The sequence below is a fragment of the Spiribacter onubensis genome, assembly GCF_040838425.1.
Lineage (GTDB): Bacteria > Pseudomonadota > Gammaproteobacteria > Nitrococcales > Nitrococcaceae > Spiribacter > Spiribacter onubensis.
On the sequence record NZ_JBAKFI010000002.1, the window covers coordinates 277,995 to 390,483 of the forward strand.

Consider the following 112,489-nt stretch of genomic DNA (forward strand, 5'->3'; position numbering starts at 1 on the left):
CCGCACTGATGCTGGTGACCGCAGCATCCGGGATTGGGCTACTGGCGCTCTCGGGCTGGTTCATTACCGCCACTGCCGTCACCGGCGCACTGCTCGCCGCTGGGGTTGCGGCGCGGCTTGATATCTATGTGCCGGGTGGTGGCATTCGCACGTTTGCCGTGACGCGTACTGTGGCGCGTTACTTTGAGCGGGTATTCAACCACGATGTGGTGCTGAGGCTGCTCCGCGACCTGCGTGGACAGACCTTCTCACGGCTGGCGAACCTATCGCCCGGGGTACTGGGCCAGCTGCGCAGCGGCGAACTGCTCAACCGGCTGACCACCGACATTGATCGCCTCGATGGGCTGTATCTACGGGGACTGGCGCCACCTCTGGTGGCCGGCCTCGCGATACTGATTACCGTCGCGCTTCTGGCAATCGGCTCGATCGCCGTGGCTTTAACCGCCGGCCTGATCGTGATGACGGCGGGCGCGCTGATCGGAGTTCGCGCCTGGTTTTCGGGACAGGCACTCACCAGACGCCTGGCGAGCGCCAATGCAAACCTGCGTGCTCAGTTGGTTGATCACCTCCGGGGTCTGACGGAATTGAAGGCCTTCGGCAGTGTCGGGTACCACCGCAAACGCGTGGATGGTCTAGATGAGGAGGAACGCGCGGGCGAGGAGCGCCTTGCTATCGAGATCGCGACGGGCGAGGCAATCCTTCACGGCACCCTGCAGCTGGTCGCAGTGGGCGTCCTGCTCACTGCCCTGAGTCTGTTCGCGGCCGATCGGATCAGTGGTGCCGTCGCAGTGATGATGCCTCTGGCAATTCTGGCCCTCCTCGAGCCACTGGGCGTGCTGCCAGGATCCGGACTGCACCTTGCCCGGGCCCGGGCGTCAGCAAAGCGCCTGGACACGCGCAGCACCGACGGTACGTATTCCAGTCAAGAGACGCACCCGGGCGATGGCGATGGCGATGGCGATGGCAGTCAATCGACCGAGGTGACGCCGGGACAGGCGGGGGATATCCGGTTCGAGTCGGTGACGGTCCGTCGCGGTGCGGGTGCGAAGGTCCTCGATGAGCTGAGTCTTACCGTGGGCGAAGGCGAACATGTCGGGATAATCGGTGCCTCGGGCTGCGGAAAGTCGAGTCTGGCCAATCTCCTCGCAGGATGGCTCGTGCCTGACAGCGGTCAGGTATTAGTGGAGGGAAAACCTGTCAAAAAGCAGGACTTCGCCAGTCATCTGGCCCGGCTGGGTTACCTCACGCAGCAGACCGATCTGTTCAGTGGAACAATCGCGGGCAATCTGCGAGTCGCCTGCGCGGAGGCAAGCGACGCACGCCTGTGGTCACTAATTGAGGCACTGGCGCTGGACGAATTCGTCGCGAGTTGCCCCGACGGAATCAACACGTGGATCGGGGAATCCGGACTGGAAGTCTCCGGCGGGCAGGCAAGGCGGCTTGCACTTGGCAGGGTGATGTTGCGCGACGCGCCCATCGTCGTACTCGACGAACCTCTCAGTGGGCTGGATGAGGCCACCGCCGCGCAAGTCAGCTCTGCCATCGAGCGATGGCTCACGGGCCGAACGGCCATCGTACTTGGACATGAGCCCTCCGCGATCCCATCCGTCGACCGGCTGCTGCAACTGCGCACGGGTCGACTGGCACGGATCTGAAAATCGCCTGTCCGGCCCGAGACCCTGTCGGCCGGGATCCGGCACCGCCCGCTGTGCCCGGACATGCTTATCCGCTAGCATTGCACCTCCATCATTGACCAGCGTGAAAGGTTCAGCATGACCCATCGAATCGCCCTCATACCCGGTGACGGTATCGGCCAGGAGGTTACACCCATCGGCGTGCGCTGCCTGGAGGCGCTCGGCAAACGTCCGGGCCTTGATTTTGCGTTCACCGAGTTCCCCTACTCCTGCGAGTACTATGCTGAACACGGCGCCATGATGCCGGAGGATGGTATCGAGCACCTGCGGCCGCACGACGCGATCCTCCTGGGGGCCGTCGGTTACCCCGGTGTCCCGGATCATGTCTCGCTCTGGGGCCTGCTACTGCCGATCAGGCGCGAGTTCCAGCAATACGTCAACCTGCGTCCGGTGCGTCTGCTCCGCGGCCTCACCTCAGCGCTTCGAAACCGGGGCCCCGAGGACATCAATTACCTGGTGGTTCGCGAGAACAATGAGGGCGAGTATTCCGAGATTGGGGGAAGACTCTACGATGGACTGCCCGAAGCCATGGCGGTGCAGGCCACTGTCATCACCCGCAAGGGTAGTGAGCGCATCCTTGATTATGCCTTCCGGCTGGCACAGTCGCGGTCACGCAAGCGGCTGGCCTACGCGACCAAGTCCAACGGTATCAAGCATACGATGCCGTTCTGGGACGAGCAGGTAGCGGCCATGGCCCCGAATTGGCCTGACGTGCAGGTGGATGGGTATCACGTCGACATTCTTGCCGCGAACTTCGTCACCCATCCGGACTGGTTCGATGTCGTGGTGGGAACGAACCTGTTCGGAGACATCCTGTCGGATCTCGGGCCGGCAACGGCCGGCGGGATCGGTGTCGCGCCGTCGGCGAATATCAACCCGTCCCCGGACATGCCTTCGATGTTCGAGCCGGTACACGGTTCAGCCCCAGACATCGCCGGCCAGGACATCGCCAACCCGATCGCCATGATCTGGACAGTGGTAATGATGCTGGAAGACCTCGGCGAGCAGGAGGCCGCGGATGACCTCATGGGTGCGCTCGAGACGGTGACCGGCGAAGGCCGCGTCCTCACCCGAGACCTGGGCGGCCAGGCGGGCACTCGCGAATTTGCAGACCGTGTGCTCGCCGAGCTGAGAGGGTGACCTGATCGGGGTGATCTGATCGGGACAGGCACGATTTGATGGAGGCCGAAATTTCGCGGAAATTTCGGGACAGGCACTTCAGCGACCCTCGGGAGGATCTCCGAAATGTCGAGGTTGATCACTGCCATCACGGTGTTCGGGCTACTGGCATCCAGCCAGGCTCTGCATGCAGAAATTGTCTCTAAACCAGTCAGTTACACGCATGGCGATGCCGCTTTCGAGGGTTATATCGCATACAACAGAGCGTTGGGCGATGACCAGCCCACCGTCGTGATCGTGCATGACTGGGATGGTCTCGGCGAATATGAGCGCATGCGGGCAAGGATGCTGGCCCACGAGGGCTATGCGGCCTTCGCCATTGATCTGTTCGGAGAGGGGGTCCGGCCGGAGAGCATTGAGCGTCGTCGCGAACTCACGGGCGCGCTCTATGCCGATCGCGATCGCATGCGTGCGCTCATTGATTCAGGGATGGATGCCGCGTTCGATCAGCGCGCCACGGATATCGCCAAGATGGTGGCGATCGGCTATTGCTTTGGTGGCGCAGTGGTTCTTGAGATGGCGCGCGCGGGTCTACCCCTCGAGGGCTTTGTGTCCTTTCATGGGGGGCTCGGCACGCCAGAGGGTCAGGACTATACCGACGTCCAGGGCGAATTATTGATTCTGCATGGAAGCAATGACGCTGTTGCGCCCATGGAGGACATATCGTCACTTGCCGACCGTCTTGATGCCGATGGAGTGGATTATCAGATCGAGATCTACGGCGGGGCACGACATGCCTTTACCGACTGGGAAGCGGAGGACCGGTATGACCCGCAGGCCGATCTGAAGTCCTGGCAGGCGCTGCGGACCTTTCTAGGCGATACGCTGAACTGAACCGGATGCTTAATACCACAATGGGCACCCGGGGCATGATGACCGCTCCCCATCACATGGCCGCCGAGGCCGGCCGTGATGTGCTCCGCGAGAACGGGACAGCCACTGAAGCGATGGTAGCGGCAGCAGCGGTCATCGCCGTCGTCTATCCGCATATGAATGCGATTGGCGGCGATGGTTTCTGGCTGATCAGTCGGCCGGGAGAAGCGCCGATCGGTATCGATGCCTGTGGGCCAGCAGCCGCACTGGCTACCCGGGACCTCTACTACGAGCATGGCCTGGCGACGATTCCGACCCGGGGACCAATGGCGGCACTCACGGTGCCAGGGACCATCGGAGGTTGGGAGGCAGCATTATCGCAGGGCGTCCTCGCAGAGGGGAGATTACCGCTCTCGCGCCTGCTAGAACCGGCGATAACACTGGCACGTGAGGGCGTTCCGGTTACCGCCGGTCAAGCGCTGGTGACCAGACAAAAACTCGACGAGCTGTGTGATTTGCCGGGATTCTCGACAACCTTCCTCGATGCCTCAAATCGCCCGCTCGAATGTGGAGTCCGGCTTCGTCAGCCGGCGCTTGCCGATACGCTTGAGCACTTAGGTCGCTCGGGGCTGGATGACTTCTACCGTGGCGATATTGCGCGCAGCATGGCAGCCGATCTCGGCGCACTGGACAGTCCGCTACGGCTGAACGATCTCCTCGAATACAGACCACTCAGAGTCGAACCACTCAGCCTCCGCCTCAGCGGAACCCGCCTCTACAACATGCCTCCGCCCACTCAGGGACTCGCCTCGCTGCTGATACTTGGGATTCATCAAAGAGTGCCTGTCCCAAACATGGGCCCATTTGGACATATCCACGCGCTCGTCGAGTCGACCAAAAAGGCCTTCCGGGTTCGGGACAGGCACGTTGCGGATCCACGCTGGATGACCGTAAACCCGCGGGATTTCCTTTGCGATGAGTGGCTGGAAACAGCTGCCAGTGAGATCGATATGACCCGGGCAGCGCCCTGGCCCTACCCAGGAGCTGCCGGCGATACGGTCTGGATGGGCGCCGTCGACTCGCAAGGCCAAGCGGTGAGCTTTATTCAGTCGATCTACTGGGAATACGGAGCGGGGGTCGTACTACCGGCGACCGGAGTACTAATGCAGAACCGCGGGATCAGCTTCGGTCTGGATGCACGGAATCTTCAGGCCCTTGAGCCCGGTCGGCGCCCCTTCCACACTCTGAATCCGGCGATGGCCCGCTTCGATGACGGGCGCGATATGGTTTACGGGACTATGGGCGGTGAGGGACAGCCACAGACACAAGCTGCAATCTTCACCCGTTACGCCAATGATATGATGCCTCTTCAAAAAGCGATCAGTGCCCCGCGATGGTTGCTCGGTCGCACCTGGGGAGATTCGAGTACAAACCTGAAGCTCGAGTCTCGATTCCCTTCAAGTCTTTCGGAGCAACTCCATGAGGCAGGGCATGCCGTTGAGATGGTTGGGGATTTCGACAGCATGATGGGACATGCCGGCGCGATCGTGCGTCACCCCGACGGATTGCTCGAAGGTGCCAGCGACCCGCGTAGTGATGGAGCCGTGGCCGCGAGCTGAGGCACAGTCATCGCTGGCAACGCGGACAATAGACGGTCGAGCGCTGGGCGAGGCGGATTTCTTTCAAGCGGCGCCCGCAGCAACCGCACGGCTGGCCTCCTCGTCCATAGGCGTGGAGGGTTTGCTGGAAGTATCCGGGGACACCATCGGCACCGCTGAAATCTCGCAAAGTCGTGCCGCCCGCCTCGATCGCCTCCTCCAGAACTGCACGAATGCAGCCGACCAGGTGGTCATAGCGCTGGCGGGCGATGCGCCCTGCGGGGCGCGTAGGATGGATACCGGCACGATAGAGCGCCTCAGTCGCATAGATATTCCCGACACCAACGACCACGTGGCTGTCCATTACCAGGTTTTTTATCGCAACACGGCGCCCCGCGGCTATGCGGTGGAGATACTCACCCCTGAATTCGCCACCAAGCGGTTCCGGGCCAAGCCGGGATAGCAGCGGATGCTGCTCCGGCGGATCTTCGGTGATATGGAGACTCCCAAAGCGGCGCGGATCGTTAAAGCGGAGTAGCTCGCCACTGTCGAGCTCGAAGTCGACATGGTCATGGGATTTTAGTGCCTGTCCCGGTCTGACCACACGCATATGTCCGGACATGCCCAGATGCATGAGGATCGTGGTACCTGCTTCGAGCCGAAACAACAGATACTTACCCCGCCGATCGAGGGAGTGGATGCGGGCACCGGCGACGCGAGGGGGGTCAGTCACCGGGACATGCCAACGCAGCCTGGGTTCTCGCACCCTCAAGCACAATAGTCGATGGCCCACGCAATGGGGCTCGAGGCCCCGGCGCGTCGTCTCCACCTCAGGTAGTTCAGGCATGCAATCGGATATCCGGCTATCACTTGCAAAAAAGCCCGCTGGAGAGCGGGCTTTCGTGTTGAACTCGTGAGGCAGACCTACTTGATCTTGGCTTCCTTGTAGATCACGTGCTTGCGCACCACTGGGTCATACTTGCGAAACTCGAGCTTGTGCGGGGTGTTACGCCGGTTCTTATCGGTCGTATAGAAGTGCCCGGTACCAGCCGAGGAGACGAGTTTAATCTTATCGCGCATCATTTACCTCAGACTTTCTCGCCGCGGTTGCGCAGGTCCGCAATCACCTGTTCGATACCGACCTTGTCAATAATCCGCATCCCCTTGCTGGAAACACGCAACCGCACCCAGCGGCTTTCGCTGTCCAGCCAGAAGCGATGGTAGCGCAGGTTCGGCAGAAAACGCCGGCGAGTCTTGTTGTTGGCGTGAGACACATTGTTTCCGGTCATCGGACGCTTGCCGGTGACCTGACATACCTTGGCCATTGGGGCCTCCCGAAATCCTTGTCCGAACGTGCGCGCCCAACCGCGCTCGGTTAGCCGAACTTTATACCAGCCCCGCTCAGAGGCTGCAATCCTCCCCTACAGCTGCTCATTGAATTCACTGCCGGTAGCCTCCATATCTTCTCTGTGGCGGATTGGGACAGGCACCGAGGGGATATGGAGTTCCAGGACTACTACAAGACGCTCGGAGTAAATCGCGAGGCGTCCAAAGACGAGATCAAAAAGGCGTATCGTCGCCTTGCGCGCAAATATCATCCGGACGTAAGCCAGGAGCCAGACGCCGAGACAAAGTTCAAGCAGGTCGCCGAAGCGTATGAGGTCCTCAAGGACCCGGATAAGCGCAAGATGTATGACGAGCTCGGTGAGAACTGGCAATCGGGCCAGGACTTCCGGCCACCGCCGGGTTGGGAACAACAGACCGGCACACGCGGTGGTGCAAGCTACAGCGCCGGCTTTGGTGATTTCAGCGACTTCTTCGAGAACCTGTTTGGCGGAGGCCTGGGAGGCGGGTTCGGCTCGAGTGGTTTTGGAAAAGGCCCTGACGGGGACAGGCACACAGCCGGTCATCCAAGGGACTTCCGCGCTCCGGATACCACCGCGAAGCTGCAGATCGACCTCGAAGACGCTTATGCCGGCGCCACCAGGTCAGTGGATATCAGTGCTGGCGGAGAGTCTCCCAAGCGCCTTCGCGTGAAGATCCCCGAGGGCGTCACGAACGGACAACAGATTCGACTCAAGGGTCAGGGTACGCGCTCACCCATGAGTGGCGAGCCGGGTGACCTCCTCCTCGAGATTCATATCCGCCCCCATGACCGCTTCCATCTTCGTGGCAAGGATATCCACGTCGATGTGCCGGTTGCGCCGTGGGAGGCCGCGCTGGGAGGAACGATCCCGGCCCCAACGCTGGGCGGGACGGTCGAGCTTAAAATCCCGCGAGGCAGCCAGACTGGCACACGGCTGCGTTTGAAAGGACGAGGGCTTCCCGGTCGAAACAGGGGAAATCAATATGTTTCTCTGAAGATCGTCAACCCGCCGCTCGACAGCCAGCAGTCGGAAGACTTCTTCAAGTCGATGGCAGAGGCCTTTGACTTCGATCCACGTGCTTCGAAGAACTGAAACGAAGGCGTTCGCCGGCGCGTCTGAAAAGCGCGGCGGCAAGCCGACGACCCCTAAAGTAGTGGCGGCCGAGAGAGACCGCCCATGATCGTAGACTATCGGGGTCACCCAGTACGGCCAGGCCATGCCCTCCGCCAGCGGCGACGAAATCTCCGAACATCTCAGAGCTAAGCCCCAATCGGCTCAGAACCGGCGGGATACCATCCGGCATCGCTGCGCCTTTGCCGGCGGCGACGGCCCGAGCGCTCCAATCGATGAGCTCAAGGTATTCGAGCAACGTCAATGGAGGCGATGCTCCAGAGCCGTCGCTCTCTTCCGCTCCACCTGCGGGGAGCGCCATTAATTTGGGGCCTGTTCCAGGAAACGGTCGACCGGCCGCATGGGCAAATCGCTGGGCTACAGAGGCGTACTCCGCATCTTCAGGACGTTCGACGATGCCGGCTCTTAGAGGGTTCAGATCCACGTAGGTCATGGCAGTCATCAAAGCCCCTTCGTCCAGCAACGCCTGACAGCGGTAGCGGCCCTGCCAGAAATGGCCATTCACCCCGTCCTCCCGGTTCGCCCGACGGGCGATCGGTTCGTTGATACAGCGCATGAACCAGGAGAGGCTCATGAGACGGGAACGGTACATCGCTACGACGAGCGACATCGACGGATGCGACGCCATCCGATGGCCGGACTGCACAACCTCATGCATCCAAGCCGGCCCTTTGAAAAGCATGAGCCAGCGCCTCAAGACTTCATGCGGCGTCCACGATCTCGCGGCCTGTTCATCGATCCGCACGACCAAGTGATAGTGATTGGACATCACCGCATAGGCACAGACGTCGACGGCAAAGATCTGAACGAGTCGTTCCAACCTCTGACATATCCACCGGCGCCTGTGCGAGTAATCCTTGCCCGTCAGCGGATCATGACCACATAAGAACTCGCGTCTTACGCATCGCGATACGAGGTGGTAGTAGGGCGTTGCCTTGAGCGAGATCTGATTGCGACGAGGTTGCCCCATCCCTGGATAACCTTCTGACTTCAGTCCAAACAGTGGAAACAATTTCGGCATTGAGGTGACAGCCGCCGGCATCCCGGCGTGGCATCCATTCCTTTGCCGGCTTGCCGGCGGCTGGCCACGAGCTCAGTCTCGGAAAAGTGCTCCCGGATTTCCAGTATCCACGGGCCGCAACCGATGGGCGGTGGGCGTCTCAGGACGAACGGCTGCTCACCAGGGGGTTCTGCTGGCTCGACCACCCCATTGACTCGATTCGAATATCGGGCCGATCAAAAGCCAAAGGGGACCCGTCGGGCGAAAGAGGCGACCAGCCGCCAGCCCAAGCGATTTTTCAGCGTCCCTGCTGCCGTATCCGACGGGCCAGCGACTGGTCTGGGACAAAGTATCTACAACCGTGGCGACGAAAACTATCCCCCATATGTGGGGTATGGATGATGCTTGTCGCTCTGCGGCAAACGCCTTAACCTCTCATCTCGGGCGAGATTAAGGGACAGGCACTCGTGCGGGGATGCGTTCGGTACACGAGAGTGCGTGCCGCCCGTAGGCCAAACCGGCCATTGAGATGGCCAACATAGAGCGGACCTCCATGACTGACGTGAATCTGGCTGACGCAAGGGAAAACATGATCGAGCAGCAGTTGAGGACCTGGGAGGTCTTGAACGACCGCGTCCTCGATGCACTGGAGAAGCTGCCACGGGAAGCCTTCACGCCGCCCCAGTACGCCAACCTTGCGTACGCAGACATGCAGGTTCCGCTGGGGCATGGGGAGGTAATGCTCGAACCAAAGGTTGAGGGTCGGCTACTGCAGGCGCTGGACCCGCAGCCCAACGAGCGTGTCCTCGAGGTCGGCACCGGCTCTGGCTATCTCACGTGTTGCCTTGCCCGCCTCGCATCCCATGTCACGAGTGTCGACATCTACCCCGACTTCACAGCGCGTGCCGAGGATTCCATTCGCCATGCGGGGATACGGAACACCCGCCTGGAAGTGGGCGATGCAGCACTGGGCTGGGATGACGGTCGACGCTATGACGTCATCGCCGTCACCGGCTCTCTGCCCCAGCTCCACCAGGGGTTCCATCGCAGCCTCGCCGAAGGCGGGCGACTGTTCCTCATTCTGGGACAGCCACCGATCATGGAGGCGGTGCTCATCACTCGAGTTGGCGAGGATCAGTGGTCGAGCGAGAGCCTGTTCGACACCACCGCGCCACCACTTTTAGGCTCGCCGGTCACTCGGGAATTCTCTCTCTAGGACAGCCAGGGCCGCATGCTGCACATGCAGAGCTTGACGCCACGGGAACTCCATCAAAAGATCAGATCGGGACAGGCACGAATCACAGTCCTCGATGTAAGGGAGCCATGGGAGACTCGAATTGCTCGGCTCGAAGGGAGCGTCTTTGCGCCCTTGAGCACCCTTGGCACCGAGATCGTTGATGATCTGCCCGACGACAGAGATATCGTTGTCCTCTGTCATCATGGCGTTCGAAGTGCCATGGTGACCCAATGGCTTGAACAAAACGGCCGGGAACGGGTCTTTAATCTCAGTGGCGGGATCGATGAATGGTCCCGCACCATCGACCCGAGCCTGCCCAGGTACTGACGACAGGATTTGAAAATGCCTCGCCCGCAAACAGTGATCATCGGCCTGGCGGTTTTTGCAATCGCGACATTAGTGTCTGTCCCCAACCAGAAGGCGGCAGCAGAGGACCTTCTGGACGTTTACGAGCGGGCGCTCACCAGTGATCCGCAGTTCCAGCAGGCCATTGCTGAACGCCAGGCCCTGGAAGAGTCGCTTCCGCAGGCAAGAGCCGGTCTGCGACCTGATGTCTCAGTAACTTCGTCATTCAATGTCAACGACGAAAATGGCGACCTGGCCGGTGGGCAAGCGGACGGTCAGTATCGGCAACTGACCTATGGAGTCTCGCTGTCGCAGCCCCTCTACCGGTATTCGCGGGCCAAGGCCGTTGACCGTGCAGACGCGCAGGTAAGCCAGGCCCAGGCCCAATTCGCGTTCGCTGAACAGGCGCTCATCCTGAGGGTCGCGGAGAGATACTTTGATGTCCTGGACGCGAGGGAGGCGGTTGATGCCGCCGAAGCGAGTCTTGAGGCCATCGAACGCCAGCTCGAACAGGCGGAGCAGCGTTTTGAGGTGGGGGTCATCGCAAGGACAGACGTCGAGGAAGCCAGAGCGCGCGCGGACCTGGCCCACGCTGAGCTGTTTCAGGCCAGGGATAACCTCCAGAATCGCCGGGAAGAACTTCGAGAGCTGACCAATCAACCCCCTGGCGTACTCGAAGCCCTGGGAGCCGGCGTCTCACTGACGGCACCAGAGCCGTCCGACCTGGCTTCCTGGAGAGAACAGGCACAGCAGGAGAATCGACAGCTTGCTGCTGCACGCTTCGCGGCTGAAGCGGCTATGGAGGGCGTCGACGTGGAGCGTGGCGTGCGCCGCCCTACGGTTGACCTTGTCGCCGGATATGACGGGCTCGAGCAGTATGGTCGTCAGGGCCGAGACACGAGCTCTGACCAGCTGAGCGCGGGCGTGCAGCTCAACCTACCGCTCTATCAAGGTGGCGGTATCTCATCGAATATCCGCGAGGCGCAGTTCCGGTACACCGAGGCGCGAGAGGTATTGGAGGAAACTCGGCGGACAGTCACGCGCGACGCAGCGAATGCCTATCGCGGGGTTTTGACAGCACTGGAGCGCGTCCAGGCACTGGATCAGGCAAGGGTATCCACCCGATCCGCGCTCGAGGCCACCGAAGCCGGGTTTGATGTCGGCACACGAACGATCGTCGACGTACTCAATGCTCAGCGTGAGGTTTTTAATGCAGAGCGTGATTACGAGCAGGCCCGAAACGCCTATCTTCTCAACACGCTCAGGCTTCAGCAGGCCGCCGGAACTCTCTCGAAGGAGGACATTGACCGCGTCAATGCACTGCTCGAAGAGGCGCCCTAGGACTTAACCTCATTCATAAAAAGTGTCCGATGCAGCGCACTTAGCGTAAGTTCCGTCGCGCCCCTGTGCTCCTCAACAAGCCGTCTCGCGTTATCTCCCACCTCCGCCAGATAGTGCCTGTCCCCGAATAACGAAGTCAGTGAGTCTGCCAGCTCGGCCGCGCTATGAACCCGGATGCGGCCACCCCGATCTCCCAGCAGGCTATCGATCTGACGGAAATTGGTGACATTCGGCCCCATCAGAATCGCTTTGGCCAAGGACGCTGGCTCCAGGGGATTATGGCCACCGACCGGTGTAAGCGTACCCCCCACAAACGCGATGTCAGCGGCGGAGAGAAACCGGATCATCTCCCCGTATGTGTCTCCCAGCACGACGCTTGTTTCGGGGGCTATCGGTTTATTCTCGTACAACCCCGAAGCCATCAGAACATGCCTGTCCCAAACCGAGTCAGGCCAGGTGAACTGCTCAGGGTGTCTCGGCACCGCAATGAGGAGCGCATTCGGGTAACGCGCACGAAGCAACCCATGCGCCTCTTTCACGATCGGCGCCTCGGCCTGCCTGAGACTCGCCGCCACCCATACAGGACGGTCGAGACCTATCTGCGAGCGCAAGAGGCGGCCCAGCTGGATCTGCTGATCATTGACCGATTGATCGAACTTGAGGTTGCCCGTGACTTCAATCCGGCGATCCGGGACACCCATCCTGCGGTACCGCTCCGCGTCGGCCTCGGTTTGTGCGCTGACGCAGACAACGCCCGCCAGGCACTGCTTCATCAAGCGGGCAAATCGGGCATAACGCCGGAAACTCGCCTCACTGAGACGAGCGTTGACGAGGGCGATGGGGATGTTTCTCCTTTCCAGCGCCACCAGCCGATTGGGCCATAGCTCCAGCTCGACGAATAAGGCGGCGGACGGCCGTAGATTGTCGAGGAAACGCTCAACAGCATCCGGGACATCCACCGGAGCGAACCTCACCACGATCCCGGCGCCATAACGGTCCTCTGCGGTCTGCCGGCCGGTTGGAGTGTTCGTGGTAATGAAAAGCGGACGGCCCTCCTCAAGCAGACGATCGATCAGAGGCTGGGCAGCGCGGATCTCGCCCACCGATGCCGCATGAATCCAGATGGATCCTGGAGATATCGAACGATAATCGCCTCGCCCCCACCGCTCCTCGATACCAAGTCGGTAGGCTGGATCTTTTCGCCCGAGCCTCCGAAGGTAGGCATATGCGAGCGGCCGCAAAAGCCGCGACAAGAACCGGTAGGAAGTGAACGTCATACGGCCAGACGGTCCTTGCTCGGCGTCGACATCAACTCATCCAGCTTCGCGATCACCGCCGCTGGCTTGATCAACGCCATGGCGCGAGGATCCCTGACCCGTTGTCCCCAGCGGACATCGCCCACCGATCGGCCCAGTGACTGCCGAACCGCCTGCGGATAGGCATTAACCACCCACCGCATGCCGAGAACGGGGCCCGTTCGCTCCGGATTGGAGGTCGCATAGAGACCAACCGCTGGAGTGCCCGCGGCAACCGCCATATGCAACGGGCCGGAGTCCGGTGCAAGCACCACCGATGCCCTTTGCATCAGGGCGAATAATGTCTTGAGATCCGTCCGCCCAATGAGGTTCAGAACAGGGACAGGCGCGTTCTGCCCCAATGGATTCTTCAGCGCAGCGGTTATCTGCTCTCCATAATCCCGCTCGACCTCGCTCTTGCCACCGGTCAGGATGATTCGCAATCCATGGACCGATGCGGCATAGCGGGCAACCTCCGCGTAATACTCAGGCGCCCAGTTCCTGAAGTTCCGGAACCGTTGACTGCTGCACGGGCTGATCAACAGGATTCCACGAGCCGCGGTCCTATCATCACCGGTAGCGGACGTTCCCCCAAAGAACTCCGTCAGCAGATGCTCCGCTTGCTCTCCCGCACTGTTGGGAACGGGGATATCCCAGCGCAGATGACGCGCCTGAACACCGAGCGCCTCGCAGAAGCCGAAAAAACCATCGATGACATGTCCGGGCGGAGCATTCGGGATGCGTTGATTAATGAAGATGCTGTGGCCATCCCTGGACCGGGACCGATCAAATCCGATGCGCACTGGTGCCTCGACCGCGCGTGACACCAGCCCCGCGCGAAGGGCCACCTGCATGAGCAACAGGACGTCGAACGCCCGACCGGAAAGCTTGCGGCGGAGCGTGCCAGTCCCGGCTTTTTTGTCGTGAGTGATAACCTCTACACCATCAAGGTCACCGAGCAGGCCGGCCTCCGTCTGGCCCATGATCCAAGTAAGCCGCGTCTCTGGCAGATGCGCCTGGAGAGTCCGAACGATGGGAACCATATTGCAGCAATCACCGATCGCCGAGAGACGGAACAGGCACAGTCGACGCGGTGCGTTGGCGCTAACGGGTGATTGCTGATGGTGCATTTGGATGTCCGCGCTCAAGGTGAAACTTACTTTATCAGCCCGCCGATCACCTCGTCGCACGAGGTCTCTTCCAACCTTTTTAATCCGCAATGGCTCGAAGCGCAGGGGTTGATCGAGGGAACGGCGCAGGGCCGTGCTGCCGCCTGGTTCATCCGTTTCCATGACGAAGAATGGGTGCTTCGTCATTATCGTCGCGGTGGCCTGCCAGCGAAGTTCAGCAACGATCGATTCCTCTGGATCGGGTTGAGAAGGAGTCGTCCATGGCGAGAACTATCCGTCCTATCGCAACTGCACGCCCTCGGCCTTCCGGTGCCTGTCCCAATCGCTGGCCGTATCCAGAGGAAAACCGCCAGCTATACCGCAGATATCATGACTCGGCGGATCCAGGGCGCGCGTTCGCTGGCGGATTTCATGTTCGACGCTTATTTCCGGGACAGCCAGGATCCGAGTGCTCGCGACGGGGTCTGGCGTGAAACCGGCCGCGTGATTCGAATGTTCCACGCAATCGGTGCCCACCATGCGGACCTGAATGTCCGCAATATCCTTGTCGATGATCAACGCAAAGTCTGGTTGATTGACTGGGATCGCGGCAGATTGAACGCAGGCGCCGCGATTCAGAATCGAAGCATGGCAAGACTCCGCCGCTCCCTGTCCCGGGAGGCGGAGCTGGAGACCATGGCCCGGCAGGGCTGGCCCCTGTTGATGAGCGCCTATTCGGGGGGGGCCTGAATCCGATCGATGATCGCGCTGGTCGACTCACCCGCCACGAAATCGAGGACGCGCACTTCTCCGCCGGCCGCGGTCACCGCGTCGTATCCAGCGATCTGCTCTGGCGAATAGTCGCCGCCCTTGACCAGCACATCCGGAAGAATCTCACCGATCAGCGCCGCCGGCGTATCTTCGGAAAACGAAATGACCCAATCAACGGCGTTCAAAGCCGCTAGCACCGACATCCGCTGGGCGAGCGGCATGACCGGGCGTCCCTCGCCCTTGAGCCTCCGCACCGAATCATCATCATTGACCGCCACAACCAGACGATCGCCAAGCCGTCGCGCCTGCTCCAGATAATGGACATGACCCGCATGGAGAAGATCGAAGCAGCCATTGGTCATCACGACCTTCTCTCCCCGCTTGCGAAGTGGCTCCAGGATAGCCTGGAGAGTCTTGGGATCGAGCACTTCGCGGTTGCCATGCATTACGCCGGCAGCCGCCTCCAGTTCCGGGACGGCCACCGACGCAGTGCCGACTTTTGCCACCACGAGAGAGGCCGCAAGATTCGCGAGCGAGGTGGCGTGCCGAAAATCGGCCCCGGCCGCAAGCGCAGCAGCCAGAAGGGCAATCACGGTGTCGCCGGCACCCGTGACGTCAAAAACCTCGCGCGCATGCGCCGGCAGATGAAATGGGGGCTGGTCACGATACAGCAGACTCATGCCCTCCTCGCCACGGGTGATGAGCATCCCGGCCAGCGATAGCTGTTCGATCACTTGGCCAGCCAGCTGCTCCAGGTCATGGCTGTCCGAGTCGCCATTGCCATGCTGCGCCTGATATTGCCGGAACTCGGTGAGATTTGGCGTCAGCAGGGTCGCCCCTGCATAGCGACGCCAATCCGTTCCCTTTGGATCCACCAGAATTGGGACACCCGCTCTCCGCGCGTCTTGGATAAGACCCTCGACACCGCACAGTGTCCCCTTGGCGTAGTCCGAGACCACTACCACGTCGGCCTCGCGCAGGGCCTCGGCAAACCGGTCGGCAAGGCCGGCCGTCTCGGCAGGGGTAAACGGGCGTTCAAAATCGAGCCGTATCAACTGTTGACGCTGACTGATGACGCGCAACTTGCAGATCGTCGGGTGAGTGGGGACGCGATGTAGCAGCGGCTCCACGCCACTGGCCCGTAGCCGCGACTCGAGCAGGCGGCCATGATCGTCGTCCCCGACCAGACCAATCATCTTGACCCGTGCACCGAGCGAGCCGAGATTCACGGCAACATTGGCCGCGCCACCGGGGCGCAGATCCTCTTCATCAACCCGCAGGACCGGCACCGGCGCCTCCGGCGAGATACGTCCGGTGGGGCCCTGCCAGTAGCGGTCGAGCATGACATCACCGACCACAAGCACTCGGGCGGCACTAAAATCGGGAACTTCAAGCTGCATCGAGGCCCTCGAGACGGTAGATTGTGAGAAATACCGCTCAGATTCTAGCAGTCAGCACCATCGACTACGCGCTCACTCCGACAGAGAGCTTCCGCTAACGTGTCTGATCCGACATCTCGCCCCGCCTATCACCCGCATAACGCCGGCCAATGGCTGATGCTCGCATTGCTCTGGCTGATCGGCAGGCTCCCCCCGAGGGCCGCCTTTACCACCGGTGAATGGGTCGGTCATCTGCTGCGTTTCTCCAGACGACGTCGCCGGATCGCTCTGCGGAATGTGGAACTTTGCTTCCCGGAATTGGAACCGGCACAACGTGAGCAGTTGATCCAGGAGAATCTGCGCTATATGGGCAGAGCCATCGCAGAGACAGCGCTCGCCTGGTTCGGCGGGAAATGGGTTGATCAGATTCCATGCGAGGTCAAAGGCGTTCATCACCTGCATGCCGCACAGTCAGACGGCAGCCCCGTTATTCTCCTCTCGGGACATTTCCTGTGCGTCGAGCTGGCCGCAAGGCTTATCGGACCGCAGCTGGAGATGGCCGTGATCTACAAGCCGTTGCGTAAAAAGCCACTGATGGACCGAGCAATGCTTCGGAGCCGATCCAGAACCCTGGCCGACGCGATACCGCGGAATGATCTGCGAGGCATCATCCGGACCCTCAAGAACGGAACGCCAGTCTGGTACGCGGGTGATCAGGATTACGGCGTAAAAAACAGCGTTTTCGTCCCCTTTATGGGCGTCCCCGCCGCCACGATCACGGGACTCACCCGCCTCAGCAAGCTCGGAAAGGCCCGAGTCGTACCGCTCTATTTCAATGTCAATGAATCCGGCGATGGATACGAGGTGACGCTTGGCAAAGCGCTGGATGGATTTCCGACCGGTTCCGATACCCTTGACGCGCAATGGATGAACGCGGTGATTGAGCGCGGCATCCGAGCACACCCGGAGCAGTACTTATGGGTCCATCGTCGGTTCAAGCATCCGCCGCCAGGCGAGCGGCCCGCTTACAGAAATTCTCTTCAAAAACCCTATAACCGGGTCAAGGGCGCACCATGGTAAGCCCGGCAGCCGACTCAAGCGATTCGGATGCCGTGCTGGTCGTCGGGCCCGGCTGGGTAGGCGACATGGTCATGGCACAGAGCCTGTTCAAGGCACTCAGGCAAGAGAAGCCGGCTCGCGCGATCGATGTGATCACTCCGCCCTGGGGACAGGCGCTGCTCGAACGCATGCCGGAAGTGCGAAATCCGATCCCTTTAGCCGTTCCGCACGGTGAACCTGGACTCGGCAGAAGATGGAAACTGGGACGGGCACTCCGCGTAAAGGACTATACCCAGGCGATCATTCTGCCTCGCTCCGCAAAGGCCGCGCTGATCCCATGGATCGCTGGCATCCCCCGGCGAACCGGGTACCTCGGGGAGTATCGCTACGGGCTCCTGAACGATATCCGACCACTCGATCGACAGAGCCATTACCGCACGGTAGACCGCTTCGTCGCACTCTCCGGTCCACCGGCATCCGGATCCGGCGAGGCCGCAGAGCGATCAGCGACAGGCACAGACCGGATCGATGGCTTGCAACCGGCCCTCCGGAGTTCACCCAGCCAGACATCGTCGACAATACAGGCGCTTGGGATACGCCAGGGGCGGGATCCCGCAGACAGGGCTTCCGGGACAGACGCTATTCTCACCATTTGCCCCGGTGCGGAGTACGGGCCGGCGAAACGCTGGCCAGTCGAGCATTTCGCGAGCCTCGCCAGGATGTATCTCGGAAGAGGCTGGTCGGTGTGGATGCTCGGATCCGGAAAGGATGCGCGAATCACGCAGGAAATTTCGGGACAGGCACCTGGCACCGTCGACCTTGCTGGCCGCACGACACTGAGCCAGGCTATCGATCTGCTGGCCGCCAGCACGGTCGTCGTGAGCAATGACTCGGGGCTGATGCACATCGCGGCCGCAACATCCACGTCACTCGTCGCACTGTACGGCTCGTCAGATCCTCAATATACTCCGCCACTTAGCGAAAAAGCGGAGATCATCTACAGGGGTCTCGACTGCAGCCCCTGCTTTCAGCGCGACTGTCCTCTGGGGCATCTCAACTGTCTCCGTGGCATCACGCCGCAAAGCGTGGCGGATGCAATCGATCGGGCATTCTCGGCGGATGCCGACACCTCCAAAGCGGGACCCTGACTTATGCCCACACGCAACCACTTCCGAAAGACCTATCTGGTAACGGGCGGGGCGGGCTTCATCGGCTCGCATCTCTGCGACCGGCTTATTGCGGCGGGCCACGGCGTGCTCTGTGTGGATAACTATCTCACCGGCAGCCGTGACAACATCGCGCATCTGCTCGATCACCCGCACTTTGAGGCCATGCGCCACGATGTCACGTTCCCCTTGTTTGTCGAGGTCGACGGGATCTACAACCTGGCCTGCCCCGCATCCCCGATCCACTACCAGCGCGATCCCGTGCAGACGACCAAGACAAGCGTCCATGGCGCGATCAACATGCTGGGCCTCGCCAAGCGCCTGAATGTACCGATACTCCAGGCATCCACCAGCGAGGTGTACGGCGACCCGGAAGTCCACCCACAAACGGAGGATTACTGGGGTCATGTCAACCCGATTGGGACCCGCGCCTGCTATGACGAGGGCAAGCGCTGCGCCGAGACCCTGTTTTTCGACTACCACCGCGAGCACAATCTCGAGATCAAGGTGGCACGCATCTTCAATACCTATGGCCCCCGGATGCATCCCAACGACGGCCGAGTCGTGTCGAATTTCATTGTCCAGGCGCTGAAGGGCGAGAACATCACGCTCTACGGTGACGGCGAGCAGACTCGCTCATTCTGTTATGTGGATGACCTCGTTGACGGGCTGCATCGACTGATGGAGACGCGTACGGAGGTCACAGGCCCCATCAACCTCGGTAACCCCGGGGAGTTCACCATGCGCGAGCTGGCTCAGCAGGTGATTGCGGAGACAGGGGCCGGGGTCGAGATGATACACCGGCCTCTGCCATCGGATGACCCGCGGCAGCGACAGCCGGATATCTCACAGGCGCTGGAAACACTCAACTGGACACCGAACATAACGCTCGCCGAAGGACTGAAACCAACGGTCGGCTACTTTCGCGACTTGATTGAGCAGGGGCTTGCCTGAATTGAGCACCGACAGGGGACAGGCACTATCCACGGATAGGGGACAGCCACTCTCTCTATCCGTCGCCATCATCACCAAGAATGAGAGCAGCAACCTCCCGAGGCTCTTCGATAGCCTGGAGCGCCTGAACCCGCGGGAGATCATCGTGGTTGACTCGGGTTCGACCGATGACACCGTGCAGATCGCCCGCAGCCATGGCGCACATGTCCAGGTGACGGACTGGCCAGGGCATGTCGAGCAGAAAAACCGCGCACTCGATGTCTGCACCCAGCCATGGATACTGTCACTGGATGCTGATGAGCCGATCAGCCCCGAACTCGCCGACAACCTCCGCGATCTCCTGGAAAACGGCGACCCGAACAAGGACGGCTACGAGATCAGCCGGATCACCTGGTATCTCGGCGACTGGCTCCGCTACATCTGGTATCCGGAGTGGCGACTCCGCCTGGTCCGTAATGGCACGGCCCGATGGGCAGGTTACAACCCGCATGACCGGCTCGAGACCGCTGGCACCGTCGGGCGCATTAAAGGAGACATCCACCATTACTCCTATGCCGATGTTGAAGACCACTTCCGCCGCAGCATCGACTACGCCCGCATCGGTGCGGAGACCCTCGCTGCCCGCGGCAAACGCTTCCGCTGGCACAAGATTGTGCTCGCCCCCCTTGTCCGGCTTATCCGACTGATGGTCTTCCGTCAGGGCTGGCGGGACGGCTGGCGGGGCTGGATTATCGCCTGGTCCTCGATGTTCTCGTGCTTCCTGAAGTACGCATTCCTCTATGAAATCCAGCGAAAAGAAAAGCTCACTGGCGTCAGCATGCATAATGACAAATAAGCTGCCCACACCAGGGATCAGACTCGTGCCTGGACTATCATGAAAATCAAGAATCGCCCAGTTGGCTCCGCCAACCCGCCCCTGATCATCGCCGAGATCGGAATCAACCATGGTGGCGACCTTAATGTCGCGAAAAACATGGTCAAGCATGCCGCCCTGGCCGGCTGTGAGTGCGTCAAGCATCAGACTCACATGGTTGAGGACGAGATGACAGAAGAGGCGCGGCGCATCATCCCCCCAAATGCCTCGGAAACCATCTGGGACATCATGGATCAGTGCAGCCTCACTGCCGAGGAAGAGGTAGAGCTCAAAACCTATGCCGAGCAGTTGGGTCTAATCTACCTGTCCACTCCATTTTCTCGAAAAGCCGCTGACTTCCTGAACGAAATCGGAGTAGCCGCCTTCAAGATCGGATCCGGAGAATGCGACAACATCCCCTTGATCAGGCATATCTGCCGATTCAAGCGCCCGATCATCATGTCCACAGGCATGCATTCAATCGACTCATTACGCACAAGCGTCGCGGAAATCGAAAGCCACGACATCCCCTACGCACTCCTCGAGTGCACCAACCTCTATCCCAGCCCGCCTGAAAACGTTTCCCTTTTGGGGATACAGGAGCTTCGCGGGGCGTTTCCCAACGCCCGAATCGGTTTCTCCGACCACTCCATCGGGCCCGAGATGGCGTTTGCCGCGCTGGGGCTGGGCGCGAGTATCGTCGAACGCCATTTCACGGACAGCCGATATCGCAAGGGACCTGACATCCCCTGCTCAATGGATCCGGCGGAGCTACGCCTGCTGGTGGACCGGTCCCGCGAAATTCATAAAGCGCTACGGTTTCCGAAGCGACGCACGCCGGAAGAGGAATCCGTCTATCGATTTGCGCGGTCCAGCATCGTGGCCGAACGGACGCTGGATGCCGGGCACGTCATTCGTGAAGAGGACATATGGGCTCGACGGCCGGGCACAGGAGAAATCCCCGGCAGTGCCTTCGATCAGGTCATTGGCCGGCGTCTCGCCCGAGCCGTTGCCCCCAACCAGCAACTTGAATGGGCCGACCTTAAATGAGCGCTACACCGGCACGGCGGAAAATACTCTTCGTCACAGGCACCCGTGCCGACTTCGGCAAGTTGCGGCCGCTCGCGCTCGGTGCCAGCGCCGCCGGCCACGACGTATCGTTTTTTGTCACGGGGATGCATGTCCTGCCTGAGTACGGGCTGACCAAACTCGAAGTCCATAGACTGCCTGATGTACGGGTCACCGAATTCATCAACCAGCGCACCACAGATCCACAGGACATCACTTTCGCAAAAACGGTGACAGGGTTCTCGGACTACCTCCGGATCGAAAAACCCGACCTGGTCATCATCCATGGGGACCGTGTGGAAGCGATGGCGGCCGCGCTGGTCTGCGCGACAAATTACGTCCGATCGGCCCATATCGAGGGGGGCGAGGTATCCGGAACCATTGATGAAGCCTTCCGCCACTGCAACACCAAGCTGGCCACCGCCCACCTTGTCAGTTCGAAGGATGCCGAAAAGCGGATTCTCCGCATGGGCGAGCCTCCGGCGAGTGTATTCGTCATCGGCTCGCCCGAGCTCGATCTGCACAAGGCCGACAGCGGCGTCGATATCAGGGACGTTAAAACCCGATATGAAATACCGTTCGATGATTATGGTGTCGCGATATTCCATTCCGTGACTTCCGAACGCGACAGCATAGAAACGCAAGCCCATATCCTATTCGACACTCTGAGCGCCTCAGGCCGTTGTTTCGTCGTTATCCAACCGAACAACGACCCCGGATCCAACCAAATACTCGACGTCATCACGATGCTACCAGGTGATAGGTTCCGCGTGTTGCCCTCAATGCGCTTCACGCATTTCTCGGAACTACTGAAAAATGCCGCCCTGATCATCGGCAATTCCAGCGTAGGAGTTCGGGAGGCACCTTTTCTGGGCATTCCAAGCATCGATATCGGCACACGACAAACCAACCGATCCAGCGCCCCTTCGATATCAAGCCTCGACGCCCACGATGCGCAGCGCCTCAACCAGATGATCGACAGCCTCTGGGGCGTGCGTTTCGCGCCGGACACCGCCTTTGGCCATGGCGAGAGCGTCGAAAAGTTCCTTGGCGTCATCGAAAGTGAGAGCTTTTGGACCTTGCCCCTGCAGAAAAATTTTTCACAATGAAACACTACACCGCTGTAATCCCGATGCGCGCAGGCTCGAAGGGATGCCCCGGTAAAAACGAGCGGATTTTCTCCGGCAAACCGCTCTATCAGCATACCCTTGATCAAGCCCGTTCATCGGGCTTTTCCGACATCGTCATCACCACCGATATCGAAAGTCTGACGAGCCAGAGACTCAACGACGATATCAAGATCCTGCAGCGTCCCCCACATCTTGCCCTTGACGAAACGACGATGGATGCGGTGCTGAGTCACTTCGTTGATAGCCCGCTGTGTGGAACCGATAAAATCATCCTGCTCCAGGTCACCTCCCCACTGCGACAGATCGAGGACATACGGAAAGCCGTCGCCCTTTTTGAAACGGGCCGTTTTGACTTGGTCCTGAGCGCTTCCAAAGCGGAACGAGGCGTTTTAAAGTATGGCCTTAGTCGCGGCAATGAATTCCTGCCGTTGATCTCTGCTGGCCATTGTTTTTCAAACCGCGCCGAACTGCCTCCAGTCTACCGACCCGACGGCGGAATTTTTATTTTTGGGAAAAACTGGTTCAGGGGCACTCGCAGCCTCGGGGCGGGCTGCATCGGCTTTATCGAAAGTTCATTTCAACCGCAGATGGATATTGATACAGAGGAAGATTTCCGTGCAGCGGAAGAACTATTCGAGGCCGGCAAGGCAGAATAGCGACTAATGAACGTTTTCTTCATAAACAACAACACAAGCCTGTTCTGCTCGATTCTTTCGATTGACCATCTTGGACTCGACTGGTCGCAATCCGTTGTTGCCCTGTCCCGAAAAACCGATGGCAGCTGGCTACCCTTTGCGAAAACCTATGACCTGGACACCTCGAAGGGGTTCGAAAGATTCCAAGGACTGCTCAAAGACCGATCACAGGCTTTTAATGTCTTTCTCCCACATGACGGCGCGAGCAGGGGCATTCGTCGCCAAGCGATCAATCATTCTGGCTGTCAGCAGGTCTATTATCTTGAAGAAGGCATGTTGTCCCATGAAGCCTACCCCTACCGGTTATCCACCGACGCCAGGAAGGTCTGCCGCCTCCCGATCATAGGAAAGGCACTTGTAAAAAAGCTACAGAAACCGCTCTTCAGTGCGGAAAACGCAAAGTTCCTTGCACTGAGCGAATACGCCTTTCCTTTCGCCAACCGGGACACCGTGATTCCGCTAAGCGACTACCAGGGAATGCTGCAATATTACTCTCCACGGATTAACAGGCAGGCCTTCATCATGCTCGCCACGCCGGCAGAAGCATTCGAACCGATACTTGGTGCCTACAAGGAACTTGCCAATCAATCGGAACCGAAGCCCGTCTATCTTAAGTTGCACCCGGATGCGTATAAACATCGCTATGAACGCCGGACGGCAGAAATCATCCGTTCAGCGAGTGATGTCGGAGCGGGCGTGCTTGATCCGGGCACGATCATCGAGGCGGAAGTCCTCCTCAACGGACACCATTTGATTGGCAATCAGACCACGTCGCTCGCCATGTATTCGCGAATGCTCGGGGGGGGCTACACGGCGGTTGATCCGTGGGCCAGCGCGGATGGGATCGCTTCGCAGCAGGCCCCAGGATCAACGGGTGATAGGCTAGGATGACGCATTTCATATCAGAAGAAGCACCTCGAACCGCGGCGTCGCCGCAACCCGGGCCATCGGTCGGCCCGAGGGTGTTGATCGCCGCCGGTGAGGGTCACATTACCGAGATCGAGATGATCATCGGCCTGCGGCGGGTCGGCATCGATATCCATGCGGCGCTCGAGTCCACCTCCCCACACATCAGACGGCTTCGTGACGCGGGGATCCCCGTACGGATACTCGACCTTCGCAGCAACGCTGATCTACCCAATGCCCGCCGGATTCGCGGATGGATCCGGAATGAGAAGCTCGACGTCGTGCATGGGCTCGCCAACCGTCAAGTCGCCAATTTCATTTGGGCAAGCTACGGGCTCCGCAATAAGGTGATCGCCTACCGCGGCGCCATTGGTCATGTATCACGCTGGGATCCAACCTGTTACCTGAAATGGCTCAATCCGCGGATAGATCGCATCATTTGTGTATCGAGGGCGGTGGAAAGGGACCTTGCGGACAGCGGGGTCAAACCCGGTAAGCTCGTGACCATCTACAAGGGACATGACCTGTCGTGGTATGAGGCACTTGAACCGGCCGCGGCCCGTCATGCGGTCAACCGGGAGTTCAACATCCCTGAGGATGCAATCCTGGTGGGAATGGCTGCGAATATGCGCCCTGTTAAAGGCGCGGATCTGCTGCTCCAGGCCATGTATCACCTGCCTGGTCATGTTCATGCCTTACTGATCGGCGAACAACGCGATCCGCAGCTCGCCTCCCTGGCCGCTGATCCCCGGCTGCGCCATCGGGTGCACTTCACGGGTTTCCGGACCGATGCGCCACGACTGATCGGCGCACTCGATATCAATACTGCGCCCTCCCGAGGCCGTGAAGGACTGACCAAGACAGTAATCGAAGGGATGGCACAGGGTATACCGGCAGTCGTTTCTACTGCAGGCGGATTGCCCGAGCTCGTAGAAGATGGCGAGACGGGCTACGTGGTGGATATCGACGATCTTGAAGTGTTGGTTAACCGCCTGAAGACACTCGTCGATGACCCCGAGCAACGCCGCGGGATGGGCAGGAAAGCCCGATACCGCATCGGCGAGCGCTTTGATGTGAAAGCGACCATTGAATCAACGGCGAAACTCTACCGGGACCTTTCAACCGAGCCGGGAGATCGGATCGCCTGAGAGCCATCTTTGGGGCCATCAACCGCCAGTGTAATAATCGATCAGAGATCGGACATGCTGATCGATCCCGAATCTGGGCCTGACCCATGCGGACGCCTGCATACCCAATCGCTGCCGAAGCCCGGCATCACCCACCAACTCCGCCAAGGCCAAAGCCCATGCATCCGGATCATGCGGATCCGCGGTCCGGCCCCGGTCGACATCGACAAGCTCCGGTATCGCGCCGGATGAGGATCCCACCACGGCACAACCAGCAGCCATCGACTCGATAACCGATAGACCGAACGCTTCCTTGGCCGATGGAATGCAGGCAATCTCAACGGCCTGCAGACAATGCGGCAGATCGCTCCGGAAACCGGCGAAACTCACCCGGTCGGTCAGGCCCGCTCGCCTGACACGCGTCTTGAGCTGTTCCAGAAAACCGCCCGGCTCGGCATCACTGCCGCTGGCCTGCCCGATGACGACACCACGCCACGGTGGCAATGCCTCCATCCCCTGGAGTCGGTCCAGCGCATCCACCCAGATTCGATGACCTTTGCTGGCGCTCACCCGACCGGGCAGGGCAATCGCGACGACGCTATCGTCAAGGCCAAGGCTCTGGCGAATCGCGCGCCGCCGTCCGGGAGCCAGACCGCCATCATAGGGCGCCAGATCAATGCCATAGTAAAGCTGGGTGAGCTGGTCGGGCCGGACGGGCAGCGCCTGGCGATTCCACTCATATGTCGCCCGGCTGATTGAGAAAACGCGGCATGCCTTCGCGTAGGCCCAGCGGTGATAGGGATCTTTTTTGGGCTTTTTAACGCCCATGTGATCGGTAAAGAATAGACGCAGATCAGGCGACAGACTCGATAGCAACGCGGCGATCCGCATGTCGCTGGATTTGTGGGCATGCAGAATGCGAATGTCATTCCGTTTGAGATAGCGCAGGATTCGAAAAACCGACGTAAGGGCCCTGCCTCTCGAGCGAAACACAAGGGTCTCCGCCCCCGCGGCTTGGAATGAATCGGCGACGTGCGTCCCTGCCAGAGCAAGTCCATGTACCTCCCAGTCATGACGCCGAAGGGCAGCCGCGACTCGGCCAGGCGCCATCTCGAGACCGCCCCAGCTGTCTGAAAGGCAGATCTGCATGACCCTGCGCGGCGGAACCTCAGCGCTGCCGGACACGCAGCAATACCTCGCTGATCATCGTGGCCGCTGCAGCCATATCCACCGCATCCATATCCGTTTCCTGCGCATTTTCCGGCGGACTGAACGCCAGGCGTTTCTCCGGCCGATTAGTGGTTTGCCAGCGCAGAGCGGTGGAGGATTGCCGCCGGGGATAAAACGCGGCCGTGGGCACGTCCAGGGCGCCCGCGATATGCAGCGGCCCGGTGGAACCACTGATGAACATATCGGCCAATGCAAGGACATGCGCGAATGCCATCAGGCCCTCACAAGACGCATGAACCGCCGCTGGATGGGCGCTAATTGCCTGGGCCACCCGTTCGGCCTGGGCTTTCTCGCCCGGACCGGCGGTTACCAAAACAAAAACGTCATCAGCACATGTCAGCCGATTCGCGAGTTCGGCATATCGGGCCGTCGACAGGTTATTGGCGGAACCACCACTACCGGGATGGAGGACCACCAGGCGGGCATCCGACGGGATTCGATAACGCCACCTCAGCGCCTGCTCCGCCTGATCTCGTTCGCCCCTGCTGAGTCGCAGGTAAGGGCCTTGGATGACTTCCGGGCAATCGATCCCATGATCCGCAAGGAACCGGTACACAAGATCGGTGTTATATACATGCTCCGGCTGCTCGGAACGGGAACGTCGTTGCACAAGCCGATGATTGAATAGCACTTGGGCCAACTTGGTCGCAGGCGCCAGCCGGTAAGGCACCGCGCCTAACAACAGCGAACCAGCCACCCGGGCGGTGCTGAACAGGGCAATAGCCGCGTCGTAACGGTTTTGCCTTATCTCGCGGCCAAGCCCCATCAGTGCCTGTCCCTGATCAATGATCACGCCATCCGAGTACGGACACGCGGAGCCGATCTCCGCGACCGGGGCACTGACGAGTAGATCAATGCGCGCATCCGGCAACGCCTTGCGCAGCGTTGCCAGTGCAGGCCAAGTCAACATGAAGTCCCCCAGCTTGTCGCTGCGGGCAACCAGTATCCTCGCGGGAGTCTTCAAGCCCCCTCCCTGGCGTGGCTTGACGACAACCTGGCACTGAGGCCCATCAGGATGGCCAGCAGAAAGGCGTAGACCATCACGCCGCTATTGTGATTGAAACTCACCTGACTTATCCCGAAAGCCATATAACTCAGAGGCAGTATCACCCCGGCCACCGCAATCCCAAGGCGCATGGACGATCCCGCCCGAAACTGGCCTGCAAACCAGACGAGCGGCAGGATATAGAGCGCATAGAGAATCAGCCCGCCGATAATGCCCTTCTTAGCGAGCACGTTGAGCAGATCATTATGGGCATGCGTGTAGCCGGCCGCCCGCTGACTGATAACGCCTGCCTCGCCGAGCCGGCCCAGATGCTGGATATATCCGGTCTCTCCCCAACCCAGCATCGGCTTTTCCCGAAACAGCTGCCATGCCCCTCGCCACATCTCGAATCTTTTCGATACCGACCCTTCAACAACGTCGCCCTCGCTGTATTGCTGCCAATCGGTCAGCGCCTGTCCAACGCGAACGCTGACACCACTCTGCGGCAAAAGATAAACGGCGCTCGTGAGCACAATAAAAGCGGCAATCACGCCGGCGAGTGTCCGCTTCCTGACGCCGGCCCTGTTCATGGCCAGGAAAAATACTGGAATACTGACCGCTAGCGCGATCCACGCGCCACGGGTGCCGGACAGAAAGGAGGCGATCACACCCAGCGCGGCAGCGGTGGCAAGGAGGCTGATCCAGCCGGCCTTGAAACGCACCTGGGCTTGGGCCCAGAAAAGACCGGCAGCGCAAAGCAGGCCGAACAGCATACTCAAATTGCCGAATTGCACCATCTGCGTCGTCCCGGTAGCCCGGTCCATGGCAAGGACAATCTTCTGCCATATCGCCAACCCCCCGGCTGCAGATGCGCCCGCGGCGACACCCGACCAGAACCACGCCTGAGGCACACGCATGCGCGCCAGTGCGACGAGGCAAATCGCGGCGAAAACAAACCGACTGGGTCGGTCGAATTCCCTCAGACCTTCACCACGCAGGGCGGCGTCTGCCATCCAGAACAACGCGTAGACAAACATGGCCACAACGACCAGGCGAGCCAGAATCGGCAACCGGATGGTGGGCTTGGGGAGAACAAAAAGTCCAACGATACCGACTAGCAGCAGGCATACCGCACCGATGGAGTAGCCGCTGGGAAGCGCGAGACTGAGGGCCCCGGTCAGGAATATTGATACGCCAGCAAGGCGGCTGACCGCTGGAGCCAGGACCCATGGCGCTTGCATCGGGCTCATGCTTTTAACTCGAAAGCCACTCCATGTAATCCCTGACTCCCGCTCGGACATCCCGAAACTCACCCGGATATCCGGCATCCCGCAACCGAGAGACATCCGCCTCGGTAAAGCTCTGATAACGGTCGCGCAGCTGATCCGGGAAAGGAATGTACTCAACCTCTCCCCGACCAAAGTACTCGATCACACCATGAGCGATGTGGTTGAAGGGTTCGGCTCGCCCCGTGCCGCAATTGAACACGCCACTCACCCCCGGATTCTCCAGTAACCAGCGCTTTACCGCGACCGTATCTTCCACGTAGACGAAGTCGCGCCGCTGTTCGCCATCGTCGTAGCCGTCACAGCCCTCGAAAAGCCGTACTTTGCCGTCGGCGTGCAACTGCTGGTAGTGATGATAGGCAACACTCGCCATACCGCCCTTGTGCTGCTCGCGCGGGCCATAGACGTTGAAATAGCGCAATCCGGCCACCTGACTTCCGGCCCTCGGCAACCTCGCTTCGACATACTGGTCGAAAAGCGCCTTGGAATAACCGTAGACGTTTAACGGACGCTCCTCGCCAATCCGCTCCCGGAAATCGTGACCGGCGCCATAAACCGCCGCCGATGAGGCGTAGATGAACGGAATGCGATAAGCCAGGCAGATATTCAGCGCCTGCTTCGAGTACTCGAAGTTGTTCTCCATCATGTAGCGGCCATCCCACTCGGTGGTATCCGAACAGGCACCCAGATGAAAAACCGCGTCAACGGCCTCGTCCCCGTTCTCCACCAACCAGTCGAGAAACTGATTCTGATCCAGGTAGTCGGCGACACCGGCATCGCGGATGTTGAGAAACTTTGTGCCATCGGTCAGATCGTCGACCACGAGCACATCGTCGCGACCCTCCGCATTGAGCCCATGGACAAGATTGCTACCGATGAAACCCGCACCGCCAGTTACAACAATCACGATTCACCTTCCTTCAACTCATACGGATTCGCGGAGCCCTCCGGACGCCTTGAGAAACGCCGGTAAGTCCACTGATACTGCTCCGGGCGGTCACGGACAACCCGCTCGATCTCGCGATTGAGTGCGGTCGCGGCCGTCTCCGGGTCTGCATCTCCGACCGGTTCCGTCACCCGTCGCCAGTGCAGTCGATACCCAGCGCCAAGCGCCAGCCGTTCCGCCCAACCGATGACCACAGGCGCATCGGTGCGTGCCGCCAGTTTGCCGAACAGCGTCATGGTTTTCGCGCGGCGGCCAAAGAATGGAACGAACACACCCTCACCCGGCGGGGACTGATCCGGCAGCACACCCACGGCTTCGCCAGCCTTCAGCGCCTTGAACAGGGCCCGGATTCCAGAGGGGCGTGCGGGCCAGAATACGGCCCCACTCCGCGACCGGCCACGATTGAGCAGCACCTCCAGATCGGCCCAGCGCGGCGGGCGATAGAGCGCGTGGAGCCTGACGCGCTGCGCAAGCCACATCTGCAGCAACTCCCAGGCACCGTGATGCGGCGCGATGACCAGCAGACCCCGCCCCTCGGAGAGCGCCTCATCCACTGCATCTGCACCCTCTACGGACCGAACAAGCCCCAGCACGCGTGGCATCGGCCATTTCCAGAGCGCAGCCAACTCGAACAGGCCCTTGGCATTCTCACGCAACGCCGCACGCGCCAGCCTCTCGCGTTCCTCCGATGACCAGTCGGGGAAGCAGAGCTCAGCGTTGACCCGGGCGACATGCCACTCCTCCCGGTGCAACCGCTCGCTCAACCAGGCGACGGCTCGACCCAGGCGATGCAATGCCGGCAGGGAGAGATGGGAGAACAATCCGAGAAGGCAGTCGATGGCCCTGCCACGACCACGCAGCGGCTGTTCCATATCCGCGTCAGCCGCTGCCGGGGAGGCGGGAGACGGCGGTTTCACTCCCGGCGGTGATGCTCGGCCAGCGCCGGATCGTCCGGATCGAAGTCACGGATGAAGTACTCGGCACCGCAATAGGGACATTTTCCCTCGCCGGTCTTGTGAACCGGAATATAGACCTTGGGATGGCTGTTCCAGAGGTACATACCCGGCATGGGACAGGAGAGCGGGAGGTCATCGACGGTGACCTCGTAGCGGTTCTCGCTATTCGGCTTGATCAGATCGGGGCGATCGTGAGTTTGCGGATCAGGCACGGCAGTCTCCTCGAATCAATCTCCGGCCGCGTCAGGCGACGGGCGTCAGCCATTCATGATGGGCATCGGCACGCCCTTCCACCAGGGCGAAGAAGCGACTCTGGATATCCGTCGTGATCGGGCCACGTCGGCCCTCCCCGATAACCCGGCCATCAAGCTCGCGGATGGGCGTCACTTCGGCGGCCGTTCCCGTGAAAAACGCCTCATCGCAGACATAGACCTCGTCACGGGTGATGCGTCGTTCGCGAACTTCGTAACCCGCCTCACGGGCCAGGGTCATGATGGCATCCCGCGTCACGCCGGCGAGCGCCGAGTGCAGCTCGGGCGTATGGATGACACCGTCGCGGATCAGGAAGAAATTCTCTCCGGAACCCTCGGCGACGAAACCTTCCGGATCCAGGAGCAGGGCCTCGTCATAGCCACAGGCAACCGCTTCCTGGAGCGCCATCATGGAGTTGATGTACTGACCATTGGCCTTGGCCCGGCACATCGCGATATTGACGTGATGGCGGGTGAACGAGGAGGTGCGAACGCGGATGCCCCGCTCCATGTTCTCCTCGCCCATATAGGAGCCCCAGCTCCAGGCCGCCACGATCAGGTGGGTCTGCAGATTATCGGCCCGCAGGCCCATGCTCTCGGCGCCGTAGAAGGCCATCGGCCGGATGTAGCCGCTCTCGAGTCCGTTCTCCCGTACCGCGGCCCGGCAGGCCTCGACGACTTCGGCCTGGCTCCAGGGTAGAGACATACCCAGGATCTTCGCCGAATCGAACAGCCGGCGGATATGCTCCGGAAGCCGAAAAATCGCCGCGCCACGGTCTGTATTGTAGGCACGGATACCCTCAAACACCCCCATTCCGTAATGCAGGGTATGTGTGAGCACATGCACCTGGGCATCGCGCCAGGGCACCAGCTCACCATCCATCCAGATCCAACCGTCCTGATCCGCCATGCTCATGCGCGGCTCTCCTAAGCGTTCTCGTCTGCCCCCGGTTCCATGACCGCGCTCCAGACTGCGGCAACCGCCGCCTGCGACTCGTCTACGGAATCGGCCGAGACGCGGGCCGGCAGCTCCTGCAGGGTCAGCCGGTGGACCATGCCCCGATAGTGTCGATAGGCATCCGCCAGCACCCGCGCCTGTTCGGTGGTGAACTCGCCCGCCCGTTCAAGCTCGTCAAGCAGGCGGATGTTGTCCGTGTAGCGCAGCAGGCCGGCATACCCATAGGCTCCGGCCAACACGCCGTATTGAACCATGAATTCGATATCCGCGATACCGCCACGGTCCTGCTTGAGATCGAACTCATCCAGCGCCGTCGAGCCCAGTTCGCGCCGCATGCGCTCACGCATGTGGCGTACCTCCTCCCGCAACTCGTCCCGGCCGCGGGGGCGGGTCAGGATCTCCCGGCGCAACGCCGCGAAACGCTCGCGCAGGCCGTCACCACCGACCACCATCCGGGCACGGACCAGCGCCTGATGCTCCCAGGTCCAGGCCCTTTCGCGCTGGTACTCCGCAAAGGCATTGATACTGGTGGTGAGCAGGCCGGACTGCCCGCTGGGGCGCAGCCTCGTATCGACTTCGTAGAGGATTCCGCCCGGAGTCAGTGTGTTGAGTATGTGGATCACGCGCTGGGCAAGCCTTGCGAAGAAAACCGCCGGCTCCACCGGCTTTTCACCGGTCGTGGCCGTGCCCGCAGGCACCGGATCGTGCAGGAAGACGACATCGAGATCGGAGCCGTAACCGAGTTCCAGCGAGCCGAGCTTGCCGTAGGCGATGATGCCGAAATCCGCGACCTCACCATCGGCGCGCAGCGGTTCGCCATAGCGGGTGCTCACTTGTCGCCATCCCAGCGACAGAACCCGCTGGAGCACCACCTCGGCGATATCCGTGAGATAGTCGCTGACCAGCATCACCGGAATGGCGCCGGCAAGATCGGCCGCCGCGACCCGCAGCACCTGGGTCTGCTTGAACTGACGGAGGATCTCCATCTGCTGTTCCAGGTCGTCGGGATCGGCACTGGCCATCCGAGCGTCGACCTCGAGACCCAGGGCCTCCCGACTCAGCGGCGCGTAGAGCGTGCGCGGATCCAGCAGCTCGTCGAGCAGCATCGGGTGCAACGACAGGTAGCGGGCGATCCATGGGCTGCCTCCCACAAGGCGCACGAGCTGGGAGATCGCCATGGGATGCTCGTTGAGCAGTGCCAGGTAGGCTGTACGGCGAACGATGCCGTCGAGCAGGGTCAGCAGACGCTCCAGGGCCGCATCCGGCGCATCACCGCCTACCACGGCGGCCAGCAGCATGGGCATCAGCCGGTCCAGCCGTGTCCGACCCTGTTCCGAGAGTGCCCGAACCCGGCTGCCGTCGCGGAATCGCTGGATCATGAGTTGGGCGGAATGCGGATCGGCAAAGCCGGCATCCGCAAGGATCTGGCGGGCCATCTCCTCGTCCACGGTGTCATACCAGACATCGGAGAAATCCGGCTCATCGGTGGTTTCCGCCTCATCCTCCTGCTGGGGAGCGACAAACACCTGATCAAAATGCCCCTGCACCCGACGCCGCCAGCCATCCAGTGCCTCGCGCAGGCCATCCCAGTCCTCGGCACCCATCGCCAGAACCAGGCGCGCCTGATCAAGCGCGTCGGTGGGCAGATCGTGAGCCTGCCGATCGTGCATCGCCTGAATGCGATTTTCGATGCGCCGCAGGTAGCGATAGGCCTCGGTAAGATCGCGCTGGGCATGCGCCGGAATCAGCGCCTGCTCGGCGAGATAGGCGAGCACCGGCTGAAGACTGCGCTCACGCAGCGCCGGCTCCTGGCCGCCGCGGATGAGCTGGAATGCCTGGGCAATGAATTCCACCTCGCGGATCCCGCCCCGGCCCAGCTTGACGTTATCCGCAAGCCGGCGCCGACGCACCTCCCGGGCGATCATCGCCTTCATGGAACGCAATGACTCGAGCGCACCGTAGTCGAGATACCGCCGATAGACGAACGGCGAGAGCGTTTCCAGGAGTGCCTGTCCCTGAACCTGATCGCCGGCGACGACGCGGGCCTTGATCAGCGCATAACGCTCCCACTCCCGTCCCTGTTCGAGGAAGTACAGCTCCATCGCCGGCATGCTCATGGCCAGCGGCCCGCTATCGCCGTAGGGCCGAAGACGCATGTCCACCCGAAAGCACTGGCCATCGGGTGTCTGCTGGTCGAGGGCGGCGATGAGCGAGCGCCCCAGCTGCAGAAAGAACCGCTCATTGGCCCTCGGCTTGTCGGAATCCGTGAAACCGGGCTCGGGAAAGGCGAAGATGAGATCGATGTCGGACGAGAAATTGAGCTCGCGTCCGCCCAGCTTGCCCATGCCCAGCACGATCATCCGCTCGGCATTGCCAGCGCTGTCACGGGGCGTGCCCATCTGCCGACACAACCGCTGGTAGAGCCACTCCAGCGCCTCGTCGATCAGCACATCGGCCAGCTCGGAGAGATCCTCGAGCACCTCGTCGAGCCCGGCTCGCCCGCTCAGATCCCGCCAGGCGATGCGCAGCATCTCGCGCGAGCGGAAGCGGCGCAGGACGCGGTGCAGATCAGTCTCGGCCTCGACTTCCGCCAGCTCGGCACGCAGCCTCCGGCGATATTCGCCGGATTCATAGGGCCGCGTGAGGTCCCCACTGTCGGCCAGCGAAGGCAACGCGGCAACATCGCGCAGGCAGATACGCGAGGCAAACTCGCTCATGGCCCAGACGCGGGGCAACTCCGCCAGCAGCGCCACATCGGCCGGCAGCTCTGCACCATCGGGCCAACGCTCAAGGGCCACCTCAACCGGCGTCTGCAGCACCTCGGGCAACTCGGCAAGCGCCGTGCTAAGCGGCGCGGGGGCGTTCTCAATCTCCATGACCGCAGCTTAGCGACGGCGCTCGATAGCCACAATCACTACCGAGTGCATGCCGGCAATAGCGCGGTTGGACATTCGCAGGATCAGCGGGACATACTACCTTGCATACGCATCTCCTTACTTTACGAGGTCCTTATGCTGGCCAAGCGGACAAGGAAAAATCAGATCACGCTGCCCAAAGCGATCGTCCAATCCACCGGTGCAAGCGAGTATTACGATGTCAGCGTCGAAGGGGGACGAATCATTCTCACCCCGGCCCGGGTCCAGCAGGCAGATGCCGTGCGCGCCAAACTTCGGGAGCTGGGTATCGAGGAGAGTGACGTGGGCGACGCAATACGGTGGGCCAGGCAGCGCGATTGACCATGCCGCGCGTTGTCCTTGACACCAACTGCCTGGTGTCTGCCCTGCTTTTCTCGGCGGGGCAGTGCACCTGGTTGCGAACCGCCTGGCAGAACGGGCGCTTTATCCCGGTGGCCGATCACCGCTGTGCCAGCGAACTGATTCGGGTACTCAACTACCCCAAGTTCAAGCTCTCCGCTGACGAGCAGGAGAGTCTGCTCGCCGACTACCTCCCCTATGTCGAGAGCGTTGACATGGCGACACGACCGGCAGAATTGCCCGAGGCACGTGATGCTGACGATGTCATCTTTCTCGCCCTCGCTGCGGCAGCCGGTGCAGATGTGCTGGTCAGCGGAGACCGCGACCTGCTCACGCTCAACGAGGTGTTCTCCGTCCCGATCCTCTCGGTGGCCGAGTTCCGCGCCTGGCTGGACGACCGGTAGGCACCCCGCCCGCCGGTAATCTGCGCACAAAAAAGCCCCGCCGAAGCGGGGCTTTGCTGGCAGACCGGCTCGCAACGCGAGCCGGCGGGCTGCCGACGGCGTGATTACATCATGCCGCCCATGCCACCCATGCCGTCCATGCCGCCCATGCCGGCGCCGGCGTCATCCTTCTCCTCCGGATGCTCGGCCACCATGCACTCGGTCGTGATCATCAGACCCGAGACCGAAGCGGCGTTCTGCAGGGCCGTCCGGGTGACCTTGGTCGGGTCGAGGATGCCCATCTCGACCATGTCACCGTATTCCTCGGACTGGGCGTTATAGCCGAAGTTGCCCTCACCGTCCTCAACCTTGTTGACGACAACCGAGGCATCCTCACCGCAGTTGTAGACGATCTGGCGCAGCGGCTCCTCAAGGGCACGACGGACGATGTTCACACCCACATCCTGATCGTGATTGTCGCCGGTGACGCCCTCAAGCCCCTTGAGGGTGCGCAGCAGGGCGACACCACCGCCGGGGACAATGCCTTCCTCGACCGCGGCACGCGTGGCATGCAGGGCGTCCTCGACGCGCGCCTTCTTCTCCTTCATCTCGATCTCGGAGCCGGCACCGACCTTGATCACCGCAACACCGCCGGCGAGCTTGGCCACCCGCTCCTGGAGCTTCTCGCGGTCGTAGTCGCTGGTGGACTCCTCGATCTGGGTGCGGATCTGGTCGACACGCGCCTTGATCTCATCGGCACGACCACCACCGTTCACCACGGTGGTCTCCTCCTTGGAGACGTTCACCTTCTTCGCGGTGCCCAGGTCGTCCAGGGTGGCCTTCTCCAGGGTCAGTCCAACCTCCTCGGAGATGACGGTACCGCCGGTCAGCACGGCGATATCCTGCAGCATCGCCTTGCGACGGTCACCGAAACCCGGCGCCTTGACGGCGGCAACCTTCACGATGCCGCGCATGCTGTTGACCACCAGGGTGGCCAGCGCCTCGCCTTCGATGTCCTCGGCCACGATCAGCAGCGGACGGCTCGACTTGGCGACGTTCTCCAGCAGGGGCAGCAGATCGCGAATGTTCGAAATCTTCTTGTCACAGAGCAGGATGTAGGGATCCTCGAGCTCGGCGGCCATGCTCTGCTGGTTGTTGATGAAGTAAGGGCTCAGATAGCCGCGGTCGAACTGCATGCCCTCGACCACGTCGAGCTCGTTCTCCAGACCACTGCCTTCCTCGACCGTGATCACGCCTTCCTTGCCGACCTTCTTCATAGCGTCGGCGATGATCTCGCCGATGGCCTTGTCAGAGTTGGCTGAGATGGAGCCGACCTGGGCGATGGCGGTGTCGGTCTCGCAGGGCTTGGAGAGCTTGTGCAGCTCCTCGACGGCTGCCGTTACGGCTTTGTCGATGCCACGCTTGAGGTCCATCGGGTTCATGCCCGCGGCGACGGCCTTCATGCCCTCACGCAGGATGCCCTGGGCCAGCACGGTAGCAGTGGTGGTGCCGTCACCGGCCGCGTCGGAAGTCTGCGAAGCGACTTCCTTGACCATCTGTGCACCCATGTTCTCGAGCTTGTCCTTGAGCTCGATCTCCTTGGCGACCGACACACCGTCCTTGGTGACGGTGGGCGCGCCGAAGGACTTCTCGAGAACCACGTTGCGGCCACGCGGGCCCAGGGTGACCTTGACCGCGTTGGCCAGAGTGTTCACGCCCGCGGCCATGCGATGCCGGGCTTCATCACCGAAGCGTACGTCTTTGGCTGCCATTGTTGCTTTTCCTCTCGGTTCCGTTTCCTGTGGGAATTCTCTGCAGTGCGCGGGCGCTTCAGCCCTCGATCACCGCCATGATGTCGTCTTCACGCATGACAAGGACCTCGTCCTCACCGACCTTGACCTCGGTTCCGGAGAACTTGCCGAAAAGGACTTTGTCTCCGACGTTGACGTCGAGGGCGCGGACCTCGCCATTGTCCAGGCGCTTGCCGTTGCCGACGGCAACCACTTCGCCGCGGATCGGCTTTTCCGTGGCGGTGTCGGGAATGACAATGCCACCGGGCGTGGTGCGCTCTTCTTCCATGCGCTTGACGACGACTCGATCGTGTAGCGGGCGAAGATTCATCTTCTGATCTCCCTCAATTGGTTGATGTTGGACCCAGCGTGCGTTGTTAGCACTCGCTTCAGGTGAGTGCTAATGATAGTGACGAAACCTTCGGCGTCAATACCTTGTCTCTGGCATGGGGACGATGGTGCTACGATTCAAGGTTTATCCGACCTGTACCCGAGGAGGCCTGGGTGTCCGAAAGGCTGGTTGCGCTGATTACCGCGCCGGAAAGAGCGGTTGCCGATGCCATCGCGGATGCGCTGGTGGAAAGGCGACATGCCGCCTGCGTCAACATCATCCCGGGCGTTACTTCGGTCTACCGCTGGGCAGGGCAGATCGAGCGTGACGAGGAATGGCTTCTCGTCGCCAAGACCAGCGAATCGGCCTACAAGGGCCTGGAGGCCTGCGTGCTCGACCTCCACCCGGATGAGCTGCCGGAGATCGTCGCCGTGTCTGTGACCACGGGCCTCGCCGGCTATCTGGCGTGGGTCGGAACGGAGACGGAAGCCCAGGGATGACGAAAAAGGCAATCGGCCGGCTCGCCACACTGCTCGGCCTGTGGTTGATGTTCATGGCCGGCTCCGTGGTGGCCCAATCCGGTCTGGGTGGATTATTCGGTAACGACAGCCCGGATCAGGACGTGCTGCCGGTCGAGGAGGCTTTCGAGCTCGACATCCGTCTGGACGGCGACGGTCAGGCCACGATCCATATCGACATACAGGATGGCTACTACCTCTACCGTGACAGCCTGGGCGTCGAGGTTGAGGGTGCCAACGCCGGTCGGTACGACCTCGGGCTGGAATATCCCCAGGGCGTCATCAAGGAAGATGCCTTTTTCGGGCGGCAGATGGTCTACAACCGGCCGGTCAGCCTGGCCGTCACGGGTCGGACCGATTTCACCGGCGAAAACGCTCTCACGGTCGCATTCCAGGGCTGTTCCGAATCCGGTGTCTGCTACCCGCCTTACCGCGCCACCGGGACTCCCAGCGACCAGCGCCTCGCCTATGCCATCAACCCCACCGCACCGACGCTGACCGCCGAATCCTCGACGGTCGGCGGACAAACAGCCGGGTCCGCCGCCACGGCCGCACCAGGCGGGGCATCGGCGGACACGGCACAGGGCGCCGGCGGGGGTGAGGCCGGGCGCCTGGAGCGGCTGCTGAACGACGCAAGCCTGCCGACGATCCTGGCGGGATTCTTCGCTGCCGGCCTGCTGCTCGCCTTCACAGCCTGTCTCTACCCGATGATTCCCATCCTGTCGGGGTTGATCGCCGGCGATCCGCACCGCAGCGGCAGCCTGCGCGCGCTCGGGCTGTCACTGATCTACGTGGAGTCCACGGCGATCACCTATGCGCTTGCCGGCGTAGCGGCGGGACTCACCGGGGCGGCCGTACAGGCCGACCTGCAGTCGCCCTGGGTGCTCGGTAGCTTTGCCACGGTATTCGTCATCCTCGCGCTGGGCATGTTCGGCGTCTTCGAGGTTCGTCTACCCAGCGGGCTGCAGACCCGACTGACGACCCTGTCCAACCGGCAGCGCGGGGGCACCGCCATCGGTGTCGCCATCATGGGTGTGCTCTCGACGCTGATCGTCGGCGCCTGCTCCGGGCCTGCGCTGATCGCCGCCCTGGTCTTCATCGGCAGCACCGGCGATGCCTGGCTCGGGGGCCTCGCCCTTTTCACGCTGGCCAACGGCATGGGGCTGCCTCTGATGCTGATTGGCACGGCGGCCGGACGCTGGCTGCCCCGCAGCGGCCCCTGGATGAACACGGTCCGGGCCATCTTCGGCGTCGGCTTCCTGGCCGTTGCGCTATGGACACTGGAACGCTTCCTGCCGGGGCCAGTCACACTCGCGCTCTGGGGCGTGCTGCTCATCGGCTGCGGCGTATGGCTCGGTGTTTTCGAGCGGGTCGAGCCGCCGGTCAGCAATATCCGCCGGTTGGGACGGACAATCGGCGTGGCGGCGATGCTCTGGGGCGCGGCGAGCCTGCTGGGTGCGGCAGCCGGCGGCGGCGATGTCCTGCGACCCCTGACAGGCCTGTCCCTGTCCGCCGACAATGGAGGTGACCAGCGGGAGATGGCCTTCCGGGACATCAACAGCCCCGATCAGCTGGAGACTGCGCTAATGGACGCTCGGGCGGCGGGCCGCCCGGTGATGGTGGATATATATGCCGACTGGTGCGTCTACTGCGTCCAGCTTGAGCAGCGGACCTTCACCAATCCCGCGGTTCAGGATGCGGTCGCCGAGGCCATGCTCCTGCGCGCCGACGTGACGGACATGAACGCCGAGCACCGGGCATTGATGTCACGGCTCGACGTCTATCTGCCACCGGCCATCATCTTCTATGGCCCCGAGGGTCGCGAGAATCGCGAAGCCCGCGTCGTCGGCTTCCTCGGGCCGGAGGCCTTCATTGACCGTGCCCGGCAGGGGCTCTCGGGACCGACCCGATGAGCGGCGGCCTGCGAACCGCCCTGACCGTCCTCTTTGCCGCCGTCATTGGCGCCGGCGGCGGTATCCTCGCCGTGAGCTGGCTGCAGGGCGACCCGGAGCCCACCATGAAGCGACCGGACTTCACACTCCCGGCGCTCGATGGCACGCGCCGAAGCATCAACGAGTGGGACGGCGACGTTGTGGTGCTGAACTTCTGGGCCACCTGGTGCACCCCCTGTCGCGAAGAGATCCCCCTCTTCTCGACACTGCAGGAGGAGTTCGGAGATGACGGCATCCAGTTCCTCGGCGTGGCGATTGACGACCCCGAGCCGGTGCGTGGCTTCATCGCCGAGGTCCCCATGAGCTACCCCACGCTCTACGGCATGGAATCGGCACTGGATGTGGCCGCCGCCTATGGCAATGACCGCGGGACCTTGCCCTATACGGTCATCATCGGTCGCAACGGCGATATCCTGGAACGCTACAGCGGGCAGCTTCACGAACCGGACCTGCGGCCGCTACTTGAGGATCTGTCCGGCGGATAGCCGCGATCTGCGCCGAACCCGTCGCGAACTCCGGCGACCATGGACAAAAACCCTCCCAATGGGCGAAAATCAGGGTTTCGACTGAAGGGGGAGCGCGACGTCATGAGCCGGTTACTGGTCCTCCATGGCCCGAATCTCAACCTGCTGGGCACGCGCGAACCGGGTATTTACGGTGACACCGACCTGAATCAGATCAACCAGCGCCTGACGCTGCAGGCGGAATCGGCTGGCGTCGACATCGAGTGCCTTCAGAGCAATGCCGAGCATGTCCTGATCGAGCGCATCCAGCAGGCGCCCCATGACGGCATCGGCGGAATCATCATCAACCCCGCGGCATTCACTCATACCAGTGTCGCGATGCGTGACGCTCTGGCGGCGGTGGCGATTCCCTTCATCGAAGTGCACCTATCCAACATCCACGCTCGCGAGCCATTCCGGCAGCAATCCTATTTTTCGGATATTGCCCGCGGCGTCATCGCAGGCCTGGGGCCGCTGGGCTACGAGCTTGCCCTGAGCGCCCTGCTCGAAACCACCGAACGGAACTGACCCGCCATGGACATTCGAAAGATCAAACGCCTCATCGAGCTGCTCGACGAATCCGGTGTCAACGAAATCGAGATTCACGAAGGCGAGGAGAGCGTGCGCATCACTCGGGCCGCGGCCCAGCTTGCCGCCGCGCCGGCGCCGGTCGCTCCGGCACCGCCCGCCCCGGCGCCGGCAGCACCGTCGACCGCGGCCAGCGAATCGCCCGCATCCGCCGAGGTCGACACCGCGGAGGCCGGCGGGCATGCCGTGCGCTCACCGATGGTGGGCACCTTCTACCGCGCGCCGTCTCCGGATGCCTCACCCTTCGTGGAAGAGGGCCAGACCGTGAATGCCGGCGACACCCTGTGCATCATCGAGGCCATGAAAATGCTCAACCAGATCGAGGCAGATCGCAGCGGGGTGGTGAGAAACATCCTGCTTGAGAACGGACAGCCGGTGGAGTTCGATCAGCCGCTGTTCGTCATCGAATAGGGCCGTTGCGATGATCGACAAGGTTCTCATTGCCAACCGCGGGGAAATCGCTCTACGCATCCTGCGCGCCTGCCGGACGCTTGGCATCGGTACCGTTGCCGTGCACTCCACCGCCGACCGGGACCTCAAGCATGTCCGCCTGGCGGACGAGTCCGTGTGCATAGGCGGGGCCAGCTCGGCTGAAAGTTACCTCAACATCCCGGCCATCATCAGCGCTGCGGAGCTCACCGATTCAGTGGCGATCCATCCGGGTTATGGCTTTCTCTCGGAGAACGCGGACTTCGCTGAACGCGTGGAACAGTCCGGCTTCCGATTCATCGGCCCCCGCGCCGAGACCATCCGGCTGATGGGCGACAAGGTCTCCGCCATCGACGCCATGAAGGCCGCGGGCGTCCCCTGCGTGCCGGGCTCTGGCGGCCCGCTCACCGACGAAGACGCCGACAACCTGCGGCTGGCGCGGGAGATCGGCTACCCGGTGATCATCAAGGCCGCCGCCGGTGGCGGCGGTCGCGGCATGCGGGTCGTCCACGGCGAGGGCGCGCTCCTGCACGCGATATCGGTGACGCGCACGGAAGCCGCCAACGCCTTTGGCAGTGACGTGGTGTACATGGAGAAGTACCTGGACAACCCCCGTCACGTCGAGATCCAGGTCATGGCCGACGAACAGGGCAACGCGGTGCATCTCGGAGAGCGCGACTGCTCCATGCAGCGCCGCCATCAGAAAGTGATCGAGGAAAGCCCGGCGCCCGGCATTACCCCCGCAGAGCGTACCCGCATTGGCGAACGCTGCGCGCAGGCCTGCCGGCAGCTCGGCTACCGCGGCGCCGGCACCTTCGAATTCCTCTATCAGGACGGCGAGTTCTACTTCATCGAAATGAATACCCGCATCCAGGTGGAACACCCGGTAACGGAAATGGTCACCGGCCGCGATCTGGTCGCCGAGCAGATTCGGGTGGCGAGTGGCGAGGGGCTCTCGTTCACACAGGCCGACATCGAGTTTCGTGGGCATGCCATCGAGTGCCGTATCAACGCCGAGGACCCGGAGCGCTTCATGCCGTCACCGGGGCAGATCACCCTCTACCATCCACCGGGCGGCCCCGGCGTGCGGGTCGACTCACATGTCTACACCGGATACCACGTCCCGCCTCACTACGACTCCATGATCGGCAAGGTCATCACCTGGGGCGAGGATCGCGACAGCGCCATCGCGAGGATGCGCACCGCGCTGAGCGAGCTGGTCATTGAAGGCATCAATACCAACACGGCGTTGCACGAGGACCTACTGCTGGACCGCGGCTTCGAGGAAGGCGGAACCAACATCCATTACCTCGAGAAGAAGCTGGGGCTGAGCTGAAGCCTCGGCAGCCGCCCTTCAGCCAGACAGCAACAGACGCAGCCCGACGATCACGAGAAAGACCGCGAACGCGCGGCGCAGCCAGACCGCCGGCAGACGGGTTGCCACCCGCGCTCCGACGGGCGCCAGAAAGACGCTCGCCAGGGTAATGCCACCGACGGCCGGCCAATAGATATAGCCGGTACTCCAGGCAGGAAGCGCGTCCTCGCCCGTACCGGCGAGGATAAAGCCGATACTGCCGGCAACGGCGATGCTCACGCCGGCCGCGGACGAGGTCCCCACCGCCTGGCGCATGGTCACGCCCGCCCAGATCAGAAAGGGAACCACCAGCGTCCCCCCACCGATGCCGACGAGGCTCGAGACGGCACCGATCAACCCACCGGCGACGACTACGATGGCCCGCTGCGGCATGACACGGCCGGGCGGCGGCTGAAGCGCGAAAGCCATGCGCGCGGCAAGCACCAGCACGAAAACCGCAAAGATCACCCGTAACGCATCGCCAGGCAGCGCCGCCGCAAGGTGGGCGCCCAGCAGGGCGCCACTCATCAGGCCGGCAACCAGCCACGGCAGCGCCGAGAACATCACATTGCCCAGTCGCCAGTGTGCCCGGGCCGAGGAAAGCCCGGTCACCACGATCGTCGCCAGCGAGCTGCCCACCGCCATGTGCATGGCCACGTCCATGCTCAGCCCCTGAGCCTGGAAGATGGGAAGCAACACCGGCACGACAACCACGCCCCCGCCGATGCCAAACAGGCCGGAGGCGAACCCGACCACCGCGCCGGCGAGGACGTAGACCAGGAGATCGAGCACCCGCTGCTCCGTTGATGCAGATCGAAGCGTGCATTATGGCATTTGCTCTACAATGTCGGTATCGACAAGCGAATCAAGGGGAGCGCGGGCTCATGCGCATCCAGACTGTCTGCATCCTGGGCGGAACCGGCTTCATCGGCCGTCAGATCGCCAATCGTCTCGCCAACACGCCGGTGCACATCAAGGTGCTCACCCGGCGTCGGGAGCGCAACCGTCATCTGCTACCCATCCCCAACCTCGAGCTCATTGAAGCCAACGTCCATGACCGGGAAGACCTCTTTCACCATCTGGAAGGCGTCGACGCGGTCATCAATCTGGTCGCCATCCTCAACGAGGAGAACAAACCGGGGCGGCGCTTCGAGGATGTGCACGTGCACCTGGTGGAAAAGCTGCTGGGTGCCTGCCGTGACGCGGGTGTGAAGCGGCTGTTGCATATGAGCGCTCTGGGTGCCGATATCAACGGCCCCAGTCGCTATCAGCAGACCAAGGGCGAGGGTGAACGCCTGGCGCTTGCGGCCAATGGTGACGACCTGGCGGTGACGGTCTTCCAGCCCTCGGTGGTGTTCGGCCCGAGCGACAGCTTTCTCAACACCTTCGCCAGCATGCTCAGGCTGGCTCCAGTCATGCCGCTGCCTACCCCCAAGGCCCGCTTCCAGCCAGTCTATGTGGATGACGTCGCAGCGGCGTTCGAGAAGGCAATGGCCGACCGCAACACCTTTGGGCGAACCTACGAGCTGGGCGGGCCGGAAACCTACACCCTGGAGGAACTGGTGCGCTACGTCGCGGCATTGATGGGCGTGAAGCGGGCCGTCCTGGGCCTGTCCGACGGACTATCGCGACTGCAGGGGCGGATCATGCAGCGCATGCCCGGCAAGCCCTACACCTACGATAATTATCTCTCGAGCCAGGTGGACAACGTGTGCCACCACAACGGGCTGCCGGATCTGGGTATCCACCCGACGGCCCTGGAAGCCGTCGCGCCGGGCTATCTGGGTGGCAGACGCAGTCGAGACCGTTATGACGAATGGCGCCGCGAGGCCGGTCGCGACAACGGGTGAGTACCGCCGGCCTGGAGATTTACAAAGTCGGTGGCGCGGTCCGTGACCGGCTGCTCGGCCTGCCGGTGCACGAACGCGACTGGGTCGTGGTCGGCGCGACACCAGAGGCGATGACCGATCGCGGCTTCCGCCCCGTCGGTCGGGAATTTCCGGTATTCCTCCACCCCGAGACAGGCGAGGAGTACGCACTGGCCCGGACCGAGCGTAAAACCGGCCCCGGGTACCACGGCTTTACGTTTCATGCGAGCCCGTCCGTCAGCCTGACCGAGGACCTTGGGCGCCGGGATCTGACGGTCAATGCCATGGCGGAGGCCTCTGACGGGACAATCATCGACCCGTTCGGTGGCCGCAGCGATCTCGAGTGCCGGCGCCTGCGCCACGTCTCGGAGGCCTTCCGCGAAGATCCTGTACGCATTCTTCGGCTGGCGCGGTTCGCAGCACGGTTCGAACCACTCGGCTTTCAGGTGGCGGACGACACCATGGCGTTATGCCGCGAGATGGTGGACAGTGGTGAGGTCAACGCTCTGGTGCCCGAGCGGGTCTGGCAGGAGACGGCCAAGGCGCTTATGGCGCCAGCACCCGATGCGTTCATTCGCACGCTCAGGGAATGCGGCGCACTGGGCGTCCTGTTTCCGGAAATCGATCGCCTCTTCGGTATACCCCAGCCCGAGCAGCATCACCCGGAGGTGGACACCGGAGAGCACATTCTGCTGGTACTGCGCCAGGTGGCACGACTTGACGGTGATCTGGCCACCCGTTTCGCCGCACTCGTCCATGACCTGGGCAAAGGGCTGACGCCCGCCAACGAACTGCCACGGCATCACGGCCATGAGGCACGCGGCGTTCCTTTGGTCGATGCCATCTCCGAGCGGTTGCGGATCCCTTCGGAATGCCGCGATCTGGCCCGCGGCGTTGCCCGGTACCACCTGCACTGCCATCGCGTCCAGACGCTTCGACCCCAAACCCTGCTCGGCATGCTGGAAGGGCTGGACCTATTCCGGCGGCCGACCCGGCTGGAAGGCTTCCTGTTGGCCTGCGAGGCCGACTATCGCGGCCGCCTCGGGCTCGAGGATCGCCCCTATCCGCAGGCAGACCACCTGCGCAAGGCCCTGGATTGCTGCCAGGCGGTGGACGCCTCTCAGTTCGTGGCCCAGGGGCTGCAAGGCCCCGCCGTTGGCGAGGCCATTCGCGATGCCCGCCTTCAGGCGCTCGCAGCGCTGCGCGCCGGACCGCAATCCGCCCCTGATTGAAGCCGACGCTGAACGCCCCGTTACCGAACGGCGAACAGCCAGAAGAGAATCAGACCGAGACCGACTCGGTAGATGACAAACGGCGTCATCCCGACGCGTGCCACCAGCGCCAGGAATGCCCCGATACAGAGATAGGCCGACACACCGGCCACGCCGACACCGACGCCGAACATCCCCCAGTGGACGGGTACACTCGCACCGGCGAGCTGCAGGGCCTTCCAGGCGCCGGCGAGCGCAATGGCCGGGATCGAGAGCAGGAAGGAGAACCGGGCGGCCGCCGTCGCGTCCAGTCCGAGCCAGAGCGCGGCGGTCATGGTAATGCCAGAGCGCGAGGTGCCGGGAATGATCGCGAGCACTTGGGCGGCGCCGATAAAAAGTGCCGCCCCTGGTCCGATGTCACGCTCGTCACGCCCCCCCTGACGGCGGGCCGACACCCAGAGCAGAATGCCGAACCCGACGGTCGCCGCGGCGATGACCAGCGGCCGGCGCAGAATGGTCTCGGCGGCATCGGCCAGCACCAGCGCACCAAGCACCAGCGGGACTGTCCCCAGCACGATGGCCCAGCCGAGGCGGCTGTCTCCCACCCGCTCCCGGCGCCAGGCCGACTGGAGAGTATTGGCTGCCAGCGGCATCAGCTGGCGGCGGAAATACAACAGCACGGCCAGCAGCGTCCCGACATGAACGGCCACATCGAATGCGAGTCCCTGGTCTGGCCAGCCCAGCAGACGCGGCAGCAGAATCAGGTGCGCCGAGCTGGAGACGGGCAGGAACTCCGTCAGCCCCTGTATGAGCCCGAGCCACAGTGCCTGGGCCAGATCCATTCAACGCGGCTCTGCGCGATAGAGCGCCATCGCGGGATCCAGCCCGGCTGGCGCAGGCCCGGGGAGATGACGAAAGCGTCGCGCGGTCGCTCCGGGCAGGGCGGCGCGGACCGGTTCGCTGATGACGACATCACATCCGGCGGCCCGCCCGGACAGCCTGGCTGCGACGTTGACCGTCTCACCGACGGTTGTATACGTGAGACGGCTTTCGCAGCCAATACTGCCCATCACGACATCGCCACTGTGCAGGCCGGCACCGATTGGCACCGGGTCATCCGTGCGATCAACCCGCACGCCTTCCGGCCGCTCCACGATCTCCAATGCGCATCGACAGGCGCTTTCCTCAGCCGAGCACCCCTCGAAAACCGCCATCAGGCCATCACCGGTAAAGTTGTCCACATAGCCGCCATGGCACTCCACGACACGGGCCTGCCGACCAATGCAACGGTCCACGGTGCCGATCAGCACAACCGGATCCATGCTCCTGGACAACTCGGTAAACCCCCGAATGTCCGTGAACAGGATACAGACATTGGCATGGCGCGGTGAGCGCAGGGCCCGTTCGGCTAAGGGGCCGGCGTCCAGCAGCTCTCGTACGGGCGGGGACAGATAACGGGAAAACCAGGATTGTCGGTACGCATACAGTGGCGTTGCGGGCCGGTAACGGTAGTCGCCGAGGGATTCCATTCTCTTCTCCGGTTGGTCATTTCCGTGACTGACCCGAATTAGTACTAAATTAATCTTGTTTCACTGACAAGCGCGCCCGATGGTCGGTGAAGGCAAATCCGGGCAGCGTTGTGTCGAGGCCACGTCCGAGGCCAAGCACCTTGAAACGCTCGCCCATCTCGTCCGGGAAGAGCAGCGGTTTGGCCTGCTGTGCCAGCTCGGCCGCCTGGTTTGGATCGCTGGCAGCCCGTTCCTCGATAATCCCCGGCAGGCCGGCGCCGGCGAGGAAATTCCCCTGCGTTGCAAAGCCGAGCACTTCCAGCCCCGCCGCGGCCCCGGCGCGTGCTGCCGCGGTGAAGTCCACCGACGCGGTGATATCCTGCAACCCGGGCCAGAAGAACGGGTCATCGTGGGCTCGATGCCGGTAATGGCAGAGCAGCGTTCCGGTCGCACGCTGCGGATGGTAGAACTCCCCACGCGGATAGCCGTAATCGATCAGGAGGGCCGCACCGGCTTCGATGATGTCGCCGAGGGCGGCCACCCATGGCTGGAGCGACGGGCACCACTCGGAACAGTAGCCTGGCGGCAATCGCGCGCCGAGATCCGCCTCGATGTCGAGAACCGCTGAAGCGAGGGCGTCGTCGGCCGGCTGCGGATACCACCCCAACTCACCCTCGTCGTTGATTCCAACCGCCAGATTCCGGATGCCGTTCTCGGTTCGCTGGAATCGCCGGACCGGCAGGGCATCGAGCACTTCATTGGCCAGAATCGCGCCGCGGAAAGCGGCGGTCGGCAACCGATCGAGCCACTTCACGCGGTTGCGAACGGACGCCGGCAGCGTCTCCAGCGTACGCGCCTGCTCCGCCCGCAGATCGGCACTCACCTCGACAATCAGGTAGCGCGCAGGCAGGGCTCGCGTCCGGTGGAGTTCCAGCAGCAGGTCGGCTGCCATCTGCCCTGTTCCCGCGCCAAACTCGAGCACCGTGTCGCCATCCACCGCCTCCAGTATGCGCTGGACCTCGCATGCCATCGTCTGCGAGAAGAGCGCGCTCATCAGCGGCGCGGTCGTGAAGTCCCCGCTGGGCCCGAATCGAGCCTGACCGGCACTGTAGTAACCAAGCCCCGGGGCGTAGAGCGCCAGCGCCATGTAATCGGCGAAGTCCATGGCGCCGCCGGCCATCGCGATGGCTGCCTCAATCCGCTCGCGAAGGTCCCGGCTATGCGCCGCCGCGTCGGCATCCGGCTCCGGGGGTGGCGGAGGATCGCGCCGGGCCACGCTCAGCCACCGGTCTCGGAGGAGAAATCGAGGGCGACCGGCTGCAGGCCACTCTTTGCATCGAACTGTGCCCAGATATCGGCGTAGCGTCGGCCATCCACCGGATGTCGCTCCGCCGGGGCAATGTCCATCAACGGCTTGAGGACGAAAGCATATTTAAGGATTTCATCGCGAGGCAGGATCGGCACATCCTCGCGAATGGCATTGCCAAGCGTCAGCAAGTCGATATCCAGCGTCCGGGAACTGAAGCGCTGATCCGTGCGAAGCCGCCCCTGCGCGGTCTCGATCTCGCGACAGGCCGCAGCCAGCTGCTCAGCCGAGTCATCGGTGTCGAGCCCGACCACCAGGTTGTAGAAATCATCACCCTCGAACCCCACCGCAAGCGTCTGGTAAACCGGCGAGATGATGAGCCGACCGTATCGGCGATGGAGCGCTGCGACGCCGGCGCGCACATGGCGTTCGGGTTCAATATTGCTGCCGATGCTGAGATAGGCGCGATTCATGGGACCTCTGCTTGGCTTCGGACAAGTGTGACACCGACACTCCGGGCGGCGGGCAGGGCGCCCGGCTTGCGCAGCACCACCTCAACCTGCCGGATCGCGGGGTTGATGAGCACCGCGTCCGCCAGGCGCGCAGCGAGTGTCTCGATGAGCTGGCAGTCCGCCTCCGCCGCCAGCCGAACGAGCTGCTCGCTCAGAGCGGCATAGTCGACGGCGTCATCAAGCGCGTCACTGGCTGCCGCAGCGTGCGTATCCACACTCAGCGCCAGATCGAGCTCCAGGTGCTGGGCAAAGGCGCGTTCCCAGGCGTGAACGCCAATCACGGAGCGCAGCGAGAGCCGCTCAAGGAATAAGGTATCCATCGGCGACGGAGCATTTCACGTCACCGCAGGCAGCACAAGGTCTGCTTGACCGCACGCCGGCCGCGGGGTGGAATGCCGCCATGACGGGTGTTTTCATGATCTTCATCGGCTATCTGGCGGGCTCGCTGTCGACCGGCATCATCGTCGCGCGGCTGATGGGGCTGGGAGATCCGCGCGAGGACGGCAGCGGCAACCCCGGCGCCACCAACCTTCTTCGCCTCGGCGGGCGGAGCGCTGCTGCTGCCACATTGCTTGGAGATGGCCTGAAGGGTGTTCTGCCAGTGCTGGCGGGCCATGCCCTGGGGCTATCGGACGGCCTGCTGGCACTGGTCGGTCTGGCCGCCTTCCTCGGCCACCTCTATCCGGCCTTCTTCGGATTTAGGGGCGGCAAGGGCATTGCGACCGGGCTGGGCGTTTTCGTGGCCTGGTCCTGGCCCGTGGGACTTGGCGTCCTGCTCAGCTGGCTGGCCGTGGCGGTGCTGATGCGGATGTCATCGCTGGCGGCGCTGATCAGTTTTGCGCTCGCGCCGGTGTATCTGCTGCTGTTCACCGATGCCTGGCCTCTGGCGGCAGCAGCAGCCGGCATGGCGCTCCTCACTATCTGGCGGCACAAGGGCAATATCCAGCGGATTGCCCGCGGCGAAGAGCCGCGTATCGGCCGGCGTTAGTCAGCCGGCGCCGGCACCCGCAGTTCATCCATTGGCCAGCGCGGGCGAATATCCAGGGAACCGACATCACGCTGTCCGGCAACCAGCCGACAATATCCCGCGTAGGCGATCATGGCGCCGTTATCCGTGCAGAAAGCCAGCCGCGGACAGGCCATGACGGCGCCCTGCTCTTCAGCCACCTGGCGCAGACGATCACGCAGTGCCTGATTGGCCCCTACACCCCCCGCCACGACCAGATGCCGCACGCCGGTCTGTTCAAGCGCCCGCCGCACCTTGATAGCGAAGGTGTCCACCACGGCATCCTGGAACGCGCGGGCAATGGCGGCACGGGTCGCCGCATCCTCGTTCGCCTGGCGTACCGCATTGACCACGGCGGTCTTCAGGCCGCTGAAACTGAAATCCAGTCCGGGCCGGTCGGTCATGGGCCGCGGGAAGCGGAACGGTCCCGGACCACCGTCCCGGGCCAGCGCCTCCAGCTGCGGCCCACCCGGATAGGGCAGGCCGAGGAGCTTGGCCGTCTTGTCAAACGCCTCGCCAGCGGCATCGTCCAGCGACTCACCCAGCACCCGATAGCGGCCGATGTCGGCGACTTCCACCAGCAGCGTATGACCACCAGAAACCAGTAGCGCCAGAAACGGAAATGCCGGCGGGTCGGGTTCGAGCATCGGCGCCAGCAAATGCGCCTCCATGTGATGAACGCCGAGCACCGGGCAACCCAAGGCCCAGCCCAGGCCCTGCGCTACCGATCCTCCGACCAGCAGCGCACCGGCCAAACCCGGGCCCCGGGCATAGGCGATACCTCCGATATCGGCTGCCGCCAGGCGCGCTTCGGCCAGACAGTCCTGCACCAGAGGCAGGACGCGGCGCACATGATCACGGGAGGCCAGCTCGGGAACGACACCCCCATAGGTGGCATGCGTCGCCACCTGGCTGTGCAGACGGTGGGCAATCAGGCCGCGGTCACCCGAGTAGAGGGCAATCCCCGTTTCGTCGCAGGAGGTCTCGATGCCCAGAACGATCATGAAAACGCCACTAGCGGAAGCTTTTGCATTTAAGGGAGCGCCGGCTTAGACTACCGGGCTCGATTGGTTTATGCCGATTCTACGACGTTTACAGCAACACGGTAAGGTTTGAGCTCTATGCCGAGTGTCAAGGTTCGCGAGAACGAGCCCTTCGAAGTGGCCCTGCGCCGCTTCAAACGGTCCTGCGAGAAGGCCGGAGTACTTTCCGAGGTACGCCGCCGCGAGCATTATGAAAAGCCCACCCAGGAGCGCAAGCGCAAGCAGGCGGCGGCAGTCAAGCGCCACGCCAAGCGTCTTCAGCGGGAGAATCAGCGCACCCAGCGTCTCTATTGAACCGGACGCCCGCCGGTGAGTGACCTTAAAACGCAAGTTATCGACGCCGTCAAGGACGCCATGCGGGCCGGCGATAAGCCGGGTCTGGCCACGCTGAGGATGGTGAGCGCCGCCATCAAGCAGAAAGAGGTGGATGAGCGCCGGACGCTGACCGACAGCGACGTGCTCGCGATCCTCGACAAGATGGTCAAACAGCGCCGGGAGTCGGTGGAGCAGTACGAAGCCGCAGGCCGAGAGGAACTGGCCGCTGCTGAGCGCGCCGAGATCGATACGATTGGGGAATTCCTCCCCCGGGCACTCGATGAGTCGGAGATCAGCGCGATGATCGCGGCGGCCATCGAAGAGACCGGCGCCGAGTCCATCCGCGATATGGGCAAGGTAATGGCAAAACTCAAGCCCGAGGTTCAGGGCCGGGCCGACATGAGCACCGTCAGCGCCCGGGTCAAGCAGCACCTGGGCTGATCCTTCGCCTCCTCTGGCCCGCCGGTTTGCCGTAAAGTGGCGATCATGGCCGGCCGAATTCCAGATACCTTCATCGACGAACTGCTTGCCCGGGTCGATATCGCGGATATCGTGGGCGAGCGGGTCCGACTGCGCCGTTCCGGGAGTAACTACCTCGGACTCTGTCCTTTCCACGGTGAAAAGACTCCGTCCTTCACCGTCAGCGCTGACAAGCAGTTCTACCACTGCTTCGGCTGTGGGGCGCATGGTAGCGCCATCCGTTTTCTCATGGAGTATGACCGCCTCGACTTCCGCGAGGCCGTGGCTCAGCTCGCCCGGACGGCGGGCCTGGAAATGCCCGAACAGGGCCGCGGCGAGGCACAACAACCGAGCCAGAAACCGCTCCACGATCTGCTGGCGCAGGCCGGTCGCCAGTATCAGCAGTGGCTGCGTCAGCACCCGCAGCGTCAGCGCGCCATCGATTATCTGCAGAAGCGCGGGCTGAATGGCGGGATCGCCCAACGCTTCGGCATCGGCTTCGCCCCGCCGGGTTGGGATAACCTGCTTCGTGAGCTCGGCAACCCCGACCACCTGAAACAGGCCGGTCTCGTCGTCGAGCGGGACGGCGGCCGGGTCTACGACCGTTTTCGTGACCGCATCATGTTTCCCATCCGGGATCACCGCGGCCGAACCATCGGTTTCGGCGGTCGGGTACTGGATGACGGCGAACCGAAATACCTGAACTCCCCCGAAACACCGGTCTTCCACAAGGGCGAGGCGTTGTACGGTCTCCACGAAGTACTGCAGGCCGATCGCCACCCGACCGATATCGTCGTTGTCGAGGGCTACATGGACGTGGTGGCGCTCGCCCAGCACGGACTCCCACGCGCCGTCGCCACACTCGGAACCGCCACGTCGACCCGCCAGGTGGAACGGCTGCTGAAGACCACCGGCGATGTCATTTTCTGTTTCGATGGCGACGAGGCCGGCGCACGCGCGGCATGGCGTGCACTGGAGAACGCGCTGCCGGCCATGCGCCAGGGCCGCCAGATCCGTTTCCTTTTTCTGCCCGACGGTGAAGATCCGGACAGTCTGGTCCGGCAAAGCGGCAGCGAGGCCTTCGAGTCGCGGCTTCTACAGGCCACTTCGCTGTCTGATTACCTGATCGACCGACTGCAGCAGCAGACAGACATGCAGAGCATGGATGGCCGGGCGAGGTTTGTGGAAAAGGCCCTCCCGCTGCTCCAACGACTGCCGCCGGATGTCTACCGGCACATGCTCATCGAGCGTATGGCTGGCCTCGCCCGCCTCGATACCGGTTACCTGGAGGGTGTCGTGGATGGCCGGGAGCGGATCGGGCGCCGGCAGGCCCGCAGCGAAAGCCGCTCCTCCGGCCTGGATACGGGGAGCGTGCGGCGGACACCGGTGCGGCTGGCCATCGCCCTGTTGCTGCAGCGCCCGGCCCTTGCGCATCAGGTTGAAGACATTGCCTCGCTGCGCGGCCTTGACGACCTCCCGGGCCTGCCGCTGCTCGTACAACTGCTTGAATTGAGCATCAATGAACCCCAGATCACCCCAGGAGCGGTACTCGAGCGGTTCCGTGACACTGAGCATGAGGCCGCACTATGGAAACTCGCGACATGGGATCATCTCGTGCCGGAATCGGGCCTGGAGGCGGAATTCGCGGATGCGATGAACCGCGTTCGCCGGTTGTTGTCGGATCGTCGCCTGCAGCATCTGAACGAGCGTCTGCAGGCCGGCGAACTCACCGCCGAGGAGTGGACCGAATGGACCCGACTCAAGAAATAGGACGTTGCCACAGCGCAGCGTTGTGAATTGGCGAGGAAGTGCTAGTATACGCGGTTCAGCGTAAAACGCGGCCCGCCGAAACAACCCCAGCATCGGTAGCTTATGGCAAGCCAGGATCAGCAGTCCCAGATTAGAGAGCTCATTGCCCGTGGCAAGGAGCAAGGTTACCTCACGTATGCCGAGGTCAACGATCACCTGCCCGACGACATCGTCGAGCCGGAACAGATCGAGGATATCATCGGCATGATCAACGACATGGGCATCCCGGTCCATGAAACCGCTCCCGATGCCGACACGCTCCTGCTCAGCGACGGCGCGGTATCCACCGACGAGGACGAGGCCGAGGAGGCCGCGGCCGCGCTGGCAGCCGTGGATGCCGAGTTCGGTCGCACCACCGACCCGGTCCGCATGTACATGCGCGAGATGGGCACGGTGGAGCTGCTCACCCGGGAAGGGGAGATCGAGCTTGCCAAGCGCATTGAGGACGGACTCGACCAGGTCCTGAGGGCGCTCTCGGCCTATCCCGAGTCGTCACGGACCATGGTCGCTCTCCATCACGGGATCCAGAACGGTGAGCTGCGACTGGCCGAGGTGGTCGCCGGATTCCGTGACGTCAGCGAGCTGGTTGAAAACGTCCCCGAGGTGGTTGCCATCCAGCAGGCCGCAGCCGAGGAAGCCGCGCGCGAGGCCGAGGCGAGCGCCGCGGAATCCGACGATGACGAGGAGGCCTCCAGCGGCGATACCGGCCCCGACCCGGAGCGTGCCGCACAGATCTTCGATCGCATCGAGGTACGCCATAACGAGATGGTCGAGGTGCTGGAGCGGGAAGGCCCCGACAGCAAACAGCTGGCGGAGATCCGCGAGGAGATGACCGGGCTTTTCCTGGCCATCAAGTTTGTGCCAAAAGTGATTGAGGGCCTGGCAGGCAACCTGCGCAAGGCGGTGGAACGGGTCCGTGCCGCGGAGCGCGAAGTGATGCGCGTGGCCACCAAGCAGGGCACCATGCCTCGCAAGGACTTCATCGCCCGCTTCCCTGGCCACGAGACGGATACCACCTGGGTCGACGCGGTGATCGCCGAGGGCAAGGCCTACAGCAAGCAGATGGCGGAGTGCCGGGAAGCGCTGCTCGAGCAGCAGTCGGAACTGATTCAGATTCGGGAGCTCACCGGTCTCCCGCCCTCCGAGATCAAGGAAATCAATCGCCGGATGTCCATCGGCGAGGCGAAGGCGCGCCGGGCCAAGAAGGAAATGGTCGAGGCCAATCTGCGCCTGGTGATCTCCATTGCCAAGAAGTACACCAACCGAGGACTGCAGTTCCTGGATCTGATCCAGGAGGGCAATATCGGCCTGATGAAGGCGGTCGACAAGTTCGAATATCGCCGCGGTTACAAGTTCTCGACCTATGCTACCTGGTGGATCCGGCAGGCCATCACCCGATCGATCGCCGATCAGGCCCGAACGATCCGCATTCCGGTTCACATGATCGAGACCATCAACAAGCTCAACCGGGTCTCCCGGCAGATGCTCCAGGAGATGGGTCGTGAACCGCACCCCGAAGAGCTCGCCGAGCGCATGGAGATGCCCGAGGACAAAGTCCGCAAGGTGCTCAAGATCGCCAAGGAGCCGATCTCGATGGAAACGCCCATCGGCGATGACGAGGACTCGCACCTGGGCGATTTCATCGAGGATACCTCGGTCATGTCGCCGGTGGATTCCGCGACACGCGAGGGCCTGCGGGAGTCCGTCCGCGAAGTGCTCTCCGGGCTGACGCCGCGGGAGGCCAAGGTCCTGCGCATGCGCTTTGGCATCGACATGAACACCGACCATACCCTCGAAGAGGTTGGCAAGCAGTTCGATGTGACTCGTGAGCGCATACGACAGATCGAGGCCAAGGCACTGCGCAAGCTCCGGCATCCGACCCGATCGGACAGTCTCCGCAGCTTCCTCGACGAGCAGTGATCTCCCGCGCGGGCCCATAGCTCAATGGTCAGAGCAGAGGACTCATAATCCTTTGGTTCCAGGTTCGAATCCTGGTGGGCCCACCAAACTCAGACGCATATTCCGGACGCCCGCCGCCCGGGTAACATTCCTGTAATAATTTATATATGAATATACGTATATAGTAATGGCTCATTCGTCGGATGAGCCTTAACCATGGCGCACTACAACGTCCTCTTCCTGTGCACCGGCAACTCGGCGCGCAGCATCCTCGCTGAGGCCCTGCTCAACAGCATGGGCAACGGCCGGTTCACCGCCTACAGTGCGGGCAGCTTTCCCGCCGGTGAGGTCAACCCGCTCGCGCTCCAGACCCTCGAACGCATGAAGCTCCCCACCGACGGACTGCACAGCAAGAACTGGGATGTCTTCGCCACCGCCGATGCACCGCAGATGGATTTCATCTTCACCGTCTGCGATCGAGCGGCGGCGGAGCCCTGCCCGGTCTGGCCCGGGCAGCCCATGACTGCCCATTGGGGGCTACCGGATCCTGCCGCGGCCGAGGGCAGCGAGGAAGAACGGCTGCGCGTCTTCCGGGAGACCGCCATCGCCCTCCGCAGCCGCGTCGGTCTGTTTATCAACCTGCCCATGACCTCACTGGATCGGCTCAAGCTGCAGAAAGCGATTGATGACATCGGACAGCAGGAGGGTTCGCCGACATGACACAGGCCGCCGCCAGTACCGAGCATGCGCGGCTCGATCCGGCTCGTTTTTTCCGCCTGCTGGGCGAGGAGACCCGTCTCCGTACCGCCCTCCTACTGCATCAGCAGGGTGAACTCTGCGTCTGCGAACTCACCGAAGCGCTGGGCGTCAGTCAGCCTAAGATGTCCAGGCATCTGGGCCATCTGCGCGATGTGGGACTGGTGGAAACCCGGCGCAGCGGCCAGTGGATCCACTATCGCCTGCGCAGTGATCTGCCCGCCTGGGCCCATGACCTGCTCACCGCGGTGGCCCGGGACCTGGCCGATGAGCCCCCCTTCTCCGGTGACACGCCCCGTGTGCGACGGGCCATCGCACGTCATCGAAGCGAGTGTGGACGATGAGTGCGCAGTGTGAAGTGACCGGTCGGCGGGCAGCCGGCGACGCCATGGGGACCTTCGAGCGCTATCTGAGCGTCTGGGTGGCACTGGCCATCATGGCCGGCATTGCCCTTGGCAAGTTCTTCCCGGATATCTTCGAATGGCTGAGCGGTCTGGAGGTCGCCAGCGTCAACCTCGTGGTGGCGGTACTGATCTGGGCGATGGTCTATCCCATGATGATCAACGTCGACTTCAGCTCGTTGCGCCATGCCGGCGACAAGCCCAAAGGGCTGACCATCACGCTGGTGATCAACTGGCTGATCAAGCCATTCACGATGGCCGGACTGGGCGTGCTGTTCTTTCAGGGCTTCTTCGCCGGCCTGGTGCCGCCGGACGATGCCAAGGCCTATATCGCCGGCATGATCCTGCTCGGCGCCGCGCCATGTACCGCCATGGTGTTTGTCTGGAGCCAGCTGACCGACGGCGATGCCACCTACACCCTGGTTCAGGTGGCCATTAACGATCTCATCATGGTGTTTGCCTTCGCGCCCCTGGTCGCCCTGCTGCTGGGCGTGGCCGATGTGATTGTCCCCTGGCAGACGCTGCTGTTGTCGGTTGGTCTTTATGTCGTCATCCCGCTGCTCGCCGGCGCATTCACCCGTCGGAGACTTCTGGGCTCGGGCGGCGAACAGGCCGTGGAGCGGTTCACCGGGCGCATCAAACCGGTCACCATCATCGGCCTCGTCGTCACCGTTCTACTGCTTTTCGCATTCCAGGGCGAACGCATCCTGACACAGCCTCTGATCATCGTCCTCATCGCCATTCCGCTCATCATCCAGAGTGTCGGCATTTTCGGCCTCGCCTATCTCTGGGCAAGGGGCTGGAACGTGCCCATCGGCATCGGTGCGCCGGCGGCGCTCATCGGTACGTCCAACTTCTTCGAGCTCGCCGTGGCGGTGGCCATCAGCCTGTTCGGACTCAACTCCGGGGCGGCACTCGCGACCGTTGTGGGCGTTCTGGTGGAAGTCCCGGTGATGCTGGCGCTGGTCAAGCTCGTCAATGGCTCGCGCGGTTGGTACGAATGCCGTATGGCCAGCGGGATCAGTACATGAGCGACGACGATACCTTCCCGAATCTGGAGGCCTCGGCGCTACACGCCATCGACGACGAGCAGCTGCTCGCAGGGCCCGGGGAAGAGCCACCCCGTATCCTGCTGCTCTATGGCTCCCTGCGGGCACGCTCGTTCAGCCGCCTGGCAGCTGAGGAGGCCGGTCGGATACTGCGTCGACTGGGCGCCGAGACCCGGTTCTTCCATCCGGCAGGCCTCCCTCTGCCGGATGATGCCGATGCCGAACACCCGAAGGTGAGGGCACTGCGCGAAATGGCGACGTGGTGCGACGGCTTTGTCTGGTCATCTCCGGAGCGTCACGGTGCCATGACTGGCATCATGAAGGCACAGATCGACTGGATTCCTCTCAACCTTGGCGGGGTCCGTCCCACCCAGGGCAAGACGCTCGCGGTGATGCAGGTCTGTGGCGGCTCCCAGAGCTTCAATGCCGTGAATCAGCTTCGCTTGCTGGGACGCTGGATGCGGCTGATCACCATCCCGAATCAATCATCGGTACCGAAGGCTTACCTTGAGTTCGAGGATGATGATCGGATGAAGCCGTCCCCCTATTACAACCGTATCGTCGACGTGATGGAGGAGCTCGTGAAATTCACGCGTTTGACGCGTGGATGCCGGGAGTACCTGGTGGACCGCTACTCGGAGCGGGTCGAGAGCACTGAGGCGCTCTCGGCCCGCGTCAACCAGCGCTCGATCTGACCGCTGGGGCCAGTCACTGCTGGACCAGACCGCTGATGGCCTCCAGGTAGGCCTCGCCATTGGCACGGACGGTTTCAGTGTCGTTGCGCTCGGAAGCGAGATGGACTTCCTCAAGATTCACGGCACTGGTCTCATGCGCCTCGGCGAGCCGTGCAAGCGCATTCTCCAGCGTATAGGTGACCTCATGCACTTCGGCCATCTCCACCGGTGAGAGCTCGCCATTGATCAGCGCTTTGAGCTGTTCATTCCCGGTCTCGAGGTTGTCCCAGGCCTCCGCCACGGTTCGTGAAGGCTCACCCTCGAAATGGTCCACCCCGTCCGCCTGCGCCAGTCCAACGCCAAGCAATGCCGTCGCGGCGACCATCACTCCGAGTCTGTTCGATATGGGAATCATCGATCTCTCCTTTTGAGCGAAAAGTGGAACCCGGTTATTCGGGAATGGCTAGTGTATCGCAATGAGAATCGTTCGCAAATGGAAAGATGGGTGCATGCGCGTCCTGCTTCAGCCACAATCGCCCCTGGTAACTCGAGGAGGAGAAGACAACGATGACCCCAGCACGCCGCTTACGCGAACTCATGCAGAACGAACCTCCGGTGGTCGCCCCCGGCGCCTTTGACGGCCTGTCGGCACGACTTGTCGAGCAGGCCGGCTTCCCCGCGGTGTACGCCACCGGCGGCGGCATTGCCCGCAGCAACGGGATCCCGGACCTCGGCCTGATGAGCCTTGACGAAATCGTCAAACGCCTGGAGAGCATGGTGGAGGTGGTCGACATCCCCCTGATCGGTGATGCGGATACCGGGCATGGCAATGCCCTGAATGCACAGAAGACCGCTCGCGCCTTCGAGCGCGCCGGTGTCGCCGGCTTTCATCTCGAGGACCAGGTCTTCCCGAAGAAATGTGGGCACTACGAAGATAAGTCGATCGTCCCGCAGAAAGAGATGACCCAGAAACTGCGCGCGGTGAAGGACGCATTCCACGACTCGGACACGGTCCTGATCGCCCGCACCGACGGTCTGGCCGTGGAAGGCTACGGCCCCACCATCGAACGCGCGCATGCGTACATGGAGGCCGGCGCCGATGCCATCTTCGTGGAAGCCCCGACGTCGGAGGAGCAGATCGAGCAGATCGCCCGCGACCTCCCGCAGCCGAAGCTCATCAACATGTTTCATGGCGGCAAGACGCCACTCATGCCGGTGGATCGCCTTGGCGAGCTCGGCTACAGCCTCGTCATCATCCCGAGTGACACGCAACGGGCAGCCATCAAGGGAATGCAGGACACCCTCGCCGCGATCCGGCGGGATGGACACAGTGCGTCCATGCAGGATCGGATGGTGACCTTCAAGGGTCGCGAGGAGGTCATCCGGACCGCCGAATATCTGGCGCTGGACGATAAATACGGCGCCTGAACCGGCAGCGGATAAAAAATCGGGGGCCGAGGCCCCCGTAAAACAAGTGGGTGGCGATCACAACCCACTCAGGCAGTCATGGGAATCAGCTCGTCTTGAACTGCTCTTCCTCGGTGGAACCGGTCATGGCCGTCACCGACGAGACACCACCCTGGATGGTCTGCGTGACCTGGTCGAAATAACCCGCACCCACCTCGCGCTGATGGCGCGTGGCGGTGTAACCATCCTTCTCGGCCGCGAACTCGGCCTCCTGAAGCTCGGAGTACGCAGCCATCTGCCGGCTCTTGTATCCGCGAGCCAGCTCGAACATCGAGTAGTTGAGGCTGTGGAAACCGGCCAGTGTGATGAACTGGAACTTGTAGCCCATGGCACCCAGCTCGTTCTGGAACTTCGCGATGGTGTTCTCGTCGAGCTTGCCGCGCCAGTTGAACGACGGCGAACAGTTGTAGGCGAGCATTGTGTTCGGATGATCCTTCTTGATCGCCTCGGCGAAGCGCCGCGCGAAGTCAAGATCCGGCGTGCCGGTCTCGCACCAGATCAGGTCGGCATAAGGGGCATAGGCCAGGCCGCGGCTGATGGCCTGCGCCTCGCCGGCGTTGGTGCGGAAGAAGCCTTCCACCGTCCGCTCGCCGGTGATGTGCGGTGCATCGTACTCGTCCACGTCCGAGGTGATGAGGTCGGCCGCCAGCGCGTCGGTCCGGGCCACCAGCAACGTCGGCACATCCATGGTGTCGGCCGCCAGCCGCGCGGCAACCAGCTTCTGCACGGCCTCCTGCGTGGGCACAAGCACCTTACCGCCCATGTGTCCACACTTCTTGACCGAAGCGAGCTGGTCCTCGAAATGGACACCGGCCGCACCGGCCCGGATCATGCCCTTCATCAACTCGAATGCGTTGAGGACGCCACCGAAACCGGCCTCGGCATCGGCGACGATGGGCTGCATCCAGTCGACGCTGTCGTCACCCTCGGCGTGATGGATCTCGTCGGCCCGCAGCAGCGCGTTATTGATGCGCTCCACCACAGCCGGGACGGAGTCGGCAGGGTACAGTGACTGATCGGGATACATGGTGCTCGCGAGGTTGGCGTCAGCCGCCACCTGCCAGCCTGACAGGTAGATGGACTTGAGCCCCGCCTTGACCTGCTGCATGGCCTGGTTACCGGTCAGCGCACCCAGCGCGTTGACGTAGTCCAGTTCACCGCCCGTCAGGTAGCCCCATAGCTTCTCGGCGCCGGATTCCGCCAGGCTGTGCTCGACGGGCACGGTGCCACGCAGACGGACAACCTCGGAGGCCGGATAGGGGCGCTTGACGTCGGCCCAGCGGGGATTGCCGGCCCAGTCTTTCTCGATTTCCGCAGCAGTCTTCAGGTTTTTCATCAATCACGCCTCCTCTGGCCTTGGTCGCAGACTCATCGACGCCACTCGTGTCGATATGCCGACGATATGTGGCGTTGCACCATTGCACAAGGTAATGTAAACAATACATAGCATTAAATTTACCTATGCTATGGTGAGACGATGGCAGCGCCCCTCAACACGGCCCCGAACTATCGCCAGGATCGCCTGCGGCAGCTTCGCGCATTCTGTTTCACTGCAGAGGCGGGCAGTATCTCCCGGGCGGCGGAACGGCTTGACGTCACTCAGCCGTCGGTCTCCCTGCAGGTCCAGGCCCTGGAGCGGGACCTGGGCATCACACTCTTCGAGCGCCGCGGCCCCAGGATCCGGCTGACTCCCGATGGCGAAGCACTCTATGCCGAGGCACACAAGCTGGTGGAGGCCATTGATGGACTGGCGGGGCGGTTCGCGGAGGGTAACCGGCCACTGGACAGTGGCCGCCTGGATATCGGCGCCGGCGAATCGTCGACGCTCTACCTGCTGCCGCCGATCCTCGAGCGTTTCATGGATCAGCATCCCAACGTCCAGGTACGTCTGCACCACTTATCGGTGGGGGAACTCATGGATGCCCTGCGCCAGGACCAGGTTGATTTCGCGGTTGGCGCCATCCTCGACATGCCCGACGAGCTCCGCTATCGAGCGATCTACTCCTACGGCCTGTCACTGATCACGCCCCCGGATCATCCGCTGGCCCGGCGCGACGTCATTACCATGCGCGACCTCGCGGGCCAGGACTACATCATTCCGCCGCAGAACATGACGACCTGGCGGTTGATCAAGCTGGTCTTCCAGCAGCACGCGGTTCGCTACCGGGTCCGCCTGGAGGTAGGCAGCTGGGAGGCGGTGAAGCGGTATGTGGGCCTTGGGTTCGGCGTCGCCATCGTCAGCAATGTCTGCCTGGCGGAGGATTACCCCGGCATCGTTGTCCGATCATTGCCCGAGGTCTTTCCGAAGCGGACCTATGGCGCCATGTCGCGCCAGGGACGGTTCCTCTCGCCACAGGCCCGTCGTTTCCTGGAGATGATGCGCCCGGATTTCTTCGAGCCTGAAACCGTCTCCGCTTCGCGCGGGCGGGGGCGTGGCGAGAGGCCCGGCTTCATCGCTGCCGACGGGGTCGATGCCGTCTAGCCCCTCGCCCGGGGGAACCAGAGCGTAAAGCAGCTGCCCTGACCCGGCTCGCTCTCCAGGGCGACCCGCCCGCCATGTACGGACATGACCTGGCTGACGAGATAGAGGCCGATCCCCATCCCGCGCGTACTGCGGTTATTGGGTGCACGGTAGTGCCGCTCGAAGGCCTGGGCCTGCTCTTCGGCGGACATGCCGATGCCATGGTCGCAGACGCGGATGCCGATCTCGCCCGCCGCATGCAGCACGCCGATTTCGATGGGCTCACCCTCGGCCGAATACTTGGCGGCGTTATCAATCAGATTATGGACCGCATTACCCACCAGGGCCTCATCCGCCACGATGACACCGGCCAGATCAGCCATCTGCAGCGGATGGCCGATTCGCAGGTTACCCGGCCGAAACAGCCGCGGCAGCCACTCCGCCAGATCCAGCCGCACCGGCTCCAGGGCGGAATTCCCCTGAGTCAGCCGATCGCTCTCCAGCCACTGTTCGAACAGCAGCTGCAGCCGCCCGGCAGCCTCTTCGATTGCTTCAAAACGCTTGAGCGGTTCACCCACCCCGCGATCACGCTCCATGCGGGCGACCTGGGCCTGACCGGCGATCACCGCCAGCGGATTGCGGAATTCATGCGAGATCAGGCCCGCGAACTCCACATACTGATCGAGCATCGTCCGCTCCCGCTCCAGCGCCTCTTCCAGGTCGCGGGTACGCTGCTCGACCATGCCCTCCAGGCGCTGCTCCGATGCCCGCAGCCCTTCCACCAACTGGCGCTCGGCCTGCAGCGCCTCCATCTGCGCCGTTTCACGACCACGACGTTCGGTCTGGATCCGGTCGGCCAACGCAAAGGACAGCAGCAGCATTTCCAGCAGCGATCCAATCTGCAGAAGATTGCCGGTAATAAACGTCGTGGGTATGAGCGCGAAATTGCGCAGTGCCTGGATAAAGACCGCGATAAGCAGCAAAGCCCAGGCCACCAGGAGATAACGGGCGCCCGGATGCCCGCGGCGCCAGCTACGGAAACTGATCAGCAGCAGGAGCGGACCGGTGAGACTCCCGGCGACGCTGATGGCCACCGACCCGAAACGCACCGGAACCTGGAGCACCGGCAGCAGCGCAATCACCAGGAAAACGCCGGCGAGCGACAGCAACAGCCCATCCAGTCGCGGCTGCTCGCTGCGGGTGGAGAGAAACTCCCGCACGAAAAGAATGCCGAAGATACCGGCAAGCGCGAACAGGCTGTTGGTGCCAAGGGTGTCAGGCCAGCCCGGCCAGAGTAACAGCAGGTAGGTCCGGAAACCGTTGTGGACCGTCATGGCAACGCCGACGAACAGCAGGAAGGCGCAATAGAGCGCGTACTGCCGCTCACGGAGCGAAAAGAACAGGAACAGGTTGTAGAGCAACAGGCCAAGGAGCACGCCGAAATAAATCATCAGCCCGGCCAGCTGCAGCCGGTCCGCGATGACAAAGGCCTCGGGCTTCCACAGGGTGAGCGGCACGGTCACCGAGCCATTGGAGGCTACCCGCAGGTAATAGCTCTGAACCGTATCGGCCCGCAGCGTGACCGGAAACAGGAAGTGTCGATGGGGCAGTGGCCGATCGTCCACCGCCTCGTTGTATCCGGTGCGCAGTTCGGGCCCGTCGGGCGGGTAGAAGCGCACGTCCACCAGACCGAAGTAACCCACCTCGAGGAGGTAGTCGGTTGCCTCCGGGGCCAGTGACTCCAACTCCAGACGCAGCCACCAGACACAGTCGCTCAGCCCGAAGTTGAGTGCCGCGCCGTCGTCATGGGGACGGAAGCGACCGGCATGGCGCCCGCTCCTCACCTCCTCAAGAGTCAGCCGCCCCCCCGGATCCTCCAGGTACTCGACGTGGGAATTCAGGTTAACGGCATCCCCGCCGGTCACCACGACGGCCCCGGCGGGCAGACACGCCATGATGCCCAGCAGCAGGCCGATCCAGAGTCCTGAGCGGATAGGGCCGCGCACGTCTCCGGCTAACGGTTGCTCAGGCGCAGTTCAATGCGCCGGTTCCGGGCCAGCGCCTCGGGACTGTCACCTTCGGCGATGGGCTGGTATTGGCCATAGCCGACCGCCGCCAGCCGATCCGGCGGCACGCCCTGATCGATCAGGAAATCGAGGATCGACTGGGCGCGGGCCGTGGAGAGCTGCCAGTTGGAGGGGAACTCCGGCGTACTGATCGGGCGCCGATCGGTGTGCCCCTCCACCTGCAGCACCCAATCGATCTCCGCCGGGATGCGGTCGGCCACGCGCCGCAGGATGCTGGCGACCTGCTCGAGTCGCTCCTCGCCACCCGGCCCGATTTCAGCGGACGCGGTCTCGAAGAAAAGCTCTGACTGGAAGCGGAACCGATCGCCCACGATCTCGATTTCCTCGATATCGCCAAGCACCTCGCGAAGCCGGCCGAAGAACTCCGAGCGGTAGCTGGAGAGTTCCTGCACCTCCTCGGCGAGGGCCACGTTGAGCCGCTCCACCAGCGTATCGATTCGTGTGCGCTGCTCGGCGACGGTGTCCTCTTCCACCCGAAGCGCCTCGGCGAGCGCGCTGATCTGGTCGCGCAGCGCCCGGATCTGGCGGCGCAGCGCCTCGATCCGCGCTTCGGCATCGGCGGTCAGCTGCGCCTCCTGTTCAAGCGCCCGCTGTCGGTCCTCAATCTCTGCGACCAGGTCACGGATCCGCATCTCCCGCGCCTCGATCTCCTCCTGGGCCAGCAGGGTGCGCTCCTCGGCCTCCGCGAGCTCCGCCTGCAGCTCCCGGTTGCGATCGCGCAGCGCACCGAGTTCGGTACGTGTACCGGCGAGATCGGTTTCGGTCTGCTCAAGGCGATTGACCAGGTCCCCGACCTGCGCCTCCAGGTCGTCCCGCACCGCCCGAAGGGCCGAAATCTCCTGCTGGAGCGTGGCGATCTCCAGCAGGCTGGCCTCCAGATCGGACTCGCCGATCGCAATGCGCTCGCGGGCCGCGGCGAGCTCCTCCTGCGTCAGCTCGAGGGCCTCCCGGGCCTCATCACGCTGGGATAGCGTCGCATGCAGTTCCGCGTAAAGATCGGACACCTGCTCCTCGAGCCGGGCCCGCTGCGTGCGCTCCATCGAGAGGGCATCGGCCATATCCGAGAGCTCGGCACGCAGCGACTCCAGCGCCTGGTTACGGTCCGAGAGCTGAGTGCTGAGATAGAGCTGCGCGACGACGAACAATAGCAGCACAAAGACGAAAGCGAGCAGTATCGTGGCCAGGGCATCCACAAACCCCGGCCAGATATTCACCGACGATCGGTTGCGGCGACTGCTCCCGAGCATCAGACGATCAGTCCGTGCCGCCGTTGCCGAGGTGCGAAACGGTTCGCGTCAGCAGCCTCACTTCATCCCGCAGCTCGGTCATCAAGCGCTCACGATCGGCCACCAGCTCCTGACGGAGCTCCTGCAGGCCCTGGGCCATGGCCCGCAGTTGCTCAATCTGCTCGGTATCCTGGCTGCCACGCGTCTCGCTCACATCGGCCAACCGGCCGAGCACACCCTGCAACTCCGACTGGGTCCGGGTGAGGCCGATCAACCCGCGCTGCTCGGTATGGGACTGCTCGGCGAGCCGCGACACCTCCTCAGTCAGCTCGATGATCCGCGCATCCACGCTGCGCCGTTCTTCATCACCACGGGCCATGATCCGCTGGAGTTTGTCGAGACTGTCCGCCGTATTCTCGAGCAGTGCCTGGATATAGGCGGGCACCGACCCCTCGCCGTCGCCCCCGAGCGCACCACTGGACAGCCGCGTCTGACCGGACAGCCATTCCTCCAGGTCGTTGTAGAACCCGTTCTGGGCGTGGGAAGCCTGCAGATCCACGAAGCCCAGCACGAGGGCACCGGCCAGCCCGAAAAGCGACGAACTGAAGGCGGTGCCCATCCCGGCCAGCGGCGCCTGCAGCCCATCCCGGAGGTCGGCGAAGATCTGCCCGGCATCGGCACCGTCGACGCTGAGGTTCGCGATCACTGCACCGACCGCGCGAAGGGTGTCGAGCAGACCCCAGAAAGTGCCCAGCAGGCCCAGGAAGACCAGCAGGCCGATGAGATAGCGCGAGATGTCCCGGGATTCATCCAGCCGGGTGCGGATGCCATCCAGCACCGTGCGCATGGACATGGCCGAGAGGCTGAAGCGGTCGCCCCGCCGCCCGGTGAGCATACGGGCCATGGAGCCCAGCAGGCGCGTGCCGGGGAGCGACGGCGCGTCCCCCTCCTCGGCATGGCGGAAACGCTCGACCCAGTCCACTTCGGGTTTCAGCACCAGGACCTGCCGACAGTTGATGACCAGGCCGATGAAGAGCACAGCCAGGATCATGCCATTGAAAACCGGATTGGCGAGAAAGGCGTCACTGAGCGGTTGCAGAAGCATTCCGCCGACCGCAGCGACAGCGGCCAGGAAAACGACGATCCAGATCAGGACGCGATTGGGATTGCGCACACCATTTCCCCCGTTGGTATTCGCGTTCTTGCCCTACCTTATCGCGAATCCCTTCGGGATGTAGCCCCCCGGCTGCGTCTCCGCCCGTGCTGGGCTATGCTCGCGGGCATGAACGACGCAATGCGCATTTACCGAAGCGGACTCGGGCTGGCGCTCCTGGTACTGGCGGGCTTCCTGATCTACTGGTTGCGTCCGATCCTGACGCCATTCCTGGCCGGTGCGCTGCTCGCCTATCTGGGTGATCCGCTCACCCGACGGCTGCAGCGTCTGGGACTCAACCGCACGCTGGCCGTCAGCTTCGTTTTCCTGGGGCTGACGGCGCTGACCGCGGCGGTGGTCCTCATGTTCATTCCGCTCATCGGCCGCCAGATCAATATGCTGCAGTCGCAGCTGCCGGCCATGCTCGAGTGGGCGCAGTCACAGGCGATCCCCTGGCTGGAGCAGACGCTCGGCGTCGATCCCGCCACGTTCGACCTCGCCGCCCTGCGCACAGCGATATCGGAGCACTGGCAGTCCACGGGCAACGTCGCGGCAGAGGTCATCCAGCGACTGACGCGCTCGGGCCTCGCCCTGGCCGGCGCCCTGGCCAGCCTCGCCCTGGTGCCAGTGGTAGCGTTCTACCTCCTTCGCGACTGGGACCGGGTCCTGGCAGCCGCGCTTGACACCCTGCCGCCGGCCTGGCGTGAGACAGTCGCCCGCCTGGCGCGGGAGTGTGATGAGGTGGTCGGCGCCTTCCTCCGCGGCCAGCTGTTGGTGATGATCAGTCTCGGCATTTTCTATGGCCTGGGGCTATGGCTGGTCGGTGTCCAGCTCGGTCTCCTGATCGGTCTGCTCTCCGGGCTGGCCGCGGTGGTACCCTATCTGGGGTTTATCGTGGGGATTGCCGCGGCGAGCGTCGCCACTCTCTTTCAGTTCAATGAGTGGCTGATTCCGCTACTACTCGTCTGGGTCGTCTACGGCGCCGGACAGGTACTGGAATCCGCGGTATTCACTCCACTGTTCGTGGGCGACCGCATCGGCCTGCACCCAGTCGTCGTCATTTTCGCGGTGCTCGCCGGCGGCCAGCTTTTCGGCTTTGCCGGGGTCCTGCTGGCACTGCCGGTGGCGGCCGTCATCGCGGTCCTGCTGCGACATGCCCATGCCTTCGTCACGGGATAGCTCTGCGATGCGTCGAAACAACGAGTTTCCTCCTCCGCCCCGCGAGCCGGATCTGGATGAGTGCTGCGGCAGTGGCTGCGATCCGTGCGTGTTCGACCTCTATGAGCAACGGCTGGAGCGCTGGCGGGTTCGCTGCGAGGCCCTCCGGGCATCCGCCACCGGTCGTCAGGAGTCGACGCCGGAACAGTCCGGGACAGGCTCAACGGATGGTCCGTCATGATCCGCCTGCTCAGCGCGGCTGTTCTGGTTCTGTTCCTTGCCTTCATGCTCTCGTCGCGATTCCGGGGTTGGCTGCGGGCGAGGGCGCCGATGCTCGTGCTGGGCTCGGTCGCCGTGGTCGCCATCGCGCTCGCCGCCACCGGGCGTCTCAACTGGATCTTCGCGGCCGTGAGCGCGGCGCTGCCTTTCATCTGGCGACTGGCCTCACTGCTACGGTTCCTGCCCTGGATCGCGCGGCTCACAGGGCATGCACGTACCGCATCGGCGGATCAGAATGACCCGAGGGACAACCGCCCGGTCCGTCCGGACGGCCGTATGAGTCGTGAAGAGGCGGCGGAACTGCTGGGTGTGACACCAGACGCCGACCGCGATGCGATCCTGGCCGCCCATCGGCGCCTCATGCAAAGGCTTCACCCCGACCGTGGCGGCACCGATTATCTGGCGGCTAGGCTTAACGAGGCTCGCGACCGACTGCTGGAGGGAACATCGTGATCCCCGCCTTCATCGCCCTGGTCCTCCTGCTCCAGCTCGCCGGCGAGGCCTTGGTGCGGGCGCTCAGCATACCCATCCCGGGGCCGGTGATCGGCATGCTCCTGCTGCTGTTGATCATGATCTTCCAGGGGGGGCCACCCAAACCACTGCAGGCGCTGGCCACCGGCCTGCTGAACCACCTCTCGCTGCTGTTCATTCCCGCCGGCGCCGGTGTGATCAGCTACCTGGCCCTGCTCGCCGACAACTGGTTGCCGGTGTTGGTGACGATCGTCATCAGCACGATGCTCACCATTGTCGTGACGGCGTTCACCCTGAAATTCCTCATAAGACGCATGAACCGGGAAGAGTCCTGATGGACGGTCTATTCCAGATCTGGGTCTACCTGGCCGAACAACCCCTTCTCTGGCTGGCGGTCACCGTTTCGGCCTATGTCGTGGCCCAGCAGCTTTTCCTGCGCTCCGGCGGCTTCCCCCTGCTCAATCCCGTGCTGGTCTCGATCACACTGGTCGTGCTGCTGCTCCTCGCCACTGGCACGGACTACGACACCTACTTCGAAGGGGGCCAGTACGTGCATTTCCTGCTCGGGCCCGCTACGGTGCTGCTGGCTGTCCCGCTGTATGCCCAGATTCACCGTCTGCGACGCCAGTGGCTGCCACTGGGCATTGCCCTGCTGGCGGGCTCAGTGACGGCCATCATCAGCACGGTGGTGCTGGGCCTTGGACTGGGTCTCGGCCCGTCGACCCTGATGTCACTGATGCCCAAATCGGCGACGACGCCGATTGCCATGGGCGTCGCGGAGAAGCTTGGTGGTGAGGCGGCGCTTGCCGCCGTGTTTGTGATGATCAGCGGGATCACCGGCGCCGTGGCCGGCATCCCGCTACTGCGCGTCCTCGGCGAACGGGATCCGGCCATCAAGGGATTTGCCATGGGCGTCACGGCCCACGGCATTGCCACTGCCCGGGCGTTTCAGCACAGTAATCAGGCTGGGGCGTATGCGGGTCTGGGCATGGGACTGAATGGCGCATTGACGGCGCTTCTTGTGCCACTGTTCGCCTGGTTGTTCGGCCTCTGACCAAAGGGAGTCAATAGAGTAATGATCCGCCACGCCCTCGCCGTGCTGCTGGTCACGGTCGGTATCCCAACCGCCCCGGCCCAGCAGGCCGCCGATCCCTCCCCCGCCATGGACGGCGAACAGGCGCTGGAGGCGATGCCGCTGGAGGCCGGCACGGACGCCTTGACGAGTACGGCTGACGATCGCCTCAGTCTGCAGGTGCATGTACCTGTCGATGGCCCCGCCCTGGTGGTGGATCAGCGCGAAGTGGCATTGCTGGCCGGCCGTAACCGGATCCGTATTCGCGACCTGCCCCGCACGCTGCGGGAGCTGAGCCTGCACTGGCATCTCAACGGGCCCGCGGAGCCGACACGCGTCAGCCGGATCAGCCGGGATGCATCGACCTGGGAGGCCGATCTGTTCGTCGAGGCCGGCGGCAGCCGGCGTTTGACACTGACCTATCTCGTCGATGGACTGAACCGTGGACTGGACTATCGGATGGCCGTGCCCGCCGGAGCCCAGGGCGCGGGGGCCCGGCTGACGGCCGCGGTCACGCTGGAGAACCGCACCGGTGCGGACCTAGGCAACGCGGATCTGTCGGTCGCCCTTAACGGTGACAGCATGGCTCGACTGCAGGCACAGGGACCATGGCCGTCCGATACCCTCCTGCGTATCCGGCCCGAGCCACCGACCCGGATCGACGTCAAACAATCGCTCATCACGCAGGCGCGTGGCGATCTGCCCGCCGAATCGCCCTGGCGCACGGACGTACAGTACCTGCTCGAACTCCAGGGCCTTGAGCACCCCCCCGGACCGGATACGCCGGTCACCCTCGTGACAGCCGACAACCCGCCTCGCCCCTTGGGCGAGGGACGCTTCGCCACGACCATCGGCGGCCGACCTGCCGTCATCGGCGGTGGCAGCAATGCGGTCACTGTGCGTCGAGTACAGGCCGCCTATCGTGACGGGGGCGAGGAGGAGATCGACATCGCCTGGCGCATTGAACTCCACAACCGGGACCGCGTGGCCCACCGCATCACCCTGATTGAGCGGATTGATGGGGGCTGGACCATCGAAGAGGGGGAGGACGACTGGCAGCGCACCCCTGTCGGTCTCAGCCGACAGGTCAACCTGGCCGCTGGTGAGCGTCGTGAGGTGGGCTACCGCATCCAGCTGTTCCGCTGATCAGCGCTCTAGCGTCAGATCGACGACAACCTCCACCGCGTGGCCGGCAACGGACGGGTCACGCCATTCGCCCTGGCCGACGCCGAAACGAACCCGGTCAATGGTGACGGCGCCATCCATTTCCGCCCGCTCACCCTCGGTCCGCCAGGTGAAGGGCAGGACCACCTCGTGGGTGTTGTCGCGAATGGTCAGATCTCCAACCGCCTCGTAGCCGTTGGGCGTCGCACGGATCTCCCGCGTCACGTAATAGGCCTCGGGGAAAGCATCCGTGTTGAACCACTCGGCATCCGGGAGGTTGGCGTCACGCTGGCTGCTGCCGGTATTGACGCTGCCCGTCGCGATGGTGACGTCGAAGCGGCTCGCGGCGAGGTCATCCGCGGAGAATCGCATGTCCGCGCTGAAATCCTCGAACCGGCCCTCGAAACGCCCGCCCTGCTGAGTGGCCTCAAAACCGAGGCGACTCTCATCATGCACGATATTCCATTCGGTCGCGGCGGACGCCACCATCGGCAGCGCCGCGGCCATGAGCCAGAGCCTGGGGAAGAATCGGCCGGCTGGACGGCTCGTCAGTCGAAACATGGCTTCACTCCTTCTGATCAGCGGCGGCGGACCGGGAGCATGCGACGCAGGACGTCATCATGGAGCACGAAGTGATGCCGAAGGGCAGCGCCAATATGCGCCACGAGGACGGCGGCGAAAACCCAGAAAAGCGTCAGATGCATGATGCTCGCCACCTCCGCCAGCGTCTCGCTTTCGGGTGTCAGATTGGGGATCTGCACCAGCCCGAAGACGTTGAGCGGGAAGTTTGCCGCGGAATTCAGCACATAACCTGACAGCGGCATCAGCAGCATCAGTGCATAGAGGGCCATATGCCCGGCACCAGCAAGCTGTTGCTCCCGGGGCGACAGCGTACCCGGCATGGCGGGGATCACATTGATCCAGCGCCAGACGATCCGCAGCAGCACCAGCGCGAGGATCGTGATCCCCAGGCTTTTGTGTAGCGCGTAGAGCTGGAACTTACCGGGGCTGTTGGGCAGGTTGACCATGATCCAGCCCAGCAGCATCGCCGTGGCGATGCCAGCGGCGATCAGCCAGTGCAGAAGCTGGGCACCGGCGCCCCAGCCATCCCGTGTATTGCGGAATCTCATCATTATTCCTAGGACCCTGTATTGAGGGGAGGGGTTCAGCGCATGCCGCGCGATGCCTTGATGGTGTCGTAGGCCGCCTGGATTTCCTGGGCCCGCTCCTTGGCGATGCGCATCATCTCTTCGGGCAGCCCCTTCGCCACCAGTTTGTCCGGGTGATGCTCGCTCATGAGTTTGCGCCAGGCCTTCTTGACCTCGGCATCGCTGGCGTCGGCGGAGACACCCAGCGTGTCATAAGCGGCCTCGAGCTCCGACTCGGTGCCGGTCTGATTGGCCGCCTGCCCGCCCATCATGGTCTCGAGCCGGGCGTAGTCGGCCTCGGAGAGACCGAGCCCCAGCGCGATGCGGCGCAGGACCGCCCGCTCGGCCTCATCGAACTGGCCATCCGCCAATGCCGCCTGAATCTGGATTTCCAGGAACAGGCGCACCAGTTGCAGGTGCCCCCGGCAGTAACGCCGGAACTCCTGCAGTGTCTGCTCGAGATCGGCCTCGCCATCGCGGCCGGCACGGAAGTAGCTGATCGCCTCCTCGCGCTGGGTGGCGTTGAGATCCATGCGCGCCATCACCTGTTCGGCGACACGGATCTCTGCCTCAGTGACCCGGCCATCGGCCTTGCAGACATGACCCATGACCACGAAGGCACTACGGAAGAAGGCGGCATGGACCATCTGCCGATGGCCCGCGCCACCACCGAAGGCGCCGCCGAGACCGCCCCCGCCCTTGCGGGCGAGGGCACGGTCAAAGAAATTGCCGATGATCAGGCCGATGAGCGCACCGACCCATCCGCCGGCCATGCCGCCGAAGACGGCCCCGAGAATCTTGCCGATCCAGATATTCATGACGGCGAGGATGCCGTCACTGCACCCACAGGTCCATGAATTCGTTGACCGGCATGGACTCGAGTCGGTTCTGATCGCCGCAGGCGGCCTCGATACGCTGCGCCTGACGGGGCGCGAATCGCGTGGCCAGCGCCCGTTCGAACTTGCCGACCAGCTCGGGAATGCCCTCATCACGGCGCCGACGATGACCGATGGGGTAATCCACGGCGACACGCTCGGTCTGGCTGCCATCCTTGAAGAAGACCTGTACGGCATTGCCGATGGCACGCTTGTCCGGATCCAGGTACTCCTCCGAGAACACCGGGTTCTCAACCACTTCCATCCGGTCGCGCAGGGCATCGATGCGTGGATCCGCCGCCACATCATCCTCGTAATCGGCGGCGGTCAGCCGGCCAAAGATCAACGGAACCGCGACCATGTACTGGATGCAGTGATCCCGATCGGCCGGGTTATTGAGCGCACCGGTCTTGTCGATGATGCGTACGCCGGCCTCCTGGGTCTCAATGACGATCTTCTCGATCTCGTCGATCCGCCCGGCCACCTCGGGATGCAGTGTCATCGCTGCCTCGGCGGCGGTCTGGGCATGGAACTCGGCGGGGAAGCTGATCTTGAAGAGCACATTCTCCATCACATAGCTGCCGAGCGGCTGAGCGAGATTGACTTCCTCGCCCTTGAAGAGCACATCCTGGAAGCCCCAGGTCGGCGCCGACAGGGCCGCCGGGTAGCCGATCTCACCGGTCCGGGTGATCAGCGCCAGACGCAACCCGCGGGAGGAGGCGTCACCGGCCGCCCAGCTCTTTCGGGGTCCGGCCTGCGGTGCATGGCGATAGGCCCGTAGCGCACCGCCATCCAGCAGCGCATGGCTGGCCACCGTCATGACATCCTCGTGACTGCCGCCCAGCAGGGCGGTGCTGACACAGGCCGATGCCAGACGGACGAGCAGGACATGGTCCAGACCGACGCGGTTGAAGCTGTTCTCCAGCGCGATGACGCCCTGGATTTCGTGGGCACGGATCATGGCCGTGAGCACGTCACGCATCACGGGCGGTTCACGACCCTCGGCGACCGCCTTGCGGGCCTGCCAGTCCGCGAGCGCCAGGATGGCACCGAGGTTATCCGAAGGATGGCCCCACTCCGCCGCCAGCCAGGTGTCGTTGAAGTCGAGCCAGCGCACCATGGCGCCGATGTTGAACGCCGCCTGCACGGGGTCGAGCTGGAAAGGGGTCCCCGGGACCCGGGCGCCACCCGGCATGTCGGCGCCGTCGACCACCGGGCCCAGCAGCTTGGTGCAGGCCGGATACTCGAGGGCCAGCATGCCGCAGGCCAGCGTGTCCATCAGGCAGTAACGCGCCGTGCTGTAGGCCTCATCGGAGTTGATGGTCGTGCCGGTCACATAATCCGCCAGCTCCCGCAGCAGGGCATCCGGCTCGGGCCGCTCGGCGCTTCGCACTCGCACATCACTCATGGTTCAACCTCTCTCCTCAATGGGCACCCAGGTCTGGAGCTCGGGGCCGGTGTAGTCGGCGCTGGGCCGGATGATGCGATTGTTCGCGCGCTGTTCCTTGACGTGCGCGGCCCAGCCACTGAGGCGCGACATCACGAAAATCGGGGTGAACAGCGGCGTGGGAATCCCCATGAAGTGATAGGCACTGGCATGGAAGAAATCCGCATTACAGAAAAGGCCCTTCTCGCGGGCCATGACCGCCTCGACACGCTCGGAGACGGGATAGAGTCGGCTATCGCCCACCTGCTCGGCGAGCTTCCGCGACCATTCCTTGATGATGGCATTGCGCGGGTCACTCTTGCGGTAGACCGCATGACCAAAGCCCATGATCTTTTCCTTGCGCTCGAGCATACCGAGCAGCTCGCGCTCGGCCTCATCCGGCGTCTGCCAGGGCTCGATCATGGCCATCGCCGCCTCGTTGGCACCGCCGTGAAGCGGCCCGCGGAGTGTGCCGATGGCCCCCGTGATGCACGAGTGAATATCCGACAATGTCGATGCGCAGGTCCGTGCCGTGAAGGTGGAGGCGTTGAACTCATGCTCGGCGTAGAGGATGAGCGAGGCATGCATCACCTGCACATGCATCGGATCCGGGCTCTTGCCGAGCAGCAGCCGCAGGAAGTGCCCGCCGATGCTGGCCTCGTCGCTGTCCGTATCGATACGCACACCATCATGGCTGTAGCGGTACCAGTAGGTGATGATCGCCGGGAAGGTGGCGAGCATGCGATCGATATGCCAGTCCTGCTCACTGAAGTCGGCTTCGGTTTCGAGATTGCCGAGCATGGAGCAGCCGGTGCGCATGACATCCATCGGATGGGCACTGGCCGGTATCCGCTCGAGCACCTCACGCAGCGCCTCCGGCAGGGTCCGCAGCGACTGCAGGCGCTCTCGATAGGCCACCAGTTCGTTGCGGTTGGGCAGATGCCCATAGAGCAGCAGATAGGCCACTTCCTCGAACTCTGCATGCTGGGCGAGGTCGTGAATGTCATAACCGCGATAGGTGAGCCCCGTGCCCGCCTGTCCCACGGTACAGAGCGCGGTTTCGCCTGCGGTAATCCCTCTGAGCCCTGCGGTGTTTTCCGCCATCATCTCCTCCCTTGGCCGACATGAAAAGGGCCACTTCGTGGCCCCGTCCATTCGCGTTAGTTGGCTTTGTGAATCGCACGCTTCCCGACTGCGAGGGCGGCCTCATGGACCGCTTCCGACAGGGTGGGATGCGCATGAATGGTGCGCGCGAGATCCTCGGCGCTGGCCTCATACTCCATCGCCAGCGTTGCCTCCGCGATCAACTCGCTGGTCTGCGGCCCCACCATGTGAACGCCGAGGATTCGATCCGTCTCGGCATGGGCAATGATCTTGACCATGCCGTCGGCGCGATCCATGGCGCGGGCACGACCGGTGGCCGCGAATCCGAATGTGCCGCTGCGATAGGGGGTTCCGGCGGCCTTGAGCTGGCTCTCGGTACGCCCCACCCAGGCGATTTCGGGGTCGGTGTAAATGACCCACGGAATCGTCTCATAGTTGACATGCCCGGCATGCCCGGCAATGCGCTCGGCCACCATGACGCCCTCTTCCGAGCCCTTGTGCGCCAGCATGGGCCCGCGCACGACATCGCCCACGGCGTAGACGCCGGGGATGTTGGTCTCGCAGTAGTCGTTGACGTGCACATAACCGCGCTCGTCCGTCAGAAGATCGGCATCCTCGGAGGACAGTCCATCGGTATTGGGGCGGCGCCCGACCGAGACGATCAGTCGATCCACCTGCAGATTCTGCTTACCCTCACTGTCCTCATAGTGGACGCTGACGGTCTTGCCCTTTCGGGTTCCGGTCACCCGGCAGCCCAGCTTGATGTCGAGGCCCTGCTTTTCGAAGAGCTTGCGCGCCTCCCGGGAGACCTGCTGATCCACCGGCGAGAGGAATTCCTCCTGGGCTTCCAGCAGCACGACCTTGGATCCCAGCCGGTTCCAGACGCTGCCCATTTCCAGGCCAATCACACCGGCGCCGATGACCCCCAGGCGCTTGGGCACCTCCTGGAATTCCTGGGCACCGGCTGAGTCGACGATCCGGTCACCATCCAGCGGCGCCGCACCGATCTCAATCGGCCGGGAGCCGGTGGCCAGGATGACGTTATCCGTGGTCAGCGTCTTGGCCTTGCCCTTGTGCGGGGTGAATTCAACCTGCCGTTCGGCAAGGAGCTTGCCATGGCCCTGAAGCCACTCGATGCGATTAGCCTTGAAAAGCTGCTTGATGCCTCCGGTGAGGTCCGCCACCACCTTGTCCTTGCGCTTGATCATCTGCGGGACATCAAGGGTGGTGCCCTCCACCCGGATCCCGTGCCCGGCAAGCTCCGACTGCACTCGGTGGTAATGCTCGGAGGAATCGAGCAGCGCCTTGGAGGGGATGCAGCCGACATTCAGGCATGTTCCGCCCAGTGCCGCCTCACCATCCTTGCTCCGGTACTCGTCGATCACCGCCACGCTCATGCCAAGCTGCGCACAGCGAATGGCGCCGACATAGCCGGCAGGGCCGGCTCCGATAACAATGACGTCGTAGGAATTCGCCATGATGACTCCTGAATTCAGTTGGATCAGACCTCGAGCAGCAGACGAGCCGGGTCTTCAAGCATGTCCTTGATGGTGACCAGGAACTGCACCGCTTCCTTGCCATCGATGATCCGATGGTCATAGGAATGAGCGAGGTACATCATGGGCCGGACCACGACCTGCCCGTTCTCCGCCATGGGACGTTCCTGGATCTTGTGCATTCCCAGAATGCCGCTCTGCGGCGGATTGAGGATCGGCGTGGAGACCAGCGAGCCGAAGATGCCACCGTTCGTGATGGTGAATGTGCCCCCGGTCAGCTCCTCGATCTCGATCTTACCCTGCTGGGCGCGCTGACCGAAGTCGGCGATTGCCGCCTCGATCTCGGCGAATGAGAGCTGATCGGCGTCCCGCAGCACAGGCACCATGAGGCCCCGATCGGTGGAAACGGCAATGCCGATGTCATAGTAGCCGTGGTAGAGGATGTCCGTCCCGTCGATCGAGGCATTGACCGCCGGATACCGCTTCAGCGCCTCGACGGCTGCCTTCACGAAAAACGACATGAACCCGAGTTTGGTGTCGTGGGCCTTGAGGAAGGAGTCCTTGTACCGCCCGCGCAGATCCATCACCGGCTGCATGTTCACTTCGTTGAAGGTGGTCAGCATCGCCGCGTTCTGCTGCGCCTGCACCAGGCGCTCGGCGATACGCTGGCGCAGACGGGTCATGGGTACGCGGCGCTCCTCGCGCTCGCCGGCCGGCACGGCCGCCGCCGGTGCCTCGGCTGCCGGCGGGGTGGGGGTCGGCGCCGGCTCGCTGCTCGGCGCCGGCGCGGCGGCGGGGGTGGCGGCCGGCTGATCCTCGCCGCCCTGCTCCATGTAACGGAGCACATCCTCCTTGAGGATCCGGCCGTTGCGGCCCGTTCCTGAGATGCGGCGCGGATCCAGGTCATGCTCTTCGACGAGGTTGCGCACCGCGGGGCTGAGCGACGGCATCTCCCCCTCGGTGGCGGCTTCCGCTGGCGCCGTTGACTCAGCCGCTGGTTCCTGACCGGTCTTCTCTTCGCCGCCGGCAGTCGCTGACTGGCCCTCGCCTGCGGCATTCAGCACCGCGACGACTTCACCGGCCGTCACGGTCTCACCCTCGGGCTTCAGAATCTCGCCGAGGATGCCGTCTTCCGGCGCCGGAACCTCCAGAACGACCTTGTCGGTCTCGAGATCGACGAGATTCTCGTCGCGCTCAACCTCGTCGCCGGGTTGCTTGTGCCACGTGACGACCGTGGCCTCGCTGACCGACTCCGGCAGCGCGGGTACCTTGACTTCGGTGCTCATCGACTCCTCGCTCTTTTTATCCGTGAATCTTGCCGAGCGCGTCAGCCACCAGGCGACGCTGCTGCTCATGGTGAACCTTTGCATACCCCACCGCGGGCGACGCCGAAGGATCGCGACCGGCATAGGTCAGCTTCTGTTCGCGGGTCACACAGTGAGTAAGATGGTGGTAGATCTGGTACCACGCGCCCTGGTTCTTGGGCTCTTCCTGGCACCAGACCACCGACTTGGCCGTCTTGTAGCGGCGCTTGAGCAGCGCGGAGAGCTGTGCCTCCGGGAACGGATAGAGCTGCTCGATACGCACCAGCGCCACATCATCCCGCTCCTGCCGGCGCCGTTCCTCAAGCAGGTCGTAATAGACCTTGCCACTGCAGAGCACCACCCGGCGGACGTTACTGGCCTTGATGCCCTCGGTATCGTCGATGACCACCTGGAAATGCCCCGCCGAGAGATCATCAAGCACCGAGGTGGAAAGCTTGTGGCGCAGCAGGCTCTTGGGCGTCATCACCACCAGCGGCTTGCGCCAGCGGCGCAGCATCTGGCGGCGGATCATGTGAAAGAACTGGGCCGGAGTCGACGGGATGCAGACCTGGATGTTCTGCTCCGCGCAGAGCTGCAAGAAACGCTCGATACGCGCCGAGGAGTGCTCCGGGCCCTGGCCCTCATAACCGTGGGGCAGGTACAGCGCGAGCCCGCAGAGCCGACCCCACTTGGTCTCCCCCGAGGCGATGAACTGATCAATCAGCACCTGCGCGCCGTTAGCGAAATCCCCGAACTGCGCTTCCCAGATCACCATGGTCCGGGGATCGGCCGTTGCATAGCCGTACTCGAACCCGAGTACGGCCTCCTCGGAGAGCAGCGAGTCGATGACGACGAAGTCGTCCGCGCTCTCGGAAATGGTTTTGAGCGGCGTGTGCGTGGAACCGTCGACGGCGTTGTGCAGCACCGAATTGCGGTGAAAAAACGTCCCTCGCCCGGAGTCCTGGCCGGTGAGCCTGACCGCATGGTCTTCCTCGAGCAGACTCGCGTAGGCCATGGTCTCGGCAAACCCCCAGTCCATCGCCAGCGCGCCCGCAGCCATCTTGCGGCGGCTCTCCATCACCGTCGCCACCCGCGGATTCAGCTCAAAACCCTCGGGCAGTCGCTGCAGCCGCTCCTGCAGGCCGCGGATACGCTCCACCGACACCGTGGTATCCACCGGCTCATCCCAGGCCGCATCAAAATAGGGCGACCAGTCGACGGTGAAGTCGTTTTCCTGCTCCTCGAGCGCGCCCGGCGCGACAACCTGTTCGGCGTCCAGGGCGTCGCGGTATTCGCGCTCCATGCCGCGGGCACGATCCTTGTCGATAACCCCCTCGGACATGAGCTGATCGGCATAGAGCTTGCGCACCGACGGCCGCGCCTTGATTTTCTGATACATCATCGGCTGCGTGGCCGATGGTTCATCCGCCTCATTGTGGCCATGGCGCCGGTAACAGATGAGGTCGATGACCACGTCCGAGTGGAAGGTCCGCCGATAGTCCATGGCCAGCCGGGTGACGAAGAGAACCGCCTCGGGGTCGTCGCCGTTCACGTGGAATATCGGCGCCTGAACCATCTTGGCCACTTCGGTGCAGTAAAAGGTCGACCGCGTATCCAGCGGGTTGGAGGTGGTGAAGCCGATCTGGTTATTGATCACCAGGTGCACGGTGCCACCCGTGTAGAACCCCCGGGCCTGCGACAGCTGGAAGGTCTCCATGACGACACCCTGACCGGCCATGGCCGCGTCACCGTGAATGAGCACGGGAAGCACCGACTCGCCGGTCTCGTCGGCACGCCGGCGCATGCGCGCCCGAGCCGAGCCCTCGACCACGGGATTGACGATCTCGAGGTGTGACGGATTGAAGGCCAGGGCCAGATGCAGCGGGCCGCCGGGCGTATCGATGTCCGACGAGTAACCCATGTGGTACTTCACATCGCCGGCATTTGCATGCTCGGGGGCGTGTTCGCCTTCGAACTCCGCGAAGAGCTCCGCCGGCGACTTGCCCATGATGTTGATGAGCACGTTGAGCCGGCCTCGATGGGCCATGCCGAGCACCAGCTCCTTGACACCATGGGCGCCGCCGCGCTGGACGATTTCATCGAGCACCGGGATGGTGGCCTCACCACCCTCCAGCGAGAAACGCTTCTGGCCCACGTACTTGCTGTTGAGATACTTCTCGATCCCCTCGGCGGCGGTTAGCCGACCGAGCAGCGCCTCCTTCTGCGCACCGTCCAGCTTCGGCTGTGCCTGCGGTTTTTCCAGTCGCTCCTGGATCCAGCGCTTCTGCGCCGTGTCGGTGATGTGCATGTACTCCGAGCCGATCTTGCCCGAATACACCCGCTGGACCTGTTCGATGATCTGTCGAAGCGTAAGCCGGTCGGGCGCGAACAGCGAGCCCGTGTTGAACTCCGTGTCCATATCGGCTTCGGTCAGCCCGTGGAAGGCAGGGTCCAGGTCGGGCACCTCCGGATGCTCGCGCAGATGCAGTGGATCGGTATCGGCATGCTGGTGACCACGGACCCGATAGGCGTTGATCAGCCGCAGCACCGCAGCCTGCTTCTGGGCCGCCACGGCGTCCATCCCTTCGCCGGCGAGCACCGCCCGCCCGCGCGCGCTGCTCCGCCCCATCTGTTCGAAAGCTTCGCGGATGGGACCATGCGGCACATCACGCACCCGGGACGGGTCCATGGACTCGAGATCGCGGAAGTAATCACGCCAGCGGGGTTCTACGGAGCCGGGATCACTCAGGTACTTCTCGTAGAGGGCCTCAATGAAATTGGCATTGGTTCCGTTGAGGTAGGAATGACTGAGCGTCTGCTCGAACGCACCACTCATGGCAGGTCACCTGCATCTGCGGAGGGAAAGCCTCGTTGAACGAGTTTGCGTCAAGATAACGCCGACCGACTCCAAACGCAACAGGCATGGGCACTTAGAGCTGTTTTCACGCACTTGCGCATGCCTCACCCACCCGGACCGCCGTTTTTTCTGACCTTAAAGTCAGTAACTGGGCCTGGGTAACCCTCGGAATCAATCAGGAATGATCGGAATCGGGGTCTGTCTCGACGGCCGCAGGCGCTTCAAACCAGCGCGAGAAAAAGATACCCAACTCGAAGAGCAGCCATACCGGCACTGCCAGCAACACCTGGGAAATGACATCAGGGGGTGTCAGCAGCATGCCGAAGGTGAAGGCGGCAACAATCACATAAGGGCGCTTGGCAGCCAGTGCCTGCCGGGTCGTGGCGCCGCTGCGGACCAGCAGGATGGTGGCGATCGGCACCTCGAACGCGGCACCGAAGGCGAAGAAGAGCGTCATGATGAACGACAGGTACTCGCCAATGTCGGTCATCATCGACACGCCCTCTGGCGTTGCCGCGGCAAAGAACTTGAAAACGAGGGGGAAAACCAGGAAGTAGGCGAACGCCATCCCGAGATAGAACAGCAGGATGCTGGAGATCAGCAGCGGCCAGATAAGACGTTTCTCATGCCGATAGAGCCCCGGCGCCACAAACGCCCAGAGCTGATACAGCAGATAGGGAATACTAAGGAAGAAGGCGCCGACCAGCGCCACCTTGAGTGGAATCAGGAAGGGCGTGGCGACCTGGGTCGCGATCATGGTGGCGCCCTCCGGCAGCACCGCCATCAGCGGTCCGGCCAGCGCCGAGTAAAGGGCATCGCGGAAGGGATAGACCGCGAGGAAAAGCAGCAGCACGGCGGCGGCCGAGCGAATCAGCCGCGAGCGCAGCTCCAGCAGATGACTCAGGAGTGGACGATCCTCATCCTGGTAATCCGGGTCACTGGCAGGGTCGCTCACCGGCCGTCTTCTCCCTCACTGTCGTCGCCGCCGGCCGCCGGCTTGACCGGCGTCTCCTCTGGCGCACCGGCAGCCGGCCCCTCGTCCGAGGGCGATGAGGTGCCACCCGCTTCTCCCTTTACGACCTCGTCCATCTGGCGCTTGGCCTCGCCGGCCTGTCGGTCAACCGCACGCCGCGTCTCGCGGAGACCCTCCGCGTTGACTTCGCGCTCGACCTCGTCGCGGATGGACTGAAACGACGCCCGGGCCCGTCCCGCCCAGAGCCCGAGTGTACGCATGAGCCGCGGGAGTCGTTCGGGGCCAACCACCACCAGCGCGATCGCCCCGATGATGAGCAGCTCCCAGAAACTGACATCGAGCATCAGCGGCTACTCCGGACGCTCAGGAACCGCCGCCGGGCCTGTCCTTTTCGTCCACCTGTTCCCGCTGCGCGCTCGAGGGCTGCTCCGCTTCCTCACCCTCGTCCTTCTCGAGGCTTTCCTTGCCTTCCTTGGCGGCTTTCTCGCTCTCGCTCATGGCGCTCTTGAACCCCTTGAGCGCACCGCCCAGGTCGGAGCCCACATTGCGCAGCTTCTTGGTGCCGAACAGCAACAGAACGATGACCAGGATCAGCAGTAGTGACCAGGGACTAATTCCACCAGGACCCATCTCGGACTACCTCCAGCATGTGCTATCGGGCGCTCTCGCCCTTGTTGTCCCGCGCCGCTTTCTCGGTGAGCCCGGAGAGCCCGAAACGACGCTCGAGCTCTGCAAGGACGGCCTCGGAGCCGAGCCCGCAGTGGGAAAGCATGACGAGACTATGGAACCACAGATCAGCGGTTTCATAAACGATATCGTCGCGATTGCCATTCTTGGCCGCGACAACGGTTTCCGTGCATTCCTCGCCGAGCTTGCGCAGGATGCGGTCGATTCCCGCCGCATGCAGCCCGGCCACATAGGACTGCTGCGGGTCAGCCGCGCGACGGGCCTCCAGCACCTCGTCGAGGCGGCGGAGTACTTCATCACTCACTGTTTCTGCCTCCGTACATGTCCGCGGGATCCCTGCGGACCGGCTCCGCAACACGCCATTGGCCATCATCCAGCTGCCTGTAGAAACAGCTGCGACGCCCCGTGTGACAGGCCACCCCACCGATCTGCTCTACCTGCAGGAGCAGTGTATCGCCATCGCAGTCCAGCGCCACACTCCGCACCCGCTGGACATTGCCTGACGACTCGCCCTTGTGCCACGGCCGCTGCCGGGACCGGGACCAGTAGACGGCCTCTCCGGTGGCGAGCGTGGCCTCCAGGGCCTGCCGGTTCATCCAGGCCATCATCAGCACCCGGCCATCATCGGCATCCTGAGCGATCACCGGCACCAGACCATCGGCGTTCCAGGTCACCTGATCCAGCCAGCTCACCGGCGCACCTCGATCCCCGCGGCGGCCATGTAATCCTTGGCTTCGGCGATCGTGTATTCGCCGAAGTGAAAGATGCTCGCCGCCAGCACCGCATCGGCATGCCCGTCGATCACGCCATCGACCAGATGCGGGAGGTTGCCTACGCCACCCGAGGCGATCATGGGCACACCGGCACGATCCGAAATCGCCTGATTGAGGGCATTATCGAAACCGATACGGGTACCGTCGCGATCCATGCTGGTGACCAGTAACTCGCCTGCGCCCGCCTCGGCCATCCGCTCGGCCCATTGCACGGCATCGATCCCGGTCGGCTTGCGTCCGCCATGGGTGAACACTTCCCAGCGGGGGTCAGCCTCGGTGCCGCCATGACGCTTGGCATCGACGGCGACCACGATGCACTGCGAGCCGAAGCGCTCGGCGGCCTCGCGGACCAGATCAGGCTCACGGATGGCCGCCGTGTTGATGGACACCTTGTCCGCACCGGCATTGAGCATGCGCCGGACGTCCGCCACCGAGCGGATACCGCCGCCCACCGTCAGCGGGATGAACACCTCCGAGGCGACCGCCTCAACCATGTGCACCAGCGTATCCCGTTCTTCGTGACTGGCCGTGATGTCGAGGAAGGTGAGCTCGTCCGCGCCGGCGCGATCATAGCGACGGGCGATCTCCACGGGATCACCCGCATCGCGGATATCCACGAACCTGACGCCCTTGACCACCCGGCCGGCATCGATGTCCATGCAGGGAATGATCCGGCGCGCGACACCCATGCTCAATCGCCCGCCACGAGCTGGTCGGCCAGGCGCTGGGCTTCGGCCAGATCGATGCTGCCTTCATACAGCGCACGGCCGACGATGGCCCCGCTGATACCCGCATCCGCAACAGCACATAGCCTGCGGACATCGTCGAGGTTGGTGACCCCGCCAGAGGCAATGACCGGAATATCGATGGCCCGGGCCAGATCAGCGGTGGCCTCGGCATTGGCCCCGCGCATCATGCCGTCACGCCCGATATCGGTGAACACGATGGAATCCACGCCGGCATCCTCGAAACGGCGGGCGAGATCGCTGGCGGAGGTCTCGGAGACACTCGCCCAGCCGTCGGTGGCGACGCGGCCCTCCCGTGCATCAAGACCGACGATGATATGACCGGGAAACTCCAGGCAGGCGTCGTCCACGAAATGCGGAGCACGCACGGCCTGGGTGCCGATGATCACATGATTGACGCCGACATCGAGATAGGTCTGGATGACTTCGAAGCTGCGGATTCCGCCGCCTACCTGAACCCCCACGGTGGGATGGGCCTCGGCGATCCGGCCGATGATGTCCGCGTTGATCGGGAACCCGGCCACCGCCCCGTCCAGATCCACCAGGTGCAGACGCCGGGCGCCGGCCTTGACCCAGCGATCAGCGACCGCGAGCGGATCCTCCGAGAATACGGTCTCGTCATCCATGCGCCCCTGGCGCAGGCGGACACACTTGCCATCCTTGAGATCAATGGCGGGGATCAGCTGCATGGTTCTCCATCCCAGGACAGGAAGTTTTTCAGCAGTCGCAGCCCCGGCTGCTGGCTTTTCTCAGGGTGAAACTGCGTGGCGAAGACATTGGCCGCCCCGATGGCCGCCGCGAAAGAGGCACCGTAATCACTCCGGCCCTGGACGATGGACTCGTCATCGGGATCGACATAATAGCTGTGTACGAAATAGAACCGCACCTCGTCGGCAATGCCGGCGAACAGTGGATGCGAGCGAACCTGATGTAAACGATTCCACCCCATATGCGGGATCTTGAGCCGGGGGTCATCGCCGGTCAGCCGACGGAAATGGCGAACGGTGCCCGCGAAGTGGCCGAGGGCCTCGACGCCCTCGTTCTCCTCGCTGCGGGTCATCAACGCCTGCATGCCCATGCAGATGCCCAGGAACGGCCGATCGCGCATCACCCTGTCCAGCACATCCACCAGCTCATGGCGATGGAGTGCACTCATGCAGTCGCGCACCGCCCCCTGACCGGGGAATACGATGCGTTCGGCGGCATCAATCACGGCCGGTTCATCGGTGACCTGCACCCGCGGTGCCCCGACATGGACCAGCGCCCTTTCCACGGAACGCAGGTTGCCCATCCCGTAGTCGATTACCGCGATGCTCATCGCCGAGGTCTCCCGTTCAATCCGTTCAGAGTGCCCCCTTGGTGGAAGGTAGCGAATCGCCCAGCCGGAGATCCGGTGAGCAGGCCATGCGCAACGCGCGCCCACCCGCCTTGAACAGCGTCTCGGCGATATGGTGGGCATTGTCGCCATGCAGCGCATCCATGTGCAGCGTCACGGCCGCATGGCTGGCGAAGCCCTGCCAGAACTCCCTCACCAGCTGGGTATCGAATTCACCGATACGCTCTACTGGAAAGGCGGCGCGAAAGAAGAGGCCCGGACGGCCCGAGAAATCCACGACCACCCGCGACAGCGCCTCGTCCAGCGGGCAGTAGGCGTGGCCATAGCGCACCATGCCACGCTTGTCACCGACCGCCTCGGCGAAGGCCTGCCCCAGCGTGATGCCCACATCCTCGACCGTGTGGTGCGCGTCGATATGCAGATCGCCATCGGCGACGATGTCCAGGTCGAAAAGCCCGTGCCGCGCCAGTTGATCCAGCATATGATCGAAGAAACCGACACCTGTGCGGCGCTCACCATCGCCACTGCCGTCGAGATCGAGGCTTACGCGGATTCGCGTCTCCAGCGTATTGCGCTCGATGGTTGCCTTGCGTTCGCTCATGGGTTGGGACCGCCTCACTGCCGACGCGGCGCAGGATACCATGCCGCCGTTACGGCCGTGAGCGGGGAGAAACCGTCAACCAGAATGTGACCGGGCCGTCGTTGCACAGGCTGACCTGCATATCGGCGCCGAAAACCCCGGCGGCTACCGGCGAATGATGCGCCCGGGCGGTTGACTCCAGGTCGGCGAAGCGTGACCGTGCCTCGGCCGGATCCGCGCCACCGGAGAACCCGGGCCGCGAACCCTTGCGGGTGTCCGCCAGCAGGGTGAACTGAGGCACCAGCAGCAGCCCACCCCCGATGTCCGAAACGCTGCGGTTCATGCGCCCGGCGGCGTCGGCAAAGACCCGGTAACCGAGCAGACGCTCCAGCAACCGCCGGGCCGTCGCCGCGTCATCCCCGCGTTCAACGCCGACGAGGACAAGCAGCCCGCTACCGATGGCACCCACCGGCTCACCGTCGATGCGCACCTCGGCATGTGTGACCCGCTGGAGCAGCCCGATCATTCGCCTTCCAGTCGCTTCAGGCGCACCTCGAGCTCGCGCACGATCTGCATGTCCCCGCGACGGCGCGCCGCTTCCAGCCCCTGACGGAAAGTCGCTGCCGCCGCCCCGGTGTCGCCGGCCCTCAGTTGCAGGCGCCCAAGCGCCCTCCAGGCCGCCGAGTAGTCGGGGTCGAACTCGATGGCCTTGTTGAGATGCCGGACAGCTTCCTCCGTACTGCCGTCGCGGGCCATCGCCTCACCCAGCGTCAGGCGGGGCATCGCCCCGTCCCGACCGCCCTCGATCATCTTGCGGAGTGCGTTGATGTCCATGACTGACAGACTAGCAATCCGCCCGTCACCGCCGCCAGAAGGCTGGCGTGAAGAGCACCAGCAGAGTGAAGATCTCCAGCCGTCCCATGATCATCGCCACACACATCACCAGCTTGGGTCCGTCGCCGACACTGGCGAAATTGGCCGCCACCTCACCCAGCGCCGGCCCCAGGTTGGCCAGCCCGGACGCCACCGCCGAGAAGGCCGTGATCTGATCGAGCCCCATGGCGAGCATGATCAACATCAGCAGAACGAAGAGCAGCACATAGGCCGCAAAGAACCCCCAGACCGCATCGATCACCCGCTCGTTCACGGGGCGGTCACCCACCTTGACCGGAATCTGGGCCTGCGGATGGATGAGGCGCAGGATCTCACGCCCGCCCTGACGCCACAGCAGCAGCACGCGGATGACCTTGAGGCCACCCGATGTGGAGTTGGCACAACCACCGACCACGGCGACGAACAGCAGCAGCACGGGCAGAAAGGCCGGCCAGACATAGTAGGAGGCCGTGGTGTAGCCGGTGGTGGTTGCGAAGGAGACAACCTGGAAGATGGCGTGATGCCAGGTCTCTTCCAGGGGCAGGTTGTGGGCGGCCTGATAGATCAGCAATCCGCCCAGCATGAGGAAAGTGACCACGGCGAGCACGGTCAGGAAGGTGACCAGCTCGGGGTCGGTCCGCCAGGGCTCCGTGCTCATCCGTCGCCAGGCCATGAAATGCAGCGAGTAGTTAAGCGCCGAAATGATCATGAAGACCACCGCGATCATCTCGATCAGGGCGCTGTCGTAGTACCCCATGCTCGCGTCGTGGGTGGAGAAGCCACCGGTGGCGATGGTCGTGAATGCATGGCCGATCGCATCGAACGCGGTCATTCCCGCCAGCCAGTAGGCGATGGCGCAGGCCACCGTCAGGCCCAGATAGATGTACCAGAGGGCCTTGGCGGTCTCGGCAATCCTCGGCGTCAGCTTGGCGTCCTTGACCGGACCGGGCAGTTCCGCGCGGTAGAGCTGCATACCACCAATGCCCAGCATCGGCAGGATGGCGACCGCGAGCACGATGATGCCCATGCCGCCAAGCCACTGCAGCTGCTGGCGGTAGTACTGGATCGACAGCGGCAGATCGTCGATGCCGACAACCGTCGTGGCGCCGGTGGTGGTGAGTCCGGAGATACTCTCGAAAAGGGCATCCACGAGGGGAAAGTCCACGACGTCCTGGAGTACCAGCGGCACGGCACCCGCCATGCCCAGCACGACCCAGAACATGGCCACCACGAAGAAGCCGTCACGGGTGCGCAGTTCGCGCCGTGAACGACGGACCGGCAGCCAGAGCAGCGCGCCGAGGGCCAGCAGCAGAGCGAAGGTCAGGAAAAAGGCCATGGCGGCACCATCGGCCGCCGCCACACCGATCAGCCCTGGCGGCAGCATGGTGATGCTGAACACCATCAGCAGGACACCCAGCACGCGCTGCACGGCATCGGGATGCATGGATTAGCTCCTCCTAGAGGAAGGTGACGCCCACCGAGAAGAGCTTTTCGACGTCGGCGAGGCGGCTCTTGTCGACCAGGAACAGGATGACGTGATCCTCGGGCTCGATGACCGTGTCATGATGCGCCATCACCACCTCGTCACCGCGGACGATGGCGCCGATGGTCGTGCCCCTCGGCAGCCGAATCTGATCGATGCGCCGGCCCACTACCTCGGAACTGCCCGCATCGCCATGGGCGATTGCCTCGATGGCCTCTGCGGCCCCGCGGCGGAGGCTGTGCACCGTGGCGACGTCACCACGCCGGATATGCGCGAGCAGGCTGCCAATGGTGGCCTGCTGCGGCGAGATGGCCACATCGATATCGTCGCTGGACTGAATCAGATCGACATAGGCGGCCCGGTTGATCAGGGCCATCACGGTCCGCGCGCCACGCCGCTTGGCCAGCATGCCCGAGAGGATGTTGGCCTCGTCATCGTTGGTCAGCGCACAGAAAACGTCCGTGTTCTCGATGTTCTCCTCGAGCAGCAGGTCCTCGTCCGCCGCATCACCATGAAGCACGATGGTCTTCTTGAGTTCATCGGCGATCATCCGGCACTGGCGGGCGTCCCGCTCGATGATCTTGACCTGGTAACGAGTCTCGAGGGACTTGGCCAGCCGTGTTCCGATGTTGCCGCCACCGGCCAGCATGATGCGCTTGACCGGCTTGTCGAGCCGGCGCAATTCGCTCATGACCGCGCGGATGTTCTTACGGGCGGCCACGAAGAAGACCTCGTCGCCGGCCTCGATGACGGTATCGCCCTCCGGGATGATGGCGCTGCCGCGGCGATAGATCGCGGCGACCCGGGTCTGCACCCCCGGCACATGCTCGCGCAGCGTCCGCAGCTCCTGACCGACCAGCGGACCGCCATAGTAGGCGCGCACGCCCACCAGGCGGACCTTGCCGTCGGCAAAGTCCATGACCTGAAGCGCCCCGGGATGCTCGATGAGACGGCGGACGTACTGCGTGACCAGCTGCTCCGGACTGATCAGCACGTCGATCGGCAGGGCATCGGGAGCGAAGATCTGCGGATGTGACAGATACTCCACGGCCCGCACCCGGGCGATCTTGCTGGGGGTATGAAACAGCGTGGAGGCGATCTGGCAGGCCACCATGTTGGCCTCGTCGGAATCGGTCACTGCAATGATCATGTCGGCATCATCGGCCCCGGCCCGCTCGAGAACCGCCGGATGGGTGCCGTTACCGAGCACGGTCCGGAGATCCAGCCGATCCTGGAGCCCCTGGAGGATCTGCGCATCCCGATCCACCACGGTGATGTCGTTATCCTCGCTGGTCAGATTGGCAGCGACGGTACCGCCAACCTGGCCGGCACCGAGGATGATGATTTTCATGCGCGCCCTCCGCCGCTCTGGCCAGTCTCGCGCGGATCGATCCCCAGAGACCGGAGCTTGCGGTACAGATGGGTCCGTTCCATCCCCGCCAGCCGAGCCAGCTGGGCCACGCTGCCGTCGGCCCGCTGCAGTTGCTTCTGCAGGTAGGCGCGCTCGAAATGCTCACGCGCCTCGCGCAAAGGCAGATCGAGTGTCAGGGCCGGCGGCCATTCACCCTCTGTACTGCCCGTCCGCACGACAGAGAGCGCCTCTTCCACCTCGCCGACGTCGATGTCGAGTCCGTCGCCGAGCACCAGCAGCCGCTGCACGAGATTGCGCAGCTCCCGGACATTCCCCGGCCAGTCATGGTTACGCAGCCGGTTCTGTGCCGCCACGGTGAACCGCCGGTAACCGAGCTGCTCGGCCTCCACGAGACGGTCTACGTAGAAAGACACCAGCTCCGGTATATCCTCGGCATGTTCGCGCAGCGGCGGCACCCACATCGGGATGACGCTGAGAGAGTAGGCCAGATCCTCACGGAACTGCCCCGCCGCTGCCTCGGCGGCCAGATCGTGACGGGTGATGGCAATGACCCTGACGTCCAGGGGGATACGCTGCGAGTCACCGACCCGCTGGAACCCACCCGCGTCGATGGCCGAGGCAAGCCGGGTCTGCGCCTCGCCGTCCAGATCCGTCGCCCCATCCAGGATCAGCGTGCCGCCGGCCGCCGACTCGAGCCGGCCGGGGATCACCCGGCCACCGCGCTGCTGGCCGAAGAGTTCTTCGGCGGCGGACTGACCGGCGATCGTTCCCGCGGCGACCTCGACCAGCGGCCCACCACGCCGGGGGCTGAGGTGGTGAATATACCGGGCGAGGCATTTCCGTCCGCTGCCGGGCTCGCCCGTGACGAGCACCCAGCTCTCACTCGCCGCCACTCGCTCCGCCTGCTCGCGGAGATTGCGCATCACCGTGCTGCGCCCGACAGGCTCGATCATCGCCGACATGCCATCCGCCCCGGCAGCAGCGGTCACCGGCTGCTGCAGGGCCTGCTCGACCGTGGCGATCAGCTTGCCCATGGACAGCGGCTTTTCAACGAAATCCACGGCGCCCTGGCGGGTTGCCTCAACCGCCGTCTCCACCGTTCCATGCCCGGAGATCATCACCACGGGAAAGGCGGGCGTACCGCCGCCGGCCCACTCCCTGAGCAGCGAGATACCATCCTCACCCGGCATCCAGATATCCAGCAGGACAAGATCCGGCTGACGTGCGTGCAGCAGTCCACGCGCCTCGGATCCGCTCTCGGCGGTCGCTACCTCGTAGCCCTCATCCTCCAGGATTTCCCGGACCAGCCCCCGGATATCGGGCTCGTCATCAACGACCAGTACATAGCCCTTGCTCATTGTTCGTTCCCTTGCCGGACGTCATCCGGCATGACGCGGGGCAGGCGCACGGAAATGCGGGCGCCGCCATCAACGTTGCGGGCGCTTATCATGCCATTGTGCTCCTCGACAATCTTCTTGACGATGGCGAGCCCCAGCCCCGAGCCGCGCGGCTTGGTGCTCACGTACGGCTCGAAGAGCTGATTGAGCATGGACTCTGCAAAGCCCGGTCCGTTGTCCTGGACATCGAGCTCAATCATGTCCACGAAACGACCGCCACCCTGCCGCGTCGACACCACCACCCGGCAATGACCGGCCTCACCGGCCTCCAGTGCATTCCTCAGCAGGTTATTGAGCAACTGCCTGAGGCGACCCGGATCCGCCTGCAGCCATGGCAGATCTTCGTCAAGGTCGAGACGGAAGGCGGGTTGCTCCGGCTCACCACGGTAAAGCTCCACCACTTCGCGCACCAGGGCGTTGAGATCCACGGCCTGCGGCCGCAGGGCCGGTGGCCTGGCATACTCCGAAAATGCCTGGACCATCTCCTTCATGGCCTCGACCTGGTGAATGATGGTCTCGGTCGAGCGCTGCAACAGCGCCGCCTCATCACCGTTCAGCCGCGTACCCACCTTGTGCTGCAGGCGCTCTGCCGAGAGCTGGATGGGGGTCAGCGGGTTGCGGATCTCATGCGCCAGGCGCCGGGCGACCTCACCCCAGGCCGCATCACGCTGCGCCTGGATAAGGGTGGTCACGTCATCGAACACGATCACCTCGCCACCCCGGTCTCCCTCTCCCGGCAGCGTCGCGCCGCTGCAGATCAGCGCCCGCCGGCCCTCGCCGGTATCCAGGCTGAGTTCCGCCCGCCACTCCGAATCCGGTGACTGTCGATAGCCCGCGACCAGATCGACGAAGGGGCCGAAATCCGGGTAGCGGTTGACGAGGGTCGAGAGCGGACGACCGACGCCCTCGCTGAGCGGCACCGAGAGGATCGCACTAGCCGCCTGATTGTAAGTGCGCAGGCTGCCGTCCGGCGCCAGAGCCAGCACCCCCGAGGACAGCCGCCCGAGGACGGTCTCCAGATAGGCCCGCTGTGATTCCACCAACTCCTGGCTGTGGCGGGCCGCGTCACGCACGTCGGCCACCCGCCGGCTCATGTCATTGAAGGAGCGCACCAGATAACCCAGTTCATCGTTGCCACCCGGGGCCAGCTGGGTGCCATACTCGCCAGCCGCCATGGCGCGGGTCCCCTCCGCCAGTCGGCTGACCGGCGCCACCAGCCGGCGGGCCAGGTAGAAGGCGGACCAGACCGCGAACAGCAACGATAGAAGCAGCACCAGCGACAGCGTCAGGCTGAAACTGTCCTTCAGCGGTCCACGCAGATAGGCGAGCTCACGATATTCACTGAACGCTGTCTCCACCTCTGCCGCGAGATTGTCGATACGCGGCGAAACCTGGAACAGCCCCTGCAGGACACGGCTGCTGCCCGGACCGCCCGGCCCGGGCGCCGGTACCAGGGCACGGATATGCAGACCGGCATTTTCAATGGGATCGAGGCCCACATAAGGGCGTCCCTGGCGGAGCTGGAGCAGGATGCTGTCCTCCGGCCGGTGCGGCAGGATGTTGGCGGTGTCAACGCTGCTTGCGGCAATGATCCGGCCATTCTCGCCAAGCAGGGCCAGCTCGGAGGCGCCGGTCCGCGCACGCAGATCGCCCAGCGTGATGGGCGCCATCTCCTCGGTGACATCCGCCAGATCCCGGGCCGCATCCTGCAGCCGCTGCTGCATGTCCCGCATGCGCTGGTCGAGCGAGGCCTGGGAAAGGGCCAGGGCATCATCAAGTGCGTTCTCGACGCGCACGTCGAACCAGCTGTCTACGCCACGCTGCAGAAACTGCATGGAAAAACCATACACCACCAGACCCGGCACCACCGCGAGGACCACAAACAGGGCCATGAGCCGGAGCGTCAGGCGACTGCCCGTCTCGCGGGCCCGGACCGATCGCACCAGACGCCAGAGGTTATTGACGATCAGGGCCAGGAGAGCGACCAGGACGACGCCGTTGATCAGCAGCAGCCAGAGGTAGAGGCGGCCGAAGCGCACGGAGTTCTCGGTGGCGGCACTCAGAAGATATAGCGAGAGGATCAGCAGGACACTCAGCAGGATCCGCACGATCGCTTGGCGGGGAAGCTGCATCATGGTGACAACGCCCGGTAACGCGGTTCGCTGCGGAGCTGCCATTCGGGATTGATCCACGCCACCATGCGCAACAGTCGCGGGAGCTCGTCGACCTCCAGCCCGGTATCCAGACGCAGGCGATAGTCCGTGTCCGTATCCAGGCGGTCGAGACGCACCACGGGCCACGCCTCAACCCGCCCGAGGCGCAGCAGCAAGGCATCGAGGCTCCGATAGCTCCGGGACTCGCCACTCTCAAGCCGGGTCAGCACATAACGCCGGCTGATGGCATGGTACTGGAGCCGATAGCGGCGTTGCTGGCTGACCACAACGGCATCCCCCCACCACCAGCGGGCCGTCTGGAGCCGCAGTCTCTGAGCAATGACCAGCGCCACCCCGTTCTCCAGCGCCTCGGTCGCCGTGGCGCTGAGCGCATAGTCGATACGCGCGTCGGCCAGAACCAGCTGATCCGCCACGCGGATATCCAGCTCACTGACCCTGAACCCCCCGGTCTGTGCGAAGGCAGCCATCGCCGTCAGCAGCAGCGTGAGTCCGATTGCAGTCCGCTCAGCGTTTTTCCAGGCAGGCATAATAGAAGCCATCGACACCGGCTTCGCCGGTAAGGATCTGTTGACCGTATCCAACCCGCCGGCCCACGGGAAGCGCCGGAGGTACCGCTTGTGCATCCGGCCGAGCCTGCATGAACGCAGCGATCACCGCTTCATTCTCGGCCTGCAGGATCGAGCAGGTGCAATAGACCAGGCGCCCACCGGGGGCCAGCAGCGGCCACAGGGAATCCAGCAGGCGACGCTGGGCGGCCTGCAGACGGGGCGGGTCGTCGGCGCGGCGCAGCCATTTGATATCCGGATGCCGGCGGATCACACCTGTGCCGGAACAGGGCGCATCGAGCAGTATCCGCTCGAACGGACGACCATCCCACCAGTCGTCCGTTGCGGCCGCATCCGCCACCCGGCATTCCGCCTGCAGGCCAAGGCGCCCGAGGGTACCCGCGACCCGCTCGAGGCGCACTTCATCGTCATCGAGGGCAAGCAGGGCCGCATCGGAGCGCTCAAGCGCATGCGCCGCCTTCCCGCCGGGCGCTGCGCAGGCATCCAGCACCCGATGGCCCGGTCCCGGTGACAGCAACGCAACGGCCAGTTGCGCGGCGCCGTCCTGAACGGAGCAGTCGCCCTGGTCAAAACCGGGCAGGCGGCCCACCGCCACCGGGTGTTCCAGAACGAGCGCGTCGGGGAATCCGTCCAGCGTCCGGGCGGGCAGGCCCGCCTCCACCAGCCGCTGCTGATAGCCGGCAACGGACTGGCGCCGGCGATTGACCCGCAGAGTCATCGGTGCGCGGGTATTCTGGGCCTCGAGCAGTGAACGCCAGTCATCGGGCCAGTCATGCTGCAGCCGGGCCAGCAGCCAGTCGGGTACCGAGGCCCTGACCGCAGGCGCTGTATCAACCAGGGCCAAGCAGTCCTCCCGCTCGCGCTGAAATCGCCGCAGCAGGGCATTGATGAGCCTGGCGGCCCATTGCTTGCCCCGATGACGGGCCACGGCGACCGTCTCCGAAACCGCGGCATGGGCCGGCGTCTCCATGGCCAATAGCTGCTGCAGACCGATCTCCACCAGCAGTGCCATGTCCTGATCACGACTGCGCAGCGATTTATGCAGGAGCCGGTCGCGAATGGCTGCCAGGCGGCGGTGATTGCGCAGGACGCCATAGGCGATGGCGCGGCAGAACCCGGCATCGCGACTGTCGGCATCCGACGGCACATGCTCGGCCAGGGCGGCATCCAGCGATCGCCCGCCGCCGAGGACAGCGAGCAGCACGTCCAGAGCGCTGTCTCGCGGGTTAAAGGAGGATTTCGCCGACATGCATCGTATGCCCGCGGAGGAAGTCCGCCACCGCCTGAGCCCGGCCACCGGGCACCTGTACCCGAAGCAGTCGAAGGACACCGTCGCCGGTCTGCACGTCGATACCCTCGTCACTCACCGCAAGGATCTCTCCGGGCACGCCGGTGGTGGCGAAACCGGGCAGGCTCCGTGCCGCCCATATCTTGAACGGCGCATGATCACGGTGGCAGCGCATCACCGGCCAGGGATCGAAAGCCCGCACCCGGCGGGCAAGGGCATCAGCGGCTTCATGCCAGTCAACGCGACATTCCTCCGTGGTGATCTTGTCGGCGTAGGTCACACCCGCTTCCGGCTGATCGCTGGCGCTGATCCGGCCAGACAGCCAGTCGTCGAAACTGTCCACCAGCAGCTCCGCCCCCATGTCGGCGAGCCGGTCATGCAGGGTTGAGGCTGTGTCCTCCGCGCTGATGGGCGTTGATCGACAGGCCACGACCGGGCCGGTATCCAGACCGGCAGCCATTTCCATCAGGCAGACGCCGCTCCGCTTATCGCCTGCTTCGATGGCGCGCTGGATGGGTGCCGCTCCCCGCCAGCGCGGGAGCAGCGAGGCGTGAATGTTGAGACAGCCATGCGTGGGTATGCCCAGCACCGCCGCCGGCAGGATGAGACCGTAGGCGGCGACCACCATGGCATCCGGCGCATGGCCGGCCAGGCGGGCCTGAGCCGCGGGATCACGGAGGCTTTCGGGCTGCTCCACCACGAGCCCGTGCTCAAGGGCAAGGGTCTTGACGGGAGACGCCCGCAGCCGCCGTCCCCGGCCTGCCGGCCGATCGGGCTGCGTATACACAGCCGCCACCCGATAGCCGGCGTCGATCAATGCCTCGAGCGCCGGTACGGCGAATGCCGGCGTCCCGGCATAGACCACCCGTGGCGCGTCGTGCGTGGCCGCCCCGGTCAGACCGAACCCGTCTTGAGCGTCTGCTCGGCGCGCTGGCGCGCCGCTTTCTCGTAGCGCCGCCGGAGTCGTTTGCGCTTGAGCTCGGAGAGATAGTCGATGAACAGTCGGCCGTCGAGATGGTCGAGCTCATGCTGCATGCAGCGTGCCATCAGTCCCTCGGCCTCGACCTCGAAGGGCTCGCCATCGAGGTCGAGGGCGCGAAGCCTCACGGCATCGACACGCTCCACATTGTCGGCATAGCCGGGGATCGACAGGCAGCCTTCCTCGGCGATCTCCCGGGAGTCGGCGCGATGGACGATCTCCGGGTTGATCAGCGCCATCGGCTCGCTGCCGTCTTCACTGACATCCATCACGACGATGCGCTCATGGACATCGATCTGGGTCGCGGCAAGACCAATGCCGGGCGCATCGTACATGGTCTCGAACATGTCGCTGACCAGCTCACGGACCCGGTCGTCGATGGTTTCCACCGGACGGGCCCGGGTTCGAAGCCGTTCGTCGGGATACTGGAGAATTTCGCGTTTGGCCATGGGAATGTCCATTGAGGGCCGCAGTCCGTGACCGCCAGCCTCGGTTTGCCGGTTTGTGTGCAGTATACCGAACCGCCGCGGCCCGGGACCAGCAAATGCCTGAAAGAACAAGGATGTGTCATGCCTTATCTGAAGCCTGCGCTGCGACTCGGTGGCGTACTTGCTCTTCTCAACTGCCTGCCGCTGGCAGCGGAACCGCCAGTGATCTTCCCGTCCGGCGCCGATCTGCCGCGGGTGATCCTCGGCGAGGACGGCCGACGCCTGAGCGCCGCCGGAGACGCGATCTATGTCGCCGGACTCGGCGGTCGCAGCGCCAGTCGTTATCATCTGATCCGCCCTGGGCCGGCACTGGCGGACGACAGTGACCCGCGCAGGGCGCGCAGTAGCATCTATCTGGGGCAGGCGCGGGTGGCGAGTGGCGGCGAACCCGCCATGCTGACCATCGAAGAGTCGCGACGGGAAATCCGGCCCGGGGACTATCTGCTCGCCATCGAGGAGCACGCACACGAATCCCATGAATGAAGACACGCTCGAAGCCTGGCTGACATTGCTCCACCTGGAAGGCATCGGTCCACGGATAATCGCCGAGATCGTCCACACCTACGGCGGGCCGACCACCTATCTGGCGGCCAGCGAGGCCGACCGGGCATCGCACGGACTACCGGCAAAGGCGGTCACGGCCCCTCGCATGCTGGCATCGGCACGCGAAGGTGTCGCAGCGGACCGCCGCTGGGCCGAGCAGAAGGATTGTCACATCATCACTCGGGACGATGCCCGTTATCCGGCGCGGCTCGCGGAGATCCCCGACCCGCCGCCCGTGCTGTTCGTCCGCGGTGAACCCGCGGTTCTCGATACCCCTCAGATCGCTGTCGTGGGGACGCGGAACCCCACCCCGGGAGGCATTGAGACCGCCGAGGATTTCTCAGGCCGGCTGGCGGCCAGCGGGTTGACCGTAACCAGCGGACTGGCGCTGGGCATCGACACCGCCGCCCACGAAGGTGCCCTGGTTGCCGAGGACGGTATTTCCATCGCCGTCATGGCCACGGGCCCCGACCGCCTCTACCCGCGGGAAAACCAGGTCCTGGCCAGCTCACTGATCGAACGCGGGGCGATCGTGACGGAAATGCCGGTAGGCACATCGCTCAACCGGGGGCTCTTCCCCCGCCGCAACCGCCTGATCAGCGGCCTCTCGCTGGGCGTGCTCGTGGTGGAGGCCGGCCGTCGGAGCGGTGCGCTCGGCACCGCCCACCAGGCAGTGGAGCAGGGACGTGAGGTCATAGCCATCCCGGGATCGATTCACAACCCCGTGGCCAAGGGCTGCCATCAGCTGATCCGCGAGGGCGCACGCCTGGTGGAAAAAGCCGATGACGTCATCGACGAAATACGCAAGCTGCCGGACGGATGGATGATGACGACCCCGGACGGACCAGCGGCCGGGACGGGCGAAGAAAACACGGCAGACACCCCCGCAGACAGCGCGCTCGATGCCGACTACAGGGCCCTGCTTGATGCCATGGGACACGACCCGATCGGCTTCGAAACGCTTGCTGAGCGCACTTCATTGACGCCCGATATCCTTTCCTCCATGCTCCTGAGCCTGGAACTTATGGGCCATGTTGCGCCCTGCAACGGTGGTCATTACATGCGGATCAGCAATCGGGCAGGCGGATGAAAGAGAACGTCTTCGATATCCTGATGTACCTGTTCGAGCACTATTTCCACGATGCCGTCGATGTCGATCCGAACCGCGTAGAAATCGAGTCGGAACTGCGCGGCGCCGGATTTGCGGAACCCCAGATCCACAAGGCACTCAACTGGATCGATGCCCTGGCCGACAGCCGGGACCTGCCGGTCGCCACCGACAGTCATGGCGCGCTGCGCGTCTACACCGAAGCGGAGATGGCGAGGCTCGATGTGGAATGCCGTGGTTTCCTGATGTTCCTTGAACAGACCGGGATTCTCACGGCCAGTAACCGCGAACTCGTCATCGAGCAGCTCATGGCATTGGACGACGGAGCGATCGAACTCGATCAGCTCAAGTGGATCGTGCTCATGGTGCTCTTCAGCCGGCCGGGTCAGGAAGAAGCCTGCGCCTGGATGGAAAACCTTCTCTTTGAACATCCGAATCCCACTGCACACTAACCCTACATGGCCCATCACCTCGTTATCGTCGAATCGCCCGCGAAGGCGCGCACAATCAACAAATACCTCGGCAATGACTTCGAGGTCATGGCCTCCTATGGCCATGTGCGCGACCTGATCGCGAAGGAAGGGGCGGTCGATCCGTCTCACGACTTCGCAATGCACTACAGCTTGGTGGAGCGCAACGCCAAACAGGTGGACGCCATCGCCAAGGCCACCCGCAAAGCGGACTCGGTCTACCTCGCCACTGACCCGGATCGGGAGGGCGAGGCCATCTCCTGGCATCTGCTGGAGCTGCTGCGTGAGCGCGGCGTACTCAGTGACAAGCCAGTGCACCGGGTGGTCTTCTACGAGATCACCCGCGATGCCATCCGTGATGCCATCGAGCACCCGCGCGGCCTGTCGGGCGACCTGGTCGATGCCCAACAGGCGCGGCGGGCGCTGGATTACCTGGTGGGCTTCAACCTCTCGCCCTTGCTCTGGCGCAAGATCACCAGCGGGCTTTCCGCAGGGCGCGTCCAGTCGCCGGCGCTGCGCATGATCGTCGAGCGCGAGAAAGAGATCGAGGCCTTCGTTCCGCGGGAGTACTGGAGCATTGAGGCCGATCTGAATCGGGCCGGCACGGATTTCACCGGACGGCTCCATCAGCTGGACGGCGATAAAGTCGAGCAGTTCACGATCAACAACAGCGAAACGGCCGAGTCTGCCTCACGGCGGATTCTCGAGGCCGCGGGCGCCGACGCCTCGGCAGCACCGGGCGAGGCTCTGGGCGAGGGCGCCCGGGGCGAACTGCGCGTCACCCGGGTCGAGAAAAAGCAGCGGCGGCGCAACCCGGCGGCGCCCTTCATCACCTCGACACTGCAGCAGGAAGCCTCCCGAAAGCTGCGCTTCTCCGCCCAGCAGACCATGCGGATTGCCCAGCAGCTCTATGAAGGGGTGGACACCGGCAATGGCACGGTCGGCCTGATCACCTACATGCGAACCGACTCGGTGAATCTCTCCCAGGAGGCCATCCAGGGCCTGCGCAGCCTGATCGAGGCCCGCTTCGGCAAGGACAAGCTACCAGCCACACCCAATCAGTACCGGACCCGCGCGAAGAACGCCCAGGAGGCGCATGAGGGCATCCGGCCTACCGATCCCGAGCGCCAGCCGGAGGCACTCAAGGGCCACCTGAGCGATGATCAGTACCGCCTCTATGACCTGATCTGGAAGCGCACCGTGGCGTGCCAGATGATTCATGCCACCATCGACACCGTCTCGGTGGACCTGGCGGCCGGCAGCACGGCGAACTTCCGGGCGACCGGCTCGACCATCCGGGATCCGGGCTTCATGGCCGTTTACAAGGAAGACGGTGATGACCGGGCGGCCGACGCCAGCGAGCGCATCCTCCCGCCACTCGAGGAGGGGGACCAGATCCCTCTCCTGGCATTGCGCCCTGAGCAGCACTTCACCGAGCCGCCGCCCCGGTACTCGGAAGCCAGCCTCGTGCGCACACTGGAGGAGTACGGCATTGGCCGGCCGTCGACCTACGCTTCGATCATCTCCACTCTGCAGGCACGCAATTACGTCACGCTGGAGAATCGGCGATTCAAGCCGACGGACACCGGCCGGGTGGTCACCAAGTTCCTGACCGAGCATTTCGACCGTTACGTCGACTACGAATTCACGGCCCGCCTGGAAGACCGCCTCGACGCGATCTCCCGCGGCGAGAGCGAGTGGGTCCCGGTGCTGCGGGAATTCTGGGACCCCTTCCATGAGCGGGTCGAAGAAAAGCAGCAGGTGTCGCGTGGCGAGGTCATGAAAGCCCGTGAACTCGGCACCGACCCCGAAAGTGGCCGGCCGGTGACAGCAAGACTGGGCCGCTACGGGCCTTTCGTGCAGATCGGCACGCGCGAGGATGAGGAAAAACCCCGATTCGCCAGTCTGCGGCCCGGACAGAGCATCGATACCATTGGCCTTGATGAGGCGCTGGCGCTGTTCACCCTGCCCCGCGACCTGGGGACCACGCCGGAGGGTCTGCCGCTGAGCGTGAACATCGGCCGCTTCGGGCCTTACGTCCGCTTCGGTGATCAGTTCGCTTCGCTGAAGAAAGACGACGATCCCTACACGATCGAGCGCGATCGGGCCCTCGAGCTGGTCGAGGAGAAAAAGGAGAACATTGCCAGGCGCACCATCCAGAGTTTTGATGACGGTGCGCTGACGGTAATGAAAGGCCGTTTCGGCCCCTACGTGACCGACGGTCGCAAGCGGGCGAAGGTGCCGAAGGATCGCGAGGCCGAGAGCCTGACCCGCGACGAGTGCCAGGCACTGGTCGACGAAGCCCCGGAGCCGAAGGGCCGTGGCGGCAAGCGCAAGACGACAACCAAGCGCAGGGGCGGCTCCAGTAGCCGGCGCCAGTCCGCGGGCAGCTGACATGGCCCTTCACGCGCCTCGTCTGCGCCGGATCCGTGATGTCGTGCTGGCCGGCGGTGTCGGGGCATATCCCACTGAAGGCGTCTGGGGCCTGGGTTGCGACCCGCTCAATGCGCAGGCCCTCGCCCGCCTGATCCGGCTCAAGGGCCGGGGCAGCGAAAAGGGCTTGATCGTTATCGCGGCGGGTCTGGACCAGCTGGAAGGCCTCGTGCAATGGCCCAGGCGGGAAGCGGTGGTCGAATCCATGCTGACGTCCTGGCCCGGACCGGTCACATGGGTGATGACAGCGGCCCCCGGACTGCCGGCGCTGCTCACCGGCGGACGTTCCACTATTGCCGTACGCGTAACAGCGCACCGCCCGGTCATTGAGCTGTGCCGGGCCACGGGCATGGCACTTGTCTCCACCAGCGCCAACCGCAGTGGCCATCCCGCCTGTCGGCGCGGCTGGCGCGTTCGCCGCGTTTTCGCTAACCAGCTGGACTGGTTCCTGCCCGGACCACTGGGCGGACAGCGCGGCCCCTCAGAGATCCGCGAGGCCGATACCGGTCGGATACTGCGAGCGGCGGCCGGCCAGCCAGGGAAGTAATGGCCGGCTCACTGATTGACGCGCTCGACGCCCGCCGCGGCATCGTCTGCGCCGTCGGGGCAGGAGGCAAGAAAACCACCCTGCATCGCATCCTCGCCGAGCATCCCGGCCGCGTTGGACTCACCGCGACGGTGATGTCGACACTTCCCGACCATGGCATTGTCGACACACGACTGATTGCAGCGGCACCCGAGCTCCGGGAAAGCGTGCCATCCGCCGCCATTCACCATCGCCGGGTGGCCTTTGCCGCACCCGGGCACAAACCGGGTCGGTTTGCCGGCCTCAGCCCCGACGAGGTGGCCGAACTGCATCGCCTCGGCAACTTCGATGTCACGCTGATCAAGGCCGATGGCGCCAGGATGCGCGGAATCAAGGCGCCACGCCCCGATGAGCCGGTGGTCGTTCCGGGATGCACCACGCTGATCAGCGTGGTTTCAGCAGCGGTCATCGGCCAGGCGCTTGGTGAGCGCATCGCCCATCGGGCCGAACGTCTCGCCGGGCTGCTCGATATATCGATCGGCACCCCCATCACCGCCGCTCATATTGGATGCCTGCTCAGTAACGGACACGGGCACCGACAGCACGTCGGCACGGCGCGCCATATCGCTGTCATCAATCAGGTGGACGATGCCGGGCGGCTGCTGCACGCACGCGACGCCGCCCGGACCGCACTCTCATCGGCGACGCCGCCGGATCGCGTCGTGCTGGCATCAATGACCGCGGCCGAGCCGGTTGTCGAGATTGTCCAGCCATCAGGCGGCGGGGAGGCCGGCATCTGATGATCTACCCATCGGTCAGTGCGATCATCCTCGCCGGCGGCCGGGGGGCTCGCATGGGCTGCCGCGATAAGGGTCTGGTGGAATTCGACGGCCGCCCCCTGGTGGCGCATGTGCTGGCCGCCATCGCGCCCCGGGTGGGTCGTATCGCGATCAACGCCAATCGGAACACGGATGCCTACGCGCGGCTGGGCTACCCGGTGGTCGAGGACCGGATCGCAGGCTATCCCGGCCCGCTCGCCGGAATTGCCGCGGGACTGGACTGGTGTCCGACGACAGAGCTGCTGGTCATTCCCTGCGATACGCCTGGCATCGGGGGATACTGTGTCGAGCGCCTCTGGGGCGTACTGGGAGAGGCGGATGCCGCGGTGGCACACGACGGCCGACGGCTTCAGCCACTTCACGCCCTCGTCCGAGAGCGCTGCCGTGAGAACCTCGACCACTTTCTCGAGACGGGCGGGCGGCGCGTCGACCAATGGATCCAGACTCTGGACTGGCGACAGGCGGATTGCTCCGACCACCCGGGAATGTTCATCAACATCAACTCGCCGGACATGCTTCATGACTGATCCCTGTGAAACCACCTCGCTCACCGTCGCTGACGCGCTGGACCACTTACGCAGGACACTGACGCCCGTCGTCGGCCACCGCCGTGTCGCCATCCGGGAGGCGCTGGGTCACGTGCTGGCCAGGGACATCGTGGCCGATCAGCCGGTTCCGGCGCATGACAACTCGGCCATGGACGGCTACGCGGTCCGCGGTGACGACGCCGGCGCGGACAGCCTGCGCTGCGTCGGGAAAGCCTTTGCCGGCCAGCCTTTCACCGGTGAGGTCGCTGCCGGCGAATGCGTCCGCATCATGACCGGCGGCGTCATACCCGCCGGTGCGACGGCGGTGGTCATGCAGGAGCAGACTGACGCCGATGGCGATACTGTCATGCTGCGGCGATGGCCCGGCGAGGGCGAGAATATCCGACGCGCCGGGGACGACCTCCAGGCCGGCGACACCATCCTGCCCGCCGGCCGTCGGATCACGCCGGCGGACCTCGGCGTGATGGCCTCCCTGGGTCGGGCGGAAGTCGACGTCTTCCGACCGCTGCGTGTGGCCTTTTTCTCCACCGGAGATGAACTTCGCGGGGTCGGCGAGGCGCTCGGCGCAGGCGATATCTACGACAGCAACCGCTATAGTCTCTACGGCATGCTCACGCGGCTGCAGGTCGAGCGACTGGACCTGGGCGTGGTCCCCGACAACCGGGCCGCCGTGCGCGAGGCACTGGCAAGCGCTGCCGCAGAGGCCGATGTCGTGGTCACATCCGGCGGTGTTTCCGTGGGAGAAGCGGATTATGTGGGCCAGGTCCTGCAGGAACGGGGCGAGGCACATTTCTGGAGTCTCGCCATGAAGCCCGGGCGCCCACTGACCTTCGGCCGTTATGCCGATGCCTGGTTCTTCGGTCTGCCCGGCAACCCGGTCTCGGTGATGGCGACGTTCACGCAGGTCGTCACGCCGGCCCTGCGTCAGCTCGCCGGCGAGACATCCCGCCCACGGGCGCGTTTCCGACTGCCCTGCCGCAGCGACCTGGGCAAGAAGCCGGGACGGCAGGACTTCCAGCGGGGCCGGATCGTGGTTGGGGAAGACGGTGTGCTGGCGGTGGAGAGCGTTGGTCGGCAGGGATCCGGGATGCTCCGATCAATGAGCGCGGCAGACTGCTTCATCGTTTTACCGGCGGATAGCGGAGACGTCACCGCGGGTGAATGGGTCACCGTCGAGCCATTCGCCGGCCCACTGATCTGAGGCGGCGCGACTGCCTCAGCCTCCGATGTAGGACATCTCGATCCGGCGCGTGTCCACGGGCCGGGTCTCATGGGTCCGCCGTTCGGAATAGCGATCGCTGCGGCGTGACCAGATCTCGATCAGTGCCTCGCGGATGGCCTCGTCGCTCTCACCGGTGCGCAGGCGGTCACGCAGGTCGTGACCCGCAGCCGCAAACAGACAGGTAAAGAGTTTACCCTCGGCGGACAGTCTGACCCGGGTGCAGGTGCCACAGAATGGCTGACTCACGGAACTGATCAGGCCCACTTCCCCGGCGCCATCCCGATAGCGGTAGCGGGTCGCGACCTCGCCCCGGTAATTCGGTGATACCGGCTCGAGTGGCCAGTGGGCATCGATGCGCGCCAGCACCTCCCGCGAGGGCAGCACCTGATCCAGTCGCCAGCCGTTGCTGTTGCCGACATCCATGAATTCGATGAACCGCACGATATGCGGCGTGCCGCGAAAGTGCCCGGCCATGGGGACGATGTCATGATCATTGACCCCGCGCTGCACCACCATGTTGATCTTGATCGGTGACAGCCCGGCCCGCTCGGCATTCTCGATGCCCTCAAGGACCCGGGCCACCGGGAAACCGACATCGTTCATGGCGCGGAAGGTGGCGTCATCTATGCCGTCCAGACTGATCGTGACCCGGTTCAGCCCCGCCGCCTTCAGTGCCCGTGCCTTGTCAGCGGTCAGCAGCGAGGCATTGGTGGTGAGGCTGATATCCTCGACCCCCTCCATATCACCCAGCATGCCGACCAGCCTGTCCAGATCGCGACGGATGAGCGGTTCGCCCCCGGTCAGCCGGAGTTTGCGAACACCCAGGGTGGTGAAGATACGGGCGAGGCGCAGGATTTCCTCGAATGTCAGCAGGTCGCGACGCGGCATGAACGCATGATCCGCGCCGAACAGCGCTCTGGGCATGCAATAGCCGCAACGGAAATTACAGCGATCGGTCAGGGAAATGCGCAGATCGCGCAGCGGCCGCTGTAGCTGATCCGATACCTTAGCGGTCATATCCGTCATTCACCTGCGCCGGGCAGCGTCTCACCCTGCAGGTACACCTCCGTTCCATCGGCGTAGGCCTCGCGCTTCCATACCGGCGCGGTTTTCTTGAGGGTGTCGATGGCGAAGCGACCGGCCTCGAAGGCCTCGGCACGATGGGCCGCGCGGACAACGACCACCACGCTCAGATCACCCACCTCGAGCTTGCCGGTACGATGCCGGATCGCGCAGGAGAGGATATCGAACCGGGCCATGGCCTCCGCCTCCACATCGGCCAGCGAGCGCTCGGCGAGTGGTTCATAGGCCGAATAATCAATCGCCGTGACCGCCTTGCCATCGTGGTGACGCCGAACCGTACCGCCGAAAACCACCAGCGCGCCGGCGTCCGGCGAGTCGGTCCGGGCAAGCAGCTCAGCCAGATCGATAACGGCACTGTCCACACGTTCGGTCATTGCGATCCGTCTCCGCGGTCGGCTTGGCCATCCGGGGCAACAGGCTCCAGACTATCGGCAGGATCAAGCGATTCAACCCACAACATGCCGGGGCGCTCCCTGCCTGTCCAGACACCGGTCGGGGTAGCATTGATCTACCCCTGAAGAGAGATGAAACGACCCATGCCGGATATCGACCCGACTGCCGTGAGAGGCTATCTGCTGGATCTTCAGGACCGCATCTGTGATGCCCTGGCCGGACTGGACGGCGCGAACTTCTCCGAAGACGCGTGGGATCGTGCCGCGGGCGGCGGCGGCCGGAGCCGGGTACTGACAGGTGGCAACATCTTCGAGCAGGCCGGCGTGAACTTCTCTCATGTCTTCGGCGACGGCCTCCCGGCCACCGCCAGCGAGCGTCGTCCCGAGCTGGCCGGACGCGGATTCCAGGCCATGGGCGTGTCGCTGGTCGTGCATCCGCACAATCCGTACGTACCGACCTCTCACGCCAACGTGCGCTTCTTCCTCGCCGAGGCGGAGGGCAAGCCGCCGGTATGGTGGTTCGGTGGCGGCTTCGATCTCACGCCTTTTTATCCGTTCGACGAAGACTGCCGACACTGGCATGAAGTCGCCCGGGATGCGGTCTCACCCTGGGGCGAGGATCTCTATCCCCGCTTCAAGCGCTGGTGTGACGAGTACTTCCACCTGCCCCACCGCAACGAGGCCCGCGGCATTGGCGGTCTGTTCTTCGATGACTACGACCGGGGCGGGTTCGAATCGGCCTTCGGCCTGATGCGATCAGTGGGGGACGGGTATCTCGATGCCTATCTGCCCATCGTCGAGCGACGCAGGGATACCCCCTACACCGATCGTGAACGTCAATTCCAGCTCTACCGGCGTGGTCGCTACGTGGAGTTCAACCTGCTCTACGACCGCGGTACGAAATTCGGTATCCAGTCCGGTGGCCGGACGGAATCCATCCTCATGTCCATGCCGCCCCTGGCGCGATGGGAGCACGACTACCAGCCCGCCGAGGGCACGCCCGAGGCCGCTCTGACGCGGGATTACCTCCGACCCCGGGAGTGGGCCTGATCCGTCACCCGATTCGGCGTTCCGCCGCCGCCGAGCCGGAAATAGTCATATCGATGTGACTGAGATTCTCAAATCATGGGGCGACATGACCGTCAGGGTCGGGTAGCGTAGCTGACCCCGGTGGAAAGGATTTTCCGCAGCGCAACAATAACCTACGCTGCACGAGGGTCTGGTCAGGGAAGAATGCCCCCGCTAGGCTGACGGACAGCGACGACTGGAGAGGTGAGCGATGGCAGCACGAATGAAGCCCATGCCGAGCCCCGGCGACCCGGATCCACAGGAAACCCAGGAATGGCTCGAAGCCATCGAGTCGGTCCTTGAATACGAGGGTCCGGAGCGCGCACAGTTCCTGCTCGAACGTCTGGTGGACGCAACCCGCCGTAGCGGCGGGCAGCTCCCCTTCAAAGCCACCACGGCTTACCAGAACACGATCCCGGCGCACCACGAACAGCCCTTCCCCGGCGACCGCGCACTGGAGTCGCGGATCCGCTCGATCATCCGATGGAATGCCATGGCCATGGTGGTCCAGGCCAACCGGGACCGGGACGGGATCGGTGGCCACATTGCCTCCTTCGCCTCATCCGCGACCCTCTACGAAGTCGGCTTCAACCACTTCTGGCGGGCGCCGAGCGAAGATCACGGCGGCGACCTGGTCTTCATGCAGGGGCATTCAGCACCCGGCATCTACGCGCGCGCCTTCCTTGAGGGCCGTCTGAGCGAGCAGGACCTGAACAACTTCCGCGCCGACCTCGCCACGGAAGGCAAACCGCTCTCATCCTATCCGCACCCCTGGCTGATGCCGGATTTCTGGCAGCTGCCGACGGTTTCCATGGGGCTCGGCCCGATCATGGGCGTCTACCAGGCGCGATTCCTCAAGTACCTGCACAACCGCGGCATTGCCGATACTTCCAATCGCAAGGTCTGGGTGTTCTGCGGCGACGGCGAAATGGACGAGCCCGAGAGCCTCGGCGCCATCGGTGTGGCGGCCCGGGAAGGCCTCGACAACCTCATCTTCGTCGTCAACTGCAACCTCCAGCGCCTTGACGGGCCGGTGCGCGGCAACGGCAAGATCATCCAGGAACTCGAGGGCGAGTTCCGTGGCGCCGGCTGGAACGTCCTCAAGGTGATCTGGGGCGCCGCCTGGGACAATCTGCTCGCCAGGGACCATCAGGGCCTGCTCCGGCAGCGCATGGAAGAGGCCGTCGACGGCGAGTACCAGAATTTCAAGGCCAAGGGCGGTGCTTATACCCGGGAGCACTTCTTCGGCAAATACCCGGAACTCAGGGCCATGGTCGCCAACATGTCCGACGAGGACATCTGGGGCCTCAAGCGTGGCGGGCATGACGCCGCCAAGGTGTTCAACGCCTACCGGGTCGCCACCGAGCATGAAGGCCAGCCCACGGTGATCCTCGCCAAGACGGTCAAGGGCTATGGCATGGGCGAGGCCGGCGAAGGCCAGAACATCACCCACCAGCAGAAAAAGATGGCGGAGAACGCCCTCAAGGACTTCCGCGACCGCTTTCATATTCCGGTGCCGGACGAGCAGGTGGCCGACGCGCCGTTCTACAAGCCGGCGGATGACTCGCCGGAGATCAAGTACCTGCGCGAGCGCCGCGAAGCGCTGGGTGGCTATCTGCCGGAGCGCAGGATCACGGCCGAACCGCTGAAGGTTCCCGAACTCTCGGCGTTCGATGTCCTGCTCAAGGACAGCGGCGATCGGGAGATGTCCACCACCATGGCCTTCGTCCGGGCGCTGTCAATCATTGCCCGCGACAAGGGCCTGGCCTCGCGGCTTGTGCCCATCGTTCCCGACGAGGCCCGGACCTTCGGCATGGAAGGGCTGTTCCGTCAGGTGGGGATCTACTCGCCCAAGGGCCAGCTCTACGAGCCACAGGATGCCGACCAGCTGATGTACTACCGGGAGGACAAGAAAGGCCAGATCCTCCAGGAGGGCATCAACGAAGCCGGCGCCATGTCGAGCTGGATCGCCGCGGCCACGGCTTATGCCAACCATGGCGTCGAGATGATCCCCTTCTATGCCTACTACTCGATGTTCGGCTACCAGCGCGTGGGCGATCTGTGGTGGGCCGCCGGCGACATGCAGGCCAAGGGCTTCCTGATGGGCGGCACCGCCGGAAGGACCACGCTGAACGGCGAGGGCCTCCAGCACGAGGATGGCCACAGTCACCTGATGACCGCCGCCGTCCCCAACTGCCGCTCCTACGATCCGACCTTCGCCTACGAAATGGCGGTCATCATTCAGGACGGCATGAAACGGATGTACGAAGATCAGGAGTCGGTCTTCTACTACATCACCATGATGAACGAGAACTACCATCAGCCGGCCATGCCGGAAGGCGCCGAGGAAGGCATCCGTCGCGGCATGTACCTGCTCCGCAAGGGCGGACGCGGCAAGAAACGCGTACAGCTCCTGGGCTCGGGCACCATCCTCATGGAGGTCATTGCCGCCGCCGATCTGCTCAAGGAAGACTGGGGGATCGACAGCGACATCTGGAGCTGTCCGTCGTTCACCGAGCTGCGCCGCGACGGTATCGACTGCGAACGCTGGAACCTGCTGCACCCCGAGGAAGAGCCGCGGACGCCCTACGTCCAGCAGTGTCTTGCCGACTACCAGGGACCGGCGGTTGCCTCGACGGACTACATGCGCTCCTATGCCGATCAGATCCGTCCTTACCTCGACCGGCACTATGTGGTGCTCGGCACCGATGGCTATGGGCGCTCCGACACCCGCGAGAACCTGCGTCGCTTCTTCGAGGTGGATCGCTATTACGTCACCGTCGCCGCACTGAAGGCGCTGGCCGACGAAGGCACGATCAAACCCGAGCAGGTGAGCAAGGCGATCGCCAGGTACAACATCGACACCGAAGCGCCTAACCCGACCACGGTTTAGGGACCGCTCAGGGCGCAGGAGGAAATTGCGTGGCAGAGGTCAAGGAAATCACGGTTCCGGACATCGGCGATTTCGATGCCGTGGACGTCATCGAAGTGCTGGTCGGACCGGGCGACAGCGTGTCGGCCGAAGACTCGCTCATTACGCTGGAAAGCGACAAGGCCACCATGGAGGTTCCATCACCCGTCGACGGCACGGTGAAGGAAATGCTCATTGGGGTGGGAGACAAGGTCGCTGAAGGGACGCCCGTGGCACGGGTCGAGGTGACGGACGGCGCCGGTGACGAAGCCCCCGGGCGCGCCGGCGACAGCGGATCGGCAGTGGACACCGGGACTGAATCAGCCGTCGAGGCCCCGGAGGAAAAGGCGGCACCGGCGGCCGCCGCACCAGAGGCGCCGACAGCGGCGACAGGCCCGGCACAGCCAGCGGCCACCGCGGCTGACAGGCCCCTGAACGCGGAAACGCAGCGACTGGCCCACGCCGGGCCGTCGGTACGGCGCTTGGCCCGCGAGCTGGGCGTCCCGCTGGACCAGGTATCGGGGAGCGGTGCCAAGGGGCGCATCACCCGCGAGGATGTCCAGGCATTCGTCAAATCCGTCATGGAGGGTGGCGCGGCCACCGCCCCGGCGGGAGCGCCTGCTGCAGGTGGCGGAACGGGCATCCCGCCGATCCCGGAGGTCGACTTCAGCAAGTTCGGCGAGGTCGAGGAAGTCGACCTGCCCCGTATCAAGAAGCTCTCGGGCCCGCATCTGCACCGCAGCTGGCTGAACGTGCCCCACGTCACCCAGTTCGACGAGGCGGACATCACCGAGCTCGAGGCCTTCCGCAAGGCCGAGAAGGCGGCGGCGGAGAAAGCCGGCGTCAAACTCACGCCGCTGGCGTTCCTGGTCAAGGCATCGGCACGGGCACTGGCGGAGTTCCCGGACTTCAACAGCTCACTGCGCAGTGATGGGGCGGCCCTGATCCGCAAGCACTACATCAACATCGGGGTCGCCGTGGACACCCCCCAGGGGCTGGTGGTCCCGGTCATCCGCGATGCGGATCGCAAGGGGATTTACAACATTGCCGGCGACCTGGCCGAGCTCTCCGGCAAGGCCCGCGACGGGAAGCTGGGGCCGGCGGACATGCAGGGTGGCACATTCAGCATCTCGAGCCTGGGTGGCATCGGCGGGACGGCCTTCACGCCCATCGTCAACGCCCCGGAGGTAGCCATTCTCGGCGTTTCCAGGTCGGACATGAAACCGGTCTGGAATGGCAGTGAATTCACGCCGCGACTGATGCTGCCCCTGAGTCTTTCCTACGATCATCGGGTGATCGACGGCGCGGCTGCAGCCCGGTTCACCAGCTACCTCGCCGGCGTACTCGGCGACCTGCGCCGGCTCATCCTCTAACGCTCAAAGGACCGCGATTCATGTCACAAGCCAAGGAAATCCGGGTCCCGGATATCGGCGATTTCGATGCCGTCGAGATCATTGAGGTGCTGGTGTCTCCGGGGGATACGGTCGAGGCCGAAAGCTCGCTCATCACCCTGGAGAGCGACAAGGCCACCATGGAGGTCCCCGCCCCCTTCGACGGTCAGATCGAATCTCTGTCGGTGAGCGTCGGAGACAAGGTGGCCGAGGGCGATCTCATCGCCACGGCGATCCCCGCCGGGGATGAACAGGCGGACGCCGGCGAAGCCGGCGACCGGGATACCGCGGAGGATGACCGGCGCGCCGACGCCCCAGCATCCGCGCCAGAGCCCGCGCCCGCTGCCGCCGGTCAGGAACCGCCGGCGGACGCCGACTGCGATGTACTGGTGATTGGCGCGGGCCCCGGTGGCTACAGCGCTGCCTTCCGGGCCGCCGACCTGGGTCTGAAGACCATCATGGTGGAGCGCTATCCCAGCCTTGGGGGCGTCTGCCTCAACGTCGGCTGCATCCCGTCCAAGGCCCTTCTGCATGCGGCCAAGGTCATCGATGACGCCGAGTTCTTCGCCGATCACGGTATCGAGTTCGGCCAGCCTAAGATCGACCTGCAAAAGCTCGAGGCCTGGAAATCCAGCGTGGTCGGCAAGCTCACCGGCGGCCTGGAGGGACTGGCCAAGCAGCGCAAGGTCGAGGTGGTCACGGGGCCGGCGCAGTTCGTCGACGATCATCATGTCACGGTGGACAC

115 protein-coding genes and 1 tRNA gene (2 of these 116 only partly in view) are annotated in these 112,489 nt (G+C 63.7%); 58 read left to right on the forward strand and 58 right to left on the reverse strand.

Annotated features, from left to right (window positions below; genetic code table 11):
• The 4 genes from cydC to V6X63_RS04820 form a co-directional block, all read left to right on the forward strand.
• A protein-coding gene (gene cydC / locus V6X63_RS04805) for a thiol reductant ABC exporter subunit CydC (protein ID WP_367978275.1) crosses the window boundary here: on the forward strand, positions 1–1,655 show its 3' portion. It extends 64 nt beyond the left edge of the window; the window shows 1,655 of its 1,719 coding nt (coding positions 65–1,719); the start codon falls outside the window, past its left edge; it ends in the stop codon at positions 1,653–1,655.
• A 117-nt stretch (positions 1,656–1,772) separates the two neighbouring features.
• Positions 1,773–2,834, forward strand: coding sequence for a tartrate dehydrogenase (locus V6X63_RS04810; protein ID WP_367967495.1), 1,062 nt, complete (start codon positions 1,773–1,775; stop codon positions 2,832–2,834).
• Positions 2,835–2,939: 105 nt separating this feature from the next.
• A complete protein-coding gene (locus V6X63_RS04815) occupies positions 2,940–3,707 on the forward strand; it encodes a dienelactone hydrolase family protein (RefSeq protein ID WP_367978276.1) in 768 nt (255 codons plus the stop codon).
• Between the two features lie 56 nt (positions 3,708–3,763).
• Positions 3,764–5,305, forward strand: a complete 1,542-nt coding sequence (locus V6X63_RS04820) for a gamma-glutamyltransferase family protein (protein ID WP_367978277.1) — start codon at positions 3,764–3,766, stop codon at positions 5,303–5,305.
• Between the two features lie 7 nt (positions 5,306–5,312).
• Here the strand turns inward: V6X63_RS04820 and mutM are convergent, their stop codons facing one another.
• From mutM to rpmB, 3 genes are all read right to left on the reverse strand, one after another.
• Positions 5,313–6,131, reverse strand: a complete 819-nt coding sequence (mutM, locus tag V6X63_RS04825) for a bifunctional DNA-formamidopyrimidine glycosylase/DNA-(apurinic or apyrimidinic site) lyase (RefSeq protein WP_367978278.1) — start codon at positions 6,129–6,131, stop codon at positions 5,313–5,315.
• A 77-nt stretch (positions 6,132–6,208) separates the two neighbouring features.
• Positions 6,209–6,364 carry a 50S ribosomal protein L33 gene (rpmG, locus tag V6X63_RS04830; protein WP_154295433.1) on the reverse strand — a complete coding sequence of 52 codons (156 nt, stop codon included), beginning with the start codon at positions 6,362–6,364 and terminating at the stop codon, positions 6,209–6,211.
• An 8-nt stretch (positions 6,365–6,372) separates the two neighbouring features.
• Positions 6,373–6,609 carry a 50S ribosomal protein L28 gene (gene rpmB, locus V6X63_RS04835; RefSeq protein ID WP_367978279.1) on the reverse strand — a complete coding sequence of 79 codons (237 nt, stop codon included), beginning with the start codon at positions 6,607–6,609 and terminating at the stop codon, positions 6,373–6,375.
• 174 nt (positions 6,610–6,783) lie between these two features.
• Between rpmB and V6X63_RS04840 the strand changes: the two genes are divergently transcribed.
• Positions 6,784–7,743, forward strand: a complete 960-nt coding sequence (locus V6X63_RS04840; protein WP_367978280.1) for a DnaJ C-terminal domain-containing protein — start codon at positions 6,784–6,786, stop codon at positions 7,741–7,743.
• On the opposite strand, the gene V6X63_RS04845 is transcribed toward V6X63_RS04840, so the two are convergent.
• The gene (locus V6X63_RS04845; RefSeq protein ID WP_367978281.1) at positions 7,691–8,824 is read right to left on the reverse strand and encodes a transposase; all 1,134 of its coding nucleotides are present in this window, start codon (positions 8,822–8,824) and stop codon (positions 7,691–7,693) included. The two genes, V6X63_RS04840 and V6X63_RS04845, sit on opposite strands and share 53 nt — an antisense overlap.
• Positions 8,825–9,335: 511 nt before the next feature.
• On the opposite strand from V6X63_RS04845, the gene V6X63_RS04850 reads away from it, so the two are divergent.
• Genes V6X63_RS04850 through V6X63_RS04860 form a run of 3 tightly spaced genes read left to right on the forward strand, consistent with a single transcriptional unit; the run spans position 9,336 to position 11,705 of the window.
• Positions 9,336–9,998: a protein-L-isoaspartate O-methyltransferase family protein gene (locus tag V6X63_RS04850; RefSeq protein WP_367967502.1), complete on the forward strand. Its 663-nt coding sequence runs from the start codon at positions 9,336–9,338 to the stop codon at positions 9,996–9,998.
• Between the two features lie 24 nt (positions 9,999–10,022).
• Positions 10,023–10,346 carry a rhodanese-like domain-containing protein gene (locus tag V6X63_RS04855; RefSeq protein WP_367967860.1) on the forward strand — a complete coding sequence of 108 codons (324 nt, stop codon included), beginning with the start codon at positions 10,023–10,025 and terminating at the stop codon, positions 10,344–10,346.
• Positions 10,347–10,361: 15 nt separating this feature from the next.
• Entirely contained in the window at positions 10,362–11,705 is a 1,344-nt protein-coding gene (locus V6X63_RS04860; protein ID WP_367978282.1) for a TolC family outer membrane protein, read from the forward strand.
• Here the strand turns inward: V6X63_RS04860 and V6X63_RS04865 are convergent.
• Both V6X63_RS04865 and V6X63_RS04870 read right to left on the reverse strand, forming a co-directional pair.
• Positions 11,702–12,982 carry a 3-deoxy-D-manno-octulosonic acid transferase gene (locus V6X63_RS04865; protein WP_367978283.1) on the reverse strand — a complete coding sequence of 427 codons (1,281 nt, stop codon included), beginning with the start codon at positions 12,980–12,982 and terminating at the stop codon, positions 11,702–11,704. The two genes, V6X63_RS04860 and V6X63_RS04865, sit on opposite strands and share 4 nt — an antisense overlap.
• Positions 12,979–14,130: a glycosyltransferase family 9 protein gene (locus V6X63_RS04870; RefSeq protein ID WP_408022296.1), complete on the reverse strand. Its 1,152-nt coding sequence runs from the start codon at positions 14,128–14,130 to the stop codon at positions 12,979–12,981. The genes V6X63_RS04865 and V6X63_RS04870 overlap by 4 nt, the downstream gene beginning before the upstream one ends.
• On the opposite strand from V6X63_RS04870, the gene V6X63_RS04875 reads away from it, so the two are divergent.
• Positions 14,122–14,859 (forward strand): 3-deoxy-D-manno-octulosonic acid kinase, encoded by a 738-nt coding sequence (locus V6X63_RS04875; protein ID WP_408022297.1) that lies wholly within the window; start codon positions 14,122–14,124, stop codon positions 14,857–14,859. The two genes, V6X63_RS04870 and V6X63_RS04875, sit on opposite strands and share 9 nt — an antisense overlap.
• On the opposite strand, the gene hldE is transcribed toward V6X63_RS04875, so the two are convergent.
• Positions 14,841–16,280 (reverse strand): bifunctional D-glycero-beta-D-manno-heptose-7-phosphate kinase/D-glycero-beta-D-manno-heptose 1-phosphate adenylyltransferase HldE, encoded by a 1,440-nt coding sequence (gene hldE / locus V6X63_RS04880; protein WP_367978286.1) that lies wholly within the window; start codon positions 16,278–16,280, stop codon positions 14,841–14,843. The genes V6X63_RS04875 and hldE overlap by 19 nt on opposite strands.
• 99 nt (positions 16,281–16,379) lie before the next feature.
• Here hldE and V6X63_RS04885 point away from each other — a divergent pair, with 99 nt between their 5' ends.
• From V6X63_RS04885 to V6X63_RS04925, 9 genes are all read left to right on the forward strand, one after another.
• Positions 16,380–17,339: an LpxL/LpxP family acyltransferase gene (locus V6X63_RS04885; RefSeq protein ID WP_367978287.1), complete on the forward strand. Its 960-nt coding sequence runs from the start codon at positions 16,380–16,382 to the stop codon at positions 17,337–17,339.
• Positions 17,333–18,466, forward strand: coding sequence for a lipopolysaccharide heptosyltransferase II (gene waaF / locus V6X63_RS04890; protein ID WP_367978288.1), 1,134 nt, complete (start codon positions 17,333–17,335; stop codon positions 18,464–18,466). Before V6X63_RS04885 ends, waaF begins: the two co-directional genes overlap by 7 nt.
• Before the next feature lie 3 nt (positions 18,467–18,469).
• Positions 18,470–19,438 carry a UDP-glucuronic acid decarboxylase family protein gene (locus tag V6X63_RS04895; RefSeq protein WP_367978289.1) on the forward strand — a complete coding sequence of 323 codons (969 nt, stop codon included), beginning with the start codon at positions 18,470–18,472 and terminating at the stop codon, positions 19,436–19,438.
• Positions 19,431–20,273 carry a glycosyltransferase family 2 protein gene (locus tag V6X63_RS04900; protein ID WP_367978290.1) on the forward strand — a complete coding sequence of 281 codons (843 nt, stop codon included), beginning with the start codon at positions 19,431–19,433 and terminating at the stop codon, positions 20,271–20,273. Before V6X63_RS04895 ends, V6X63_RS04900 begins: the two co-directional genes overlap by 8 nt.
• A 39-nt stretch (positions 20,274–20,312) precedes the next feature.
• A complete protein-coding gene (locus tag V6X63_RS04905) occupies positions 20,313–21,341 on the forward strand; it encodes an N-acetylneuraminate synthase family protein (RefSeq protein WP_367978291.1) in 1,029 nt (342 codons plus the stop codon).
• Complete coding sequence (gene neuC / locus V6X63_RS04910) at positions 21,338–22,468, forward strand: UDP-N-acetylglucosamine 2-epimerase (protein ID WP_367978292.1); 1,131 nt, start codon at positions 21,338–21,340, stop codon at positions 22,466–22,468. The genes V6X63_RS04905 and neuC overlap by 4 nt, the downstream gene beginning before the upstream one ends.
• Positions 22,465–23,145, forward strand: coding sequence for an acylneuraminate cytidylyltransferase family protein (locus V6X63_RS04915; protein WP_367978293.1), 681 nt, complete (start codon positions 22,465–22,467; stop codon positions 23,143–23,145). Before neuC ends, V6X63_RS04915 begins: the two co-directional genes overlap by 4 nt.
• 6 nt (positions 23,146–23,151) lie before the next feature.
• On the forward strand, positions 23,152–24,075 hold the full coding sequence (locus V6X63_RS04920; protein ID WP_367978294.1) for a hypothetical protein: 924 nt from the start codon (positions 23,152–23,154) through the stop codon (positions 24,073–24,075).
• A gap of 113 nt (positions 24,076–24,188) precedes the next feature.
• Positions 24,189–25,238, forward strand: coding sequence for a glycosyltransferase family 4 protein (locus V6X63_RS04925; RefSeq protein ID WP_367978295.1), 1,050 nt, complete (start codon positions 24,189–24,191; stop codon positions 25,236–25,238).
• Positions 25,239–25,256: 18 nt separating this feature from the next.
• Here the strand turns inward: V6X63_RS04925 and V6X63_RS04930 are convergent, their stop codons facing one another.
• The 8 genes from V6X63_RS04930 to glnE are packed head-to-tail and all read right to left on the reverse strand — an operon-like array spanning position 25,257 to position 34,705.
• The gene (locus V6X63_RS04930; protein WP_367978296.1) at positions 25,257–26,366 is read right to left on the reverse strand and encodes a glycosyltransferase; all 1,110 of its coding nucleotides are present in this window, start codon (positions 26,364–26,366) and stop codon (positions 25,257–25,259) included.
• Between the two features lie 19 nt (positions 26,367–26,385).
• Complete coding sequence (locus V6X63_RS04935; RefSeq protein ID WP_367978297.1) at positions 26,386–27,411, reverse strand: glycosyltransferase family 9 protein; 1,026 nt, start codon at positions 27,409–27,411, stop codon at positions 26,386–26,388.
• A complete protein-coding gene (locus tag V6X63_RS04940) occupies positions 27,408–28,682 on the reverse strand; it encodes an O-antigen ligase family protein (protein ID WP_367978298.1) in 1,275 nt (424 codons plus the stop codon). Before V6X63_RS04940 ends, V6X63_RS04935 begins: the two co-directional genes overlap by 4 nt.
• Before the next feature lie 4 nt (positions 28,683–28,686).
• On the reverse strand, positions 28,687–29,625 hold the full coding sequence (rfaD, locus tag V6X63_RS04945) for an ADP-glyceromanno-heptose 6-epimerase (RefSeq protein WP_367978299.1): 939 nt from the start codon (positions 29,623–29,625) through the stop codon (positions 28,687–28,689).
• On the reverse strand, positions 29,622–30,536 hold the full coding sequence (locus V6X63_RS04950; RefSeq protein WP_367978300.1) for a lysophospholipid acyltransferase family protein: 915 nt from the start codon (positions 30,534–30,536) through the stop codon (positions 29,622–29,624). Before V6X63_RS04950 ends, rfaD begins: the two co-directional genes overlap by 4 nt.
• Before the next feature lie 41 nt (positions 30,537–30,577).
• Entirely contained in the window at positions 30,578–30,832 is a 255-nt protein-coding gene (locus V6X63_RS04955) for a zinc-finger domain-containing protein (protein WP_367967526.1), read from the reverse strand.
• 31 nt (positions 30,833–30,863) lie between these two features.
• Positions 30,864–31,787: a branched-chain amino acid transaminase gene (locus tag V6X63_RS04960; RefSeq protein ID WP_367978301.1), complete on the reverse strand. Its 924-nt coding sequence runs from the start codon at positions 31,785–31,787 to the stop codon at positions 30,864–30,866.
• Positions 31,788–31,798: 11 nt separating this feature from the next.
• Positions 31,799–34,705 (reverse strand): bifunctional [glutamate--ammonia ligase]-adenylyl-L-tyrosine phosphorylase/[glutamate--ammonia-ligase] adenylyltransferase, encoded by a 2,907-nt coding sequence (gene glnE / locus V6X63_RS04965; protein WP_367978302.1) that lies wholly within the window; start codon positions 34,703–34,705, stop codon positions 31,799–31,801.
• A 135-nt stretch (positions 34,706–34,840) separates the two neighbouring features.
• On the opposite strand from glnE, the gene V6X63_RS04970 reads away from it, so the two are divergent.
• Together V6X63_RS04970 and V6X63_RS04975 are read left to right on the forward strand one after the other, a co-directional pair.
• Complete coding sequence (locus V6X63_RS04970; RefSeq protein ID WP_367978303.1) at positions 34,841–35,065, forward strand: AbrB/MazE/SpoVT family DNA-binding domain-containing protein; 225 nt, start codon at positions 34,841–34,843, stop codon at positions 35,063–35,065.
• Positions 35,066–35,067: 2 nt separating this feature from the next.
• On the forward strand, positions 35,068–35,487 hold the full coding sequence (locus V6X63_RS04975; protein ID WP_367978304.1) for a putative toxin-antitoxin system toxin component, PIN family: 420 nt from the start codon (positions 35,068–35,070) through the stop codon (positions 35,485–35,487).
• A 104-nt stretch (positions 35,488–35,591) separates the two neighbouring features.
• On the opposite strand, the gene groL is transcribed toward V6X63_RS04975, so the two are convergent.
• On the reverse strand, positions 35,592–37,238 hold the full coding sequence (gene groL / locus V6X63_RS04980) for a chaperonin GroEL (RefSeq protein ID WP_367978305.1): 1,647 nt from the start codon (positions 37,236–37,238) through the stop codon (positions 35,592–35,594).
• Positions 37,239–37,296: 58 nt separating this feature from the next.
• Positions 37,297–37,587, reverse strand: a complete 291-nt coding sequence (gene groES, locus V6X63_RS04985) for a co-chaperone GroES (RefSeq protein WP_367967532.1) — start codon at positions 37,585–37,587, stop codon at positions 37,297–37,299.
• 173 nt (positions 37,588–37,760) lie between these two features.
• Between groES and cutA the strand changes: the two genes are divergently transcribed.
• The 6 genes from cutA (at position 37,761) to accC (ending at position 42,913) form a co-directional block, all read left to right on the forward strand.
• Entirely contained in the window at positions 37,761–38,087 is a 327-nt protein-coding gene (gene cutA / locus V6X63_RS04990) for a divalent-cation tolerance protein CutA (RefSeq protein WP_367978306.1), read from the forward strand.
• Complete coding sequence (gene dsbD, locus V6X63_RS04995; protein ID WP_367978307.1) at positions 38,084–40,018, forward strand: protein-disulfide reductase DsbD; 1,935 nt, start codon at positions 38,084–38,086, stop codon at positions 40,016–40,018. The genes cutA and dsbD overlap by 4 nt, the downstream gene beginning before the upstream one ends.
• Positions 40,015–40,542, forward strand: coding sequence for a TlpA family protein disulfide reductase (locus V6X63_RS05000; protein ID WP_367978308.1), 528 nt, complete (start codon positions 40,015–40,017; stop codon positions 40,540–40,542). The genes dsbD and V6X63_RS05000 overlap by 4 nt, the downstream gene beginning before the upstream one ends.
• A 102-nt stretch (positions 40,543–40,644) precedes the next feature.
• Entirely contained in the window at positions 40,645–41,088 is a 444-nt protein-coding gene (gene aroQ / locus V6X63_RS05005; RefSeq protein ID WP_367978309.1) for a type II 3-dehydroquinate dehydratase, read from the forward strand.
• 6 nt (positions 41,089–41,094) lie between these two features.
• A complete protein-coding gene (accB, locus tag V6X63_RS05010; RefSeq protein ID WP_367978310.1) occupies positions 41,095–41,559 on the forward strand; it encodes an acetyl-CoA carboxylase biotin carboxyl carrier protein in 465 nt (154 codons plus the stop codon).
• A 10-nt stretch (positions 41,560–41,569) separates the two neighbouring features.
• Complete coding sequence (gene accC / locus V6X63_RS05015) at positions 41,570–42,913, forward strand: acetyl-CoA carboxylase biotin carboxylase subunit (RefSeq protein WP_367978311.1); 1,344 nt, start codon at positions 41,570–41,572, stop codon at positions 42,911–42,913.
• Between the two features lie 18 nt (positions 42,914–42,931).
• Here the strand turns inward: accC and V6X63_RS05020 are convergent, their stop codons facing one another.
• A complete protein-coding gene (locus V6X63_RS05020; RefSeq protein WP_367978312.1) occupies positions 42,932–43,723 on the reverse strand; it encodes a sulfite exporter TauE/SafE family protein in 792 nt (263 codons plus the stop codon).
• Positions 43,724–43,815: 92 nt separating this feature from the next.
• Between V6X63_RS05020 and V6X63_RS05025 the strand changes: the two genes are divergently transcribed.
• Both V6X63_RS05025 and V6X63_RS05030 read left to right on the forward strand, forming a co-directional pair.
• A complete protein-coding gene (locus tag V6X63_RS05025; RefSeq protein ID WP_367978313.1) occupies positions 43,816–44,781 on the forward strand; it encodes a complex I NDUFA9 subunit family protein in 966 nt (321 codons plus the stop codon).
• 11 nt (positions 44,782–44,792) lie between these two features.
• On the forward strand, positions 44,793–46,031 hold the full coding sequence (locus tag V6X63_RS05030; protein WP_367978413.1) for a multifunctional CCA addition/repair protein: 1,239 nt from the start codon (positions 44,793–44,795) through the stop codon (positions 46,029–46,031).
• A gap of 20 nt (positions 46,032–46,051) precedes the next feature.
• On the opposite strand, the gene V6X63_RS05035 is transcribed toward V6X63_RS05030, so the two are convergent.
• The 5 genes from V6X63_RS05035 to folB are packed head-to-tail and all read right to left on the reverse strand — an operon-like array spanning position 46,052 to position 49,656.
• Positions 46,052–46,852, reverse strand: a complete 801-nt coding sequence (locus V6X63_RS05035; protein WP_367978314.1) for an undecaprenyl-diphosphate phosphatase — start codon at positions 46,850–46,852, stop codon at positions 46,052–46,054.
• Positions 46,853–47,539: an adenylate/guanylate cyclase domain-containing protein gene (locus V6X63_RS05040; RefSeq protein WP_367978315.1), complete on the reverse strand. Its 687-nt coding sequence runs from the start codon at positions 47,537–47,539 to the stop codon at positions 46,853–46,855. It lies immediately after the preceding gene.
• A gap of 49 nt (positions 47,540–47,588) precedes the next feature.
• Complete coding sequence (locus V6X63_RS05045) at positions 47,589–48,794, reverse strand: class I SAM-dependent methyltransferase (RefSeq protein WP_367978316.1); 1,206 nt, start codon at positions 48,792–48,794, stop codon at positions 47,589–47,591.
• Positions 48,795–48,796: 2 nt separating this feature from the next.
• Positions 48,797–49,297: a 2-amino-4-hydroxy-6-hydroxymethyldihydropteridine diphosphokinase gene (gene folK, locus V6X63_RS05050; protein WP_367978317.1), complete on the reverse strand. Its 501-nt coding sequence runs from the start codon at positions 49,295–49,297 to the stop codon at positions 48,797–48,799.
• The gene (gene folB / locus V6X63_RS05055) at positions 49,294–49,656 is read right to left on the reverse strand and encodes a dihydroneopterin aldolase (protein WP_367978318.1); all 363 of its coding nucleotides are present in this window, start codon (positions 49,654–49,656) and stop codon (positions 49,294–49,296) included. The genes folK and folB overlap by 4 nt, the downstream gene beginning before the upstream one ends.
• Before the next feature lie 80 nt (positions 49,657–49,736).
• On the opposite strand from folB, the gene plsY reads away from it, so the two are divergent.
• Positions 49,737–50,324: a glycerol-3-phosphate 1-O-acyltransferase PlsY gene (plsY, locus tag V6X63_RS05060; protein ID WP_367978319.1), complete on the forward strand. Its 588-nt coding sequence runs from the start codon at positions 49,737–49,739 to the stop codon at positions 50,322–50,324.
• On the opposite strand, the gene tsaD is transcribed toward plsY, so the two are convergent.
• Positions 50,321–51,346 carry a tRNA (adenosine(37)-N6)-threonylcarbamoyltransferase complex transferase subunit TsaD gene (tsaD, locus tag V6X63_RS05065; RefSeq protein WP_367978320.1) on the reverse strand — a complete coding sequence of 342 codons (1,026 nt, stop codon included), beginning with the start codon at positions 51,344–51,346 and terminating at the stop codon, positions 50,321–50,323. The two genes, plsY and tsaD, sit on opposite strands and share 4 nt — an antisense overlap.
• Before the next feature lie 117 nt (positions 51,347–51,463).
• On the opposite strand from tsaD, the gene rpsU reads away from it, so the two are divergent.
• The 9 genes from rpsU to arsH all read left to right on the forward strand — a co-directional run bounded on the left by rpsU (position 51,464) and on the right by arsH (position 58,768).
• On the forward strand, positions 51,464–51,679 hold the full coding sequence (gene rpsU / locus V6X63_RS05070) for a 30S ribosomal protein S21 (RefSeq protein WP_367959043.1): 216 nt from the start codon (positions 51,464–51,466) through the stop codon (positions 51,677–51,679).
• A 15-nt stretch (positions 51,680–51,694) separates the two neighbouring features.
• Positions 51,695–52,141, forward strand: coding sequence for a GatB/YqeY domain-containing protein (locus tag V6X63_RS05075; protein WP_367978321.1), 447 nt, complete (start codon positions 51,695–51,697; stop codon positions 52,139–52,141).
• 45 nt (positions 52,142–52,186) lie between these two features.
• A complete protein-coding gene (dnaG, locus tag V6X63_RS05080) occupies positions 52,187–53,929 on the forward strand; it encodes a DNA primase (RefSeq protein WP_367978322.1) in 1,743 nt (580 codons plus the stop codon).
• 102 nt (positions 53,930–54,031) lie between these two features.
• Positions 54,032–55,888, forward strand: a complete 1,857-nt coding sequence (gene rpoD / locus V6X63_RS05085) for an RNA polymerase sigma factor RpoD (protein ID WP_367978323.1) — start codon at positions 54,032–54,034, stop codon at positions 55,886–55,888.
• Between the two features lie 10 nt (positions 55,889–55,898).
• A tRNA-Ile gene (locus V6X63_RS05090) sits at positions 55,899–55,974 on the forward strand.
• Between the two features lie 109 nt (positions 55,975–56,083).
• Complete coding sequence (locus V6X63_RS05095) at positions 56,084–56,587, forward strand: arsenate reductase ArsC (RefSeq protein WP_367967553.1); 504 nt, start codon at positions 56,084–56,086, stop codon at positions 56,585–56,587.
• Positions 56,584–56,967, forward strand: coding sequence for a metalloregulator ArsR/SmtB family transcription factor (locus V6X63_RS05100; RefSeq protein ID WP_367967554.1), 384 nt, complete (start codon positions 56,584–56,586; stop codon positions 56,965–56,967). Before V6X63_RS05095 ends, V6X63_RS05100 begins: the two co-directional genes overlap by 4 nt.
• Entirely contained in the window at positions 56,964–58,055 is a 1,092-nt protein-coding gene (gene arsB, locus V6X63_RS05105) for an ACR3 family arsenite efflux transporter (RefSeq protein ID WP_367967556.1), read from the forward strand. Before V6X63_RS05100 ends, arsB begins: the two co-directional genes overlap by 4 nt.
• Positions 58,052–58,768, forward strand: coding sequence for an arsenical resistance protein ArsH (gene arsH / locus V6X63_RS05110; protein ID WP_367967558.1), 717 nt, complete (start codon positions 58,052–58,054; stop codon positions 58,766–58,768). The genes arsB and arsH overlap by 4 nt, the downstream gene beginning before the upstream one ends.
• Positions 58,769–58,781: 13 nt before the next feature.
• On the opposite strand, the gene V6X63_RS05115 is transcribed toward arsH, so the two are convergent.
• Positions 58,782–59,162 carry a DUF6746 family protein gene (locus V6X63_RS05115; protein ID WP_367967559.1) on the reverse strand — a complete coding sequence of 127 codons (381 nt, stop codon included), beginning with the start codon at positions 59,160–59,162 and terminating at the stop codon, positions 58,782–58,784.
• A 152-nt stretch (positions 59,163–59,314) separates the two neighbouring features.
• Between V6X63_RS05115 and V6X63_RS05120 the strand changes: the two genes are divergently transcribed.
• Positions 59,315–60,175, forward strand: coding sequence for an isocitrate lyase/PEP mutase family protein (locus V6X63_RS05120; protein ID WP_367967560.1), 861 nt, complete (start codon positions 59,315–59,317; stop codon positions 60,173–60,175).
• Between the two features lie 85 nt (positions 60,176–60,260).
• Here the strand turns inward: V6X63_RS05120 and aceA are convergent, their stop codons facing one another.
• Positions 60,261–61,550 (reverse strand): isocitrate lyase, encoded by a 1,290-nt coding sequence (gene aceA / locus V6X63_RS05125; RefSeq protein ID WP_367967562.1) that lies wholly within the window; start codon positions 61,548–61,550, stop codon positions 60,261–60,263.
• Between the two features lie 141 nt (positions 61,551–61,691).
• Here aceA and V6X63_RS05130 point away from each other — a divergent pair, with 141 nt between their 5' ends.
• Positions 61,692–62,696, forward strand: coding sequence for a LysR family transcriptional regulator (locus tag V6X63_RS05130; protein ID WP_367967563.1), 1,005 nt, complete (start codon positions 61,692–61,694; stop codon positions 62,694–62,696).
• Here the strand turns inward: V6X63_RS05130 and V6X63_RS05135 are convergent.
• The 3 genes from V6X63_RS05135 to V6X63_RS05145 are packed head-to-tail and all read right to left on the reverse strand — an operon-like array spanning position 62,693 to position 67,162.
• Positions 62,693–64,681 carry a sensor histidine kinase gene (locus tag V6X63_RS05135; protein WP_367978324.1) on the reverse strand — a complete coding sequence of 663 codons (1,989 nt, stop codon included), beginning with the start codon at positions 64,679–64,681 and terminating at the stop codon, positions 62,693–62,695. The genes V6X63_RS05130 and V6X63_RS05135 overlap by 4 nt on opposite strands.
• A gap of 8 nt (positions 64,682–64,689) precedes the next feature.
• Positions 64,690–66,009, reverse strand: a complete 1,320-nt coding sequence (locus V6X63_RS05140) for a peptidoglycan -binding protein (RefSeq protein ID WP_367978325.1) — start codon at positions 66,007–66,009, stop codon at positions 64,690–64,692.
• A gap of 7 nt (positions 66,010–66,016) precedes the next feature.
• The gene (locus tag V6X63_RS05145; protein ID WP_408022298.1) at positions 66,017–67,162 is read right to left on the reverse strand and encodes a flagellar motor protein MotA; all 1,146 of its coding nucleotides are present in this window, start codon (positions 67,160–67,162) and stop codon (positions 66,017–66,019) included.
• A gap of 108 nt (positions 67,163–67,270) precedes the next feature.
• Here V6X63_RS05145 and V6X63_RS05150 point away from each other — a divergent pair, with 108 nt between their 5' ends.
• From V6X63_RS05150 to V6X63_RS05175, 6 genes are read left to right on the forward strand one after another with little or no spacing between them, the layout of a single operon-like run.
• Positions 67,271–68,320 carry an AI-2E family transporter gene (locus V6X63_RS05150; RefSeq protein WP_367967568.1) on the forward strand — a complete coding sequence of 350 codons (1,050 nt, stop codon included), beginning with the start codon at positions 67,271–67,273 and terminating at the stop codon, positions 68,318–68,320.
• 7 nt (positions 68,321–68,327) lie between these two features.
• Positions 68,328–68,540, forward strand: coding sequence for an oxidoreductase-like domain-containing protein (locus V6X63_RS05155; RefSeq protein ID WP_367978326.1), 213 nt, complete (start codon positions 68,328–68,330; stop codon positions 68,538–68,540).
• Positions 68,537–69,031: a J domain-containing protein gene (locus V6X63_RS05160; RefSeq protein ID WP_367967572.1), complete on the forward strand. Its 495-nt coding sequence runs from the start codon at positions 68,537–68,539 to the stop codon at positions 69,029–69,031. Before V6X63_RS05155 ends, V6X63_RS05160 begins: the two co-directional genes overlap by 4 nt.
• Complete coding sequence (locus tag V6X63_RS05165) at positions 69,028–69,384, forward strand: CidA/LrgA family protein (protein WP_367978327.1); 357 nt, start codon at positions 69,028–69,030, stop codon at positions 69,382–69,384. The genes V6X63_RS05160 and V6X63_RS05165 overlap by 4 nt, the downstream gene beginning before the upstream one ends.
• Positions 69,384–70,103, forward strand: coding sequence for an LrgB family protein (locus V6X63_RS05170; protein WP_367967574.1), 720 nt, complete (start codon positions 69,384–69,386; stop codon positions 70,101–70,103). The genes V6X63_RS05165 and V6X63_RS05170 overlap by 1 nt, the downstream gene beginning before the upstream one ends.
• A 21-nt stretch (positions 70,104–70,124) precedes the next feature.
• The gene (locus V6X63_RS05175) at positions 70,125–71,267 is read left to right on the forward strand and encodes a hypothetical protein (protein WP_367978328.1); all 1,143 of its coding nucleotides are present in this window, start codon (positions 70,125–70,127) and stop codon (positions 71,265–71,267) included.
• Here the strand turns inward: V6X63_RS05175 and V6X63_RS05180 are convergent, their stop codons facing one another.
• The 27 genes from V6X63_RS05180 to def all read right to left on the reverse strand — a co-directional run bounded on the left by V6X63_RS05180 (position 71,268) and on the right by def (position 97,171).
• Complete coding sequence (locus V6X63_RS05180; RefSeq protein WP_367978329.1) at positions 71,268–71,846, reverse strand: YceI family protein; 579 nt, start codon at positions 71,844–71,846, stop codon at positions 71,268–71,270.
• A gap of 17 nt (positions 71,847–71,863) precedes the next feature.
• Positions 71,864–72,418: a cytochrome b gene (locus V6X63_RS05185; protein ID WP_367978330.1), complete on the reverse strand. Its 555-nt coding sequence runs from the start codon at positions 72,416–72,418 to the stop codon at positions 71,864–71,866.
• Between the two features lie 32 nt (positions 72,419–72,450).
• Positions 72,451–73,251, reverse strand: coding sequence for a co-chaperone DjlA (gene djlA / locus V6X63_RS05190; RefSeq protein WP_367978331.1), 801 nt, complete (start codon positions 73,249–73,251; stop codon positions 72,451–72,453).
• Positions 73,252–73,267: 16 nt separating this feature from the next.
• Positions 73,268–74,716 carry a bifunctional 2-methylcitrate dehydratase/aconitate hydratase gene (locus V6X63_RS05195; protein ID WP_367978332.1) on the reverse strand — a complete coding sequence of 483 codons (1,449 nt, stop codon included), beginning with the start codon at positions 74,714–74,716 and terminating at the stop codon, positions 73,268–73,270.
• Between the two features lie 3 nt (positions 74,717–74,719).
• Positions 74,720–75,838: a bifunctional 2-methylcitrate synthase/citrate synthase gene (prpC, locus tag V6X63_RS05200; RefSeq protein WP_367978333.1), complete on the reverse strand. Its 1,119-nt coding sequence runs from the start codon at positions 75,836–75,838 to the stop codon at positions 74,720–74,722.
• 56 nt (positions 75,839–75,894) lie between these two features.
• A complete protein-coding gene (gene lpdA / locus V6X63_RS05205; protein ID WP_367967582.1) occupies positions 75,895–77,316 on the reverse strand; it encodes a dihydrolipoyl dehydrogenase in 1,422 nt (473 codons plus the stop codon).
• 23 nt (positions 77,317–77,339) lie between these two features.
• Positions 77,340–78,620 carry a 2-oxoglutarate dehydrogenase complex dihydrolipoyllysine-residue succinyltransferase gene (gene odhB / locus V6X63_RS05210; protein ID WP_367967866.1) on the reverse strand — a complete coding sequence of 427 codons (1,281 nt, stop codon included), beginning with the start codon at positions 78,618–78,620 and terminating at the stop codon, positions 77,340–77,342.
• 16 nt (positions 78,621–78,636) lie between these two features.
• The gene (locus V6X63_RS05215) at positions 78,637–81,474 is read right to left on the reverse strand and encodes a 2-oxoglutarate dehydrogenase E1 component (RefSeq protein WP_367978334.1); all 2,838 of its coding nucleotides are present in this window, start codon (positions 81,472–81,474) and stop codon (positions 78,637–78,639) included.
• Between the two features lie 196 nt (positions 81,475–81,670).
• Positions 81,671–82,450, reverse strand: coding sequence for a twin-arginine translocase subunit TatC (tatC, locus tag V6X63_RS05220; protein ID WP_367967585.1), 780 nt, complete (start codon positions 82,448–82,450; stop codon positions 81,671–81,673).
• Positions 82,447–82,812 (reverse strand): Sec-independent protein translocase protein TatB, encoded by a 366-nt coding sequence (gene tatB, locus V6X63_RS05225; protein WP_367967586.1) that lies wholly within the window; start codon positions 82,810–82,812, stop codon positions 82,447–82,449. The genes tatC and tatB overlap by 4 nt, the downstream gene beginning before the upstream one ends.
• A 19-nt stretch (positions 82,813–82,831) precedes the next feature.
• Entirely contained in the window at positions 82,832–83,098 is a 267-nt protein-coding gene (tatA, locus tag V6X63_RS05230) for a twin-arginine translocase TatA/TatE family subunit (protein ID WP_367967588.1), read from the reverse strand.
• Between the two features lie 22 nt (positions 83,099–83,120).
• Entirely contained in the window at positions 83,121–83,459 is a 339-nt protein-coding gene (locus V6X63_RS05235; RefSeq protein WP_367967589.1) for a phosphoribosyl-ATP diphosphatase, read from the reverse strand.
• Positions 83,452–83,847: a phosphoribosyl-AMP cyclohydrolase gene (hisI, locus tag V6X63_RS05240; RefSeq protein ID WP_367967590.1), complete on the reverse strand. Its 396-nt coding sequence runs from the start codon at positions 83,845–83,847 to the stop codon at positions 83,452–83,454. The genes V6X63_RS05235 and hisI overlap by 8 nt, the downstream gene beginning before the upstream one ends.
• Positions 83,844–84,617 carry an imidazole glycerol phosphate synthase subunit HisF gene (hisF, locus tag V6X63_RS05245; RefSeq protein ID WP_367967592.1) on the reverse strand — a complete coding sequence of 258 codons (774 nt, stop codon included), beginning with the start codon at positions 84,615–84,617 and terminating at the stop codon, positions 83,844–83,846. The genes hisI and hisF overlap by 4 nt, the downstream gene beginning before the upstream one ends.
• 2 nt (positions 84,618–84,619) lie before the next feature.
• Positions 84,620–85,363, reverse strand: a complete 744-nt coding sequence (gene hisA, locus V6X63_RS05250) for a 1-(5-phosphoribosyl)-5-[(5-phosphoribosylamino)methylideneamino]imidazole-4-carboxamide isomerase (RefSeq protein WP_367967593.1) — start codon at positions 85,361–85,363, stop codon at positions 84,620–84,622.
• Complete coding sequence (hisH, locus tag V6X63_RS05255; protein WP_367967594.1) at positions 85,354–85,992, reverse strand: imidazole glycerol phosphate synthase subunit HisH; 639 nt, start codon at positions 85,990–85,992, stop codon at positions 85,354–85,356. Before hisH ends, hisA begins: the two co-directional genes overlap by 10 nt.
• Positions 85,993–86,017: 25 nt before the next feature.
• The gene (gene hisB, locus V6X63_RS05260; protein WP_367978335.1) at positions 86,018–86,611 is read right to left on the reverse strand and encodes an imidazoleglycerol-phosphate dehydratase HisB; all 594 of its coding nucleotides are present in this window, start codon (positions 86,609–86,611) and stop codon (positions 86,018–86,020) included.
• A 49-nt stretch (positions 86,612–86,660) separates the two neighbouring features.
• Positions 86,661–87,116: a D-aminoacyl-tRNA deacylase gene (dtd, locus tag V6X63_RS05265; protein ID WP_367978336.1), complete on the reverse strand. Its 456-nt coding sequence runs from the start codon at positions 87,114–87,116 to the stop codon at positions 86,661–86,663.
• Complete coding sequence (locus V6X63_RS05270; RefSeq protein WP_367967597.1) at positions 87,113–87,424, reverse strand: tetratricopeptide repeat protein; 312 nt, start codon at positions 87,422–87,424, stop codon at positions 87,113–87,115. The genes dtd and V6X63_RS05270 overlap by 4 nt, the downstream gene beginning before the upstream one ends.
• 25 nt (positions 87,425–87,449) lie before the next feature.
• Positions 87,450–88,907, reverse strand: coding sequence for a TrkH family potassium uptake protein (locus V6X63_RS05275; RefSeq protein WP_367978337.1), 1,458 nt, complete (start codon positions 88,905–88,907; stop codon positions 87,450–87,452).
• A 13-nt stretch (positions 88,908–88,920) separates the two neighbouring features.
• Positions 88,921–90,297: a Trk system potassium transporter TrkA gene (trkA, locus tag V6X63_RS05280; RefSeq protein ID WP_367967599.1), complete on the reverse strand. Its 1,377-nt coding sequence runs from the start codon at positions 90,295–90,297 to the stop codon at positions 88,921–88,923.
• Positions 90,294–91,676, reverse strand: a complete 1,383-nt coding sequence (locus V6X63_RS05285; protein ID WP_367978338.1) for a sigma-54-dependent transcriptional regulator — start codon at positions 91,674–91,676, stop codon at positions 90,294–90,296. Before V6X63_RS05285 ends, trkA begins: the two co-directional genes overlap by 4 nt.
• The gene (locus V6X63_RS05290; RefSeq protein ID WP_367967601.1) at positions 91,673–93,850 is read right to left on the reverse strand and encodes a sensor histidine kinase; all 2,178 of its coding nucleotides are present in this window, start codon (positions 93,848–93,850) and stop codon (positions 91,673–91,675) included. Before V6X63_RS05290 ends, V6X63_RS05285 begins: the two co-directional genes overlap by 4 nt.
• Positions 93,847–94,416, reverse strand: coding sequence for a DUF4390 domain-containing protein (locus V6X63_RS05295; protein WP_367978339.1), 570 nt, complete (start codon positions 94,414–94,416; stop codon positions 93,847–93,849). Before V6X63_RS05295 ends, V6X63_RS05290 begins: the two co-directional genes overlap by 4 nt.
• Positions 94,394–95,704 (reverse strand): 16S rRNA (cytosine(967)-C(5))-methyltransferase RsmB, encoded by a 1,311-nt coding sequence (gene rsmB / locus V6X63_RS05300; RefSeq protein ID WP_367978340.1) that lies wholly within the window; start codon positions 95,702–95,704, stop codon positions 94,394–94,396. Before rsmB ends, V6X63_RS05295 begins: the two co-directional genes overlap by 23 nt.
• Positions 95,682–96,608, reverse strand: coding sequence for a methionyl-tRNA formyltransferase (gene fmt / locus V6X63_RS05305; RefSeq protein ID WP_367978341.1), 927 nt, complete (start codon positions 96,606–96,608; stop codon positions 95,682–95,684). The genes rsmB and fmt overlap by 23 nt, the downstream gene beginning before the upstream one ends.
• 29 nt (positions 96,609–96,637) lie before the next feature.
• Entirely contained in the window at positions 96,638–97,171 is a 534-nt protein-coding gene (gene def, locus V6X63_RS05310) for a peptide deformylase (RefSeq protein ID WP_367978342.1), read from the reverse strand.
• A gap of 120 nt (positions 97,172–97,291) precedes the next feature.
• On the opposite strand from def, the gene V6X63_RS05315 reads away from it, so the two are divergent.
• From V6X63_RS05315 to moeA, 8 genes are read left to right on the forward strand one after another with little or no spacing between them, the layout of a single operon-like run.
• Positions 97,292–97,693: a hypothetical protein gene (locus V6X63_RS05315; protein ID WP_367967609.1), complete on the forward strand. Its 402-nt coding sequence runs from the start codon at positions 97,292–97,294 to the stop codon at positions 97,691–97,693.
• Positions 97,686–98,843 carry a DNA-processing protein DprA gene (gene dprA / locus V6X63_RS05320; protein WP_367978343.1) on the forward strand — a complete coding sequence of 386 codons (1,158 nt, stop codon included), beginning with the start codon at positions 97,686–97,688 and terminating at the stop codon, positions 98,841–98,843. Before V6X63_RS05315 ends, dprA begins: the two co-directional genes overlap by 8 nt.
• A complete protein-coding gene (locus V6X63_RS05325) occupies positions 98,840–99,313 on the forward strand; it encodes a DUF494 family protein (protein ID WP_367978344.1) in 474 nt (157 codons plus the stop codon). Before dprA ends, V6X63_RS05325 begins: the two co-directional genes overlap by 4 nt.
• A 6-nt stretch (positions 99,314–99,319) precedes the next feature.
• Positions 99,320–101,725: a DNA topoisomerase I gene (locus V6X63_RS05330; protein ID WP_367978345.1), complete on the forward strand. Its 2,406-nt coding sequence runs from the start codon at positions 99,320–99,322 to the stop codon at positions 101,723–101,725.
• Position 101,726: 1 nt separating this feature from the next.
• Positions 101,727–102,311 (forward strand): L-threonylcarbamoyladenylate synthase, encoded by a 585-nt coding sequence (locus V6X63_RS05335; RefSeq protein WP_367978346.1) that lies wholly within the window; start codon positions 101,727–101,729, stop codon positions 102,309–102,311.
• Positions 102,311–103,090 carry a selenium cofactor biosynthesis protein YqeC gene (gene yqeC, locus V6X63_RS05340; protein WP_367967616.1) on the forward strand — a complete coding sequence of 260 codons (780 nt, stop codon included), beginning with the start codon at positions 102,311–102,313 and terminating at the stop codon, positions 103,088–103,090. The genes V6X63_RS05335 and yqeC overlap by 1 nt, the downstream gene beginning before the upstream one ends.
• A complete protein-coding gene (mobA, locus tag V6X63_RS05345) occupies positions 103,090–103,656 on the forward strand; it encodes a molybdenum cofactor guanylyltransferase MobA (RefSeq protein ID WP_367978347.1) in 567 nt (188 codons plus the stop codon). Before yqeC ends, mobA begins: the two co-directional genes overlap by 1 nt.
• On the forward strand, positions 103,649–104,878 hold the full coding sequence (gene moeA / locus V6X63_RS05350) for a molybdopterin molybdotransferase MoeA (RefSeq protein ID WP_367967620.1): 1,230 nt from the start codon (positions 103,649–103,651) through the stop codon (positions 104,876–104,878). The genes mobA and moeA overlap by 8 nt, the downstream gene beginning before the upstream one ends.
• Positions 104,879–104,893: 15 nt before the next feature.
• Here the strand turns inward: moeA and moaA are convergent, their stop codons facing one another.
• Both moaA and V6X63_RS05360 read right to left on the reverse strand, forming a co-directional pair.
• Positions 104,894–105,925, reverse strand: a complete 1,032-nt coding sequence (gene moaA, locus V6X63_RS05355; RefSeq protein ID WP_456242978.1) for a GTP 3',8-cyclase MoaA — start codon at positions 105,923–105,925, stop codon at positions 104,894–104,896.
• A complete protein-coding gene (locus tag V6X63_RS05360; RefSeq protein ID WP_367967621.1) occupies positions 105,922–106,356 on the reverse strand; it encodes a molybdenum cofactor biosynthesis protein MoaE in 435 nt (144 codons plus the stop codon). The genes moaA and V6X63_RS05360 overlap by 4 nt, the downstream gene beginning before the upstream one ends.
• Before the next feature lie 162 nt (positions 106,357–106,518).
• Here V6X63_RS05360 and hemF point away from each other — a divergent pair, with 162 nt between their 5' ends.
• From hemF to lpdA (V6X63_RS05380), 4 genes are all read left to right on the forward strand, one after another.
• Entirely contained in the window at positions 106,519–107,424 is a 906-nt protein-coding gene (hemF, locus tag V6X63_RS05365; protein ID WP_367978416.1) for an oxygen-dependent coproporphyrinogen oxidase, read from the forward strand.
• A 229-nt stretch (positions 107,425–107,653) separates the two neighbouring features.
• On the forward strand, positions 107,654–110,335 hold the full coding sequence (gene aceE / locus V6X63_RS05370; protein ID WP_408022299.1) for a pyruvate dehydrogenase (acetyl-transferring), homodimeric type: 2,682 nt from the start codon (positions 107,654–107,656) through the stop codon (positions 110,333–110,335).
• A gap of 29 nt (positions 110,336–110,364) precedes the next feature.
• On the forward strand, positions 110,365–111,726 hold the full coding sequence (locus V6X63_RS05375) for a dihydrolipoyllysine-residue acetyltransferase (protein ID WP_367978348.1): 1,362 nt from the start codon (positions 110,365–110,367) through the stop codon (positions 111,724–111,726).
• Between the two features lie 20 nt (positions 111,727–111,746).
• Positions 111,747–112,489, forward strand: the 5' end (the start) of a protein-coding gene (gene lpdA / locus V6X63_RS05380; protein ID WP_367978349.1) for a dihydrolipoyl dehydrogenase. Its footprint extends 1,036 nt past the window's final position; 743 of the gene's 1,779 nt are visible here — the first part of the coding sequence; its start codon is at positions 111,747–111,749; its stop codon lies off the right edge, out of view.

Bases quoted from the DNA above. Each gene is read 5' to 3' on its own strand.
- V6X63_RS05195 (WP_367978332.1), bottom strand. From the start codon at position 74,716: ATGAGTGATGTGCGAGTGCGAAGCGCCGAGCGGCCCGAGCCGGATGCC.
- mobA (WP_367978347.1), top strand. From the start codon at position 103,090: ATGATCTACCCATCGGTCAGTGCGATCATCCTCGCCGGCGGCCGGGGG.
- dtd (WP_367978336.1), bottom strand. From the start codon at position 87,116: ATGATCGGGCTGCTCCAGCGGGTCACACATGCCGAGGTGCGCATCGAC.
- V6X63_RS04860 (WP_367978282.1), top strand. From the start codon at position 10,362: ATGCCTCGCCCGCAAACAGTGATCATCGGCCTGGCGGTTTTTGCAATC.
- neuC (WP_367978292.1), top strand. From the start codon at position 21,338: ATGAGCGCTACACCGGCACGGCGGAAAATACTCTTCGTCACAGGCACC.
- rpsU (WP_367959043.1), top strand. From the start codon at position 51,464: ATGCCGAGTGTCAAGGTTCGCGAGAACGAGCCCTTCGAAGTGGCCCTG.
- waaF (WP_367978288.1), top strand. From the start codon at position 17,333: ATGGTAAGCCCGGCAGCCGACTCAAGCGATTCGGATGCCGTGCTGGTC.
- aceE (WP_408022299.1), top strand. From the start codon at position 107,654: ATGGCAGCACGAATGAAGCCCATGCCGAGCCCCGGCGACCCGGATCCA.
- V6X63_RS05175 (WP_367978328.1), top strand. From the start codon at position 70,125: ATGATCCGCCACGCCCTCGCCGTGCTGCTGGTCACGGTCGGTATCCCA.
- V6X63_RS05035 (WP_367978314.1), bottom strand. From the start codon at position 46,852: ATGGATCTGGCCCAGGCACTGTGGCTCGGGCTCATACAGGGGCTGACG.
- rpoD (WP_367978323.1), top strand. From the start codon at position 54,032: ATGGCAAGCCAGGATCAGCAGTCCCAGATTAGAGAGCTCATTGCCCGT.
- V6X63_RS04820 (WP_367978277.1), top strand. From the start codon at position 3,764: ATGGCCGCCGAGGCCGGCCGTGATGTGCTCCGCGAGAACGGGACAGCC.
- groES (WP_367967532.1), bottom strand. From the start codon at position 37,587: ATGAATCTTCGCCCGCTACACGATCGAGTCGTCGTCAAGCGCATGGAA.
- dsbD (WP_367978307.1), top strand. From the start codon at position 38,084: ATGACGAAAAAGGCAATCGGCCGGCTCGCCACACTGCTCGGCCTGTGG.
- V6X63_RS04870 (WP_408022296.1), bottom strand. From the start codon at position 14,130: ATGCACCATCAGCAATCACCCGTTAGCGCCAACGCACCGCGTCGACTG.
- mutM (WP_367978278.1), bottom strand. From the start codon at position 6,131: ATGCCTGAACTACCTGAGGTGGAGACGACGCGCCGGGGCCTCGAGCCC.
- hisH (WP_367967594.1), bottom strand. From the start codon at position 85,992: ATGAGCATCGCGGTAATCGACTACGGGATGGGCAACCTGCGTTCCGTG.
- V6X63_RS05160 (WP_367967572.1), top strand. From the start codon at position 68,537: ATGATCCGCCTGCTCAGCGCGGCTGTTCTGGTTCTGTTCCTTGCCTTC.
- dprA (WP_367978343.1), top strand. From the start codon at position 97,686: ATGAATGAAGACACGCTCGAAGCCTGGCTGACATTGCTCCACCTGGAA.
- folB (WP_367978318.1), bottom strand. From the start codon at position 49,656: ATGGATACCTTATTCCTTGAGCGGCTCTCGCTGCGCTCCGTGATTGGC.
- tsaD (WP_367978320.1), bottom strand. From the start codon at position 51,346: ATGATCGTTCTGGGCATCGAGACCTCCTGCGACGAAACGGGGATTGCC.
- V6X63_RS04875 (WP_408022297.1), top strand. From the start codon at position 14,122: ATGGTGCATTTGGATGTCCGCGCTCAAGGTGAAACTTACTTTATCAGC.
- accB (WP_367978310.1), top strand. From the start codon at position 41,095: ATGGACATTCGAAAGATCAAACGCCTCATCGAGCTGCTCGACGAATCC.
- V6X63_RS05270 (WP_367967597.1), bottom strand. From the start codon at position 87,424: ATGGACATCAACGCACTCCGCAAGATGATCGAGGGCGGTCGGGACGGG.
- V6X63_RS05275 (WP_367978337.1), bottom strand. From the start codon at position 88,907: ATGCATCCCGATGCCGTGCAGCGCGTGCTGGGTGTCCTGCTGATGGTG.
- glnE (WP_367978302.1), bottom strand. From the start codon at position 34,705: ATGGAGATTGAGAACGCCCCCGCGCCGCTTAGCACGGCGCTTGCCGAG.
- V6X63_RS05185 (WP_367978330.1), bottom strand. From the start codon at position 72,418: ATGATGAGATTCCGCAATACACGGGATGGCTGGGGCGCCGGTGCCCAG.
- V6X63_RS04930 (WP_367978296.1), bottom strand. From the start codon at position 26,366: ATGCAGATCTGCCTTTCAGACAGCTGGGGCGGTCTCGAGATGGCGCCT.
- V6X63_RS05215 (WP_367978334.1), bottom strand. From the start codon at position 81,474: ATGAGTGGTGCGTTCGAGCAGACGCTCAGTCATTCCTACCTCAACGGA.
- groL (WP_367978305.1), bottom strand. From the start codon at position 37,238: ATGGCAGCCAAAGACGTACGCTTCGGTGATGAAGCCCGGCATCGCATG.
- arsB (WP_367967556.1), top strand. From the start codon at position 56,964: ATGAGTGCGCAGTGTGAAGTGACCGGTCGGCGGGCAGCCGGCGACGCC.
- hemF (WP_367978416.1), top strand. From the start codon at position 106,519: ATGCCGGATATCGACCCGACTGCCGTGAGAGGCTATCTGCTGGATCTT.
- V6X63_RS04865 (WP_367978283.1), bottom strand. From the start codon at position 12,982: ATGACGTTCACTTCCTACCGGTTCTTGTCGCGGCTTTTGCGGCCGCTC.
- V6X63_RS05180 (WP_367978329.1), bottom strand. From the start codon at position 71,846: ATGTTTCGACTGACGAGCCGTCCAGCCGGCCGATTCTTCCCCAGGCTC.
- V6X63_RS05100 (WP_367967554.1), top strand. From the start codon at position 56,584: ATGACACAGGCCGCCGCCAGTACCGAGCATGCGCGGCTCGATCCGGCT.
- V6X63_RS04970 (WP_367978303.1), top strand. From the start codon at position 34,841: ATGCTGGCCAAGCGGACAAGGAAAAATCAGATCACGCTGCCCAAAGCG.
- arsH (WP_367967558.1), top strand. From the start codon at position 58,052: ATGAGCGACGACGATACCTTCCCGAATCTGGAGGCCTCGGCGCTACAC.
- aroQ (WP_367978309.1), top strand. From the start codon at position 40,645: ATGAGCCGGTTACTGGTCCTCCATGGCCCGAATCTCAACCTGCTGGGC.
- V6X63_RS04895 (WP_367978289.1), top strand. From the start codon at position 18,470: ATGCCCACACGCAACCACTTCCGAAAGACCTATCTGGTAACGGGCGGG.
- rpmB (WP_367978279.1), bottom strand. From the start codon at position 6,609: ATGGCCAAGGTATGTCAGGTCACCGGCAAGCGTCCGATGACCGGAAAC.
- V6X63_RS04940 (WP_367978298.1), bottom strand. From the start codon at position 28,682: ATGAGCCCGATGCAAGCGCCATGGGTCCTGGCTCCAGCGGTCAGCCGC.
- djlA (WP_367978331.1), bottom strand. From the start codon at position 73,251: ATGAATATCTGGATCGGCAAGATTCTCGGGGCCGTCTTCGGCGGCATG.
- hldE (WP_367978286.1), bottom strand. From the start codon at position 16,280: ATGCAGCTTGAAGTTCCCGATTTTAGTGCCGCCCGAGTGCTTGTGGTC.
- V6X63_RS05330 (WP_367978345.1), top strand. From the start codon at position 99,320: ATGGCCCATCACCTCGTTATCGTCGAATCGCCCGCGAAGGCGCGCACA.
- V6X63_RS04925 (WP_367978295.1), top strand. From the start codon at position 24,189: ATGATCATCGGCCTGCGGCGGGTCGGCATCGATATCCATGCGGCGCTC.
- V6X63_RS05335 (WP_367978346.1), top strand. From the start codon at position 101,727: ATGGCCCTTCACGCGCCTCGTCTGCGCCGGATCCGTGATGTCGTGCTG.
- V6X63_RS04950 (WP_367978300.1), bottom strand. From the start codon at position 30,536: ATGGAACAGCCGCTGCGTGGTCGTGGCAGGGCCATCGACTGCCTTCTC.
- V6X63_RS04845 (WP_367978281.1), bottom strand. From the start codon at position 8,824: ATGCCGGCGGCTGTCACCTCAATGCCGAAATTGTTTCCACTGTTTGGA.
- V6X63_RS04855 (WP_367967860.1), top strand. From the start codon at position 10,023: ATGCAGAGCTTGACGCCACGGGAACTCCATCAAAAGATCAGATCGGGA.
- V6X63_RS05150 (WP_367967568.1), top strand. From the start codon at position 67,271: ATGAACGACGCAATGCGCATTTACCGAAGCGGACTCGGGCTGGCGCTC.
- V6X63_RS04840 (WP_367978280.1), top strand. From the start codon at position 6,784: ATGGAGTTCCAGGACTACTACAAGACGCTCGGAGTAAATCGCGAGGCG.
- V6X63_RS05040 (WP_367978315.1), bottom strand. From the start codon at position 47,539: ATGGAATCCCTCGGCGACTACCGTTACCGGCCCGCAACGCCACTGTAT.
- trkA (WP_367967599.1), bottom strand. From the start codon at position 90,297: ATGAAAATCATCATCCTCGGTGCCGGCCAGGTTGGCGGTACCGTCGCT.
- dnaG (WP_367978322.1), top strand. From the start codon at position 52,187: ATGGCCGGCCGAATTCCAGATACCTTCATCGACGAACTGCTTGCCCGG.
- V6X63_RS05140 (WP_367978325.1), bottom strand. From the start codon at position 66,009: ATGCTCGGGAGCAGTCGCCGCAACCGATCGTCGGTGAATATCTGGCCG.
- V6X63_RS04975 (WP_367978304.1), top strand. From the start codon at position 35,068: ATGCCGCGCGTTGTCCTTGACACCAACTGCCTGGTGTCTGCCCTGCTT.
- V6X63_RS05290 (WP_367967601.1), bottom strand. From the start codon at position 93,850: ATGATGCAGCTTCCCCGCCAAGCGATCGTGCGGATCCTGCTGAGTGTC.
- hisA (WP_367967593.1), bottom strand. From the start codon at position 85,363: ATGCAGCTGATCCCCGCCATTGATCTCAAGGATGGCAAGTGTGTCCGC.
- odhB (WP_367967866.1), bottom strand. From the start codon at position 78,620: ATGAGCACCGAAGTCAAGGTACCCGCGCTGCCGGAGTCGGTCAGCGAG.
- V6X63_RS05130 (WP_367967563.1), top strand. From the start codon at position 61,692: ATGGCAGCGCCCCTCAACACGGCCCCGAACTATCGCCAGGATCGCCTG.
- V6X63_RS05095 (WP_367967553.1), top strand. From the start codon at position 56,084: ATGGCGCACTACAACGTCCTCTTCCTGTGCACCGGCAACTCGGCGCGC.
- V6X63_RS04905 (WP_367978291.1), top strand. From the start codon at position 20,313: ATGAAAATCAAGAATCGCCCAGTTGGCTCCGCCAACCCGCCCCTGATC.
- V6X63_RS05170 (WP_367967574.1), top strand. From the start codon at position 69,384: ATGGACGGTCTATTCCAGATCTGGGTCTACCTGGCCGAACAACCCCTT.
- moeA (WP_367967620.1), top strand. From the start codon at position 103,649: ATGACTGATCCCTGTGAAACCACCTCGCTCACCGTCGCTGACGCGCTG.
- yqeC (WP_367967616.1), top strand. From the start codon at position 102,311: ATGGCCGGCTCACTGATTGACGCGCTCGACGCCCGCCGCGGCATCGTC.
- hisB (WP_367978335.1), bottom strand. From the start codon at position 86,611: ATGAGCGAACGCAAGGCAACCATCGAGCGCAATACGCTGGAGACGCGA.
- V6X63_RS04915 (WP_367978293.1), top strand. From the start codon at position 22,465: ATGAAACACTACACCGCTGTAATCCCGATGCGCGCAGGCTCGAAGGGA.
- accC (WP_367978311.1), top strand. From the start codon at position 41,570: ATGATCGACAAGGTTCTCATTGCCAACCGCGGGGAAATCGCTCTACGC.
- V6X63_RS05115 (WP_367967559.1), bottom strand. From the start codon at position 59,162: ATGATTCCCATATCGAACAGACTCGGAGTGATGGTCGCCGCGACGGCA.
- V6X63_RS05315 (WP_367967609.1), top strand. From the start codon at position 97,292: ATGCCTTATCTGAAGCCTGCGCTGCGACTCGGTGGCGTACTTGCTCTT.
- V6X63_RS05285 (WP_367978338.1), bottom strand. From the start codon at position 91,676: ATGAGCAAGGGCTATGTACTGGTCGTTGATGACGAGCCCGATATCCGG.
- V6X63_RS05325 (WP_367978344.1), top strand. From the start codon at position 98,840: ATGAAAGAGAACGTCTTCGATATCCTGATGTACCTGTTCGAGCACTAT.
- V6X63_RS04815 (WP_367978276.1), top strand. From the start codon at position 2,940: ATGTCGAGGTTGATCACTGCCATCACGGTGTTCGGGCTACTGGCATCC.
- rpmG (WP_154295433.1), bottom strand. From the start codon at position 6,364: ATGCGCGATAAGATTAAACTCGTCTCCTCGGCTGGTACCGGGCACTTC.
- V6X63_RS04810 (WP_367967495.1), top strand. From the start codon at position 1,773: ATGACCCATCGAATCGCCCTCATACCCGGTGACGGTATCGGCCAGGAG.
- hisF (WP_367967592.1), bottom strand. From the start codon at position 84,617: ATGGGTGTCGCGCGCCGGATCATTCCCTGCATGGACATCGATGCCGGC.
- V6X63_RS04960 (WP_367978301.1), bottom strand. From the start codon at position 31,787: ATGAGCATGGCGGATCAGGACGGTTGGATCTGGATGGATGGTGAGCTG.
- V6X63_RS04850 (WP_367967502.1), top strand. From the start codon at position 9,336: ATGACTGACGTGAATCTGGCTGACGCAAGGGAAAACATGATCGAGCAG.
- plsY (WP_367978319.1), top strand. From the start codon at position 49,737: ATGACGGGTGTTTTCATGATCTTCATCGGCTATCTGGCGGGCTCGCTG.
- V6X63_RS05120 (WP_367967560.1), top strand. From the start codon at position 59,315: ATGACCCCAGCACGCCGCTTACGCGAACTCATGCAGAACGAACCTCCG.
- V6X63_RS05155 (WP_367978326.1), top strand. From the start codon at position 68,328: ATGCGTCGAAACAACGAGTTTCCTCCTCCGCCCCGCGAGCCGGATCTG.
- lpdA (WP_367967582.1), bottom strand. From the start codon at position 77,316: ATGGCGAATTCCTACGACGTCATTGTTATCGGAGCCGGCCCTGCCGGC.
- tatA (WP_367967588.1), bottom strand. From the start codon at position 83,098: ATGGGTCCTGGTGGAATTAGTCCCTGGTCACTACTGCTGATCCTGGTC.
- def (WP_367978342.1), bottom strand. From the start codon at position 97,171: ATGGCCAAACGCGAAATTCTCCAGTATCCCGACGAACGGCTTCGAACC.
- V6X63_RS05295 (WP_367978339.1), bottom strand. From the start codon at position 94,416: ATGCCTGCCTGGAAAAACGCTGAGCGGACTGCAATCGGACTCACGCTG.
- folK (WP_367978317.1), bottom strand. From the start codon at position 49,297: ATGAATCGCGCCTATCTCAGCATCGGCAGCAATATTGAACCCGAACGC.
- V6X63_RS04920 (WP_367978294.1), top strand. From the start codon at position 23,152: ATGAACGTTTTCTTCATAAACAACAACACAAGCCTGTTCTGCTCGATT.
- aceA (WP_367967562.1), bottom strand. From the start codon at position 61,550: ATGAAAAACCTGAAGACTGCTGCGGAAATCGAGAAAGACTGGGCCGGC.
- V6X63_RS05000 (WP_367978308.1), top strand. From the start codon at position 40,015: ATGAGCGGCGGCCTGCGAACCGCCCTGACCGTCCTCTTTGCCGCCGTC.
- V6X63_RS05360 (WP_367967621.1), bottom strand. From the start codon at position 106,356: ATGACCGAACGTGTGGACAGTGCCGTTATCGATCTGGCTGAGCTGCTT.
- moaA (WP_456242978.1), bottom strand. From the start codon at position 105,925: ATGACGGATATGACCGCTAAGGTATCGGATCAGCTACAGCGGCCGCTG.
- V6X63_RS05025 (WP_367978313.1), top strand. From the start codon at position 43,816: ATGCGCATCCAGACTGTCTGCATCCTGGGCGGAACCGGCTTCATCGGC.
- prpC (WP_367978333.1), bottom strand. From the start codon at position 75,838: ATGGCGGAAAACACCGCAGGGCTCAGAGGGATTACCGCAGGCGAAACC.
- tatB (WP_367967586.1), bottom strand. From the start codon at position 82,812: ATGCTCGATGTCAGTTTCTGGGAGCTGCTCATCATCGGGGCGATCGCG.
- rsmB (WP_367978340.1), bottom strand. From the start codon at position 95,704: ATGTCGGCGAAATCCTCCTTTAACCCGCGAGACAGCGCTCTGGACGTG.